Source organism: Deinococcus psychrotolerans (genome assembly GCF_003860465.1).
Classification (GTDB): Bacteria; Deinococcota; Deinococci; order Deinococcales; family Deinococcaceae; genus Deinococcus; species Deinococcus psychrotolerans.
This window is the reverse complement of sequence record NZ_CP034183.1, coordinates 219,197-334,539: the sequence shown is the minus strand read 5'-3', so window position 1 is coordinate 334,539 and position 115,343 is coordinate 219,197. Positions and strand designations below refer to the sequence as shown.

At 61.1% G+C, this 115,343-nt stretch carries 101 protein-coding genes, 1 tRNA gene and 1 riboswitch (1 of these 103 cut by a window edge); of the genes, 32 read left to right on the top strand and 70 right to left on the bottom strand.

All coding sequences use genetic code 11. From position 1 onward, the window contains the following. Positions 1-768, bottom strand: the 5' portion of a protein-coding gene (locus EHF33_RS01665) for a heterodisulfide reductase-related iron-sulfur binding cluster (RefSeq protein ID WP_124867336.1). It extends 2,340 nt beyond the left edge of the window; the window shows 768 of its 3,108 coding nt (coding positions 1-768); the start codon lies at positions 766-768; its stop codon lies off the left edge, out of view. 308 nt (positions 769-1,076) lie between these two features. On the opposite strand from EHF33_RS01665, the gene EHF33_RS01660 reads away from it, so the two are divergent. Both EHF33_RS01660 and EHF33_RS01655 read left to right on the top strand, forming a co-directional pair. After that, a complete protein-coding gene (locus tag EHF33_RS01660; RefSeq protein ID WP_124867335.1) occupies positions 1,077-2,084 on the top strand; it encodes an ATP-binding protein in 1,008 nt (335 codons plus the stop codon). Positions 2,085-2,135: 51 nt separating this feature from the next. Next, the gene (locus EHF33_RS01655) at positions 2,136-3,269 is read left to right on the top strand and encodes a vWA domain-containing protein (RefSeq protein ID WP_124867334.1); all 1,134 of its coding nucleotides are present in this window, start codon (positions 2,136-2,138) and stop codon (positions 3,267-3,269) included. A gap of 50 nt (positions 3,270-3,319) precedes the next feature. Here the strand turns inward: EHF33_RS01655 and EHF33_RS01650 are convergent, their stop codons facing one another. From EHF33_RS01650 to EHF33_RS01570, 17 genes are all read right to left on the bottom strand, one after another. Next, positions 3,320-3,664 carry a class I SAM-dependent methyltransferase gene (locus EHF33_RS01650; RefSeq protein WP_241191204.1) on the bottom strand — a complete coding sequence of 115 codons (345 nt, stop codon included), beginning with the start codon at positions 3,662-3,664 and terminating at the stop codon, positions 3,320-3,322. Between the two features lie 104 nt (positions 3,665-3,768). Further along, positions 3,769-5,106: an acetyl-CoA carboxylase biotin carboxylase subunit gene (gene accC / locus EHF33_RS01645; RefSeq protein WP_124867333.1), complete on the bottom strand. Its 1,338-nt coding sequence runs from the start codon at positions 5,104-5,106 to the stop codon at positions 3,769-3,771. Between the two features lie 91 nt (positions 5,107-5,197). Further along, positions 5,198-5,719, bottom strand: a complete 522-nt coding sequence (gene accB, locus EHF33_RS01640; RefSeq protein ID WP_124867332.1) for an acetyl-CoA carboxylase biotin carboxyl carrier protein — start codon at positions 5,717-5,719, stop codon at positions 5,198-5,200. Between the two features lie 221 nt (positions 5,720-5,940). Beyond that, on the bottom strand, positions 5,941-6,498 hold the full coding sequence (efp, locus tag EHF33_RS01635; protein WP_124867331.1) for an elongation factor P: 558 nt from the start codon (positions 6,496-6,498) through the stop codon (positions 5,941-5,943). Positions 6,499-6,665: 167 nt separating this feature from the next. Beyond that, positions 6,666-6,872: a hypothetical protein gene (locus EHF33_RS01630; protein WP_124867330.1), complete on the bottom strand. Its 207-nt coding sequence runs from the start codon at positions 6,870-6,872 to the stop codon at positions 6,666-6,668. A 42-nt stretch (positions 6,873-6,914) separates the two neighbouring features. After that, the gene (locus EHF33_RS01625) at positions 6,915-10,058 is read right to left on the bottom strand and encodes an ATP-binding protein (RefSeq protein WP_124867329.1); all 3,144 of its coding nucleotides are present in this window, start codon (positions 10,056-10,058) and stop codon (positions 6,915-6,917) included. Between the two features lie 80 nt (positions 10,059-10,138). Beyond that, positions 10,139-12,034: a hypothetical protein gene (locus tag EHF33_RS01620; protein ID WP_124867328.1), complete on the bottom strand. Its 1,896-nt coding sequence runs from the start codon at positions 12,032-12,034 to the stop codon at positions 10,139-10,141. Positions 12,035-12,147: 113 nt separating this feature from the next. Then, entirely contained in the window at positions 12,148-12,429 is a 282-nt protein-coding gene (locus tag EHF33_RS01615; RefSeq protein ID WP_124867327.1) for an Lrp/AsnC family transcriptional regulator, read from the bottom strand. Between the two features lie 23 nt (positions 12,430-12,452). Further along, entirely contained in the window at positions 12,453-12,947 is a 495-nt protein-coding gene (locus EHF33_RS01610; RefSeq protein ID WP_124867326.1) for a hypothetical protein, read from the bottom strand. After that, a complete protein-coding gene (gene pta / locus EHF33_RS01605) occupies positions 12,944-15,085 on the bottom strand; it encodes a phosphate acetyltransferase (protein WP_124867325.1) in 2,142 nt (713 codons plus the stop codon). The genes EHF33_RS01610 and pta overlap by 4 nt, the downstream gene beginning before the upstream one ends. A gap of 143 nt (positions 15,086-15,228) precedes the next feature. Next, positions 15,229-16,152: a quinate 5-dehydrogenase gene (locus EHF33_RS01600; RefSeq protein WP_124872692.1), complete on the bottom strand. Its 924-nt coding sequence runs from the start codon at positions 16,150-16,152 to the stop codon at positions 15,229-15,231. 94 nt (positions 16,153-16,246) lie between these two features. Beyond that, on the bottom strand, positions 16,247-17,011 hold the full coding sequence (locus EHF33_RS01595; RefSeq protein ID WP_124867324.1) for a hypothetical protein: 765 nt from the start codon (positions 17,009-17,011) through the stop codon (positions 16,247-16,249). Between the two features lie 30 nt (positions 17,012-17,041). Further along, positions 17,042-17,461 (bottom strand): PIN domain-containing protein, encoded by a 420-nt coding sequence (locus tag EHF33_RS01590; protein WP_124867323.1) that lies wholly within the window; start codon positions 17,459-17,461, stop codon positions 17,042-17,044. Continuing rightward, positions 17,458-17,712, bottom strand: coding sequence for an AbrB/MazE/SpoVT family DNA-binding domain-containing protein (locus tag EHF33_RS01585; protein ID WP_124867322.1), 255 nt, complete (start codon positions 17,710-17,712; stop codon positions 17,458-17,460). Before EHF33_RS01585 ends, EHF33_RS01590 begins: the two co-directional genes overlap by 4 nt. Before the next feature lie 79 nt (positions 17,713-17,791). Then, positions 17,792-19,102, bottom strand: coding sequence for a Glu/Leu/Phe/Val family dehydrogenase (locus EHF33_RS01580; protein WP_124867321.1), 1,311 nt, complete (start codon positions 19,100-19,102; stop codon positions 17,792-17,794). A 108-nt stretch (positions 19,103-19,210) separates the two neighbouring features. Beyond that, positions 19,211-20,458: a Glu/Leu/Phe/Val family dehydrogenase gene (locus EHF33_RS01575; protein ID WP_124867320.1), complete on the bottom strand. Its 1,248-nt coding sequence runs from the start codon at positions 20,456-20,458 to the stop codon at positions 19,211-19,213. A gap of 173 nt (positions 20,459-20,631) precedes the next feature. Continuing rightward, the gene (locus EHF33_RS01570; protein ID WP_124867319.1) at positions 20,632-21,585 is read right to left on the bottom strand and encodes a polyprenyl synthetase family protein; all 954 of its coding nucleotides are present in this window, start codon (positions 21,583-21,585) and stop codon (positions 20,632-20,634) included. Positions 21,586-21,799: 214 nt separating this feature from the next. Between EHF33_RS01570 and EHF33_RS01565 the strand changes: the two genes are divergently transcribed. Both EHF33_RS01565 and EHF33_RS01560 read left to right on the top strand, forming a co-directional pair. Next, positions 21,800-23,404, top strand: a complete 1,605-nt coding sequence (locus tag EHF33_RS01565; RefSeq protein ID WP_124867318.1) for an ABC transporter substrate-binding protein — start codon at positions 21,800-21,802, stop codon at positions 23,402-23,404. A 110-nt stretch (positions 23,405-23,514) separates the two neighbouring features. Continuing rightward, the gene (locus tag EHF33_RS01560) at positions 23,515-24,699 is read left to right on the top strand and encodes a M20 family metallopeptidase (protein ID WP_124867317.1); all 1,185 of its coding nucleotides are present in this window, start codon (positions 23,515-23,517) and stop codon (positions 24,697-24,699) included. An 84-nt stretch (positions 24,700-24,783) separates the two neighbouring features. Here the strand turns inward: EHF33_RS01560 and EHF33_RS01555 are convergent, their stop codons facing one another. Then, positions 24,784-25,002: a hypothetical protein gene (locus tag EHF33_RS01555; RefSeq protein WP_124867316.1), complete on the bottom strand. Its 219-nt coding sequence runs from the start codon at positions 25,000-25,002 to the stop codon at positions 24,784-24,786. Positions 25,003-25,184: 182 nt separating this feature from the next. On the opposite strand from EHF33_RS01555, the gene EHF33_RS01550 reads away from it, so the two are divergent. Next, the gene (locus EHF33_RS01550; RefSeq protein ID WP_124867315.1) at positions 25,185-26,162 is read left to right on the top strand and encodes an alpha/beta hydrolase family protein; all 978 of its coding nucleotides are present in this window, start codon (positions 25,185-25,187) and stop codon (positions 26,160-26,162) included. A 22-nt stretch (positions 26,163-26,184) separates the two neighbouring features. Then, the gene (locus EHF33_RS01545; RefSeq protein ID WP_124867314.1) at positions 26,185-27,282 is read left to right on the top strand and encodes an alpha/beta hydrolase family protein; all 1,098 of its coding nucleotides are present in this window, start codon (positions 26,185-26,187) and stop codon (positions 27,280-27,282) included. A gap of 3 nt (positions 27,283-27,285) precedes the next feature. Here EHF33_RS01545 and EHF33_RS01540 read toward each other — a convergent pair whose 3' ends face one another. The 4 genes from EHF33_RS01540 to prfA form a co-directional block, all read right to left on the bottom strand. After that, a complete protein-coding gene (locus EHF33_RS01540; protein ID WP_124867313.1) occupies positions 27,286-27,993 on the bottom strand; it encodes a PIG-L family deacetylase in 708 nt (235 codons plus the stop codon). Positions 27,994-28,020: 27 nt separating this feature from the next. Beyond that, the gene (locus EHF33_RS01535; RefSeq protein WP_124867312.1) at positions 28,021-28,557 is read right to left on the bottom strand and encodes a DoxX family membrane protein; all 537 of its coding nucleotides are present in this window, start codon (positions 28,555-28,557) and stop codon (positions 28,021-28,023) included. 69 nt (positions 28,558-28,626) lie between these two features. Then, positions 28,627-29,112, bottom strand: a complete 486-nt coding sequence (locus EHF33_RS01530) for an NUDIX hydrolase (RefSeq protein WP_124867311.1) — start codon at positions 29,110-29,112, stop codon at positions 28,627-28,629. 68 nt (positions 29,113-29,180) lie between these two features. Next, positions 29,181-30,281, bottom strand: a complete 1,101-nt coding sequence (gene prfA / locus EHF33_RS01525; protein WP_241191203.1) for a peptide chain release factor 1 — start codon at positions 30,279-30,281, stop codon at positions 29,181-29,183. Positions 30,282-30,479: 198 nt separating this feature from the next. On the opposite strand from prfA, the gene EHF33_RS01520 reads away from it, so the two are divergent. Together EHF33_RS01520 and EHF33_RS01515 are read left to right on the top strand one after the other, a co-directional pair. Next, on the top strand, positions 30,480-31,442 hold the full coding sequence (locus EHF33_RS01520; protein WP_124872688.1) for a homoserine dehydrogenase: 963 nt from the start codon (positions 30,480-30,482) through the stop codon (positions 31,440-31,442). 134 nt (positions 31,443-31,576) lie between these two features. Then, positions 31,577-32,449 carry a ferritin-like domain-containing protein gene (locus EHF33_RS01515; RefSeq protein WP_124867310.1) on the top strand — a complete coding sequence of 291 codons (873 nt, stop codon included), beginning with the start codon at positions 31,577-31,579 and terminating at the stop codon, positions 32,447-32,449. Between the two features lie 164 nt (positions 32,450-32,613). Here EHF33_RS01515 and EHF33_RS01510 read toward each other — a convergent pair whose 3' ends face one another. The 4 genes from EHF33_RS01510 to EHF33_RS01495 form a co-directional block, all read right to left on the bottom strand. Then, entirely contained in the window at positions 32,614-33,333 is a 720-nt protein-coding gene (locus tag EHF33_RS01510) for a histidine phosphatase family protein (protein ID WP_124867309.1), read from the bottom strand. Then, positions 33,330-34,430, bottom strand: coding sequence for a phosphoribosylformylglycinamidine cyclo-ligase (purM, locus tag EHF33_RS01505; protein ID WP_124867308.1), 1,101 nt, complete (start codon positions 34,428-34,430; stop codon positions 33,330-33,332). The genes EHF33_RS01510 and purM overlap by 4 nt, the downstream gene beginning before the upstream one ends. Positions 34,431-34,557: 127 nt before the next feature. Beyond that, positions 34,558-35,319, bottom strand: a complete 762-nt coding sequence (locus EHF33_RS01500; RefSeq protein ID WP_241191202.1) for a TVP38/TMEM64 family protein — start codon at positions 35,317-35,319, stop codon at positions 34,558-34,560. A gap of 104 nt (positions 35,320-35,423) precedes the next feature. Further along, positions 35,424-36,122 carry an ABC transporter ATP-binding protein gene (locus EHF33_RS01495; RefSeq protein ID WP_241191201.1) on the bottom strand — a complete coding sequence of 233 codons (699 nt, stop codon included), beginning with the start codon at positions 36,120-36,122 and terminating at the stop codon, positions 35,424-35,426. Between the two features lie 277 nt (positions 36,123-36,399). Between EHF33_RS01495 and EHF33_RS01490 the strand changes: the two genes are divergently transcribed. After that, positions 36,400-38,148 carry a VanW family protein gene (locus EHF33_RS01490; protein WP_124867306.1) on the top strand — a complete coding sequence of 583 codons (1,749 nt, stop codon included), beginning with the start codon at positions 36,400-36,402 and terminating at the stop codon, positions 38,146-38,148. Between the two features lie 71 nt (positions 38,149-38,219). Here EHF33_RS01490 and EHF33_RS01485 read toward each other — a convergent pair whose 3' ends face one another. Continuing rightward, entirely contained in the window at positions 38,220-38,738 is a 519-nt protein-coding gene (locus tag EHF33_RS01485; protein ID WP_124867305.1) for a GNAT family N-acetyltransferase, read from the bottom strand. Continuing rightward, the gene (locus tag EHF33_RS01480) at positions 38,735-39,754 is read right to left on the bottom strand and encodes a LacI family DNA-binding transcriptional regulator (protein WP_124867304.1); all 1,020 of its coding nucleotides are present in this window, start codon (positions 39,752-39,754) and stop codon (positions 38,735-38,737) included. The genes EHF33_RS01485 and EHF33_RS01480 overlap by 4 nt, the downstream gene beginning before the upstream one ends. Positions 39,755-39,891: 137 nt before the next feature. Here EHF33_RS01480 and EHF33_RS01475 point away from each other — a divergent pair, with 137 nt between their 5' ends. From EHF33_RS01475 to EHF33_RS01460, 4 genes are all read left to right on the top strand, one after another. After that, positions 39,892-40,569 (top strand): SCO family protein, encoded by a 678-nt coding sequence (locus EHF33_RS01475; RefSeq protein ID WP_124867303.1) that lies wholly within the window; start codon positions 39,892-39,894, stop codon positions 40,567-40,569. Next, the gene (locus EHF33_RS01470) at positions 40,566-41,411 is read left to right on the top strand and encodes a cytochrome c oxidase assembly protein (RefSeq protein ID WP_124867302.1); all 846 of its coding nucleotides are present in this window, start codon (positions 40,566-40,568) and stop codon (positions 41,409-41,411) included. The genes EHF33_RS01475 and EHF33_RS01470 overlap by 4 nt, the downstream gene beginning before the upstream one ends. Before the next feature lie 9 nt (positions 41,412-41,420). After that, positions 41,421-42,020 carry an HD domain-containing protein gene (locus tag EHF33_RS01465; protein WP_124867301.1) on the top strand — a complete coding sequence of 200 codons (600 nt, stop codon included), beginning with the start codon at positions 41,421-41,423 and terminating at the stop codon, positions 42,018-42,020. Positions 42,021-42,158: 138 nt separating this feature from the next. After that, on the top strand, positions 42,159-42,392 hold the full coding sequence (locus tag EHF33_RS01460) for a hypothetical protein (RefSeq protein WP_124867300.1): 234 nt from the start codon (positions 42,159-42,161) through the stop codon (positions 42,390-42,392). 76 nt (positions 42,393-42,468) lie between these two features. On the opposite strand, the gene EHF33_RS01455 is transcribed toward EHF33_RS01460, so the two are convergent. Continuing rightward, complete coding sequence (locus EHF33_RS01455; RefSeq protein ID WP_124867299.1) at positions 42,469-45,246, bottom strand: valine--tRNA ligase; 2,778 nt, start codon at positions 45,244-45,246, stop codon at positions 42,469-42,471. Beyond that, on the bottom strand, positions 45,243-45,620 hold the full coding sequence (locus EHF33_RS01450; protein WP_124867298.1) for an NUDIX domain-containing protein: 378 nt from the start codon (positions 45,618-45,620) through the stop codon (positions 45,243-45,245). The genes EHF33_RS01455 and EHF33_RS01450 overlap by 4 nt, the downstream gene beginning before the upstream one ends. A gap of 498 nt (positions 45,621-46,118) precedes the next feature. On the opposite strand from EHF33_RS01450, the gene EHF33_RS01445 reads away from it, so the two are divergent. Then, on the top strand, positions 46,119-48,905 hold the full coding sequence (locus EHF33_RS01445; RefSeq protein ID WP_124867297.1) for a M16 family metallopeptidase: 2,787 nt from the start codon (positions 46,119-46,121) through the stop codon (positions 48,903-48,905). Positions 48,906-49,050: 145 nt separating this feature from the next. On the opposite strand, the gene EHF33_RS01440 is transcribed toward EHF33_RS01445, so the two are convergent. The 3 genes from EHF33_RS01440 to murI form a co-directional block, all read right to left on the bottom strand. Next, positions 49,051-50,286 (bottom strand): cytochrome P450, encoded by a 1,236-nt coding sequence (locus tag EHF33_RS01440; protein WP_124867296.1) that lies wholly within the window; start codon positions 50,284-50,286, stop codon positions 49,051-49,053. Between the two features lie 72 nt (positions 50,287-50,358). Further along, a complete protein-coding gene (gene rph, locus EHF33_RS01435) occupies positions 50,359-51,060 on the bottom strand; it encodes a ribonuclease PH (RefSeq protein WP_124867295.1) in 702 nt (233 codons plus the stop codon). 10 nt (positions 51,061-51,070) lie between these two features. Continuing rightward, positions 51,071-51,910: a glutamate racemase gene (murI, locus tag EHF33_RS01430; protein WP_124867294.1), complete on the bottom strand. Its 840-nt coding sequence runs from the start codon at positions 51,908-51,910 to the stop codon at positions 51,071-51,073. A 68-nt stretch (positions 51,911-51,978) separates the two neighbouring features. On the opposite strand from murI, the gene EHF33_RS01425 reads away from it, so the two are divergent. Beyond that, positions 51,979-52,683 (top strand): outer membrane beta-barrel protein, encoded by a 705-nt coding sequence (locus EHF33_RS01425; protein WP_124867293.1) that lies wholly within the window; start codon positions 51,979-51,981, stop codon positions 52,681-52,683. Positions 52,684-53,241: 558 nt separating this feature from the next. Here EHF33_RS01425 and EHF33_RS01420 read toward each other — a convergent pair. Continuing rightward, positions 53,242-53,742, bottom strand: a complete 501-nt coding sequence (locus tag EHF33_RS01420; protein WP_124867292.1) for a hypothetical protein — start codon at positions 53,740-53,742, stop codon at positions 53,242-53,244. A gap of 29 nt (positions 53,743-53,771) precedes the next feature. On the opposite strand from EHF33_RS01420, the gene EHF33_RS01415 reads away from it, so the two are divergent. From EHF33_RS01415 to speA, 8 genes are all read left to right on the top strand, one after another. Continuing rightward, positions 53,772-54,104, top strand: a complete 333-nt coding sequence (locus tag EHF33_RS01415; protein WP_124867291.1) for an Asp23/Gls24 family envelope stress response protein — start codon at positions 53,772-53,774, stop codon at positions 54,102-54,104. Positions 54,105-54,180: 76 nt separating this feature from the next. Then, the gene (locus EHF33_RS01410; protein ID WP_124872684.1) at positions 54,181-55,740 is read left to right on the top strand and encodes a DAK2 domain-containing protein; all 1,560 of its coding nucleotides are present in this window, start codon (positions 54,181-54,183) and stop codon (positions 55,738-55,740) included. Between the two features lie 153 nt (positions 55,741-55,893). After that, positions 55,894-57,558, top strand: coding sequence for a chloride channel protein (locus EHF33_RS01405; protein WP_241191200.1), 1,665 nt, complete (start codon positions 55,894-55,896; stop codon positions 57,556-57,558). A 186-nt stretch (positions 57,559-57,744) separates the two neighbouring features. Next, positions 57,745-58,647, top strand: a complete 903-nt coding sequence (locus tag EHF33_RS01400; RefSeq protein ID WP_124867290.1) for a metallophosphoesterase — start codon at positions 57,745-57,747, stop codon at positions 58,645-58,647. A 57-nt stretch (positions 58,648-58,704) separates the two neighbouring features. Continuing rightward, positions 58,705-59,709, top strand: coding sequence for a GNAT family N-acetyltransferase (locus tag EHF33_RS01395; protein WP_124867289.1), 1,005 nt, complete (start codon positions 58,705-58,707; stop codon positions 59,707-59,709). 51 nt (positions 59,710-59,760) lie between these two features. Beyond that, positions 59,761-61,251, top strand: a complete 1,491-nt coding sequence (locus tag EHF33_RS01390; protein WP_124867288.1) for an amidohydrolase — start codon at positions 59,761-59,763, stop codon at positions 61,249-61,251. Between the two features lie 130 nt (positions 61,252-61,381). After that, positions 61,382-61,457, top strand: a tRNA-Asp gene (locus tag EHF33_RS01385). A gap of 260 nt (positions 61,458-61,717) precedes the next feature. Then, positions 61,718-63,628 (top strand): biosynthetic arginine decarboxylase, encoded by a 1,911-nt coding sequence (gene speA, locus EHF33_RS01380; RefSeq protein WP_124867287.1) that lies wholly within the window; start codon positions 61,718-61,720, stop codon positions 63,626-63,628. A gap of 101 nt (positions 63,629-63,729) precedes the next feature. Here speA and EHF33_RS01375 read toward each other — a convergent pair whose 3' ends face one another. The 9 genes from EHF33_RS01375 to ftsH form a co-directional block, all read right to left on the bottom strand. Then, complete coding sequence (locus EHF33_RS01375; protein WP_206431594.1) at positions 63,730-64,602, bottom strand: ABC transporter permease; 873 nt, start codon at positions 64,600-64,602, stop codon at positions 63,730-63,732. A gap of 8 nt (positions 64,603-64,610) precedes the next feature. Next, on the bottom strand, positions 64,611-65,570 hold the full coding sequence (locus EHF33_RS01370) for an ABC transporter ATP-binding protein (protein WP_124867286.1): 960 nt from the start codon (positions 65,568-65,570) through the stop codon (positions 64,611-64,613). A gap of 110 nt (positions 65,571-65,680) precedes the next feature. After that, a complete protein-coding gene (locus tag EHF33_RS01365) occupies positions 65,681-66,202 on the bottom strand; it encodes a TetR/AcrR family transcriptional regulator (RefSeq protein WP_124867285.1) in 522 nt (173 codons plus the stop codon). A 10-nt stretch (positions 66,203-66,212) separates the two neighbouring features. After that, complete coding sequence (locus tag EHF33_RS01360) at positions 66,213-66,656, bottom strand: DUF3995 domain-containing protein (RefSeq protein WP_124867284.1); 444 nt, start codon at positions 66,654-66,656, stop codon at positions 66,213-66,215. A gap of 63 nt (positions 66,657-66,719) precedes the next feature. Then, a complete protein-coding gene (locus EHF33_RS01355; protein WP_124867283.1) occupies positions 66,720-67,667 on the bottom strand; it encodes an aldo/keto reductase family protein in 948 nt (315 codons plus the stop codon). Between the two features lie 61 nt (positions 67,668-67,728). Next, entirely contained in the window at positions 67,729-68,490 is a 762-nt protein-coding gene (locus EHF33_RS01350; RefSeq protein ID WP_124867282.1) for a DUF429 domain-containing protein, read from the bottom strand. A 169-nt stretch (positions 68,491-68,659) separates the two neighbouring features. Further along, a complete protein-coding gene (gene minE / locus EHF33_RS01345) occupies positions 68,660-68,911 on the bottom strand; it encodes a cell division topological specificity factor MinE (RefSeq protein WP_225429913.1) in 252 nt (83 codons plus the stop codon). Between the two features lies 1 nt (position 68,912). After that, a complete protein-coding gene (gene minD, locus EHF33_RS01340; protein ID WP_124867281.1) occupies positions 68,913-69,713 on the bottom strand; it encodes a septum site-determining protein MinD in 801 nt (266 codons plus the stop codon). A 134-nt stretch (positions 69,714-69,847) separates the two neighbouring features. Then, a complete protein-coding gene (gene ftsH / locus EHF33_RS01335; RefSeq protein ID WP_124867280.1) occupies positions 69,848-71,716 on the bottom strand; it encodes an ATP-dependent zinc metalloprotease FtsH in 1,869 nt (622 codons plus the stop codon). Between the two features lie 280 nt (positions 71,717-71,996). Here ftsH and EHF33_RS01330 point away from each other — a divergent pair, with 280 nt between their 5' ends. Both EHF33_RS01330 and EHF33_RS01325 read left to right on the top strand, forming a co-directional pair. Beyond that, the gene (locus EHF33_RS01330) at positions 71,997-73,400 is read left to right on the top strand and encodes a tetratricopeptide repeat protein (RefSeq protein WP_124872676.1); all 1,404 of its coding nucleotides are present in this window, start codon (positions 71,997-71,999) and stop codon (positions 73,398-73,400) included. A gap of 111 nt (positions 73,401-73,511) precedes the next feature. After that, positions 73,512-73,730 (top strand): hypothetical protein, encoded by a 219-nt coding sequence (locus EHF33_RS01325; protein ID WP_124867279.1) that lies wholly within the window; start codon positions 73,512-73,514, stop codon positions 73,728-73,730. Here the strand turns inward: EHF33_RS01325 and EHF33_RS01320 are convergent. The 5 genes from EHF33_RS01320 to groES form a co-directional block, all read right to left on the bottom strand. Next, positions 73,706-74,239, bottom strand: coding sequence for a DinB family protein (locus EHF33_RS01320; RefSeq protein WP_124867278.1), 534 nt, complete (start codon positions 74,237-74,239; stop codon positions 73,706-73,708). The genes EHF33_RS01325 and EHF33_RS01320 overlap by 25 nt on opposite strands. 4 nt (positions 74,240-74,243) lie before the next feature. Then, positions 74,244-75,230 carry a carbon-nitrogen hydrolase family protein gene (locus tag EHF33_RS01315; protein WP_206431592.1) on the bottom strand — a complete coding sequence of 329 codons (987 nt, stop codon included), beginning with the start codon at positions 75,228-75,230 and terminating at the stop codon, positions 74,244-74,246. Positions 75,231-75,572: 342 nt separating this feature from the next. Continuing rightward, positions 75,573-76,583, bottom strand: a complete 1,011-nt coding sequence (locus EHF33_RS01310) for a potassium channel beta subunit family protein (RefSeq protein ID WP_124867276.1) — start codon at positions 76,581-76,583, stop codon at positions 75,573-75,575. Positions 76,584-76,812: 229 nt separating this feature from the next. Further along, entirely contained in the window at positions 76,813-78,462 is a 1,650-nt protein-coding gene (gene groL / locus EHF33_RS01305) for a chaperonin GroEL (RefSeq protein ID WP_124867275.1), read from the bottom strand. A gap of 78 nt (positions 78,463-78,540) precedes the next feature. Next, entirely contained in the window at positions 78,541-78,828 is a 288-nt protein-coding gene (gene groES / locus EHF33_RS01300; RefSeq protein ID WP_124867274.1) for a co-chaperone GroES, read from the bottom strand. A 329-nt stretch (positions 78,829-79,157) separates the two neighbouring features. On the opposite strand from groES, the gene EHF33_RS01295 reads away from it, so the two are divergent. From EHF33_RS01295 to EHF33_RS01280, 4 genes are read left to right on the top strand one after another with little or no spacing between them, the layout of a single operon-like run. Beyond that, on the top strand, positions 79,158-79,763 hold the full coding sequence (locus EHF33_RS01295; RefSeq protein WP_124867273.1) for a GGDEF domain-containing protein: 606 nt from the start codon (positions 79,158-79,160) through the stop codon (positions 79,761-79,763). Further along, a complete protein-coding gene (locus tag EHF33_RS01290) occupies positions 79,760-80,380 on the top strand; it encodes a nucleoside deaminase (protein WP_124867272.1) in 621 nt (206 codons plus the stop codon). Before EHF33_RS01295 ends, EHF33_RS01290 begins: the two co-directional genes overlap by 4 nt. Beyond that, positions 80,377-81,006: a deaminase gene (locus EHF33_RS01285; RefSeq protein ID WP_164473377.1), complete on the top strand. Its 630-nt coding sequence runs from the start codon at positions 80,377-80,379 to the stop codon at positions 81,004-81,006. The genes EHF33_RS01290 and EHF33_RS01285 overlap by 4 nt, the downstream gene beginning before the upstream one ends. Beyond that, the gene (locus tag EHF33_RS01280; protein ID WP_124867270.1) at positions 81,003-81,614 is read left to right on the top strand and encodes a histidine phosphatase family protein; all 612 of its coding nucleotides are present in this window, start codon (positions 81,003-81,005) and stop codon (positions 81,612-81,614) included. Before EHF33_RS01285 ends, EHF33_RS01280 begins: the two co-directional genes overlap by 4 nt. On the opposite strand, the gene EHF33_RS01275 is transcribed toward EHF33_RS01280, so the two are convergent. Both EHF33_RS01275 and EHF33_RS01270 read right to left on the bottom strand, forming a co-directional pair. Then, positions 81,611-82,078 carry a nuclear transport factor 2 family protein gene (locus EHF33_RS01275; RefSeq protein WP_124867269.1) on the bottom strand — a complete coding sequence of 156 codons (468 nt, stop codon included), beginning with the start codon at positions 82,076-82,078 and terminating at the stop codon, positions 81,611-81,613. The genes EHF33_RS01280 and EHF33_RS01275 overlap by 4 nt on opposite strands. A gap of 53 nt (positions 82,079-82,131) precedes the next feature. Further along, positions 82,132-82,566 carry a hypothetical protein gene (locus EHF33_RS01270; protein WP_124867268.1) on the bottom strand — a complete coding sequence of 145 codons (435 nt, stop codon included), beginning with the start codon at positions 82,564-82,566 and terminating at the stop codon, positions 82,132-82,134. Positions 82,567-82,644: 78 nt separating this feature from the next. Here EHF33_RS01270 and EHF33_RS01265 point away from each other — a divergent pair, with 78 nt between their 5' ends. Continuing rightward, a complete protein-coding gene (locus EHF33_RS01265) occupies positions 82,645-83,979 on the top strand; it encodes a deoxyribodipyrimidine photo-lyase (RefSeq protein ID WP_124867267.1) in 1,335 nt (444 codons plus the stop codon). A 145-nt stretch (positions 83,980-84,124) separates the two neighbouring features. Here the strand turns inward: EHF33_RS01265 and EHF33_RS01260 are convergent, their stop codons facing one another. The 4 genes from EHF33_RS01260 to EHF33_RS01245 form a co-directional block, all read right to left on the bottom strand. Next, positions 84,125-86,554: a cbb3-type cytochrome c oxidase subunit I gene (locus EHF33_RS01260; protein ID WP_124867266.1), complete on the bottom strand. Its 2,430-nt coding sequence runs from the start codon at positions 86,552-86,554 to the stop codon at positions 84,125-84,127. 2 nt (positions 86,555-86,556) lie between these two features. Then, positions 86,557-87,804 (bottom strand): cytochrome c oxidase subunit II, encoded by a 1,248-nt coding sequence (gene coxB, locus EHF33_RS01255; protein ID WP_124867265.1) that lies wholly within the window; start codon positions 87,802-87,804, stop codon positions 86,557-86,559. A 186-nt stretch (positions 87,805-87,990) separates the two neighbouring features. Further along, the gene (locus tag EHF33_RS01250; RefSeq protein ID WP_124867264.1) at positions 87,991-88,896 is read right to left on the bottom strand and encodes a heme o synthase; all 906 of its coding nucleotides are present in this window, start codon (positions 88,894-88,896) and stop codon (positions 87,991-87,993) included. Next, positions 88,893-89,876 (bottom strand): COX15/CtaA family protein, encoded by a 984-nt coding sequence (locus EHF33_RS01245; RefSeq protein ID WP_124867263.1) that lies wholly within the window; start codon positions 89,874-89,876, stop codon positions 88,893-88,895. The genes EHF33_RS01250 and EHF33_RS01245 overlap by 4 nt, the downstream gene beginning before the upstream one ends. A gap of 319 nt (positions 89,877-90,195) precedes the next feature. Here EHF33_RS01245 and EHF33_RS01240 point away from each other — a divergent pair, with 319 nt between their 5' ends. Then, positions 90,196-90,678: a DUF420 domain-containing protein gene (locus EHF33_RS01240; protein ID WP_124867262.1), complete on the top strand. Its 483-nt coding sequence runs from the start codon at positions 90,196-90,198 to the stop codon at positions 90,676-90,678. Between the two features lie 44 nt (positions 90,679-90,722). Continuing rightward, positions 90,723-91,538: a 3-methyl-2-oxobutanoate hydroxymethyltransferase gene (gene panB / locus EHF33_RS01235; protein WP_124867261.1), complete on the top strand. Its 816-nt coding sequence runs from the start codon at positions 90,723-90,725 to the stop codon at positions 91,536-91,538. A 79-nt stretch (positions 91,539-91,617) separates the two neighbouring features. Here panB and EHF33_RS01230 read toward each other — a convergent pair whose 3' ends face one another. The 15 genes from EHF33_RS01230 to EHF33_RS01160 all read right to left on the bottom strand — a co-directional run bounded on the left by EHF33_RS01230 (position 91,618) and on the right by EHF33_RS01160 (position 115,170). Next, positions 91,618-95,181: a DUF11 domain-containing protein gene (locus EHF33_RS01230; protein ID WP_124867260.1), complete on the bottom strand. Its 3,564-nt coding sequence runs from the start codon at positions 95,179-95,181 to the stop codon at positions 91,618-91,620. Continuing rightward, positions 95,178-100,085: a DUF11 domain-containing protein gene (locus EHF33_RS01225; RefSeq protein ID WP_124867259.1), complete on the bottom strand. Its 4,908-nt coding sequence runs from the start codon at positions 100,083-100,085 to the stop codon at positions 95,178-95,180. The genes EHF33_RS01230 and EHF33_RS01225 overlap by 4 nt, the downstream gene beginning before the upstream one ends. Then, on the bottom strand, positions 100,086-102,863 hold the full coding sequence (locus tag EHF33_RS01220; RefSeq protein ID WP_164473376.1) for an isopeptide-forming domain-containing fimbrial protein: 2,778 nt from the start codon (positions 102,861-102,863) through the stop codon (positions 100,086-100,088). 262 nt (positions 102,864-103,125) lie between these two features. Further along, positions 103,126-105,066 carry a DUF11 domain-containing protein gene (locus EHF33_RS01215; RefSeq protein ID WP_124867257.1) on the bottom strand — a complete coding sequence of 647 codons (1,941 nt, stop codon included), beginning with the start codon at positions 105,064-105,066 and terminating at the stop codon, positions 103,126-103,128. Between the two features lie 125 nt (positions 105,067-105,191). Then, positions 105,192-105,695, bottom strand: a complete 504-nt coding sequence (locus tag EHF33_RS01210) for a hypothetical protein (RefSeq protein WP_124867256.1) — start codon at positions 105,693-105,695, stop codon at positions 105,192-105,194. 50 nt (positions 105,696-105,745) lie between these two features. After that, positions 105,746-105,830: riboswitch (cyclic di-GMP riboswitch) on the bottom strand. Positions 105,831-106,270: 440 nt separating this feature from the next. Continuing rightward, a complete protein-coding gene (carA, locus tag EHF33_RS01205) occupies positions 106,271-107,455 on the bottom strand; it encodes a glutamine-hydrolyzing carbamoyl-phosphate synthase small subunit (protein WP_124867255.1) in 1,185 nt (394 codons plus the stop codon). Positions 107,456-107,726: 271 nt separating this feature from the next. Then, the gene (locus tag EHF33_RS01200; RefSeq protein ID WP_124867254.1) at positions 107,727-109,397 is read right to left on the bottom strand and encodes a hypothetical protein; all 1,671 of its coding nucleotides are present in this window, start codon (positions 109,395-109,397) and stop codon (positions 107,727-107,729) included. Between the two features lie 84 nt (positions 109,398-109,481). Further along, positions 109,482-110,009 carry an N-acetyltransferase gene (locus EHF33_RS01195; RefSeq protein ID WP_124867253.1) on the bottom strand — a complete coding sequence of 176 codons (528 nt, stop codon included), beginning with the start codon at positions 110,007-110,009 and terminating at the stop codon, positions 109,482-109,484. A gap of 34 nt (positions 110,010-110,043) precedes the next feature. Next, a complete protein-coding gene (locus EHF33_RS01190; protein WP_124867252.1) occupies positions 110,044-110,520 on the bottom strand; it encodes a GNAT family N-acetyltransferase in 477 nt (158 codons plus the stop codon). Positions 110,521-110,676: 156 nt separating this feature from the next. Then, positions 110,677-111,171: a GNAT family N-acetyltransferase gene (locus EHF33_RS01185; RefSeq protein WP_124867251.1), complete on the bottom strand. Its 495-nt coding sequence runs from the start codon at positions 111,169-111,171 to the stop codon at positions 110,677-110,679. A gap of 38 nt (positions 111,172-111,209) precedes the next feature. Next, on the bottom strand, positions 111,210-111,680 hold the full coding sequence (locus tag EHF33_RS01180) for an HIT family protein (RefSeq protein ID WP_164473375.1): 471 nt from the start codon (positions 111,678-111,680) through the stop codon (positions 111,210-111,212). Then, a complete protein-coding gene (argH, locus tag EHF33_RS01175) occupies positions 111,677-113,080 on the bottom strand; it encodes an argininosuccinate lyase (RefSeq protein WP_124867250.1) in 1,404 nt (467 codons plus the stop codon). The genes EHF33_RS01180 and argH overlap by 4 nt, the downstream gene beginning before the upstream one ends. 2 nt (positions 113,081-113,082) lie before the next feature. Beyond that, on the bottom strand, positions 113,083-113,352 hold the full coding sequence (locus EHF33_RS01170; protein ID WP_124867249.1) for a hypothetical protein: 270 nt from the start codon (positions 113,350-113,352) through the stop codon (positions 113,083-113,085). A gap of 75 nt (positions 113,353-113,427) precedes the next feature. After that, positions 113,428-113,904, bottom strand: coding sequence for a GNAT family N-acetyltransferase (locus tag EHF33_RS01165; RefSeq protein WP_241191199.1), 477 nt, complete (start codon positions 113,902-113,904; stop codon positions 113,428-113,430). Continuing rightward, a complete protein-coding gene (locus tag EHF33_RS01160; RefSeq protein WP_124867248.1) occupies positions 113,905-115,170 on the bottom strand; it encodes an argininosuccinate synthase in 1,266 nt (421 codons plus the stop codon). It abuts the gene before it with no gap. Positions 115,171-115,343: the final 173 nt, after the last annotated feature.

The window sequence follows — 115,343 nt, the reverse complement described above, 5'->3', positions numbered from 1 at the left end:
GGCGGTGCGTTTGAAAGCGTAATTGAGCGGAGCCATGAAAATGTGAATATGCTTGGTATATGGAAAGTAAGCCAAGAAGGCCAACACTGAGCCGAGCGCTCCCCAGTAGCCGAAGACCCGCCAGTTGTAAAGCGCCGACTCAGAAGCGCCGCCGAACAGTGTGCTGCCCACCCAGCTTGAAAAGGGCTGCCAAACGTCACCGCCTTCCAGTTCTAACTTAGCGCCCTGCCCAAGAATACGGCTGCCGACATGAAAGCAAATAAAAGCGCTGACAATTAAAGAATCGCGCAGAATGTAATTGTTTTTGACCAGTGGGTGCAGCAGGCTTTTGCCGTTAAACCGGAAGTCACGTTTGGAAGGCAAGAAAAGGCGGCGCACCACCAAGCCGACGACACCCAACAGCACCAAGAAGCTCAAGATATCCGCCAGCGAGTTATAGATTTTGCCCCAGATATGGTTGGACGTGATCACAAAATGGAAATAGCCTTCCAGACCGTCCACCAAATTGACCAACAGGTAATAAGCGAAGCCGTAGAAAATAAAAGCGTGAAAGATACTGATGGTGCTGCGGCGGCGAAAGGTGCGCTCCTGGGTCAGTGCCACCACCAGCGCCGAGACGATTCGCCCGCCCAGCACATCAAAGCGCGTTTCGGAAGCGGGAGCACCGCGCCGAATCCGCAGATAAAGTCGGTAAAAGCCCCAAGCGCCGAGACCCCCAAAGACGAGCGCGAACACAAAAAACAAAATCTTAGAACTGAGCGGCAGCACGGGTAAACCTCCGAGGCAAACGGGAACGGGAAGGAGAGCGAAGTCAATTTGAACTGAGTCAAAGTATAGCGGCTAGAGGGTTGGGGCTTTTGAGTGTTGGCACGGTGTTTGGGCGTTGCCGCCGTGAACGAAATGAAGCGGCCCGTCATGGAGCAGGCGGCGGCGCAGGGACGCCCAACTTTAAAGCACTTTTCTGACCCCGTCTTATGACTTGCGGCCTCACTGCCCTTTTGCCGCAACCCGCAGGCGCTAAGCTCGTACCTGACTTTGTGGCCCGCGACAGTGAGCCGCGCACCGGAGGAACTTCTTTGTCCCTGACCCCTGTTGAACTGCAACGCTACTTATCGGCCATCGTCGAGCAAAATCTGCCGCTGTCTACCATGATCTGGGGGCCGCCCGGCGTGGGCAAATCCAGCATCGTGGCGCAAATCGCCGCCGCCAACGACCTTGAATTCGTGGACGTGCGCTTATCGCAACTCGCGCCCACCGATCTGCGCGGCCTGCCGGTGGCTGAGCACGGCATCTCGCGCTGGTATCCCCCCGAATTTTTGCCGACCGGCGGGCGCGGCATTCTCTTTTTGGACGAAGTCAACATGGCCCCGCCCACCATGCAGGGCATGGCTCAGCAACTCATTTTGGACCGCAAAGTGGGCAGCTACGAACTGCCGCCGCACTGGTTTGTCTGGGCGGCGGGCAACCGCAAAGAAGACCGCGCCAGCGTGTTCGACATGCCCGCGCCGCTCGCCAACCGCTTCCTGCATCTGACGGTTCGCAGCGACTTTGATTCGTGGCGCAGTTACGCGCTGGGCAAGAGCCTGCACGAACAGATCATCGCCTTTTTGACCTTCAGGCCCGAACTGCTCCACCGCCTTGACCCCACCCAACCGGCTTGGCCCAGTCCCCGCGCCTGGGAAATGGCCTCGGCTTTGTGGCGCGGGAAGCTGGACGTCGCGCCGGCAGTGGGTGAAGCGGCGGGCGCAGAGTTCGTGGCCTTCGTGCGCCTCTACGAGCAGCTTCCCGACTTGGGTGACGTGCTCGACGGCGGCGGGCTGGGCCTGAGACTGCCGCCGGAACCCAGCGTGCGCTACGCGGCGGTGGTGGGATTGGCTGCACGCGCCAGAGACGCCGCGCAGGCCTACAACGCTTTTCGCTGGCTGGCAGCGGGCGCGGGGCCGGAGTGGTTGCAGCTTTACGTGGCGACCCTCGTGAGCAAATTTCAGGCGCAGGGCCACCTCGCCGACCTGGTGGAACTGATGCAGCGCGACCCCGAACTCGCCGATTTGGTGGGAAACGCAGCGGAACTGGCGGAAGCGTGAGTGGAGTCGCCTTCAGAGCAACTTCCCCACTCCCTCACGTGCCCCCTGCCCATGTCTGATCCCCAGTTCGAGCGCCTCGTCTCCGGCTCACGGCTGCGGCTGCGCGGCAAAAGCGCTTTTTTTGCCACCTTGCTGCTGCACGCCGACATCGTGCCGAGCCGCGAGGTGCTGCTGGCCGGAACCGACGGCGAGCGGGTCTATGTCAATCCCGAAAACGCCGCCACCCTCACGCCCGACAGCTTTGACGGTTTGCTGCTGCACGAAGTCCTTCACGCGGCCCTGTCTCACGTGCCGAGGCGCGGCCCCCGCGAAAAAAAGAAATGGAACCGCGCCGCCAACCTGATCGTCAACGGCATGGTGGCGCAGGCGGGCTTGCCCATCCCGCCGGACGCGCCGCGCGACGACCACATGGAGCAGCTCAGCGTGGAGGAGGTTTATACCGCGCTGGGTGAAGGTGAGGGCGAAGACGGCGAGGGCAACGGCGGCAGCGACGGGGACGACGATTTGATGGACGGCCCGCCCAGCGACGCCCCGCCCAAAGGCCAGCGTTCTGGCGACGATGCCAAGCGGCAATGGGGACAGGCGCTGGCTCAGGCCCGCAGCGTGGAAGCCATGCTCGGAAAGGGCGACGACCCGCTGGGCCTGCACCGTGAGCTGCGCCGCCTAGAACCCGCCAGACTCGACTGGAAATCGCAACTCTGGCGCTTTCTGGCCCGCACCCCCGTGGACTTCGGCGGCTTTGATCGGCGCTTTATCGGGCGCGGGATGTACCTGGAAGCGCTGGACGACGAAAGTTTGCGTGCCTTGATCGCAGTAGACACGTCCGGCAGCGTGGACGACGAGGCGGTGCGGGCGCTGATTGGCGAGGTGCAGGGTGTTCTGGGCGCGTATCCGCACGTTCAGGCCACGCTGTACTACGCCGACACCGAAGCCTACGGCCCTTATGAGCTGCGGGCGGGTGACGAGGTTCCAGCGCCCCAGGGCGGCGGCGGCACCGACTTCAGGCCGGTCTTCAAGGCCGCCGAAACAGCCGAGCCGGACGTGATTATCTACCTGACCGACGGCTACGGCGACTTCCCGACAGCCGCTCCCCGCGTGCCGACCCTGTGGGTGGTGCCAGCGGGCGGGCTGGAGGATAACGGCTTTCCGTTCGGGGACGTGCTGAGGTTAGAAGACGGGCAGTAAGGTGGGGCAAGGAGTATTTGTCTGCTGCTTCTGGTTCAATACCTAAAAGCTCAGCCAGCGTCCAGAACGCGCCAAGCCTCTGCGAGTGCCCGCGCCGGAGCAGGGACATGCAGCAACACGCGAATCAGCAGCGCCGCGTCGAACTGGGCGCTGGGGAAGGGCAAGTTTTCAGCGTGGCCGGCTACTTGCCCCGGCCTCTGCACAGGGTCGAGACTGATCAGCAGACCGCTGTGCCCACGCTGGCGCAAACGCTCAAGGAGTTGGCCTTCCCCCGCGCCGATATCCAGCATGGCGGCGGTGTTCGGCAGCGCAAAAGCGTCCAGTAAGGGGTCAAGCGGCCAAGCCAAAACGGCAACCTGCGAGAGCCGGGCGTCACGGCGGCTAAGCTCACTCACCGCTTCAGTTTAAGACGAGCAGCAAAAAAGAGCGCCGAAGCGCCCTCTGCTTTTACCTCATCGACCTCACACAGATTCAAATGTTGATCAACAAGCCCAAAACCTTACATGTCCATACGGGTTTTGAGGAAATTGGTCATCACTGCGCCGCGCTTGTAAAAGGGATTGTCCATAATGCGGATGTACAGCGGAATAGTGGTTTTGGGGCCGCCAATGACCGCTTCTTGCAGGGCGCGTCTCATACGGGCAATGGCCTGATCGCGGCTCTCGTGCCAGACGATCAGCTTGCCGATCAGCGAATCGTAATGCGGCGGAATGCTGTAGCCCTCATACACGTGGCTGTCGACGCGCACGCCGGGGCCGCCGGGAAAATAGACTTCCTGAATTTTGCCCGCCGCTGGCCGGAAATCCTTGTCGGGGTCTTCGGCGTTGAGGCGGCATTCGATCGAGTGGCCGCGCAACACGATGTCCTCTTGCTGAAGGGGTAAGCCTTCCCCCGCCGCGATCTGAAGCTGCATTTTTACGAAATCGAGCCCCGAAATCATTTCCGAAACGCAGTGTTCGACTTGAATACGGGTGTTCATTTCCATGAAATAAAAGCCGCCGTCACGGTCGACGATAAATTCCAGCGTCCCGGCTCCAGCGTAGTTGACGTGCTTGGCCAGCCGCACGCCCGCGTCCAGAATTTCCTGGCGCAGCGAAGCGGGCAAGTTGCTGGGCGCTTCTTCGATCAGTTTTTGGTTGCGGCGCTGAATCGAGCAGTCGCGCTCGCCGATGTGGATGACGTGCCCCTGCCCGTCGCCCATCACCTGCACCTCGATGTGCCGGAACTCCTCCAGGAACTTTTCCATGATGAGGTCAGGGTCACTGAAGTACAGACGCGCTTCTTCCTGCGCCTGAGCGAAACCCTTTTTGAGTTCGTCTTGCGTGCGGATGATCTTCTGGCCGCGCCCACCGCCGCCCGCGCTGGCCTTGAGCAGCACCGGATAGCCGATCTGCTTGGCGGCCAGAACAGCGGCGTCCAAGTCCGCCAGAATGCCGGTGCCGGGAACGACAGGCACATTGCTGAGCGCAGCGATTTCGCGCCCGCCCGCTTTTGAGCCCAGCGCCCGCATGCTCTCCGGCGTCGGGCCAATAAAAACGATGCCGTGTTCGCGGCACATCTCGGCAAAGTCGGGGTTCTCGGCCATAAAACCGTAACCGGGATGAATGGCTTCCGCGCCGGTCATCAGCGCCGCCGAGAGGATGTTGGGAATGTTGAGGTACGAAGCGGAGCTGGCCGCCGGGCCAACGCACACCGATTCGTCGGCCAGCAGTACCGGCAAGCTGGACTCGTCGGCCTGCGAATAAACGACCACCGTCTGAATGCCCATTTCCCGCGCCGTTCGCATGATTCTCAGGGCAATTTCGCCACGGTTGGCGATGAGTATTTTTTTGAACATGCAGTGTCCTTCAAAACATAAAGAAGCGCTGAGCAACAAGCGCTTTAAACTGATCGCCGAAGCCGAAACTCAGCTGGTTTCAACCGCTAGCTCACTCGATCAAAAACAGCGTTTGTCCGTATTCCACCGGCTCGGCGTTCTTCACGAGGATTTCGCGCACCACGCCGCCGGTCTCGGCTTCGATTTCGTTCATCAGCTTCATGGCTTCGATGATGCACAGGATTTGTCCGGCGGCCACCGTGTCGCCCACCTTGACGTAAGCGGCAGCGTCGGGGCTGGAGCTGGCATAGAAGGTGCCGACAATCGGAGCCTTGAGCGGCGTGCCGACAGCAGCGGCTTTGGCAGGCACCGGAGCAGCTTCGGGAGCGGCGGCCGGAGCGCTGGCGCTGGCCGTACTGACCGCAGGCGACTCGGCAGCCACTGGGGCGGCGGAGGGAGCCGGAGCGGCGGATTGGGGCGCAGCCGAGGCTGCTGGCAAATTGGTCGACGCACCGCTCATGGCCTGCGGGCCGCGCCGGAGGCTCAGATCAAACTCTCCGGTCTTGAGGGCAAATTCACGGACATCGGCTTGACTCAGGGCGTCTAAAATCTTTTTCAGGTCGTCAGGGTTCATAAGCTCTTTTCCCTCCAAGGACTGCGCCGCATCCGGCATGAATTCCAGCGGCGCGGTGAGCGGGCGTGAGCAGTCTGTGTTGCGAGTTCAATTGTAAGGGCTACCGGCACTCAGAAGCGTACGGCCGTAGGCGCACTGGTTCGGTATACCCGTCGAAGGGAGCACTCAGCACAAGGCGAGCGGGGCGGCCAGCACGACCACCCCGCTCGCAGTGAAGAGACTTACGCCCGGCTGAGGTATTCGCCGGTACGGGTATCCACTTTCACCGAAGTGCCGTTTTCGACGAACAGAGGCACCTGCACGGTCGCGCCGCTTTCGAGTTTGGCGGGCTTGGTGCCGCCCGAAACAGTATCGCCGCGAATGCCAGGATCGGTTTCGACAATTTGCAAGATGACTTGGTTGGGCAAGGTGATTTTGAGCGGCTTTTCACCGTACATGGTCACTTCCATTTCCATGTTCTCTTTCATGAACTTGGCAGCGTCACCGGCCAGTACAGGCGACAAATGGATTTGCTCGAAGGTTTCCATGTCCATGAACATGTAATCTTGGCCGTCTTTGTAGAGGTACTGCATCGGCTTGCCTTCCACATAGATGTCCTGCAGCTTTTCAGTGCTGTTGAAGGTGCGGTCAACAATACTGCCCGTTTCCATATTGCGGAACTTGGTCACGACTTTCGCGCCGCCGCGCCCCATCTTGAGGTGCGAGTAATCGAGGCACTCCCACAAGCCGCCGTCCATTTCCACTTTAGTGCCGTTTCTGAGATCCGTTACGCTAATCATTTGTCTTGCTCTCCTTCAGCCGGGAACGCTTGAGCCCACTCAGGGCTGACAGCGCTCCCCGGCAGCAGCCGGTATTCTAACTTGCTCGGGCAAGGCGAGGCAAGGATACAGGCTACGCAGAGACCAAGCGGCGCAGAACTTGGACTAAGCACAAACAGGGCCACGCTTCAACGCAGTCCACCTTCACGGGGTAAATCGTCACGCGGCAACTCGTCAAGCCGCAGGTGTTCGAGGTAACGCAGCAAAGCGGCCAAGTCCTCGAAGAGCAGTTTTTCTTCGGTGCGGACATTTTGCAAACTGATCTGCCACTGTCCGGCGACCCAAATCAGCCGCAGCACATAAGCGAGGCGTGTCGGTCGGGGCGGTGAAGGCATGGCCCAGCCTAAATGGGCCGCGTCTCAGGAGCGTCTCAGGCGTTAGGGTCGGTGCGTCAGGGCCGCCGCGATTTGATCCGACAAGCGCTGGGCATGCTCAAGCTCGTATTGAAACTCGGCGGCGCGGGCCAGCCCGACGTCTGCCCGGCTGTGCGGGCCTGCCAAATGTGCTCGGCCCGACACCAAATACAGCGCCGCATAAGCGCGGTGATAAAACATCCGGGCCATTAGAGGCGTGTCCGCGCTCAGCGAATAAGCGCTCAGCAGCGCCCGCGCCTGCGCTTCGCGGCCTTGGAAAGCCAGCAACGCAGCATAAACGCAGCCCACGTACATCTGCCGAAAAGGGTCGCCTACCGCCTGCATCAGTGCGTGGGCCTCATGTAAAAGAGCAAAGACCGCGCCCCAGTCGCCGCTCACAAAGTGGATTCCCGCTTGGCGGTGCAGCACGTCGGCCAGGTAAGTATTGGAATTGATCTGCCGGGCGAGGGCGGCGGCCTGCGCCAGGTGCTGCTGGGCCTCAGGCAAGCGGCCAGCGTAAAGTTCAAGTAAGCCCATATTGGAGTGGCCGAGCGTCAGGGCGTGCAGGTTGCTTGTGCGCTCGAGGCTGGCGGTCAGCGCTGCGCGGCCTGCGGCAAGGTCGCCCAAAAAGACGTGACACAGTCCCAAGTCCGCTTCCAAAGTCTGAACATGGGCCAGCTCAGGAAACCGCTTCAGCAAAGCCGCCAAAGTTTGAGCGGCGCGGCGGTAGCGCCCCGCATAGAAATCCAAATGCGCTTGATAGACCCTGAGCATGGGCCAGGGCGCTGCTTCAGCCGCCAAAAGACGCTGCACCTCGCTAAACGCGCCGCCCCGAAAGCCGGTTTCGATGCGCTGCTCGGTCAAAGACTGGGCGAGCGGCGGCGGCAAGCGCTGGCCTGCGGTTTCGAGTCTCTCCACTTGCTCGGTAGCGGCGGCCAGCCACTGCCGCGCTTGGGGAACGTCTCCCCAATAAAGTGCCAGCTCCGATAAGCCGATCTGGGCCTCAAGCTTGAGGAGGGCGGCTTGATGCTCGCCTGCTTCTTCGGCTCCGTCTCCGTCTTGGGAAAGCAAATCTAAGGCGGTCAGCAGTTGCTGGCTGCCCTCATCCAAATTTTCCCACAGCAGCAACCGGCCCAGCAGCACACGGGTTTGACACTCGAGCGGGTGAGCGGCGGGAAACGCAGCCAGCAGGCCGCGCCAGAGTTCAGAGGCCGCCGCGTACTGCCCCCGACTTTGCAATTCTTCGGCCCAGCGCACCTTAGCGGGCCAACTGTTTTCCGGCTGCCCAGCTTGCTCCCAGTGGCGGGCGATCACTGCGCTCAGATTCTCCATCTGCCACTGCGCCGGTCGCTGCTCCAACCACGCCGCCGCGCCTGCGTGCAAATACCGCCGACGTGCCGGCGAAAGCGCGGCGGAGATCGCTTGGCGCAGCAGATCGTGGGCAAACGACAAGCCCAAGTCTTCGCCCGCCGCTCCTTGGTCTTGGCGCAGCAGCGCCGCCGCTTGAGCAGCTTCAACACCGTCGAGCACCTCCAATTCGCTCAGGTGCAGCAGTGTGCCGAGCAGGGGCCGCTGCGCCGCCGCGCCCACATCGCCCAGCACACTGAGCGCTTCTAAAAGCCGCTGAACCGGCAACGGTAAACGCTCCAAGCGGGCCTGCACCAGTTGACGCAACTTGGGCGGCGGCGGCAACTCGGCGTAATCCTTGGTGCGCTGATCGAGGTCAGTGTGCCAGTCATGTTGACCAAAGCGCAGCACGCCCGCTTCAAATAAAGACCGCAGCGTTTCTAAGGCGTACAGCGGATGGCCGCCGCTGTGCCGGTGCAGCCAAGCGGCGAAGTGGTGCGGCACATCTGGCCGGTCGATCAAGCTTCTGAGCCACTCGCCGAGGTCGTCTTGACTCAGCGGTTCGAGCGGGAGTTCGAGCGCTCCCGAGCGCCAGGGCCCCAGCCAGCGGCTGAGTGTGTGCTGCTCTTCTCGCCGGTAAGCGATCACCACCGAGAGGGCGGGGCGCTCACGCACATAACTCAGCCACTCCAAGGTGGCGTCGTCGGCCCACTGGGCGTCATCGAGGACTATAGGTCTGCTGTCAGCGGTCAGGGCGCGGGCCAGCGCTTCGAGAAGACGCAAGCGTGCCGTGTGCGGATCGAGCAGCGGGGGCAAGTGTGACGACAGTTCTGGCAACACCCGTGCCAAATCTTGGGTATAAGCGCCCACGTCCGGCAGCGGCTCGCGGCGCAGATGCGCGATCAGCGGATGGTACGGCACCCCAGATAGGCCCTCCACACCACTTAAGAAGCGGGCCTGCGGCAAAGCGTCGCGCAGCAAATGGCTTTTGCCCACCCCCGCCTCACCGCTGAGCAGCACCCACCCCGGCAAAGCGGAGCGCAAGCGGGCGCGTTCGGCGGCGCGGCCCACCAGATGCGCTGAGCTTTGCAGCGAAGCGGGCAGCGGCGCAGCGCGGGGCAAGGCCTTTGATCCGCGCCGCAGCGCTTCCACCAGCGCCCAGGTAGGCGGCAGCGGCTCAAGCTGGGTTTCTGTGAGCAGTTCCTGTGCAAAGCGGGCATAGAGCCGCACGCCACGTTCGCGGTCTTCGAGGCTCAGACACAGCGACAGAGCGGCCTGAAGAGTCCGTTCCGAAAGGGGTTCGCGCACAAGGCGCTGCTCCAAGCAGTCCAGCGCCTCACGGCTGCGTCCGGCACTGCGGAGCTGATCGGCGCGACCACTCAGCGCCTCCAAAAACACCTGCTCGATGCGGGCGCGTTCTTCTTCGGCCCAGGCCGCGAGCGCGGGAAGGTGAATCAGCGGAAAGCCGGAGAGCAGCGGCGAGTGATAAAGCGAGATCACCTGCTCGAACTCGCGCTCCTCAGCGGCCCGCTCGACCTCGGCCACGTCGGTGCGTGCGGCAAAACGCAGCCGGGAGGATTCGACCTCTACGCCCCGCGCCCAGGGCAATTTGAGCGCTCTGGAGAGATTGAGCCGCAAGTTGTGACGGGCCTGCTGCTCGCCCGCTTCAGGAAGCAGCAGCTCGGCCAGCGCGTCGCGGCTGACCCAGCTTCCCTGAATCACCAAGTAAAACAGCAGCGCGGCGGGTTTGCTGGGCCGCACTTCAAAGGTCTGAGCACCGATCAGCACCTTTGGACTGCCCAGCAAGTGAAATTCAAGCACGCTTTAGATTTTAGTGCTAAAGAAGCCGCGCGTGGAGAAGAGAGCAAAGTCTCCTCCACGCGCGGCGCTGGGGGCGGGGGTTATTGGCCCGTCACCTTCACCGTCCCCACCGGAAGCTGATCCAACACGTTGGGAATCAAGGTGATGTACAGGCGTTCCAGGTCGGCGCTGGCGGGAATATTCAGCGTCACCGAAGCCGCGCCGGAGATGGGCGTCACGTCTGCCAGCGTGGTCAGGGTGCCGCCTGCCGACTTCTCGATCAAGCGCACTTTTTTAACGTTGTAGCCGAGGCTGAATGGAGCCACCAGGGTGTAGAAATTCAGGCGGCTGGCGTCCATATTGACTATCACCTGCGTTTTAGCAGCGTTGAGATTCAGGCTCTTGATCAGCGGTGACTGCAAAGTTTGTTCTTCCAAATTGATATCGGGCAGGCCGCCGACATTGACCCCAATCGCAAACTTGACCAGATCTTTGATGAGCGAAAACGGATCAACTTTGGCATACAGTCCCATCTTGTAGTCGCTGGGATTGCCGCTGCTGATTTGGGTCGCCAGCGGCGCGAAATCGGTGTTGATCCGGTAGCCTTCGGTAAAGCGGATCAAATCGAAGGTCTTGATGGGAGTCTGAACTTCCACGCCCGCGTCCATGAAGACACCCGCCTTGAAATCGCGCAGGGTTCCGGCGAGGTCGCCCGTTCCGCCAAACGAGACTGCTCCTCGTACCGTGCCCAGGCTGCCCTGCGACAAAGTGGTGCAGCCACTCGGAGCGCGGCAATCAAAGCCCACCCGGATATTGCTGCTGACGCTGCCCACTGCCGACAAAGTGCGGGTGCCCGCCCCGAAACTGCCGCCCAGAGTGACGCCGGGTTTCATGCGGGCCGCGAAGCCCAGACCGAAGGCAGAAAACCCCACCCGCACGTCGTCTCTGTAGCGGCACGTCACCGATTGGTTGTTGAAATTGCCAGTGATGCTGTGGTTGCCGCTGCGGACGGTCAGCGTAGGTGTGGCGGTGAAGAGCACCTTCAGCCTGCCTGCCCGCCCATCGGTGATAAAGGGAATGGCGGGCAGCGGCGTTTGCCAGACGAAATTCCACTGCGGACTGCCGGGGTTCAAGGTGAAACTGGGCGTGCCGAGATTAAAAGCCGCGTCGGGCAGCGAACCGTCGCAGCTAAACGGGCCCACGTTAAAGCTCAGCGGCGCGAGGTTGCCGGACAGCGCGTTGGTGTCTTTGGGCGTGAACACGAAGGTGTCGTCGGCCTGACGGGTGATGGTGTAAGCGGCCTTGGTGGCGGCACCGAACTCCACTTCCTCGGCCTTGACTGCTATGTCCTCACTGATGCTCATGTCTTTGAACACGTCGCTGATCGGCACGATTTCCAGCGTGACCTCGGTGCCGCTGGCCACTGGGCGGCTGGACAGCACCTTGCCCTGCACCGTCATCCCGTTGGGCGCTTTGCTGAACCACAGTTTGCCAGCGGTGGGCGACACCTCTTTCAGCACCACCGTGTAGGTGCTGCCCACGCTAAACGGCGTCACCCCCTCGGCAAACTGCGGCGCACCGACCACTTTGCTGTCAGGAATCCTGACCACGTTGTCCGCCAAAATGGCGCTGGCCGCGATGGCCGGACTGGAGCGCACCCCGCCCGCCACCGCCACGATCTGGCTGCTGCCCACGCTTTTGGCCGCCGCCTGTCCACTGGCGTCTACCGCGATCACGTCAGGCTTACTCGACTGATAGCTGATCGGGGTATTCACGACATTGCCCTTTGCGTCGAAAGCTTGAGCAATGATCTGCTGACCCGCTTTGCCGTTTTCAAACACCAACGACGCCGAATTGATCTCGACCCGCGCCACCGAATTGATTGGGCCGGGATTAGGCCCAGGGCCAGGGCCAGGTTGAGGCTTGGGCGCAGCGGGGCCGCCGCAGGCCAGCAGCAGGGTGGGCAGCACAAACAAAAGTGACGCGAGACGTTTCATTTTCGGTTTCCCTTCCTTTCTCAAGCGCGGCGCAGTTCGGAGCCCTGTGCTCCGCTAGCGACTCAAGTGCACTCAGTCTGGCGGGGAAGCGTCTCAGCAGCGTCTCACCTTTTTTAGCCGTCTAAACCGATCCCGAAACCCTCATCCAGCGCCGTTTCGCTGTAAGCGCGGAAGGCCAGCATGGTCTGGGTCTTGACGATGCCGGGGAGTTTGCGCAGGTGGGCGGTGACCACGTCGTCGAGATCGTCGTAACTCGGCAACTTGAGCATCGCCACGATGTCCCAGTCGCCGGTGACGCTGTAGACCTCGCGGACGTGCTTGACTTGAGCGAGCAGCGCGGCAGTTTCGGGGATAAGGGAGCGCTCGGCTTGCACCAGAACAATAGCAGTGACCATACCTGAGTGTAGGCTGCGCCGGCTCAGGCCTGCAACGCGGCGCTGAGCTGCCGCTCGAAAAGCGAAGTGGCTTGAGCAGTTAACTGTTCCAGCACGCCGCCGTCGAGATCGGCCCGCTGGGGTGGCTGATCAAGCACCGACCAAGGCATCGCCAGCGCCGTCAGTTGGTCGTGGAGCCGGTCAAGGGCGACGCTGCGGCTCAGCACCGGGTGGTTGGGCTTCAAAAGACCCTCGGCCAGATCCATACTCAAGTTCCAGATGCCCAGCAGCGCAGAGGCGTCGGCTTGAAGCTGCTCGCCGCGCAGATGCCGAAGAACCGCCGTGAAATCGCAGGTGTTTCCTATCGTCAAAGTCCAGTTTTTTGCCGCCGCCCAAATCTGCGCCTCGTCAGCGTCAGTAAAGGCGGCGAGACGTCCAGCTTGGCAGACCAGCACATCGGCGCTCAAATCACCCGGTTTCCAGATGACCCAGCGTTCACCCTGCTCCAGAATCAGCCGCAGGAGAACCGGGCCGTTCACCCACCTCCGGGAAGTTCAGTCGCCGTCTCCCCTGCTTTGCTGACCTGCGCCGCTTGAATGGCCGTCAGCGCGATGGTGTAAACGATATCGTCCACCAGTGCGCCGCGCGAGAGGTCGTTGACCGGCTTGCGCAGGCCCTGAAGCATGGGCCCCACCGCCACCACGCCTGCGCTTCGCTGCACCGCTTTGTAAGTGGTGTTGCCAGTGTTGAGATCGGGGAAAATAAAGACGGTGGCGCGGCCTGCCACGCTGGAACCGGGAGCCTTTTGCTGGCCGACGCTCAGCACGCTGGCCGCGTCGTATTGCAGCGGGCCGTCCACGTTGAGGTCGGGGCGACGCTCTTTGACCAAGCGGGTCGCCTCGGCCACCTTTTCGACGTCCTCGCCCGAGCCGGACGTGCCAGTGGAGTAGCTGAGCATGGCGATTCTCGGCTCGATCCCGAAGGCGGCTGCCGAGTCCGCCGATTGAATGGCGATGTCAGCCAGTTCCTGCGCATTGGGGTTGGGATTGATGGCCGCGTCGCCGTAGACCAGCACCTGTTCGGGCATCAGCATAAAAAAGATGGAGCTGACCAGAGCCGCTCCCGGCGCAGTTTTGATGAGTTGCAGCGCGGGCCGCACGGTGTTGGCGGTGGTGTGGACTGCGCCCGACACCAAGCCGTCCACTTCACCCAGCGACAGCATCATGGTGCCCAGCACCACGTTGTCTTCGAGTTGCGCCTCAGCCATCGGCTCGGTCAGACCCTTGCTGCGGCGCTGCTCCACCATCGGCGCGACGTAGCGCCCACGCACCGTTTCGGGGTCTAAAATTTCCAGCTCGGGCGGCAGCGTCACGCCCTGCGCCTCGGCCACCGCCCGCACCCGCTCGGGAGGAGCCAGCAGCACGCAGCGGGCGATGCCTTTTTCGTGGCAGATCACGGCGGCCTTGATGGTGCGCGGCTCGTCACCTTCCGGCAACACCACCCGCTTGGCGGCGGCTCGGGACTGCTCGACCAGGTAGTGCCGAAAAGCAGGCGGGGTCATGCGGCGTTCGCGCAGCGGAGCAGTGCCGCTCAGCAGCCCCTTGAGCGGCTGAATGTCGAGGCGGTCGGCCATAAATTCCAGGGTGCGCTCCAAGCGTTCCAAGTCGTCCAACGGGATCTTGCGCTCCATCTGGGTCAGGCGTCCGGCGGTGGTGTAGGTGTTGGCCGCCACTTGCAGCACCGGCATCGACCCGCTGAGCGCCGAGCGGCACAGCCGGGCAATCGAGTCGTCGGGAGCGCTGTCCGCCGTGAGCAGCAGGCCCGCCAGCGGCACGCCGGAGAGGTGCGCCAGGCTGGCGGCCATTACGATGTCTTCGCGGTCGCCGGGAGCCACCACCAGTGCGCCGGGCCGCAGCAAGTCGGCCACGTAGGGTGCGCTGCGAGCCGAAACCACCGTGCTGATCACGCGGCGGGTATTGAGTTCACCTTCGTTGAGAATAACGGCCCCCAGCGTGCGGGCCACGTCGCCGGTGCGCGGCGCGTACAACTCGGTCTGCTCACCCACCACGCCCAGCAGCGGCAACTTGCCGCCCGCCAGACTCGGCGCGTGGCGGCGCAACTCGGCCAGCGCCGCGCCGAAGTCGGTGCCCAGCGGCACGTGGTTGAGAATCAGACCCGCCAGCCCGCCACCGTCCGAGCGGTCGTAGTCGCGGGCGGTGATCTCTAAGCTGTCGCCCAGCGCTCCCGCTCCCATGCCGGTGTCCAGGCCGCGCATAGAGGCCACCAAGACCGCCTCGGCCCCCAGCGTGCGCGAGATCAGAGCGTTGAGGCCGCCCGCATAGCTGTTGCCGCCGCTGAGGTTGAGCCCCTCCACCACCACGATGTCCGCGCCGCTGCGGGCTTGTTCGGCCAGCGCCACTATTTCTTCTAACAGGTCATCGCTGTCTTCTCTGCCCAGCAGCATTTCGGCGTGGGCACGGGGCAAGGGGTCGGGAACCGTTTGCAAAAAGGTGCGGGCGAACACGGTGCTGCGGTCGGCGGCGCTGTGGTCTTGGGCAATCGGCTTGAGAAAGGCGACGCTGGCTCCACTGCGCGACAACGCGCGGGCGAGGCCGAGGGCCAAACTGGTCAGGCCGACATCTTGGCCGACCGGGCCGACAAAAAAGGTGGTGGTCATTGCGGGTGCCTCATGCAGAAAGTTTAACTGAGCCGGGCCTGCCAACTCTTCCTCAGCATCCCGAGTTGTGTAGCGCAGGCGAGAGCGCCTACAAGGAGGCCGGGCGCCGGGCGGTCACAGCAAAAATCCATTCAACGCAGCGCTCAAAACTCCGTCACTTGCGGCCTGAAATCCAGTTCCAAAAGCAGGTCGCGGTACTGCGCTTCACTCAGCGCCGCGCCGGCATCTTGGGAGGCCACCAGCATGGCTTCCATCACGTTGGTGGCGAAGTTACGGCTTCCAATGCGCGGCGTGGTGGTGATCAGCCGCTTCACGCCGTGCTGCCGCGCCCACTCGCGGTCTGCTTCAGTAATGGTCTGGGTCAAAATGGTTTTGCCCTCCAGCTTGTCGGGAGCGTAGCGCTTGACATAGTGGGTGTCACCGGCAATCACCTCGGCCCACTCGTAATACTGGGTGCCCACGCCCTGCACGCTCTGTTCCTGCTTTTCGCCGGTGGGGTAAAACCACTTGAACGGCAAAAAGGTCAAGGCCGGCAAAATCACTTTGGCCACCTTGCGGATGCTGTTCATGCTGCGCAGCGGCACATTCAGATTCAGCCCGAAAACAATGTCGCCGTAAAGCACGTTCGCGCCCGCCTCAGACAAGGCTTCGGCCATACCGAAACGGTCAACGCTGGAGACCAGCAAAGTGCGGCAGCCTTTCCAGTGAATCAGCGGTTCGAGTTGCTTAATCGCCTCGCGCTCCAGGGTGTGCTTGAGGCCGGAGCCGTCCACGATCGGGGTTTTAAGGCCCGCCACCAGCGGCGCAATTTCGCGGAAGGTGTAGCGCTTGTCACCCGCCACGATATAGATATCGGTGCCGCCCAGCCCAAAGGCGCTGACTTTGCCGTCTAAGGCCAGCAGCAAGTCGCGCAGCTTTTTCATGTCGCCGTCGGTGCCGATGCGCTCCAACACGAACTTCTGGCCGAGCAGCTCGGTTTCTTCGCGAGCGTCGCGCTTGCTGGAGCCCAGCGAGACGCTGACCACGTGTTTGTAGCCTGCGGGAGCGGGTTTCCAATGCGAAAGCATTTGGGCGGCGGTCTGGTCTTTGGGCTGGACTTGAGGCAAGGGAGCGCTCCTTTGTGGGTGGGCAAAACTTAAATAGCTGCTCAGTATTCTAAGCTCACAACTTCTGCTGACCCACTTCACGGCCGTAGAGGCGGGCGGCCCGCAGCAACTCGCGCCTCAGTCCCGCTTCTTCCCGCGCCAAGCGTGCCCGCACCTGTGAAAGTTCGTTGACGCTAAGGTGGGCCGTCACCGAGTAACGCCCCTCGGAATCGGGGCCATGCGAGCTGGCCGGAATCCCGCTCAGAGCCGCGCAAAGTGAAGCCAAAAACGCTGCTTGATATTCGCCCGAGGCTTTGAGACTGCGCTCAGGCCGCACCAACTGAGCCGCCCGCAAAAAGCCCAAGTCCCGCGCCGAGTCGGCCAGCGTGGCACCGGGGCTGCGGGCCACTTCGCTTTCGGTCAGGTGCTGGCCCGCCCGCGTCAGGGCTTCGGCAGTAATTTCGGCGTCTGCCTGCGTTTGCACCCAGCCATCAGCGCGGGAAGCCACCAAACGGCCCAAGTCCAAGAAGCGCAAGACACGCTCGCGCTCGGCCACGCTGAGGCCCGGCAAGTCGGCAAGTCGGGTCAGAGCGGCGTCTCGTTCGGCGGGTGAACCGTCAAGAGCAAGCAGCAGGGTGTCGGCCTCGCGCACCGACAGACTGTCCTCGGGGTCAAGGGTGGTCGGCAGGCCCGCTTCTAGGTCGCGCAGGGTGAGGTTTGAATTTTCCAGCACCCGCATCAGCGCTCCCCGCGCCTTACTTTTCTCGCCGCCCACCGCGCCGCGCCACAGCGCGAGGAGTTTGCGGGCACGCTCAATGCTGCGGAAATCGGGCTGGGTCACGCTCGCCATTCTAAGGGGCTGAGACAGCAATCAGATGGAGACAAGCGTCACCGAAAGCTTGCTGAAATCTTGGTCAAAACTGGCCACACTCAGTCCTTCGGCGCGGGCCAGTTCAGCCAAATAAGCGTCGGTGAAATCAACATTGTGCTGGGCCATGCTGATTAAGGCGGCGCTGATGACAGGGCGCTGCTGGGTGGTTACGCCGCCGAGTTCAAAGACCTGTTGCAGCGCCTCACTGATCCGGGCAAGCGGCAATTTGTAAAATGATTTCAGCACCCAGACGCACTCTGCCAGCACCAAAGGTGTCAAGATCAATCTCAGTTCGCCGCGTTCGGCCCGCTCTAACAGCGCTAGGCTCCGCCCAGCCATCTCCGGCGGCTCGTTGGTCAGGTAACGGAGCACGACATTGGCGTCCAGCAAAACGCCTTCAAGAGGTTGCGAACTGCTCATTTTTGCTTTGAAAACTTTTCAGCGAGCGCCTCCGCCACTGCCTGACGCTCGGCTTCCTGACTTTGATACGGCACCTCGCTTTTCAGAATACCTTGCAGAGAAGCCGCTGTCGGACGCCGAACCAAACGGGCCTCGAAGCCGTTGGCAACGACTTCAATCTGCAATTGATCCCCCTGCACCAGCTTGAGAGCGGCGCGAATCTCGTGCGGTACAGTGATTTGTCCCTTACTGGTTATAGTCGTCCTTGACATTTAATTGCCTCCTTACTCATCAGTATAGTAAGGAGGCAATTAAAAGAGAGGAAGAATCCCCATTTAAGGATGCAGCCGCTTAAGGGTACAGCCCTCTCAGTGCCCGCGCTTCCAGCACCCGCGTGCAGGCCACGATGTAGGCGGCGGTTCTCAGCGTGACGCCGTGCCGCTCGGCCACCGCCCACAGGCTGTTGAACGCTTCCGCCATGATCCGGTCTAAGCGGGCATTGATCTCGTCTTCCGTCCAGAAAAAGCTCGAAAAATCCTGCACCCATTCAAAATAACTGACCGTCACGCCGCCTGCGTTGGCCAGCACGTCCGGCACCAGCGTCACGCCGCGCCCGCGCAAAATATCGTCGGCGGCGGGGGTGGTCGGGCCGTTCGCGCCTTCCACGATCACGCGGGCCTGAATCTGATCGGCGTTGTCGACGGTGATCTGCTTTTCCAGCGCGGCGGGAATGAGCACGTCGCACGGCACTTGCCAGAACTCGGCTTTGGTCAGCGCGTCGCTGCCTTCAAAGTTCAGCACGCTGCCGGTGGCCTGAAGGTGAGCCTGCACCGCGTAGGGGTCTAAGCCGCCGGCGCTGAAAATGGTGCCGGAGACGTCTTGAATCGCCACGATTTTTGCGCCGTGATCTTGAAAGATACGGGCGGCGGCGTAGCCCACGTTGCCGAAGCCCTGCACCGCAATTTTTGCACCTTCTAACGGCATGCCCAGCTTGATGAGCGCCTGAGCGCCCGTCACGAACACCCCGCGTCCGGTGGCGTCGGCGCGGCCCAGTGAGCCGCCGAGCTGCACCGGCTTGCCCGTCACGACGCCGGTGGCGGTGCGCCCCACGTTCATCGAGTAGGTGTCCATCATCCACGCCATGGTCTGCGGATTGGTGTTGACGTCGGGAGCGGGGATGTCTTTGTCTGGCCCGATCACGAGGCCGATTTCGGTGGTGTAGCGCCGGGTCAGTCTCTCGAGTTCGCCCTGAGAGTAGTTGCGCGGGTCGATGCGGATGCCGCCCTTGCCGCCGCCGTAGGGCAAATTCACCGCCGCGTTCTTGACGGTCATCCACGCACTCAGCGCCATCACTTCGCTCAGGGTCACGTCTTGGTGAAAGCGGACGCCGCCTTTGGCCGGGCCGCGCGAGGTGTTGTGCTGCACCCGGTAGCCCTCAAAGTGCGCCACCGTGCCGTCGTCCAGGTGAATCGGCACGTCCACGATCAGGATGCGCTTGGGCCGCTTGAGGGTTTCGGCCCAGTAAGCCAGCTTGCCGAGGTACGGCGTGACGCGGTCGACTTGTTCCAAATAAATTTCCCAGGGGCCGAGGTTGTTTTTGTCGAGGTACGAGGGAACGCCGTGAAGGGCGCGGGGGGCCGGGTCGGTGGGCATGGTGGTCATAAGCTCCTTTTCAGTCGCGTTGGTGGTGGGTCAAGTGGAAAAGTAAAGTGGAGAAGCGAGGCGGTTCTGTTGGTTACAGCTTGCAGAGCGGCATTGGCTCGCCCCGTCTCACGGATACACCCCGCGCAGCACCGCCGCGCCGTGCAATTTGTTGAGGGCCACGGCGTAAGCGGCAGTTCGCAGATCAGGCGTGCCGTGCAATTTGGCAAAAGCCATCACGTCCGTCACGGCGGCGGTGATGCGCTTGTCCAAGGCGGCGTAGATTTCGTCTTCTTGCCAGAAAAAGTTGCTGGCGTCTTGTACCCACTCCAAGTAATTGGTGATCACGCCGCCGATGCTGGCGATCAAATCGGGAATCACCACGGTGCCCTGCGACTTCAGGTAGCGCTCGGCTTCCGGCAATACGGCGCGGTTGCTGGCTTCGATGACCAGGGGCGCACGAATGCTGGCGGCGTTGCCGGCGTAAATCGTGCCGTGGTCGTAACACAGCAGCAGCACATCGGCGTTGAGCGCCAAGGCTTCTTCGGTATCGAGGGCGGTGGCAAAGCCCATGACACTACCGGTCTCTTCTCTGTGAGCGTCCAGCGCGGCCAAGTCAAGGCCCATCGACGCGTAGGTCGCCCCGCCGGAATCGGCTACCCCGATGATGCGTGCGCCCTGAAGGGCCAAGTAAGCGGCGGCCGAGCGGCCCGCGTCGCCGTAGCCGTGAATGACCACGCTTTTATTCTGTAAGTTCTCGCCGCTCTCTTCCAAAATCATGGCGGTGACCAGCGCCGCGCCGCGCCCGCGTGCGCCTTTGGTGCCCAGCGAGCCGCCGAGCGGGATCGGCTTACCGACGACCATACCGTTGGCGGTGTTGCCCAGGTTCTCGTTGTAGGTATCGAGCATCCAGGCCATGATCTGTTCGTTGGTGCCCACGTCGGGAGCCAGCACGTCACTTTGGTGGCCGATCACATCGACGAGTTCCGAGGTGTAGCGGCGGGTCAACCGCTCAGTTTCGCCCGCGCTGAGCGTTTCAGGATCGACGTTGACGCCGCCCTTGGCTCCGCCCAGTGGCAAATCCGCCACCGCGTTCTTGAGAGTCATGATGGCGGCCAGCACTTCGCATTCGTGAACGCTCAGGCCCTCGCGGTAGCGCACGCCGCCCATCGCCGGGCCGCGCGTGATGCTGTGCACCGTGCGGTAGCCCCGAAAGACTTTGACGCGCCCATCGTCCATTTTGACCGGCAAACTCAGACTGATGGTGCGCTTGGGGAATTTGAAGTACGCCAAACTCTGTTCGTCGGCGGTGGTAAACGGCAAGGCTTGTTCGAGCTGTTCTAGCAAGCCTTGCCAATTGAGTCCTGATGTCGGCACGTCTGGCCCTCCTGAGCGCAGCGTTCGGGGCATGACACGATCAGCCCCACACTGTCTCTGTTAAAAAATCGGGTGATTCCAAGCTGTCTAGTTGTCTTGCCGCTTGATTCTAGACATCCGCAGCACCGAATGGAACCCCCTGAGCGCGGCAACCCGCACCGCCTGAGGCGAAATTACCGCACCCGCTGGACTTCGTAGGCGGCGTAGGCTTCCAAGCGGTCACGGTCAGGGCTGGGCGGTAAGCGGTGCAGCGCGGCAATGGCCAGCTCGGCGCGGCGCACGATCTCGTCACGCGCACGCTGATAAATACCCTGCGCGGCCACCAGTTCGCGCACCCGCTCCACGTCTCCGGTCTGCGCGGCGCGGCGCTCCAAAATACGCCGCACTTCGTCCCCACTCTCCCCTTCCAGCAAATACAGCACCGGCAAGGTGGCTTTGCCCTCACGTAGGTCGCCGCCCACCGGCTTGCCGATAGTGGCTTCGTCGCCCATCAAATCGAGCAAGTCATCTTGCATCTGAAAAGCCAAGCCGTACTCGCGCCCGTAGGTTTCCAGCGCTTCGGTCAGGTGGCCCTGCGCCGAGCGCAGCAGCGCCGGAGCGCGGGCAGCCAGCTCAAAGACCGCCGCCGTTTTGCCGTAAATGACTTGCAAGTAATTGTCCAGTGAGTAATCGGCGTAGGCCGCCACCTGAAATTGCAGCACCTCGCCTTCGCACACCGCGCTGGCCGCCAAGCCAAAAGCGCGGGTCAGGCTCGGCGGCATCTCGGCGAGCAGCACCAGCAAGCGGCTGAGCATAAAGTCGCCGCTCATGACGCTGACCACGTTGCCAAATTTGCGAAAAGCAGTTTCTTGGCCGCGCCGGGTATCCGAATCGTCAATCAAATCATCGTGAAGCAGTGAGGCCGAGTGCAGCAGCTCTACGCAGACGGCCAGATCAGTGTCAAAGAGGTGCTGCTCGCCGCCGCTGAGGGCTTTGGAGGCCAGATACGTGATCGCGGGGCGCACCCGTTTACCGCCTGCCGCCACCAAATCCTCACCGATCACCTCGATGAACTCAACTTTGGAGCGCAGCACTTCACGCAGTCGGGCTTCAAATTCGGCAAGGGGCACGGCGCTTACGGCGGTCATGGCCCCAGTATAAAGTCAAAGCGCGGGACTAAAGTTCGCGGAATCGACAGGTCGCAAGGTTGGGCGGCGACGCACCGAGGATTCAGCTTTGCTGTTAGACTGCTTTTGTTACCTTTTCATCAGATCCACTTTTAAAGCAGCCAACCCGCCAATCGGCCCGCCTGCTTTTGGCAGCGGCTTACCGCTTAGCAGCTTTACCCACTGGAGGACACCCATGCTCCGATCCACCTTGCACCGGCCCGCTTTGACCCTCGCCCTGCTCAGCGGCGCTGCTTTATTCGGCTCGGCCAGCGCGGCCACCCTCGTCTACGGCATGGGCGGCGATCCCGTGTCGCTCGACACCGGCACCATCACCGACGGCAATTCCTCGCTGGCCCAGTCACTGGTCTACGACATGTTGGTGCGCTTCAAAAAAGGCACCTCCACCATCGCGCCGGGGCTGGCAACCCGCTGGTCGTCCAACAAAGACGCCACCGAATGGACGTTTTACCTGCGTAAGAATGTGACGTTTAGCGACGGCACCCCCTTCAACGCCGACGCGGTGGTCTACAACGTCAACCGTTGGTGGGACTTGGCCGCGCCGGAAGGAGCCACCGCTCAGAGCAAGACCTTTACTTCGTGGCAGTTTATTTTCGGCGGCTTCAAAAGCGACAAAAACAGCTTCCTGAAAAGTGTCAAGGCTGACGGGCCTGACAAAGTGGTCTTCACGCTCAACAACTCGTTTGCGCCGTTTCCTGAAGCGATGGCCACCACCTTTTTCGGAATCGCCTCGCCGACCGCCGTGAAAAAAGCCGGAGCGAAGTACGGCACGCCCGCCGCCTTGCCGGTCGGCACCGGCCCATTTGTGATGCAGTCGTGGCAAACCGGCGACCGGATTACCCTGACGACCAACAAAAAGCACTGGGGCAAAAAAGCCAGCTACGACAACTTGGTGCTGCGCTTTATCAAAGACCCCAGCGCCCGCCTCAACGAACTCAAAGCCGGAACCATCGATTTCACCTCCGATCTCAATCCCGACCAGCTCGGCGCAGTGAAAGCCGATTCGTCGCTCAATGAAATTATCGTGCCTTCGTTTAATGTCGGCACGCTCAGCCTAAATATCCGCAACCAGTACCTCAAGAATGACAAGGTGCGGCAGGCCGTCAGCATGGCCATCAACAAAAAAGCCATCGTGGACGCTTTCTGGAACGGGCTGGGCGTCTCGGATGCCAGTTTCTTGCCCCCGGCGCTGAACTGGGCCGCCTCCAAAAATGTGCCGGACGACTACAAGTACGACCCCGCAGCGGCCAAGAAGTTGCTGGCCGACGCGGGCTACCCCAACGGCTTCAGCATTGATCTTTGGTACATGCCGGTGAGCCGCCCATATTTCCCGACACCCAAACCGATTGCCGAGGCAATGGCCGCCGATCTGAGTGCCATCGGCATCAAGGTCAACCTCAAAACCGAGGACTGGGCCAAATACCTCACCGACCGCAACACCGCTCCGGGCTTCGACATGTACATGATCGGCTGGACGGGGCCGTATGCCAGCCCGTACAACTTCTACAACACCTATTACGGCGAAGCCTCGCCCGCCGACACCGGCTACTCCAACCCCAAGATATTCGAACTGCTCGGCAAAGCGGTGGCCAGCAGCAATAAAGCGGTCAGTGCCAAAGCCTACGCCCAGATTGCCCAGATCACTTATGAGGCCAATATCCGCTTGCCCATCGTGCATTCCCGCCCGCTGGGAGCCGAACGCAGCTACGTCAAAGGCTGGCAGCCCGGCCCATCGGCGCTGACGCCGTTTGAAGATATTACGATCGACGGCAAGAAGTAAGAAAGAAGCGGTGAGCGGTGAGAAGGCCGTAAAAGCAGCGTCGGCTCAAGTCAACGCGCACCTTCTCACCCACCATCCCTGAAGGAACACGCCTTCCCCTTGAGGTTGCCATGACCCAGACTCAGACCCCGCCCAACACTGTGCCCGCCGAACTCAAGCAGCAAGTCACGGCTTGGCGGCGCTACCTTCACCAGCACCCCGAACTGTCGTTTCAGGAACACCAGACCGCCGACTACGTGGAAGGCGAGTTGAAAAAGCTGCCTCACCTGACGCTGAGTCGCCCCACCCCGACCAGCATTCTGGCGGTGCTGAAGGGCACGGCGGGAGCGGGGCGAACCGTGCTGCTGCGGGCCGACATGGACGCCTTGCCGATTCAGGAAGACACTGGCCTCGAATTTGCTTCCCAGAATCCCGGCGTGATGCACGCCTGCGGGCACGACGGCCACACCGCCATGCTGCTGGGCGCGGCCACGCTTCTCTCGGCCAGTCCTGAAACGCTGCGCGGCGAAGTGCGCTTTATTTTCCAGCACGCCGAAGAGCTGTTTCCCGGCGGCGCTCAGCAAGTGGTCGACGCCGGAATCATGGACGGCGTGGACGCAGTGGTGGGCACCCATTTGATGACGCCGATTCCAACGGGCGTGATCGTACTGCGCGACGGCCCGCTGCTGGCCGCTTCCGATGTTTTTAACATCCGCATCGAAGGCAAAGGTGGACACGCCGCCAGCCCTCACGAAACCATCGATCCAGTGGTGATTGCTGCTCAGATCGTGCTGGCCCTGCAAAGTGTAGTTTCTCGTCAGCGCGACCCCCTCGACCCCGCCGTGCTGAGCGTGACCCAGATCAACGGCGGCAGCGCCCACAACATCATTCCCGGCAGCGTGACCATGACCGGCACCGTCAGGACGTTCGACGCCGAGCTGCGCGAAAAAATGCCGGAGCGCATGGAAAAACTCATCAAGGGAATCACCGAGGGGTACGGAGCGAACTACACCTTCGATTATGAAAAAGGCTACCGGGCCGTCATCAATGACCCGGAGATTACCGAAATGCTGCGCGAGGTGACCCGCCAAACGCTCGGCGCTGAGGCGACACTCTCGGAAGGCAGGCCGATCATGGGCGGCGAGGACTTCAGCGCTTACCTGACCAAAGCGCCCGGCACCTTCATTGCCATCGGTGCGGGTGGCCCCGATTACGCGCCTCACCACCACTCCAAGTTCACGGTGGACGAACGCGCTCTGGAACACGGCGTGTTGCTGTACGTCGGAGCGGCGCGGCGGCTGACGCAAGCTGGTTAGAGTTCATCTTGTGAGTGAACTAAAAAGCGCCGCCCTCAATTGAAGGCGGCGCTTTTAGTTGAAATGGGAGCCAGAAAAGCCTTTCTAACGCCGATTGCGCTCGATACCGCTGTTCGCGCCGGTCACGCTGTCAGGCAATTTGTCCACCTGATCAGCTTTTTCCTGCATACCCATTTTCTGAACTTGCTTGATGCCGCTCAGATCGTTGGTGTCTTTGTCGCCGCCGCCCTGCGGGGAAGCCGGGTTGGTATCGGCCGCCTGTGGCTCGTGATGCTGGGGTTCACGGTTGGGTTGATCGCTCATGGGTGAAACCTCCCTTGATTGTGGAATACGCTCAGTTTAGCGGGTGAGGCCCTGAGCGGAGCGCTGCATCAACGTCCGGTCAAGCTTCGGTGAGTGACGGCTGGTAAAAGGACCAAGATCACGGCGTACTAAAACGTTGGCCCTGACGCTTTCTGGGGCCGGGTTCGCCTTTAGCTTGAGGAATGAAACCCGCTTTCTTGATAGGCCTGATGAGCCTCGCCTTGCTGACGGCTCCCGCTGGAGCGCAGTCTGCCGCCGCGATCGCCAAAGTGGACGCCGCCGACATGAGTATCGAAAAGGCCCGCAGCCGCAGTTATCCGGGCAGCGCTCTGACGGTGCTGCAAAACCTCGGCGCGGGGAGCAATTACTCGCGTCAGGTGGTGAGCTACCAATCGGACGGCCTGACCATCCGCGCCCTGCTGACGGTGCCAAACGGCACGCCGCCCAAAGGAGGCTGGCCCGCTGTCGTGTTCAATCACGGCTACATTCCGCCCAACGTTTACCGCACCACCGAGCGCTACGTGGCGTATCAGGACGCCTTTGCCCGCGCCGGATTCGTCACCCTCAAAAGCGATTACCGGGGACACGGCAGCTCGCAGGGCGAAGCGCTCGGCGGCTACTACGCGCCGGGCTACACCGACGACGTGATGAACGCGCTCGGCAGCCTCAAGCGGGACAAGCGCATCAACGCGGCGCGGATTGGAATGTGGGGACACAGCATGGGCGGCTTTTTGACCTTGCGGGCCATGACGATCGATCCCAGCATCAAAGCGGGCGTGATCTGGGGCGGCGTGGTTGCCAACTACAACGACCTGATGACCAAGTGGAATCACAAAGCGCCCGCCAGCATTCCGCAGCGGGTACTTAATATCCGCAAAACGGCGACGGCCAAGTACGGCACGCCCGCCGAGAACCCCAAGTTCTGGAACGCGCTGAGCGCCAACACTTACCTCAAAGACCTCGGCGGCCCGCTCGAACTTCACATCGGCTCGGCAGACGAGGAAGTGCCGCCCGCCTTTCACGCTGCGCTGGTGCAGCAGCTCAAAGCGGTAGGCCAGCCGGTGACGAGCTACGTCTACCCGGGCGACAACCACAACCTCAGCGGCAACCTCCGCACCGCGCTGAACCGGAGTGTGGCGTTTTTTAAGAAGAATCTGTGAGCAAAGGCCAGACGGGTCAAGCATGAGACGGATCATTCAACTCGGCCTCGTGCTGCTGCTGGGCGGCGCGGGCTACATCGCCCTGACCCAACCGGAGCGCCTAGCGCCTGGCCTGACCGAGTGGGCCAGCGCACCGGAGCCGCCGCAGATCTTAGAAAGACAATCACCGGAAAAACAGACTCCGAAAACCCAAACACCCAGCGTCATCCAAGTCTCACCGCTGGGCCAAATCACCGACGCAGCGATTCGGCATGCAGTGGCCCAGCAGCCGATCAGCATTCCGGCTTTGCGGGCCAGAAGTTATCCGGGCAGCGCGTTCAAGGTGCTACAAAATTTGAAGTCGGGCCGCAATTATTCGCGTCAGGTGGTGAGTTATCAGTCCGACGGCCTGAGCATTCACGCCCTGCTGACCGTGCCGCGCGGCATGCCTCCCAAAGGAGGCTGGCCCGCCATCGTGTTTAATCACGGCTACATTCCGCCGGAGAAGTACCGCACCACCGAGCGCTATGTGGCCTACCAAGACGCTTTTGCCAGTGCCGGATTCGTGACCCTCAAGAGCGATTACCGGGGGCACGGCGACAGTGGGGGCGAGGCGCTGGGCGGCTACAACGACGCCGGCTACACGGTGGACGTGCTTAACGCGGCGGCCAGCCTCAAAAAAGACGCGCGGGTCAATGCGGCGCGGCTAGGTATCTGGGGACACAGCATGGGCGGTCAACTCAGCTTGCGGGCCATCTTGGTCGATCCCGACATCAAGGCCGCCTCGCTGTGGGCGGGAGTGGTAGCCAGCTACGATATTTTGATGACACAGTGGCGTCCACCCAGCGGCCAGCCGAACGTGGAAGAAGTCCCCAAGCTGGATAGCCTCAACCAGCGGTTTTTGAGGGCTCTGAGTCCCAATGCCTTCCTGCAAGACCTCAAAGGGCGACCCATCGAACTCCAGCAGGGCACCGCCGACGAGGAAGTGCCGTACAGCTTCCAGCAGGATTTCGCCGCCGATTTGCGGGCCGCCCAGCAGCCTTTCACGGCCTACAAGTACGAGGGCGACAACCACAACCTCAGCCGCAATCTGGGGACAGCGCTGAAGCGAAGCGTGGCGTTTTTCAAGGCGAATTTATAAGGTTTACAACTCCGCCGGATCGAGCACCAGCGGGTCTTCACTCTCGAAGGCCTCGCAGTACCGCGCCCTGCCGAGGGTGCCCCAGTACATCAGTCTGGCCCTGCGCCGCTCCACGATTTCCGGCGTGACCGTTTCGCTGATGGCTGCGCCGGTAAATTGGCTGACGTGCGCCCGAATCGCCGCTTCCCAGATGGGCAGCTCGGCTTCAATATCGACCAAGATGTTGGCGGTAATGTCGGCGTTGCCCTGATACATCAGCAGGCGTGAGATGCGGTGCGGCTTTCCCGGCACATCAGCGCGGGCCAGTGACGCCAGATGCACCGCCCGCTTGGCGAGGTGATACGCGCCAAAATGGTCAGGGTGGCGGTCACGCTGATGCGGCACGGCCAGCACACGCGGGCGCACGAAGCGCAGGGCAATCGCCAGAGCGCGGGCCTGCTCCGGGGTTTCCATCAGGCCGCCGTCGGGCAGGCCGAGTTGACCGCGCCAGCTCAAACCCAGAATGCGGGCGGCCTCCACACACTCGGCCTCGCGGGTGTCGGGATCGCCCTGGGTGCCACCCTCACCGCGCGTGAGTTCCAGAATCCCGACTGCGTGCCCGCCGCGCGAGAGCCTCGCCAGCGTTCCGCCCGCGCCGATCTCGGCATCGTCGGGGTGGGGAGCCAGTACCAACCAATCCAGCGCCGTGGGTTTGCCGTAAGTGGTGTACATGGACTTCAGGGTAACGCGGCGGTGAGGTCAGTGTGTTCTGATGGAAGGTTGCGGCGCACCGGCCAGCCTGCGGCGCTGTAACCAACCGTCCACGCCCCACCAACCGGCCACCGCAGCCGCCGCAACGATTAGGAGGCTAACCGTCAACATCAGCGGGTTGAGACCCAGCGACCCCGACAGCAAAAAGTTGAGATTGAGCAGTGCTCCGATCAGAGCGGCTAGGCCGGTCAAGAGGCCGAGCAGCAGCAGCGCTCCAATCGTCACCTCGGCAACCGGAATCAGGTAGGTCAGCACGCCCGCGCTGGGCTGGGCCACCGCTTTGAGTACGGCGGCGTACCAGCCGGTGACGGTGGCGTCCGGCCCCTGCGAACTGGCAATCGCCTTGGCAAAAAAGGTGCGGATGGCTTTGCCCGATTCCGCACCCACCCAAGTCGGGTCGCCAAACTTTTCAATGCCGGAAGTCAGCCAGTTGTAGCCGAGCCAGAGGCGCAGCAGCAGCCACAGCGCCGCCGTACGGGAATCAGTAAATAGTGGACTGGCCCGCAGCAAATGAGGAGGATTCATCGGCCAAGCCTGTCAGAGCATGAGCGCCCAAGTCGGGTGAAATCCCGCCATGTGAAGATCAGATTTGGCTTACTTCAATGCGGGAATCCTCAGCCCACCGCGCCCGTCCCAGCCCTGAAAAGCGTAGAAGCGCCCCGGCTGAGCGGTGTTGAGGTAATCGGTCAGCGGCTCACGCATGGGAGGGCTGTCGAGCTTGGCCAGCGCTTCCTCGGGCGCGTAGAAGCGGGCTTCCACGATCAGGCCGTCGGGGTCGTCGGGATTGAGCAGACCCTCCCAGGTGGCGTCAAAGACGATGGCAATCGCCCGCTCACTGCGCCGCGCGTCCTCGATATGCACCGTGTAGGCCATGTGCCGGATGCTGGTCAGCTTGAGGCCGGTTTCCTCGTAGATCTCGCGGTAGACCGCTTCGGGGGCGGTTTCGCCGGGTTCCACCATCCCGCCGGGCAAGGTGTAGCGCACCCGCCCCTGGCCCTGCCAGTCGTTGCCCACCAGCAGCACCCGCCCGTGGGCGTCGCGCAAGATGGCCGCCGTCACCAACAGATCACGCCGGGGCATGGTTCACCTGCGGCTGGAGTGGTGAAAGAAGGCAACCGGCGGCTGGGCACTTCTTCAACACTGGCTGCTTAAGCCGCGCCATCGGTCATGCTGGCCAGCAGCGCCTCGCGTTCAAGCCTTGTCAGGGCGTCCACCACTCCGCCGAGCGAGCCGCCCATCACCGTGTCGAGGGCAAAGTTCTTGTCGTCGCCGCTGAGGCGGTGGTCGGTCACTCGGTTTTGCGGGTAGTTGTAGGTGCGAACCTTCTCGCTGCGGTCGCCGCTGCCGACCTGCGCGGCGCGGTTGGCGCTCTGGCCCGCTTCAAAGGCCTCGCGCTCCCGCTCGGCGAGGCGGGTGCGCAGCACTTCCAGCGCTTTCTCGCGGTTCTTGATCTGCGAACGGGTTTCCTGGCAGACCACCATGATCTCTTCGGGGGTGCCGCCTTTATAAACGGCCCGCACCGCCGAGTCGGTGGTGTTGACGCTCTGCCCGCCCGCGCCCTGCGAACGGTACACGTCAATCCGCACATCGGCCAGATCGAGGTGAACGTCGCTCGGCTCGGCCACCGGCAGCACCGCCACCGTCACGGTGCTGGTATGGATGCGGCCCTGTGTTTCCGTGGCCGGAACCCGCTGCACCCGGTGAACACCGCGCTCGAATTTGAGGGTGCGGTAAGCGTAAGTACCGCGCACCTCGGCCATCACTTTAGAAAATCCGCCGAGGCTGCTGCTGCTTTCGTCCAAAATGCTGATTTTGTAACCGCGCTCGCCGAGGTAGCGCTCGTAGAGGCGCAGCAAGTCGGCAGCAAACAAGCCCGCCTCGTCGCCGCCCGCTCCAGCTCGAATTTCTAAGATTACGTCTTTGGCGTCGTCAGGGTCAGTCGGCAGCAGCAACACTTCGAGTTCGGCGGCAATCTCGTTTCTCCGTGTCCGGCTGCCTTCCAGCTCGGCTTCGGCCAGCTCACGCATTTCAGGATCGGCCAGCAGCTCTTTGGCCTGCACTTCGGTCTGGGCCAAGCGCTGGTCTTCTTGATACAGCGAGGTGATCGGCTCGAGTTCGCGCTGGCGGCGGGTCAGCTTGACAAGGTGCGAGCTGTCGGCCAGCACCTCGGGGTCGGCGAGTTGGCGCAGCGTCAGGGCGTATTCGTGCGAAAGCTCCGACAAACGGGCGCTGAGGCTGGGCGTCAGCACGGCGGGCCTGCCGGTGGGCCACAGAGAAAAGAGCGGCTTAAGGTGAACACAAGATTCATGCACTCAGTCTAGCGCGGCGCGTCTTTCGCAAATCCCTCTTTCCGTATACTCGCCTTTATGACCGCGCCGAACGCTCTTACGCCCGTATCCGCCGTTTATTTCCCCGCTCCGTCTTCCCCGCCCCGCCCCGCTGCCAGTCTGCGAACCGTCACGGTCGGGCTGCTCGGCTGCGGCTCGGTGGGTCAAAACGTGCTGAACTTGCTGGAGCGGCGCAGGGCCATCTTCGCGGACTTGGGCGTGCAACTTGTCGTCTGCGGCGTGTTGGTGCGCGACATCGGTGCTCAGCGCGACGTGCCCGCCGGAACACCGCTGACCACCGATCCCAGCTTCCTCAACGAGTGCGGCATGGTCGTAGAGGTCATGGGCGGCATCGACAAACCGCTCTCGCTGCTCTCCCCGATTTTGCGCTCAGACCGGCCCGTGATTACAGCCAATAAAGCGCTGCTGGCCGAGCGCTGGGACGTGCTGCGCGAACACGCCTTGGGCGGGCGGCTGTACTACGAATCCGCCGTGATGGCCGGAACGCCGATTATCGGGCCGATGAGCACAGTGCTGCGGGCCAGCCGCTTTATTCGGCTTCAAGCGGTGCTCAACGGCACCTGCGCTTACATCCTGAGCCAGATGGAAGAAGGCAAGCCGTATCAGCAGGCCCTCAGCGAGGCACAGGCCCTCGGGTATGCCGAAGACCCGCCCACTTTGGATGTCGGCGGCTTCGACACCGCGCACAAGTTGGCAGTGCTGGCCCGCTTCTGCGCCGATGGCGATTTCAAATTTGCCGATGTCAAGGTCAGGGGCATTGAGGACGTGACGCTGGACGACATTGAGGCGGCCAGAGCATCGGGCGAGAAGATCAAATTGGTGGCGACGTTGGAGCGGGATGGCAGCGGCTGGAAAGCCGAAGTCGCGCCGACCCGCCTCAGCAATGACCACCCGATTTGCACGTCGGGCGCGGGGCGCAATGCGATGGTCTACGAAGGGGAGGAATGTGGCCCGCTGGTTTTCGCGGGCGGCGGCGCAGGCGGCATGGTCACGGCCAGCGCTGTCGTGGGCGACATCATGGACTGTGTGCTGGGCTTTCCGGGCCACGTACCCTTGCACTAGCCTGAGCTTTTCGGAGAGGAATTTAGCCAGGCCTAAACTGTGAACGTCTCATAAACATCTAAGGCGCTGCGTTTCCGCTTACAACCCTTTAAGAACCTCGCCCCGACCAACGGAGCGAGTTCAGTGGAGGAATCATGAGCGATATCAACCGTAGGGAAGCACTCGGCACTTTAGGCAAACTCGGCTTGGGCGCGGCGGCGCTGGGCCTCGGCGGCAGCGCTCTGGCCGTGCCCGCCAAGAACATCGACGGCGACGTGCTGAATTTCGCCCTCAACCTCGAGTACCTGGAAGCGGCCTTTTACGCCGCCGCCGTAGGCCGCCTCGCTGAAGTCCGCGCCATCGGCGGCTCGGCTCCGATTGCCCTGCCGGCCAACTTGCCCGCGAGCGGCATGCAGTTCAAAGACAGCAACATTCAGGCTTACGTCAACTCGATTGCCGACGACGAAATCGCCCACGTCAAGTTCTTGTACGGCGCTTTGGGTAAAGGCGCAGTGGCCCGTCCGCTGCTCGACCTCTCCTCGGCCTTCGACGCCGCCGGTCAGGCCGCTTCGGGCGGAGCCATCAAGGGCTTTAACCCCTACGCCAACGAGCTGTTCTTCCTGCACGGCGCGTTTATTTTTGAAGATGTGGGCGTCACCGCTTACAACGGCGCGGCCACTTTGCTGACCAACCCCGCTTACCTGCAAGCCGCCGCCGGTATTTTGGCCGCCGAGGCTTACCACGCCGGCAGCATCCGCACCTTCCTCCTTCAGAAAAAAGACGTGGTGGCAGCAGCTGGACTGACCGTCGAGCAGATCGTCAACGCCATCAGCGCTCTGCGGGCCAAAGTCGGCGGCGGCAAAGACAAGGGCCTGACCGAGAACGGCAAGCCCGTCTTGATGCCCGACGACGCCAACGGTGGAGCGTTTGCCCGCACCACCCGCGAAGTCCTCAATATCGTTTACCTTGCGCCCAACGCCAACAAAGGCGGCTTCTTCCCGCAGGGCCTCAACGGCGCGATCAAGTAAACGCGGGCCAAGCAAGTTGAGTTTGTCCACTCGCCGTCAGGTCAGGAGGACAAAGCCAACAAGCTGAATCCGTTTCAACAAAAATAAACAATCGCGTTTGGTTGAACAAGGCGTCCGGTAGAAAAATCCGGACGCCTTGTTCGTGTTTGGTGTTCAAGACGGCTCTACGGCGTCGCGCCGAATCCCAGGTCGTCAACCTCGCCCGCCGCTGCCAAGTCTTCTAAATGAGCAGAATCGTTGAAGCCCAGCAGCGTGCCGCCCTGATCCGAAAGCAGAACCCGCGTGACGCTGGTGTTAGCCACCGATAATCTGGCCCAGGCGTTTTGTGGCACGCCGCCGAGCGCCAGCCCCACCGCCACCCGCACCACCCCGCCGTGGGTAAACACCATCACCCGCTGGCCCTGATGCTGGTCGGCGATGCTCAGCAGCGCTGCCGAAGCGCGGGCGTAGAGATCGGCCATGCTCTCTCCGCCAGGCCTGCGGCTGGCCCACGGATCGGCCCTCAGGGCGCTGAGATACTCCGGGTAGCGGCTGCGGATTTCCGGTAAGGTCAAGCCGCTGAGCTGGCCCACGTCAATTTCGCGCAGGCCCGGTACCAGCTGCACTGGCGGATCCGCCGCGAGGCGCTCGGTGACGATTTCGGCGGTGCGCCGCGCCCGCAAGAGGTCACTGGAATACACGGCGGCAAAAACCTGACCGGTCAGCCGCTCAGCGAGGCTAGAAGCTTGCAACACGCCTTCCAGACTCAGCGGCACGTCGGCTTGGCCTTGATAGCGCCCGTCAGCGTTCCAAGTGCTCTCACCATGCCGAACCACCCACAGCTCCGTCGAGACGTGCTGCTCCGGTAAGCTCAGGCCGGTGGGCGGCTTGGGAAAAGTCTTCACAAATCGGCTCCAGAAGGCCGGCTCAACTCCACGCCCTCCCCCACCACCACTTCACCGATGACCCACGGCGCTTCGCCCTCAGCCCGCAGCACCTCCAGTGCCGACGCTGCTTGGTCGGGCGGCAACATGAACAAAAAGCCCACGCCCATATTCAGCGCCCTGTACGCTTCCCGGATATCCATCTGGGAGCGCGAGACAATCCGTGCAAAAAGTGGCGGCACAGTGTAGCTGCCGAGATCGAAGCGCAGGCCCAACCCTGTCGGCAACACACGCGGCGGATTGTCGATCAGGCCGCCGCCAGTGATATGGCTCATGGCCCTCACGTCTAGGCCGGCCTGCTCAAGGGCGCGGTGAGCCGCCAGATAACTGCGGTGCGGAATCAGCAGGGCGTCTTGCAAGCTCATCCCGAGTTCGGCGTCAGGACTGTCCCAATCGAGACCGTCCAGCGCGGCGCGGGCGAGGCTAAAGCCGTTGGTGTGCAGGCCCGCACTGGGCAGGGCAATCACCACGTCACCGGCTCTGAGGCGCTCGCCGGTAATCAGGTTGGCTCGGTCGACCACGCCGACGATGGTGCCGACGATGTCCAGTTCGCCCTCGACGTAGACGCCGGGCATTTCCGCCGTTTCGCCGCCGAGCAGCGCCACACCCAGCGCTTCACACGCCGCCGCCGCGCCGGTCACGAACTCGGCCACCCGTTCGGGAATCAATTTGCCCATCGCCACGTAATCGAGGAAAAACAACGGACGAGCGCCCTGCACCAAGATGTCGTTGACGCAGTGGTTCACGATGTCTGCGCCGAGGCCGCCGAACTGTCCAGCGCGGCTGGCGACTTTGGTTTTGGTGCCCACGCCATCGGTAGAGGCCACCAGCACCGGATCGCTCAGGTGCTCAAAGCCGGCCCGAAACAGCCCGCCGAAGCCGCCAATGCCGCCCAGTACCTGCGGGCCGTGCGTGCGGGCCACCGCGCCCTTCATTAGGGCCACGGCACGTTGACCGGCGTCGATGTCCACGCCAGCGCGGGCATAAGCGGAAGGCTGGGAAGCCGAGCGGCGCTGCGCCTCGGTGTTCAACTCAGTCTCAGGGGGGTTTTGGGACATCAATCAACTCTCCTCTAGTTCGGGCCAGCTTCCAGCGGCACTGCGCTGCGAATCCAGCTCACTTCAATGTGCTGGCCGCAGTCTACCCGACGCAAACTCCCGGCTCAAACCCACTGAGCGCCTGAAGTTATTCTGACGGCCCGGTCACTGCTTTTGTGCGCCTTTTCTGTACCACCACTTTTCTGTGCCACCACCAGCGGCCTGCCGCGCCCAAACCCACCGCCACCGACAAGCCCAGCACGCCCCAAAACAAGCGCTGGGGACTGGCCGCCAGCCACACCACCAGCGCCGTCGCCGGCAAAGCGCCCAGCGCCGAGGCTGCCATAAACGGCCAAAAACTCATCCCCACTGCGCCCGCCACCAAGTTCATCACCTCAGCTTTGAGGGCGGGCATCAGCCGCACCAGCAGCACCGCCTGCACGCCGCGCTCCTCGGCAAACTGCTCTAAGCGCCGGGTCATGGTTTCGCCCGCCAGCCGCCGCACCGCCCAGCCGCCGTAGCGCCGCCCCACCGCGTAGCCCAGCGCCGCGCCCAGCAGCGTGCCGGTGTAGACGATGGCAAAGCCCCACCAAAAGCCGTAGAGCAGCGAAGCCAGCACCACGTCAGCGGCGGCGGGCAGCAGCGGCACCACCGCTTGCAGCAGCATGCCGGCCAGCAGCGCCAGCGGCCCCCAGATGCCCAACCGCTCCACCAAAGCGCGGCGCTGGGTGTCGTCGGAGCCAAAGAGAGCGCTGGCGGTTTGCCACAGCCAAGGACGTACCCCGGGAATCAGCAGCAGGCCGCCCAGCAGCACGGCGGCCAGCAGCCAGCCCAGCGGAGCAAAAGTCCTTTTGCCTCTAAGGCGGCGGCTTGAGCGTTCTATGGATTGAGGAGCAGAATCGGGGGGCAAGCGTCTCCAACGGTCACAACGTCTCTAGCAGGCACCCGCTGGGTGGGCACTGGACGCCGCAGTCCGGCCCCAGAATAGCGCCCAGATTGCGGACAGGGTCAGCCTTAAGCGGACGGCGCGAGCAGCAGCGCTGCCCCCGCTGCTTCAGCGCCCGTCACCACTCTGCCGTCCAGCAAATGGATTTGGCGGTCGGCCAGCGCGGCCAGGTGTTCGTCGTGGGTGACGAGCAGCACGCCCGAAGCATTTTCGCGGGCCAGATCGATCATCAGTTGGGCGACCTTTGCCGCGTTGGCGCGGTCTAAGCTGCCGGTGGGTTCGTCGGCCAGCAACACGGCAGGGCGGGCCATCAGGGCGCGGGCCACCGCCAGGCGCTGCCGCTCGCCGCCGCTCAACACTTCTGGATACACCTGACCACGCCCGCCGAGGCCGACTTGCCTCAGCAGTTCTTCGGCCCGCCCGGTCAAATCCTCGCCCAAAATCATGCCTGGCACCCTCAGATTGTCCAGTAAGCTCAAATCCGGCAGCAGGTAATGGTGCTGAAACACCAGGCCCAGCGCCCGCACCCGCCGCTTGGCTCTGGCCTCGACGCTGAGGCTGTCTACCCGCACACCTTCCCAGTACACCTCTCCGCTTTGCGGTTGGCCGAGGCCGCCCAAAAGGTGCAGCAAGGTGCTTTTACCGCTGCCCGACGGCCCCATCACCGCCACCACCTCGCCGCGTGCCACCTCCAGACTGACTTCGTGGAGCACCTGGGTTTCTCCAAATCGCTGGCTGATCTTGACGGCGTGGAGAGCGGGAGTCACGCCGCCCAGCTTAGCAGAGCGTAGGGATTGTGGAGGCGCAGGCTTCAGCTTTGGAGTATCATGTGTAAGATGCTCACTTCAGGCCTCCCAAACCGGGCATCGTGCTGACAAGTTGACAGTTGTCGGCAGTGATATGTCATGATAAGTGGACTGAGCGAGCGGACGCGCCTCCAAACGTGAAATTTTTACACTCGCTCACCCCTTTACCTTAGATTCTGAAGTCCGGCGGCGCAGTACACCAAAAACGCCGCACCTTCCCGCCGAACTGGAGAAGAAGTTGAGTAACGTAAAAGCATGGATCATCGGTTGTTCAGCCGTCGCCGTTTTGGGCGGCGCACTGGCGCTTGGCGTGGCAGTGAACGAAGGCCGCTTGCCGACAGGAACCAGCGTGAACGGCGTGGATGTCAGCGGCCTGAACCAAACTGAGGCGCTGGCCAAAGTCAAGGCGACCATCAAGGTGCCGCAGGTCAGCGTCAAGGCTCCCAGCAACAGTGCAGCCAGTAGCAGCGCGGCCAGTCAGGTAAGCGCTCCCCAAAGCTGGACGCTGAGCGCCGAAAAGCTCGGCTATCAGGTGGACGCAAACAGCAGTGTGGCCGCCGCCTTTTCGGACGCCGAGAACCGCAACCTGGTACAGAAAGTTCAAGACCTCGCCGGACAGATTGCGGGCCAGAGCAGCGCCCAGGACTACCCGCTCAAGATCAGCGTGGACGCCAGCGTGGCTAAAAAGACCCTGGCGGAGTTGACGGCTCCTCTCAACACTGCGCCCAAAAGCGGCAAGATTTTCTTCGACAAGACCCGCTACGCCATGACGCCCGATACCCCCGGCCAGAAAATGGAAGTGGACACGGCGGCCACCGCTTTTGCCAGTGACCCCAGCTTGCGCGAACTGACCATCAGTACCGTGCCCTGGATTTCGTCTGACAGCAGCGCCAAATTGCAGGCGCTGGTGGACAAGGGCAACGCCCTGCTGCGCCCCATGACCGTGCAGCTCGGAGACAGCCAGCACACTGGCGTTCTCAGCGCCCTGCAAGTCGCCAATTTGTTCTGGGTGCGGCCCAGCGGCTTGGAACTCGACAAAGCCGCCATGAAGCAGAGCCTCAAGACGCTCAGCAGCTACCTCGACGAACCGGCTCAGAATGCCCGCTACGCCAATCAGGGCGGCAAATTGGTGCGGGTCGAAGAGCAGGCGGGCTTCGTGACCGATCAAGCGGCGGCGCTCGCGGCCCTCAGCAAAGCGGTGCTCGATCCCAGCGTCAAGACCCTCAGCTTGCCGAGCAAAACCCAGCAGCCCAGCATCACCGTGGCGGCGCTGCCTGACCCCACCAAACTGACCCTGATCACCACCGGCGTCAGCACCTATTACCATTCCAGCCCTGAGCGGCGCACCAATGTCGCCAACGCAGCGGCCAAAATTGACGGCGCGGTGGTGGAAGCGGGCGGCGTCTTCAGCTTCCTCAACACGCTCGGCAGCATCAGCGAAGGCAACGGCTTTGTCGGCGGCCTGATCATCAGCGGCGGGCGCACGGTGGACGGCCTCGGCGGCGGCGTATGCCAAGTCTCGACCACCACCTTCAGGGCGCTGTATCAAGCTGGAATGCCCATCGTGGAGCGCAACCAGCACTCTTACCGGGTGGGCTACTACGAGCCGCGTGTGGGCTTTGAAGCCGCCGTTTATGATCCCGGCGTCGACCTCAAGATGAAAAACGACACCGGCGGCTTGATGCTGATCCGCACCGTCAACAACAATGCCCTCAGCCGCCTCGAAGTACAGGTCTGGGGCGTGCCGCAAAGCCGCACCGTCAGCGTGTCGGGAGCCACCATTCTCAGTAGCACGCCGCACCCCGCGCCCAAGTACATCGTCAATTCGAGTCTGCCGCGCGGCGCGAGCAAGCAAGTCGACTGGGCGGCCAACGGTTACAACCTCTACATCACCCGCACCATCAAAGACGCTTCGGGCGTGCGGACAGACCGTATGGACACCCTTTACAAGCCCTGGCAAGCCGTGTACGAAATGGGGCCGAGCTAAACGAAATTTGAGTGCAAAGAAAGCAAAGGGGCCAACCGGTAGAGGTGGCCCCGCTTGTTTTGGCTGGCCGCTTAGCCCGCCTGCTCCGGCTCAAAGTCCTGACTGGCCAGCACCACCGACGTTTCTACTTGTCGGTCTGGAATGTTCCAGAAGGTTCGCAGCAAGGCATTCTTTCGGCTCTCCGAAACCAAGGCGAAGCCGTGCCGCTGATAAAACCGGATGGCCCACGTCGCCGCTTGCCAAGTCCCGATCAAGATGGGCTTGGACGTTTGGGATGTCAAATCTGCGAGAAGCTGGCCGCCGATGCCCTGACCCCGCTGGGCGCTGCGGACGTAGGCGTGGCGAATCAGATTGACCTCCCCTTTGTCTTGAATACCCATCACGCCGGTCACCCGCCCCGCGTCAACTCCCTCATCCTCGACCCAGCAGCGGAAGCGCACGCCGTCCGCGATTTGCTCGGTTAATTCTGCTTCGCTCATGTAAGGTTCAACCCAGCGGTCTGCCGGAATGATGCCCTTGTAAGCGCTGGCAGCGTCGTTGATGACCACGTAGATTTCGGGCAGGTCACTGGCTGAGGCGTCCCGAATCATTTTGCCTCTCCAGTGCTGGAAGGCCCCGTGCTGGAGCGCAACACCAGTTTCGGCTCAAAGGTGCGGACGCGCGGTGGCCCCCGGTGCCCACTCAAACGCGAGAGCAGCAAGGTGGCCGCTTCGTAGGCCATGGCTTCCACCGGCTGGTGCAGGGTGCTCAGGCCACGCGCCGCCGCCCACGGCTGATCGTCAAAGCCCAGCACCTTGAGCTGCGTGCCCACTTTGAGGCCGCGTGCCTGCGCTTCGTCAAGCACCGCTCCGGCCAGCAAGTCGGCAGACGCGAAAACAGTGGCGGGAAACTCGGCTCCGTCGAGGAAACGGGCGGCCACCGTGCGGGCAGCGTGCGGATCGAACGAGCTGGTGAGTTCGGCGGTGGTGCAGCGCCCAGCCGCCGTCAGAGACTTGTGAAATCCGGCGCTGCGCTCCTCGAACACCCGCGAGGTAAACACCTGATCCAGCTCGGTTTCGACCCAAATGGCGTAGAGGTGGCCCGCTTGTTGAGCGACAAATTCTCCGGCCAGCACGCCGCCGAGGTGGTTGTCCATGCGGGCGCAGTCCACGCCTTCAGCGTAAGCGTCCACCAACACCACCGGCTGCTGATCGCGCAAGCGGTTGTCGGTAAACATCTGGGTCAGGTTGTAGGTGGCCATCACCAGCCCGTCGGCCTGATACGCCAAAGTGTGGCTGCCCAAATAGCGCTCCAAGCGGGCGCGGTCGAGCAGCGGAAAGATCGCCACGTCGTAGCGGGCTTCTTGAAAAGCGGCTTCGAGGCCGTCGAGCAGCCGGACATAAAACTCGGTGGTCACGACCGGCAGCAAAATGCTGATGGTGTACGACTTGCCGCCCGCGATCCGGCGGGCGTGGGGATTGGGAACGTAATCGAGTTGGTGAATGGCGCTGAGCACCGTTTGGCGGGTGGAATCGCGCACGGCGGCGTGGTTGTTCAGAACCCGCGACACCGTGCCGACGCCGACGCCCGCCAGACGCGCCACGTCTTGAATGGTTGGTTTGTGCATTGGCGGCATTCTAACCCCAGAACGCGGCGGCGTGGAAGCAGCTTCCAAAGGGACTTAAAGCGGAAGGGGACAAAGGCCAGCCGCTTAGGGCGCAAAATGCGGACAAAGCCGGTGAAGCCGAAACGAAGGAAGTGAAGATGACCGAAGTTGAGCACACGCCCACCCAACCCAGCCGCGACGGCCACGCCAGCCAGGGCAGTAGCCACAGCCGTCCTTGGTACATCTCGCTGCTGTTTGCGCTGGCAGCCGTCGTCCTGCTGCTCGGCGGCGCGTGGGTGTACGCCCGCTTGCAAAGCCCTTTTCCCTTTTTCGGCACCGCTTACACGCCGCCGCTGAGCGCTCCGATTTTGTCCGGCACCGATCAAAACGGCAACGCCTACACCTTTGCGCCGAACGGCAAAACCACCGCGCTGTTTTTCGGCTTCACCCATTGCCCCAACATCTGCCCGCTGAGCCTGACCTATTTGAATCAGCTGCGTGAGAGATTACCCGCCGCCGAGCGCCAGAACTTTCAAATCGTGTTCGTCAGCGTCGATCCGCAGCGCGACACGCCGCCGCTCATCAAAAGCTATCTCAGCTTTTTCGGCAATGCGGTGGGCGTGCATATTCCCGAACCCCAACTGGCGAAGGTGGCGCTGAGCTACGGCGCGGCCTACACCAAAGCCGACATCAAAGGGCCAGACGATTACCAGGTCAACCACACCACCGCCACTTATCTGATCGACAAGCAGGGCAAAATCCGATTGCTGTGGGACTACACCCAGTTGCCGCAGCTCAAGCGCTTAGAGGCCGACGTCCATGAGGTGATGCAGTGAGCTTGGCTGCTGCTCCCAGCGGCCTTGACGCCAATAATCTCAGTCCCAGCCTCAGTGAGTTGTTGGCCCTGCGCTTCGACGCCTGGGTCTGGCTGCCACTGATTTTGGTGGGCGGATGGTATTTCGTGGCCTTTGCCCGCAGCCGCAAGACAAGTCCCAACGCTTGGCCGATCTGGCGGGCAGTGCTGTTCGGGCTGGCGCTGATCTGCACCGTGATCGTGACTCAGAGTCAGGCGATCACGCTGACCCTCAACAGCATGGCGCTCTACATGGGCCGCCTGATGGTGCTGGCCGAACTGGTGCCGCCACTGGCCGTGCTGGGGATGCCGCGCCATCTCAAGATTTCGCGTGAGTCCGCGCTGGGCCGCGTCCTCAGCGTCATCCTTGATCCGTGGGTGGTGTTGGCGCTGTGGGTGGCTATCCTTATTTTCTGGAATATTCCGGCTGGATTTAACGCCAGCATCGTCACCAACACGGCGGGCGCACTCCTGCCGGGCTTGTATCTGCTGGGCGGCCTGCTGGTCTGGTCGGTGATTTTGCGGCCTCTGCCGAGCATTCAGGGTCGCAGTTTAGGCAACCGGGGCTGGTTCGGGCTGCTCAGCGGGCTGCCGATGATGGCGGTGGCGGCAGTGTGGCTGTATAGCCCCAAAGTGCTGTATACGCCTTACGTGAGTGCGCTGTGCTTGTGGAACTTGACTCCGCTGCAAAACCAGAGCATCAGCGGCTGGATCATGATGCTGGCGGGCCTGCCGGGCATGGCGGTGGCCTTGGTGCAACTGATGGGCTGGCTGATCGAACTCGCCGACAGCGGCACGCAAACGCCGCCTCCGCCCACCGCCTAAACTGCAGACATGTTTCCCACCCCAGCCCAAGCCGAGCAGCTTCTTCGAGAAGCCGAAGCGCTTAATCCTGGCAGTTGGGCGGCACACTCGCGCTTTGTGGCACAGGCCGCCCGCGCCATAGCCGAGCATCATCCTGACCTCGATCCTGTGCGGGCTTACGTGCTGGGGCTCCTGCACGACATCGGGCGGCAGACTGGCCCCAACAAAGACCGCCACATTCTGGATGGGCATGACTTTTTGCTCTCACTCGGCTTCCCCGATGCCGCCCGCATTGCTCTGACCCACAGCTTTCCGGTGGCCGATCTGGCGACCTTGCAGGGCGAGTGGGACGGCACCGCTCAGGAGTGGGTGTGGCTGGGCGAGCTGCTGGCAACTGTCCAGATCACCGAAGAAGACCGCTTGCTGCAACTTTGTGACGCGCTGGCGCTGGCGGATGGCTTTTGCACGGTGCAGGAGCGTTTGGTGGACGTGGCCCTGCGCTACGGCTTCAACGCGGTGACGCCGCATAAATGGCGGTCTACGCTGAAACTCAAAGCCGACTTTGACGCCAAATGTGGAAGAAATGTGTACAGCTTGCTGCCAGGACTGGTCGAACGCCTGACCCAATGACCGGACTGAAACAATTAAAAAAGAGCCAAAAAGTGGGTCTGATGCACGCGGCGTGATGAATTTGACATTTTGAAAGTGATCTGCAAGAGTTCTGTAGGTCACTTTCAGGCAAACTGGGCATTAAGGAGAACTAAAATCATGCACCAGAAGTTCATCAGCCCAGCATCCTTCTCGCGGGCGCTGTGTCATCTTGTGGCTTTGGGAACTTTATCGGCCAGCGAAGCCGTCAAATACCGCAGCGGTGTGGTGCCGCACGATTTTCAGTTGCTGCTGCCGCACGGCGCGGTGATGCGCCACAGTCCGGGCGGCTACGTTATTCAGGGCGGCAACCCCGGCGCGTTTCAGGCCGACCTGGCCTGGGCGCTGGCTTGAAACAGAACATGAGAACAGGGAGAAGGGCCGCTCGAATGCTCAGCGGCCCTTCTCCTCTATCCAGCTTCTAGAAGCTCTAGAACTGCGCCAGCACTTCTTCCAGCCGCACCTTTTGGGCGCTGAAATCAATGACGCGGCGGCGTTCTTCCTCGGTCACTTCGGCGGGGGCGCGGGCCACGAAGGCTTCGCTACTGAGCTTGCCCTGCGCCTGCTTAATTTGCTTGTCCAGCTCGGCGAGACGCTTTTTTTGCTTGCCCAGCCACTCGGCGGTGTCTACCGTGCCGTCTAAGGGGGCGCGGATAATTACGCCAGCGTCCACGGCGCTGATTGTGCGGCCTGACAACGCCGGCACCAACGTCACGCGGGCAATGCCTTCCACCACGCGGGCATTTTCGCTCACGAGGCTGGCCGCTTCACCTTCCACCGCCACTTCCAAGCGGTCTTGCGGAGAGAGGCCCAGCTCATTTTTGAGAACGCGGGCAGCGCTCACGGCGGCGCGGAGCCGGGTAAAGGCCTGAGCCGCTTCGTCATCTTGCAGGGCGGGGTTGACTTCCGGCCAGGCGTGAACCGCGACTTGGCGGCGGTGGCCCAGCGCCTGATACAGCTCGGAAGTAATGAACGGCATGAACGGGTGCAACAGCTTGAGGATATGTTCCAGCACCAATTTCAGCGTCGCCAGCGTGCCGATGTTCGCCGCGCTCATGCTGGGCTTGGCCGCTTCCAAATACCAATCGCAGTATTCGTCCCAGGTAAAAGCGTAAATGGTGCGAATCGCCGCGCCGAGATCAAACGCGTCCAAGTGGGCCGTGACTTCCGCCGTCACCGCGTTGAGGCGGCTGATGATCCAGCGGTCGGCCAGGGTCAGCAGCTCCTTGTGTTCGGCCAAGTGCGCCAGCAGGTCGCCGCTGCGGGGGTTGACCCCTTCCGGCATCTGCGAGGCGGCGCGGACATACGGGGCCAGCAGACCGTCGTCAGGCAAATCGGCGGCCACTTCCGAGAGGCGCAGGCGCACGAAGCGGGCGGCGTTCCAGAGCTTGTTGGCAAAGTTGCGGCCCTGCTCGTAGCGGCGGGCGTCATGGCGGATGTCCTGACCGCCAGTGCTCAGGTAGGCGAAGGCGAAGCGCGAGGCATCCACCCCGTATTGGTCAAAGAGTTCGAGCGGATCAATGCCGTTGCCCTTGCTCTTGGACATCTTCTGACCCTTGCTGTCGAGGTACAGGCCGTGCAGCATGATGGTATTGAAGGGAGCCTTGCCGGTCAGGCCGTAAGCAGCCATCTGCATCCGGGCCACCCAGAAAAACAAAATGTCATAGCCGGTGACCAGCACCTGCGTCGGGTAGAACTTGAGGAAGTCTTCGTTGCCCGCGTCAGGCCAGCCGAGGGTGGAAAACGGCCACAGGTTAGAGCTGAACCAGGTGTCGAACACGTCAGGGTCACGCCTCAGGGTGAGGTGGGCGTACTGCGGGTCGGCGTCGCAGTCCAGATCCGGATTTTCCGGCGAAGGCACGTAGATGTTGCCCTGCTCGTCGTACCACGCCGGAATCTGATGGCCCCACCAGAGCTGACGCGAGATGTTCCAGTCGCGGATATTTTCCAGCCAATCGCGGTTGACTTTGGTGTAGCGCTCCGGCACAAACTGCATTTCGCCTTTGTCTAAGGCCGCCAGCACCTGCTGGGCCAGCGGCTTGACATTGACGAACCACTGCAAGCTGACGATGGGTTCCACCGGCACTTTGGTGCGCTCAGACAGACCAATGGCGGTGTCGTGGTCTTTTTCTTCGACCAAATCACCACTCTCAACGAGCGCTTTGACCACCGCTTTGCGGGCAGCGAAGCGTTCCAAGCCGCGAAACGGCTCCGGCACCAGCTCAGAGGTCAGGTTGCCGTTGAGGTCGATCACGCTGGGGCGGGCCAGGTTGTGCCGCTCGCCGATTTCAAAGTCGGTGGGGTCATGCGCGGGGGTGATTTTGAGTGCGCCCACGCCGAAGTCGCGTTCTACGGCGCTGTCGGCAATGATCGGAATGAGTCGGTCGGTCAGCGGAATCCGCGCCTTCATTCCTACCAGATGAGTGAAGCGCTCATCTTCGGGGTGGACGGCGATGGCCTGATCGGCAAAAATCGTTTCGGGGCGCACGGTGGCGATCAGGATTTCTCCGGCCTCGCCGTTGCTGGCCGCCGCCTGCGAATCTTCCAATTTGTAGCTGAGGGTAGACATCTTGCCCTTGCGGACTTCGCGGTCAATTTCCAGCTCGCTGAGGGTGGTCTGGGCGGCGGGGTCCCAGTTGACAATACGCTCGCCCCGGTAGGCCAGACCCTCGTGGTACAGCTTGACGAACTGATGCCGCACGGCGCGGGACAGCCCCTCATCCATGGTGAAGCGCTCGCGGGTCCAGTCGGCGCTGACGCCAAGGCGGCGAAGTTGATCCAAAATGGTGCCGCCCGATTCGTTTTTCCAGCTCCAGACTTTTTCCAAGAAAGCTTCGCGCCCCAAATCGTGCCGGGTCACGCCGCCGTCGCGGAGCTGCTTTTCCACAAGTACCTGGGTGCTAATTCCGGCGTGATCCATGCCAGGCAAGTACAGCGCCTCAAACCCCGCCATGCGCTTGTAGCGGGTCAGGGTGTCGATCAGGGTGTTGTCTAAGGCGTGCCCGAGGTGCAGGCTGCCGGTCACGTTGGGCGGCGGAATGACGATGGTAAAAGGAGGCTTGGCGCTGGTAGCGTCGGCGCGGAAGGGTTCTTCAAACCATTTTTTGGCCCAAGCCGGTTCGGTGGCGGCAGGATCGAAGGCCTTGGGCAGTTCGTTGAGGGCGTCGGGGTTAATGGTATTGGGGTTGATGGTATTGGGTTCAGTCATTGGATTACTCCTGTGGGAAGGAAAGCGTCAAAATTCCAATCTAATTTGGGGTTACTCAGCGGCACCCAGCGAAACCGGAACAAATGCTCGTCGGCGCAGTGATCCCAGGTTTCGGGCAAGCCAGCAGGCGCGGCGAGCCGAAAGAAGTGCCGCATCTCGCGTTTTTGGTGCTCGGCGTTGATCCAGACAGCGCTGCCCAGATACAGCGGAGCCCCGAAGCCAGTGCGTCCGGTTTCTTCTCGGCATTCGCGGCTGGCCGCCTCGGCAGGTGTTTCGCCCAGTTCCACGCCGCCCGCCGGAACTTGCACGCCGGAGTCGTCGGGGACATGGTCAAAGGCGAGCAATTCAGCTTCAGCAGCAAGGCGTGTGACCATGCAGACGGCCTTTTCGCGCAGTCGCCTCAGCTGAGCCACCTGCCGAGCTTCCCCCAATTCATTAAAGAGGATTTGGATAAACTTCTGGTCAACTTCGCTTACCATCACCGCCAACCTCGCAAGAAGGAAAAGACAAGGCGAGGCAACAAAAAACGCCCCATCCGCTGACTGCTGCGGACGAGACGCCGTTAAGGTCATTCCCGTGGTACCACCGCTCTTCCCGCCTCGGCAAAGAGGCAAGCCCTTGAACGCGCTGTAGCGGGCGCACCCGGAGAAGTCTACTGAGCCTTGCCTATCCATCCGGCAGAGCTGTTCTTTCCTCGTGCTCGCGGGCGACGTTCTCCGGCGGCGTTTCCCAGCTTCTTCTCAGTCTAGCCAGGGGCCAGAGAAGCTTTCTCTGTGGGCGCTCACAACGGGTACTCTTCCCGGTCACTGCACGGCCGAGTATAGCGCAAAACAGCGGACGTCTCTCACAAAAACCTATGAAATACTCCACAAATGCGCCTTCTTAACCTCCGCACCCTGACCCTCTCTCTCCTTTTACTGGCCCCCGTAGCCCAAGCTCAAAGCGCCGCTCCAACCGCGCCCACGACCCAAACTGCGCCGCTTAAACTTCCTGCGGGTGTGCAGTTCGTGACTTCTGTTGAGGGCATCAGCGAGTACAAGCTCACCAACGGCCTCAAGGTGCTGCTGGCCCCTACCGCTTCCAACGCGCTGATGACCATGCACGTCACCTACTTGGTCGGAAGCGTCAACGAGGGCTTAGGCGAAGGCGGCATGGCGCACCTGCTGGAGCACATGCTGTTTAAGGGCACGCCCACCAACAAAGACATTCCGGCCCTACTGCGTGAGCGCGGAGCCAACGCCAATGCCGATACCCACGCCGAATACACCGATTACCACGCCACGTTGAATGCCACCAAAGCCAATTTAGACTTTCTGACGGGCTTGGAAGCTGACCGGATGGTCAACAGCTTGATTCGGCCCGAAGACCTCGCCAGCGAACTCAAGGTGGTCATCAACGAGTTCGACAACGGCGAAAACAATCCGGGCAACTTGCTGTTCAAGGCCACTCAGCAGGCCGCCTTTGAATTTCACCCGATTGGCCGCAGCGTCATCGGCAACCGCTCAGAAGTCATCAGTGTTCCGGCCAGCAGCCTCAAGACCTTTTACCAGAAGTACTACCAGCCGGACAACGCGGTGGTGACGCTGACGGGCAACTTTGATCCGCAGTACGCCTTGGAGCGGCTTGGAGCCACCTTCGGCAAAATCGCCAAGCCGGTTCGCAGCGGCGGCACCACGCTGACCAAGGATTACACCGTGGAGCCGCCGCAAAGCGGTGAGCGCACCGTCAGCATCCGGCGGGTGGGCGCTTCACCGCTGCTGATCAACAGCTACCACACGCCCGCCGAAACCCACCCCGACAACGCCGCGCTGAGCATGTTGGCGGCGGTGCTGAGCGAGCAGCCCGACGGCAGGCTGTATCAGAAGTTGGTCGCCAGCAAATTGGCCGTAGGCGCGGGCATGAGCGTGGATTCGTACAACGTGCCGGGCCTGACGAGCTTCGTGGTCAGCCTCGCGCCGGACGGTGATATCGCCAAAGCCAGAGTCGCCCTGCAAGGCGTGCTGGAAGGAATGGCCAAAGACCCCATCACCGACGCCGATGTGACCCGCATCAAAACGCAGGTCATCGCCGCCTTTGACCGCCTCGCCGCCGACCCCGCCAGCACCGCCGAAGCGCTGATCTCGGGGCTGCCCACCGGCGATTGGCGCACCTTTTTTGCCCAGCGCGACGCCTTCTTGGCGGTGACACCGGCGGACGTCAACCGCGTGGCCCAGACCTATCTCAAGGCCAGCAACCTCACGGCGGGCACCTTTTACCCCACCCCCAAACCCGATCTGGTGACGGTGCCAATTGCGCCGAGCGTGGCCGAGACCTTAAAGAATTTTAAGCCGCGTGCCGCGCAGGCGCAGGGCGAGAATTTGAACACCGCGCCTGCGGCGTTGGAAGCCCGCGTAGAGCGACTCACCTTGCCGAGCGGCGTCAAAGCGGCCTACCTGAAAAAGGCTGTTCAGGGCAACCGGGTGCTGCTCAGCCTCAACCTCGACTTTGGCAACGAAGCCAGCGAGAGCGGCGTCCGCACCCGCGACGCGGCGGGTTACATCGACAGCCTGCTGCTGCGCGGCTCCAAGAATCTAAGCATTCAGCAACTGCGCGACCAGCTCGCCAAGCTCAACGCCACCCTCAGCATCAGCGGCGGCTCGACGGGCCTGAACCTCAGCGTAACCTCGCCGCCGGAGAACTTGGCTGCCGCCATGACGCTGGCCCGCACGGTGCTGCGCGAACCACTGTGGCCCGAGAGCGACTTTGAAGACCTCAAGAGAGGCACGCTCAGCAACTTGGAAAGCGCCAAGACCGAACCCAACGCGCTGGCAAGCGTCGCGCTGGGCCGCGCTTTTATGCCGGAAGGCACCAAACGTGGCAGCCGTTTTTATGGCCGCACCTTTGACGAGCGCATCGAAGATCAAAAAGCGCTGACTCTGGCCGATGTCAAAGCGGCTTACACCAAGTTGTGGGGCCTGTCCTCGTCGGCGCAGCTCGCGGTGGTGGGGCCGCTCGACAAAACGGTGGTGGAGAGCAGCGTCAGTCAGCTGCTGGCGGGCTGGACTTCCAGCGTGCCGTATCAGCGTCTGAGCAGCCCACTGGTGATCGCCAAGCCGCAGACCCTGAGCATTCAGGTGGCCGACAAAACCGGCGCAGTGCTGCGGGCCTCGCAAAACTTCGCGCTCAAAAATACCGATCCCGATTACGCGCCGCTGCTGATTGCCGTGCAGATTCTGGGCGGTGACGGCCTGTCCTCGCGCCTCGCCGACCGCATTCGCCAAAAGGAAGGACTGAGCTATTCGTCTGGCGCGAGCATCAGCGTAGACACCGACGAAGCATTGGGCAGCTTTGACGTGTCGGCTACCGCTTCGCCCAAAGATCTGGGCAAGGTGGAAACCGCCATCCGCGAGGAAGTCGCCCGCGCCCTCAAAGACGGTTTCACGGCCAGCGAGGTCAGCAAAGTGCAGGCCGCCATTGCTCAGGCCACCGCCGCCAACCGCAGCGACGACGGCAATTTGCTGGGCAGTTTGGCTTCGCAACTGTACTACGGCCAAACCTTTGCCGACAGCGCCCAATTAGACGCCCGCATTCAGGCCGTGACTCCGGCCAGTGCTCTGGCGGCGTTCAAGAAGTACGTCGATCCCAGCAAGTTGGTGGTGGTCAAGGCGGGAAGTTTTTAGAGCGGTAGATTCGAGACCAATTGATCAGCAATAAAAATGGAAGGCCGCTTGAGTTGCAGCGGCCTTTGTTGTGGAGCAGATTCGTTTCCTCGTCGCGCTCTCACCCTTCCTCTCTCACAAGGGCGAAGGGTCAATCAACACTTCGCTAAATACACACGTCCAACCGGCTCAGGCCCCGAATCACAAAGCCGCCCACGTATTCCGGCGCGGCGGTGGCATCAGTGAGCCGCAGCTTGGGCGCGTGGCGAACCAGTGCCCGCAAGCTGAGGGCCAACTCCAAGCGGGCCAGCGGCGCACCAAGACAGTAATGCTTGCCCAGCCCAAAGGTCAGGTGAGGATTGGGGTCGCGGGTCAGGCGAAGCTCGTCAGGCTTCTCAAAGCGGCGCGGGTCGCGGTTGCCGCTGGCGTAAATCAAAGCCACCTGATCGCCCATCTTGAGCGGCGTGCCGTTCCATTCCAAGTCCTCCAGCACGTAGCGCTCGAACATCGGCAGCGGGGTGTCGAAGCGCAGCAACTCTTCTACGGCGGTGCGGAAGATAGGCAAGCTGTTTTCAGATTGAGCGGCCTCCACCAGCTCGGCCCATTTCTCCGGCTGCCTCAGCAGCGCCAACACGCCCGCCGACAGGCCGTTGACGCTGGCTTCATGTCCGGCGTTGAGCAGCAAAATGCAGGTGTCGGTCAGCTCGGATTCGCTCAGCTTCTGGCCGCCGTCTTCGACCTGCACCAGCGCGGTGATCAGGTCGTCTTTGGGCTCGGCCCGACGCTGGACAGCGAGGCGGCGAATCAGGGCGCTGAATTCCACCACCGCATGCTCAGCCTCGGCTTGCTGGTCGGCGCTGTAGCTCGGCTCATACAGCTTGACAATGGCCGCCGACCAGGGGCGCAGCAAACCGCGCTCGGCTTCCGGCACGCCCAGCAGCTCGGCAATCACCCGCACCGGCAGCGGCTCGGCGTAATCGGCCACTACGTCAAAGCGCGGCCCCAACTGAGCCAAGTATTCCTCCAGCATCGCCTCGATGCGCGGCTGCAAGGTTTCTACCCGGCGCGGCGTGAAGGCCTTGCCGACCAGCGAGCGCAAGCGGGTATGCTTTGCGCCCTCAGAATCCAGCATGTGATTGCCGTTGAAGGCGTCAAAGTGCGCCTGGGCCGGGTCAGGCGGCGGCCAGCCGAGTTCGTCGCGGGAGTACAGGTGGGTGAGGGTGCGCCCAAAACGCTTGTCTCGCAGGATGCCGGAGATGTCGTCGTATCGCAGGAAAACCGTCTGCTTGATGGCCGCGTCGTAAAAGATTGGCGTGGTGTCGCGCAACTTCTCCAGCAGTGAATACGGGTTCTGGACGAAGGCCGGATCAGTCAGCGGCAAAGTGGGAAGCGCGGGAGGCATTCCCTGAGCATAGAGCGGGCGCTGAGTGGAGGGGTTAGAAAGCCAGAAATTCCGCTGTTTCCGCATCCCCCTTTACAGCTGCGCGTGAAGTGCCCGCGACAGTTCGCCCGCCGCCTTGATGCCAGCATTCAGCAGTTCCATATACTTTTCCGGCGCAATCGGTTGGCCTTCTGCGCCGCCCTGCGCTTCCAGAATCAGGCCCTTGGAGGTAGCGACCACATTGAGATCAGCGCTGGCCTGCATGTCCTCGCTGTATTCGAGGTCGACCAGCAGCTCATTGCCCACATAGCCCACGCTCACCGCGCCCAACTCGTGCAGCAGCGGCCACTCGCTGAGCGTACCCCTCCGAATGAGGCGGTCGGAAAGGTCGAACAGGGCGGCGTATCCGGCCAGCAGACTGGTCACGCGGGTGCCGCCGTCGGCTTGTAGCACGTCGCAGTCGATAATCAAGGTCTGATTTTTGAAGGAGCGCAGGTCGGTGACCGAGCGAAACGAGCGGCCCAGGAGGCGCTGAATCTCGTGCCGCCGCCCATTTTGCATGTTGCGCTCGCGGTTCTGGCGGTCATGGGTGGCACGCGGCAGCATCAGGTACTCTGCCATCAGCCAGCCTTCTTTCTTGCCGCGCATGTGGGGCGGCACTTTCTGATCAACGGATACGGTGGCCAGCACTTTGGTCTGACCGAGTTCCACTAGGGCGCTGCCCTCAGCGTAAGCGTTGACGTTGCGGCTGACTTTGAGCGGGCGGGCCTGATCGGCAGAGCGGTTTTGTCTCATAGGGTCTGTCTCATCTGGCAACACTCTCTTGGATAAGTTGGTTTAACTCGGCGTGTTCGACCTTCACGGTGTGGCCCAGCAAAGCCGCCATCACGGACGCGACCTCGGCAGGGTTTCCGGTGGCGAAGTAACGCACCTCTCCAGAAACGTCTGAGACTACACTTCCCAGCACCTGCACCGTGCGCCGGGCCACTGCCGCGCCGGAGTCGAGCAGCGCGAAGGTGTTCCCAAACTCGGCTCGGATACTGCTCGCCAGAAAGGGAAAATGCGTGCAACCCAGCACCAGTTGGTCGGCTTCAGCAGCGGCGGCGGGCGCTAACGCCTCACGCAAAGCGGCACGCATGCGCGGCGAGTCGGCTTCTCCCACTTCGACCAATGGCACCAAGTCGGGGTGACTCAGGCGCAGCACCCGCACCCCAGCGGGCACCGCGAACTGCTGAATCACCTCCTCCAAGAGCGCCCCGCGCAGCGTGACCGGCGTGGCCAGCACCGCCACCGTGCCGCTCTGGGTTGCTGCCACCGCTGGCTTGAGCGCTGGAACGAGGCCCACGATGGGGAAGGTGTGGCCGTACCGCGCCCGCAAAAAGTCGAGGCTAAAGGCGCTGGCCGTGTTGCAGGCGATCACCGCGCCCGCGCAGCCCTGCTGACGCAACCAATCGGTGCAGGCGGTGGTCAAGGTTCGGACTTCGGCCTCCGTGCGGCTGCCGTAAGGCACGTGGGCCGTGTCGGCCAGATACACGAAATCCTGATGCGGGAGCGCCCGCCGGAGTTCGCCCAGCACGCTCAGGCCGCCCATGCCCGAATCGAACACCCCGATGGGCCGCTGAGGTGCAGGAGAAAAAGAGGTCATAGCTCTCCAGAGTCTAACGGTTTGCTGAGCTGACCTTCGGCTGTCTGTTCTCAAGGTATCGTGGAGTCATGTACGGGCTGAACCCACCGCTGAAGACCTTGTTCGCTCTTCTTTGCTTCACTCTTCCGGCAGCCAGCGCCCAAACCGCACCGGCAGCATTGCCCTTTTCCTACACCAACTTTCAATTTGGTCTGCTCGGCGGCTACGCGGATGGCCGCAGCGTGCGGGTGTTTGCCAATTACAACAACCTCGCCGGCCCGCTGGGGTTGCGCCTGAGTGTGGGCCGCAGCAGCAAGGAGGGCGGCTTTGATGAAGACGCCGACTTGGGCTTACTCGGCAGCATTGGTCAGCAAAAAAAGAGCGGGCTGATCAGCAGCGAGCGGGCCAACGCCCTCTTTTTTGGTCTGGGGGCAACCTATGACCTCGGACAGCAAATTCCAGGGTTGGAAACCAGCTTCTACGGCGGGCTGCGCTATGGCCGGTTCAACTCGCGCCTGACCTACAAAGGCGGCCAGTACACCGATTATTCCAGCAGTGCTTTCGGGATAGGACTCGGCTCGCAGGCCGCCTACTTGCTGACCAATTCGCTCAGCGTAGTGGGCGACGTGGGAGTGGATCAGTATTTTGGGGGCGGCCCTATTGTCAGCCGCGACGACAGAAATAACACCGACACCTTTAAGCCCGGTGAGGGCGGCTATGAGGCGATTAATAAAGCCGTCAAGCGCCCCGGCACGGTGCTGAAGGTGATGCTGGGCGTGAGGTACAGCTTTTAGAGGAACAGGAGTCGGAAAGCGGAACGCCAAGAAGCACCCCGCCTCAGCGTTGGCTTGGTGCGGGGTGTGAGTAAAAGAGCTTATATGGTATAGGTGGAGAATTTTGAATCTTTACAGTGGCAAATAATCTATGAGGGTTGGGTGTTTTTCTTTAAAATGCAATAGCCTCTCACGCGATTTCCGACCAACTCAATTCTCATCAAACTTGTAGATCTAAACGTGTACATTTAAACCTTACGTTGCCAACTTTCGGAAAGTCATCCTCAATACATATTCGGAAACCTCCAACGAACACTACTCCACCTTCTTCTGCGACACTGCCTACTACCTCGTAGGCAAAGTAACCCTTAGATAACTTAACTATGCTCGGCTGAAGGCCATCCTCTACAACTTCTACGTCGTATGGCATAAAAGCCATCACGCAATCTACTATATCTCCAGAACGAGGTTCCACTTTATAGAAGGATGAGAAGACGAGGGCGCTATAGAAGCCATCCGTTACATAAACCTCTGCCTCCTGGGCACTCTGATCTAGGCTAAATACCTCGGATACTCTCACTACTTCTTCCATCCAAGACTTGGGGCTTTTCTGGAAACCTCACTGATCGTCTTAACATGAAGTGTCGTAATTTCACCTATAGTCCTGTCTAGACCGGCAAGAAGTACCTTGGCACTGCCTTTACCTCCAATGATCTGTACATATGCATTCATCTCAGGAACCCACGTACCATTCTTGATGACCAAGTTGGTGTCCTCCATATACTTTGCGAGATCATAAGATTTTAAGCCAAGCGCTTGAACTATTTCACCACCGTGCTTGTCAAAGTGAGCTTGTGCTTGACCAAGCTTCCAACTGAATTCACAGTTATGAACCAGCCAGCCCGTTTCCCCAACATAAAAGGTGTGGGCGGCATCAACAGTGAGATTGTACATCTGCTTGCTCTCACTCACCGTTTGTAGAAGCACGACTTGGCCGCTGCCTCCGCTGGCGGTTTTGAGGGTGTCGCCGAGTTTCAGGTGGCCTGCGCCGGGCTCATGCTTTGTTGGTAAGCCCGCCAAAACCCCTTCTCCCGTATACTGCCTGCATCGTGAACGGAACCATTCAAATCAGCGAGGCGGCGCTCGCCTCTTTAATCGGCCTGACGGCCCACGAAATTCCCGGCGTGGTGGGCATGGCCCCCGCCAATCTCAAAGAAGGGTTGCAGCGCGTGCTGGGCAGAGCTCAAGCCCGTGACGGCGTGGTAATCGTTAAAGACGGCGGCAAAACCAGTGCCGACCTCTACGTGGTAATGGCTTACGGCGTCAACATTCCAGCGGTGGCCCAGAACATTGCCGAGCGCGTCGAACACACCGTCAAAACGCAAGCGGGCCTGGAACTCAGCTCCACTCGCGTTCACGCCGTGGGAGTGCGCCATGTCTGAAGCCAATCCATCCAATGCAACTGAACCGAGCACCCCTCCAGCCAAACTCGCCCTGCAACCCAAAGACCTCGCCGCCATGTTGCGCTACGCCACCGATTGGCTGGGCGTTTACCGCGAGCAGGTCAACGCGCTCAACGTCTATCCGGTGCCCGACGGCGACACCGGCACCAACATGCACCTGACCATGCAGTCGGTGCGGCGCGAACTCGACACCTGCGACGAGCGCGTCATGAGCAGCGTCGCCCGCGCCATCAGTTACGGCGCATTGCTGGGCGCACGCGGCAACAGCGGCGTGATCCTGAGTCAGCTCCTCAAGGGCTTTGCTGAGACCATCAAGGACGCCCCCCAAGTCGATGCCAAACTCCTCATCAGTGCCCTGAATGCCGCCCAGAAAAGCGGCTACGGCGCGGTGATGAAGCCGGTAGAAGGCACCATCTTGTCGGTGGCACGCGGCGTTGCTGAGGGCGCGAAGGGCGAGACGCCCGACGCGGTGCTGGAGCAGGCTCTCTTTTCCGGACAGGCCATGCTCGACAAGACCCCCGACATGCTTCCGGCGCTCAAGCAAGCGGGTGTGGTCGACAGCGGCGGGCAAGGCTACCTGTATTTGCTGGAAGGCATGCTCGGCCAGTTGCGCGGCGATCAGTTGCCGCCCGAGCCGGAAGTCACCCACTACGCCCAGCAGCAGTTTGAAAACGAGGAGTTCGGCTTTTGCACCGAGTTCCTGATGAGTGAGGCCACCCAACCGATTGAAGCCATTCGCGAACTGGTCACGCCGTTTGGCGACAGCTTGCTGGTGGTGGGCGCGGAAGGCTACGTCAAGGGCCACATCCACACCAACCGCCCCGACGAGTTGCTGGCAGCGGTGGGCCGGCACGGCAAGATGCTCAAAACCAAAGTCGAAGACATGTCCGAGCAGCACACCGAGATTCTGGGCATGGCGGGCGCGGCGGCGCGGGCCGAGGAAGAAGTGCCGCTGAGCGGCTTGGTGGCGGTGGCCAACGGCTACGGCGTGGTCAAGGTGTTCAGGTCACTGGGCGCACGAATCGTCTCGGGCGGGCAGACCGCCAATCCCAGCGTGCAGGACATCGTGGACGCGGTGCGGAGCGTGAGCGCCGAGAAAGTCTTGGTGCTGCCAAATAACAAGAATGTATTGATGGCCGCCCAGAAAGCCGCCGAACTGCTGGATGGCCGCGCCGTGGTCATTCCCACCCGCACGCTGGGGCAAGGCATGGGCGCGGCGCTGAGCTTTCAGGCCAGCGAGAACGCCGCCGACCTCGCCGCGCAGATGGAAGAAGCCGCCAAGAGTGTCACCACCCTAGAAGTTACGCGGGCCAGCAGGGCCACGGTGATTACCACGGCAGCGGGTAAGGAGCTGCACATTGCCGACGGCGACGTGATCGGCCTGCAAGACGATGAGCTGGTGCAGGCGGGCGGCTCGCCCGAAGACGCGGTGCTGGAAATGCTGAGAGCGGCCCATCAGGGTCAGGAAGTCGTGGCCGTGTTTGGCGGGCCGCAAAAGTCGCAGGCCGACCTCGACGCCTTGGCTGAGCGCATCAGCGGCGAATTTGCCGAAGTGGAAGTCGAAACCCACGCGGGCGGGCCAGATTTGTACGACTACTTGGTGACGCTGGAGTAACAAGAGCTGCCAAAGAGCAAAGTGGTATAGGGAGCTGCGAAGAAGACTGAGGTCATTCTCGCAGCTCCATTCTTCAGGGGAAACGTTAGAGCTTCTTTTTGACAAATGCTTTAGGCCTCAGCTCGCGCGCTCACCTGCGCTAAAGTGCGGGGCGTGCCTTCTCGTTCTCCGCTGCGTTTGCCGCGCCAACCCCTCAAAGTTCCGCTGGATGCGGCCCGCCGCAGCTCAGCGCGAATCGGTTCGGCCCTCAGGCCGCCGCTGGCCGCTCCACTCCGGCGCACCGTTCGCAGCCGCATTGAAACCGGGCGCTTGGTGCTCTACAGCGTGGTGGCGGGCGCATTGGTGGGGGTGCTGGGCATAGGACTGCGGCTGCTGCTCTCCCTTGTGCTCGACTGGGGAGCGGCCATCACCGGCTACAGCCCACCCGGCACACCCGGCGAGGGGGGCCTGCTGATGGCCTTTGGCGAGGCGCTGCCTTATGGCATGCTGGCTTTGCCCGTGGTGGCGGTGCTGGCAGCGTGGTTGACGCAGGGCAGTCCTTCCGACCCGCTTTCCGAGACGGTCAGCGCTTACCACCGGCGCGGCGGCACCCGGCTGAGCACCCAGCTGCGCCTCTTGGGAGCCAATTTGCTGGGCTACGGCGTGGGCCTGCCGATTGGCCGCGACTCCACTTTTACGGCGCTGGGCGGCTTCTCGGCGCGGCTTCTCTCGCGCTTTGGCCGCATCAGCGTGGCCGAGGACCGCCAACTGACTTTGGCGAGCGTGTCCGCCGCGCTGGGGCTGGTGCTGCACGCGCCGCTGGTCGCCGCCGTACTGCTGGCCGAGGTGCTCTACCGCCGATTCGAATTTGAATTTGAAGTGCTGATGCCCTGCGTGCTGGCGTCGGTCAGCGCTTACGCGGTCTACGGCTTGGCGTTCGGCGCAAGCCCACTATTTGACGTGCCGACGTTGCAAGCCCCCAGCGCCCTGCAACTGCCGCTCTACGCGCTGATTGCGCTGGCCACCACCGCAGTCGCCTGGGTGGGTGTCTGGCTCTCGCGCCTGTGGCCGCAGAATTGGCTGAGCGGCTGGCCGCGTCTGGTCTGGGCGGGGCTGTTCGGGCTGGCGACGGCGGCAGCGGCGTTTTATTTCACCCCAGCAGTGTTGGGCGGCGGTGCAGGCTGGGCGCAGCTCTCACTCTCAGGCTTTTTGGGCGGCGAGGCGCTGGCGGGCGGCGGCTGGAAATGGGTGCTGCTGGCGCTCGGGGTGCGGCTGGGCTTCGGGGGCGGGGTGCTGCCCTCGGTGGCCACCGGCGCTTTGATCGGCGTGGGCCTCAACGCCACTTTGCCCACTCCGCTCGATCCCACCGTCTGCGCTTTGGTGGCAGCGGGAGCCTACCTCACCGTGACACTCAATATCCCGCTGGCGGCCGCCCTGCTGGCCGCGACGTGGGGCGGCGACGCCCTGCTGCCCGCCGCACTGATCTCATCGGGAATCGCTCACCTGCTCAGCGGCCAACTCGGTTACGTGGAAGGGCAGTTGCGCGACCGCCGCGCCGCCGAGTTGCAGGTCATCACCCCGACCACCACTATTCTCAGCGCCGCGCCGCCGCAGAGCAGCGAAGACGCCTTTTACCGCGTGGCTGTGCCGCCCGCTTGGCTGGGCGCACGCATCAGCTTGCTGAGTTTGCCGAGCGGAGCGCAGGTGGTGGGTTTGGAACGTGGCGAAACGATTCTCAGCGCCACCCCCGATCTCAAATTGGAGAACGGCGACGTGCTGGACATCGTGGCCAGCGACGCCGCTTTCGGTGAGCTGCGCGAACTGCTGAATCTGGGCTGAGTGTGGGCTGGGCATCAGAACCTAACATCTTCAGCGCTCAACTTTCCCTTGAGCCAGTATCCCGCAAGCCCACTGAACCCGTTCCGGCAGACTGCCCCACCCCTTCCAACCGAGTTCAGTGGAGAAGCGATTAGGCCCGCGTAACCTCAAGGCAACTTGAGCCCTCAGACGTTACCCTGAGTGCTTATGCGCCTCGCCCGCTCTCTGCTCTCCGTATTCGGCACAACTCTGGGTTTTTCGTATGTCAACGCTTACCGCTACCGCACCTCACAGCAGCGCTTTGAACTCGGCGGCCTGACGCGGCCCCTCAAGGTGGTGCTGCTCTCAGATTTGCACTACGGCAACTGGATCGGGCGCGGCTCGGTGCGGCGCTGGGTGCGCTCGGCTATGGAGCAGAGGGCCGATTTGATCGTGATTACCGGCGACTTCCTCGACAGCAGCGTGTCGTACCGGCCCATCAAAACACTCATCAAAGAACTCTCGGCGCTCCAGGCTCCGCTGGGCGTGTACGGCGTTTTCGGCAACCACGATTGGACGAGCTTAAATACCCAGCCGGTTCGCGCCCGCTTCGCCCGGCAGCTCGCCGAGGCGGGCATCACCATCATCAACAACGCGGGCGTGCAGCTCAGAGACGACTTTTATTTGTGCGGCATCGATGACTGGTGGTTCGGCAACCAAGACCTCCAGTCCACCCTGCAAGCCAAAACTGGCGGGGGCACCTTGATGCTCTCGCACAACCCCGATTTTTTGCCGCACGTGCCGGAAGGCGTGGGCCTGACGCTCTGCGGACACACCCACGGCGGGCAAATCAAATTGCCGTTTCTGGGGCCAGTCAAGCAGGCCAGCTTGTACGGCACCCGCTTTCTGGAAGGCTGGGTGCAGACGCAGCCCGAACAGCCCAGCGCTGCCGAGCCGACCATCGAAGCCGCCAAGCCGCGCACCATTCGCGGCTTCGTAACGCACGGCCTCGGCGTGACCGGCCTGCCGCTGCGCCTCAACTGCCCCGCCGAGTTGGTGGTGTTCGATTTGCAGCCGCCCGCTGAGAACCACACGCCTGTCGACCCGAACCAAGCGCCGCCCGCGCCTTAGCCGCTGCTAAGCCAGCGTGCCGATGCGCCGCTGACGCCCCGGCCTCAGACTGAAAGGATGACCACACTCCTTTCAAATCCCAGCATATTTGACCCGCCTACGGCCACTCCCGCCGAGCGCCTCGCCATCGCGCGACTGATGGCCGATTGCTTTGTGTTCGCCTATCCGGAAGACCCGCCACTGGTGCTGGAGCAGGAAGCGGCGGGGCTGAGCTTTGTGACGCCCGGCGAAAAAACCGAGCACGTTGTCGTCTGGGAGGGCGGCCAAGTGCTGGCATGGGGAATGCTGGAGTACAGCCTGGAGCAAAACTTACATCTGGCCCGCGCCCGTTTGCTGGTTCATCCAGAAGTGCGCCGCCGGGGACTTGGGCGCAGGGTGGCCGAGCACCTGATCTCGCAGGCGCGGCAAGCCGGACGCACCACACTGACGTTTGTCACCACCGACCGCGCTCCAGCGGGGCAACCGTTTGCCGAAGAATTGGGAGCCGCGCCGGCCATTACAGATCGCCGCAGCCAATTGAACCTGGCGGCGGTATCTACTGAGTTGCTCGACGCTTGGCTGAGCCGTCCGGCGGGCGAGGCCTACCAGCTTCACCTCTGGCAAACCTACCCCGAAGCGTACTTAGAACGGATGGCCCAGATGGTGATGGTGATGAACACCGCCCCACGCGGCGAACTGGACTACGACGACTGGAAAATCACGCCGGAAACGCTAAGAACGTGGGAACAGCAAATCCATGAGGTGGGCGAAGTGCGCTGGACAGCGGTGATTGAAGACACCCAAAGCGGCGAACTCGTCGGTTACAGCGAAATCTACTGGACGCCGCAGCGGGCCAGCGCCGTAGACCAAGGTGCGACGGCGGTGCGGCCCAGCGAACGGGGACGGGGGCTGGGCAAGTGGCTCAAAGCGGCCCTGACCCGCCAAATTTTGCAACAGTGCAGCGGAGCGCAGTTTATCCGCACCAGCAACGCCAATGAAAATGCCGCCATGCTGGGCATCAACGTGGCGATGGGCTTCGAGCCTTTTTCCGAGCAAACCGAGTGGCAACTTCACCTGATCTAAGTTCATCTGGTCTAATCCTTCAGCCCGCACCCAAGCGCTAGCCTGATCCCCATGTCCCCCCACACGCTGATTCTGGCCCGCACCCTGACCCAAGACGACGCCCGACCTGAAGCGCAGGCCGTGTTGGTGGGCGCGGGGCGGGTGGTGGCTGTGGGCAGCCGAGAAGAGATGCAAGCCCTCTCCCCCGCCGCCGAGGTGCAAGATCACCGCGACCTGCTGCTGACGCCGGGGCTGTGCGACGCCCATATCCATCTGGTGAGCTACGGTTTTTCGCTTTCGCAACTGCTGCTGCACGGCGCGGGCAGCGTGGCGGAAGTGGCAGCTAAAGTCGCTCAGCGCAGCGCCAACACACCCGCCGGAACTTGGATTCGCGGCGGCGGCTTTTTGATGTCCGAGCTGGGCCTGAGCGATTACCCCACCGCCGAGATGCTCGACATGGTCAGCCCGCACCATCCGGTGCTGCTGTATTCGCGGGACTTGCACTTGGCTTGGGCCAACAGCTTGGCGCTGCGGCTGGCCGGCATAGACGCTCACACCCCCGATCCGGCAGGCGGCAAAATCGTGCGCCCGCTGGGCAGTTTGCTGGAAAACGCCACCGCGTTGGTGGCCCACGTGATTCCGGCTCCCAGCTCGGCGCAGTGGCTCGCCGCCGCCGACGCCGGAGCGCGAGACCTCGCCCAGCGCGGCTACGTCAGCGCCCACACCATGGCCTACGAGGACGGCGAAGCGCCCCGCGCCCTGCAAATGCTGGCGGCACGGAGCGAACTGCCCCTGAGAATTTGGGCCTGTTTGCCGCATCAGCGCTTGGCCGAGGCGGCAGAGCTGAAAAAAACCAACAGCCCACTCTTTGAGTTCGGCGGCCTCAAGTTCTTCGCTGACGGCGCACTGGGCAGCCGCACTGCTTGGCTGCACCCGCCAGGATTTGCCGACGGCTCCGGCACTGGCATCGCTTTAGACAGCCCCGAGCTGATCCGCGAGCTGGGGCGGGAGGCACTGGAACTCGGTCTGGTGCCAGTCACGCACGCCATTGGAGACAGGGCCAACACCGAAGTCTTGAATGCCTACGACGACTTGCGGGAACTGGCCCAGCAAAAGGGTCTGCGCCTGAGAATCGAACACGCCCAGCACCTGCGGCCCGCTGATCTGCCGCGCTTTGCAGGCCTGATCGCCAGCGTTCAGCCGATTCACCTGCAAGGCGACGCCGCCATGATCGGCGACTTGCTGCCGCAGCACCTCCAGACCAGTTACGCCTTCAAATCCCTCAAGGCGGCGGGCACAATCTTGGCATTTGGCTCAGACGCGCCGGTGGCTCCGCCAGATGTGCGGGCCAGCTTTGCCGCCGCCGTGACCCGCGTGGGCGACGACGGCACCCGCTTGGCCCCAGCCGAGGCGCTAAGCCCAGAAGAAACCCTGTGGGCCTTCACCCGCGGCCCCGCGCTGGCGGCAAATTGGGCCGACGAGGGCGTCATCCGGCCCGGTGGGAGGGCGGCCTTTACCCTGTGGGACAAGCTCGGCGGGAACGCGCAGGCACTGGTGCTGTGAGTACCCTAACTGCAGCGAGGTTGACAAGCCCAGATGCGGCGGCTATCCTTTAACCCGCCCGTGCCCGTGAAAACGCAGCGCGGCGAAACTCAACAGTGTTGGATTAAAACAGTGTTGGGCCAAATAGGTTGGTCTGGTAGTGTAGCGGTTAGCATATCTGCCTGTCACGCAGAAGGTCGCGGGTTCAAATCCCGTCCGGACCGCCAACCAAGAAGCAAGGCAATCGCGCCTTGCTTTTTTTCTTGTTTTGAGTGGCCCTCGCTTTCCTTGCTCCGCCGTGAAATGTCACCCCGCTTGACCTGTTGGCCCGATTTGCCCGCTATCATGCGCTCTGGTTTCGCACGGCGTGGTTGCCGGCAGAAGAAAAGCGTGGGCAGTTTGCCGCCTTCTGCCTTCCGGCCACTACCCCGCGCACGGCGAGCCTCAATTCTGTTTGGCCCACTGTGCCTAGGAGGACGCCCCTACTTTGAAAACCACCTCTAAATATTCGATTGCCGACGCCGCCGAAACCTACCTCGTACCCAACTGGAGCAACGGGTGGTTCAGGGTCAACGACGACGGCCAGATGGAAGTCACCCCCTCGCCGGGCCTGCACGTGGTCATTCAGGACGTGGTCGAAAGCGTGCTGGAGCGCGGCGAAAGCCTGCCGGTGATTATCCGCTTTCCGCAGGTACTCAGCGGACGGGTCAAGCAGCTCAACGAGGCTTTTCACAAAGCCATTGACGAGTACAAGTACAAGGGCGCGTATCAGGGCGTGTTTCCGATCAAGGTCAATCAGCGCCGCCTTGTGGTCGAAACCATCGCGCAGGCGGGTTACAGCTACGCGCACGGCCTGGAAGCCGGCAGCAAAGCGGAGCTGGCGCTGTGCCTCGCCCAAAAGCTGAACCCCGACGCCCTGCTGTGCTGCAACGGCTTTAAAGACGACGGCTTCATCAAGCTGGCCCTCTGGGGCCGCACGCTCGGCAAAAACGTGGTCATTACGCTGGAAAAGTACAGCGAACTGGAGCGAATTCTCAAGCAGGCGAGAGCGCTGGGCGTCAAACCGGCCATTGGGGTGCGCTTTAAGTTGCACGCACGCGGCAGCGGCCAGTGGGAAGAATCCGGAGGCGACCAAGCCAAGTTCGGGCTCAACGCTTACGAACTTTTGCGGGTCGTCGAAAAGCTGCGCGAAGAAAACATGCTCGACTCGCTGGTGATGCTGCACACCCACATCGGCTCGCAGATCACCGACATCCGGCGCATCAAAGTGGCGGTGCGTGAAGCCACCCAGACCTACGCGGGCCTGATCGCGGCGGGCGCACAGCTCAAGTACCTCAACGTGGGCGGCGGACTCGGCGTGGACTACGACGGCTCCAAAACCACCTTTTATGCCAGCATGAACTACACGCTGGCCGAATATGCCGCCGACATCGTCTACACCGTGCAGGAAGTTTGTAAAGCGCGGAGCGTGCCGGAACCCACCATCGTCTCGGAATCGGGCCGGGCGCTGACCGCACACCATTCGGTGCTGGTGATGCCGGTGGTGGACGTGACTGGGCCGACCCGCGACCTCCAAGACATTCCCGAAGCGGGCGAGAACACCCACCAGATCGTCAAGGATATGGAAGAGGTGCTCGACAACATCACTGCCCGCAATTACCGCGAGATGTACAACGACGCAGTGGGCGACAAGCAGACGCTGCACAATCTGTTCGACCTCGGCTACGTGACCCTGAGTGACCGGGCCAGGGGCGAGGCGCTGTTCAACGCCATCTTGCGCAAGATCAGCAAGCTGATTGCCGGTGAAAAGTACGTGCCCGACGAGCTAGAAGACTTGCAAAAGGTGCTGGCCGACAAGTACATCTGCAACTTTTCTTTGTTCCAGAGCTTGCCGGACAACTGGGCCATTCAAGCACTGTTTCCGATTGTGCCGCTCTCACGCCTCGATGAAAAACCCACCCGGCAAGGCACCTTGGTGGACATCACCTGCGACAGCGACGGCAAGATCGAGAAGTTCATCGATTTGCGCGACGTGAAAGCCACCCTGCCGCTGCACGAACCCAACGGCAAACCGTATTACCTCGGGGTGTTTTTGGCCGGGGCTTATCAGGACGTGCTGGGCAGCTCACACAACCTGTTCGGCAAAGTCAGCGAGGCCCACGTCACTGCCCGTCCGGGAGGGCGCTATCACATCGATTTGTTCGTGCGCGGTCAAAAAGCCCGCCGGATGATCGAGTCGATGGGCTACGAGGAAGGCATGCTCAGAGACAGCATCGAAGATCAGGCCGACGAAGCGATCAAAGAAGGCCTGCTGACCGATGAGCAGGAAACAGAGCTGCTCGAAGACTACGGCGAGGAGCTGCTGGGCTACACCTATTTGGAGTATGAGGAAGCCTGAAGAGCGCGTCCATCCAGACCAATGCTCTGGAGTAAGCAAATAAACAAGCAGCCGCAGGCGTGAAGCTCCATTTGCCTGCGGCTGCTTGTTTTGTGTAGTTTTTACAAATCCCGCCGCGAAAACCGCCACATCGCCAGAGCGACAGCCAGCGCGGTATAAACGGCGGCCCAGATCAGTATGCTCGGCTCAATCGGCGTGGTGGAGGCCAGCGGATTGGCTCCCCGCGCCACTTGGGCGAGTTGCAAGGCCCCCTCTGTTTGCAGGTGGTAACTGGCCCCCAGCCACAGCGCATTGGTGGGCATCACGATGTTGGCGGCGTTGCCAAGCGTTTCCATGGTGGGCGAGTTGGCCAGCGCTCCAATCGACTTGAGGATGCCGCCCGCCGAGCCGAGGCCGTAAAGCACGAACACCGCAATGCCGTTGGCGAGGGTGGCAAACAGCGTACTGCCCAGCACCGTCAAGCTGGTGATCAGCACGATCCCGAGCAGAATTTGGGCGACGGCCGCCACTGGTGCGGGCGGCAGGTAGCCGGTGATGAGGTATAGGCCAGTCAGCAGCGCTGCCGACACCAGTGTCACGTAGACCACATTGACAGTAGTGAAGCCCAGCCAGCGTCCCAGTACCACCTGAGCGCGGGTGACAGGGCGGGCCACCACCGACTGCATCACCCCGTTTTCGATGTCGCCGCTGATCGAGGCCACCGTGGAGAGCACGGCCATCAGCGAGCCGAGGAAGTACACCAGATACATCCCGAACAAGCCTGAATACACCACCGGCAATGCGCCGAGGCCCCGGCGCGGCCCAGCCGACAAACCCGCATCGGCAGCCCGCTCAGCCAAGTTTTGTTGCAAACGCAACACGCCGTAGAGGTAAAAGCCGATAAAGGCGGCGGTCAGAATCAGCAAAACCACGATCAGTTTTTTGCGGAGCGCTTCGCTGAGCGACAACCGGGCCATCAAGAGGACATTACTCACAGCGCTGCTCACGCGACTTTCTCCGTTTTAAGGTGGCCGAGTTGGGCTTTCTGGCCAGTGTCACCGTTTTGGCCGACCAACTCCAGAAAAAGGTCTTCGAGATCGTGGCGCTGCGGCGTCAGGGCGTAGAGCTGCGCTCCCGACGCGAAGACCGCCTGAGCAATCGCTGGAATAGCTTCCTCCCCACTGACCACCACGCTGACTTGCTGCTCGGTCTGGTGTTCGAGCTGGCCCAGCCTGCCCAACGCAGCAGCGAGTTCAGGCGACAAACGATCCACCTTGACCAGCACCGGCAGCGCTCCGCCCAAGAGTTCGGCCATCGTTCCGGCCCTCACCACCACGCCCGCTTTCACAAAGGCCACCCGGTCTGAGACTTGCTCCACTTCACTCAGCAGGTGCGAGTTGAGAAACACTGCCACGCCTTCGCCGCGCAACTCCTGAATGATCTCGCGGACTTCCACCCGGCCCACCGGATCGAGCGCCGAGGTGGGCTCATCGAGAAAGACCAAGCGGGGCCGCGCCAGAATCGCTCCGGCCAGACCTGCCCGCTGAAGCATGCCTTTGCTGTAGCCGCCGAGCGCCTCCGTGCCGCGCCCCCCGAGGCCCACCCGTTTCAGCACGGCAGGAATGCGGGTTCTGAGTTCTTCGGCTTTGAGCCCCGCGAGCTGGCCGTGAAACTTCAGAAACTCCTCGGCGGTCATCCAGGTTTGGAATCGGAACTGCTCCGGCAAAAAGCCGAGGCGGGCCCGCACGGCCGGGTCGTCCGGCGAGCCGCCCAGCACTTTGATGCTGCCGGAAGTGGGCCGCACCAAGCCGAGCAGCATCTTGACGGTGGTGGATTTGCCCGCGCCGTTGGGGCCGAGGAAGCCGAAGACTTCGCCCTCTCCGACTTCGAGGTCGAGGCTCTGGACGACGGCGCGGCCCTTGTATTCTTTTCGGAGATGCTCAGTTTGAATGGCTAAAGTCATGCGTGCTTCCTTTGTTTGATGCTTGATCCAACCTTGCGCTTGCCCCTCATGAGAGCGCTCACCAAAAGCTAGCGTCTTAAGGTGAGTGGGGCTGTCTGTTGGCTTGCGGTTCAGTCGCCGGTGTGAAACTGAGGGTCTGCAAGTCCAGCATCTGCGGGCCAAGTCTCCAACCACCCCAAACACTGCCGTCCGACAAATTCGGCGTAGTCTTGCCGCGCCCACTGCTCCGGCTCAGCTCGGCCCATCTGGCGGTGAAGCTCGGTCAGGTATGCCAGCCTCGTTTGGTCTACTTCTTCAAAGGCGGCTTTAACTTCCGCGTTTCTGAGCGACCACGCCCGCACCGACAAATCCAGCGCGTGATCCAGCGGGCGGATAACGGCGGCCAACTGGCTCAGCCGCCCCGCTCCCTCGGCAGCTTGCTGGGCCTGCTCAATCGGCGCGGTGGTGTGACGCTCCCGCCAAGCGCCGAGCAGAGCCGTTCGGAAGCCTTCCGCATTTTGAAAATGGTGGTAAAACGCCCCCTTGGTCAGCTGCATGGCGGCGCAGAGCCGCTCGATGGTCAGGGTCTGCTCGCCTTCTTCCCGCAGCAAGGCAAACCCCGCTGCCAGCCAATCTTGTTTGGCCGTCCTCATTTGATTAGCCTCATACGTTCTGGCTCCTCATTAGTGTCCACGCCAGCAAGCCCAAGACAATACACAGCGGCGAGTAGATCCGTTTGTTGAGCCGGACGAACGGACTTCCCACCGGACTGGGCCGCAGACGTTCCATAAAGTACCCCCCCACTCCGCGCAGCAAAAAGACAACCGCCAGCGCCACCATTCCCCAGCGCAGCCACCCCGTCGGCAGCGGCAAGGTCAGCACATCCACAAACGCCAGCACCATACCCGCCGCCAAAGCCAGTGCCAGCGCCACGCCGAAGCAGGCCCAAGCCGGTGGCGGCGACATTCCGGCAGGGCCACCCACCACCGTGCGGGCCAAGCTCTGCGGGTCTTTGCCGGGCCAAACACCGCCCAAACCCCAGTAAACGTGAACGGAGGCGATTGAGAGCAGCACCAGTGTCAGCAGACCCACCGAGATTATTTCCATACCCTCTAGTATGGTACGGAAGATACGCCAGAAAAAGGGGCGAATAGCCCCCCTTCACTTGCTTCAGCGCGGTGACAAAATATCTTCAATCTTGCTGACCACTTCTTCGCTGAGGTTGACGCCCGCCGCCTTGACCGTGTCTTCAATCTGGCTGACTTTGGTGGCTCCGGTGATGACGCTGCTGACGCCCTTCTGGCGCAAAATCCAAGCCAGCGCGAGTTGAGCGCGGGTCAGGCCCAGCTCATCAGCGATAGGCTTCAAATCACGAACTTTTTGCACGTTTTCGTCGGTCAGGATCGACTTGCCCCAGTTCTCTTTCTCGGTGAGGCGTGCGCCGGCCGGTTTGCCGTCGTCGTATTTGCCGGTCAGCAGGCCCATCGCCAAAGGACTCCAGACGACCAAGCCCACGCCCGCCGACTCGGTGTAGGGCAAGATCTCGCCTTCTACCCGCTCGCGGCGGATCATGCTGTACTCGGGCTGCTCCACCACTGGCGCGTGCAGGCCGTTGGCTTTGGCAAACTCGACGGCCTGCGCGATGCGGGCGGCAGGCCACATGCTGGTGCCCCAGTACAGGGCCTGACCGTTGCGAATTACCTGGTCAAAGGACATCACGATTTCTTCCATCGGCACTTCGGGGTCGTAGCGGTGGGCGAAGTAGATGTCGAGGTAGTCGGTGCCGAGGCGCTTCAAGGTGCCGCGAATGCTCTCCATGACGTGCTTACGCGACAGACCCCTGTCGTTGACATTATCGCTCATCGGCCAAAAAACCTTGGAAGCGATCACCAAGTTTTGACGCGGCAACTCGTTGAGCACCTTGCCCATCATTTCTTCAGACTTGCCACGGGCATAGATGTCGGCTTCGTCAAAGTAATTGACACCCTCTTCGTAGGCCTTCATGACGATGTCGCGCACCATCTGGTTTTCATTGACATTGACACCGTAGGTCTCCCAACCGCCCAACGCCACTTCGGAGACTTTCAGGCCACTTTTCCCTAAATTGCGATATTCCATATCTTCTACTTTAACTCTTAAAGCACTGGGCGAGTTTGAGGGCATAAGACAAGATTAAGGCTCAGGTCAGTTTCCAGCGCTCTGGCAGCGTCGGCGTCAGGATGTACCCCTCAGCGACGCTACCAAAGACCTCGCACCGTGCCGGGAAGCGGTGAGCGTAGAGGGCAATGTAAGCGCACATCACCGCGTCGCCTTCGTCCTCGTGGTTTTTGAGCGCCGCACCTTTAAGGCCGCCTGGACTGACGGCCAGCAGCGCGTCCAGCCCCGTCAGCGGCGGCTTGGCCCCAGTCAGGGCACTCAGGTGGCGGTGATACTCGTCCCAGGCGTCCAGCATCACTTCCCGGCCCTGTTTCTTGCGCTTGTACTTGAGGGTACGCTCCAGCCCGAACAGCGCCACCATTGCCGCGTGCGGATAAACTTCTAAACAGACCCGAGCCTGTGTGTCGGCCACATCTGCTGGCTCATCCCAAATGCCCCGCTCGGCCAGGGCGTCCCGCAGCCACTCTCCGCGCAACACCCCGCCGTTGTAGCGGCCCAGCAAAGTGCGGTTGGCCGGGTGTGCGCCTGCTTGATACTTGCCAAACACAGCGGCCAGTTGCGCCTCAGCAGGGCGCTGACCCGTCAGGTTGGGCACGCTCAGCGGCGCGTCGACGGCAACCAGGCAGGGGCCGGAGGTGTGGGCATCTAGAAAAGCCAGAACCTCGGCGTCGTCGCCCAGCACACCGGAAGAAGTCAACACCGCGCCGTCTCCGCTTTCTTCCAGCACCGCCGCGCCGCTGGGATTGCGGGCCGACCACGCCAAATCCAAACCGATGAACTTCACGCCCTGATTCTCCACCAACTGGCTGCTGAACGCTGAAGCTGCTCGTACTGTCTCCCTAGTGCGTCTGCCTGCCCTCTACGCTTTCATCGGCAGCCACGCCCCGCCCACCGAAAGCAAAAAGCCGCCCCCGAAGAAGCGGCCTCATGATGGTGAGGAAGGTCAGCCGATTTTAGCGAGGCTCTTTTTCCAGCGGGATGCTGGCCACCAGCATGATGCTGTCGCCGCGCTGCTCGACTTCGATGTTGCTGCCCTCAGTCGGAAAGTATTTTTTGACGACGGCCAGCAAATCTTCGCGTAGGGCGTCTACCTTGCCCGGCGCAATTTTGGCGCGATCATAGGCCAGCACCAACTCCAAGCGGTTCTTGAGTGTTTCTTTGGATTTTTTACGGCCAAAGCCCATACGTTCAAAAAAGGACTCCATATCACTTCACTCCAAATAAGCGGCGCAGTACGGCCATGAATCCCCGGTCTTCCTCCAGTTTGGGGAAAGGCAGGTCTTCGCCGCGCAGCCGCCGGGCGGTGGCCATAAAAGCCAGGCCCGCCTGAGTCGTTCCCAAGACCGCCGGTTCTCCAATGTTGGTGGACACCAAAATGCCTTCGTCTTCGGGAATGATGCCAATCGGCTTGACGCCCAAAATTTCCAACACGTCGGCTTCGCTGAGCATGTTGCCGCTGGCGACCATTTTGGGGCGCAGGCGGTTGATGACCAGGTTGATCTCGGTGATCTGCTGGGCTTCGAGGAGCCCGATGATGCGGTCAGCGTCGCGCACGCTGGAGACTTCAGGATTGACGACCACCAAAGCGCCCTGCGCCGGAGCTGCCGCCGTTTTGAAGCCGGATTCGATGCCAGCGGGCGAGTCGATGATTACCCGGTCAAACTGCTCTTCTTCAATCAGTTGCTTGACGGCTGCCTTAAAGATTTCAGGGTCGAGCGAGTCTTTGTCGCGGGTTTGCGAAGCAGGGAGCAAATACAAATTCTCCACCCGCTTGTCTCGGATCAGGGCCTGCTGAAGGCGGCACTTGCCCTCGATCACATCGATCAAGTCAAAGACCACCCGGCTCTCTAGGCCCATAACCACGTCGAGGTTTCTCAGGCCCACGTCCACGTCAATGACAACCACTTTTTCGCCGAGCTTGGCCAGCCCGACACCGACATTTGCAGTGGTGGTCGTTTTTCCGACTCCACCTTTTCCACTTGTGACTACGATGACCTTAGCATTCATTGCCGCACAGTCTAACGCCTGAGGGCGCTCGGCGTAACCAATCAAACAAAAATGACGGCCCAGTTCCCTTTGGAAAGCAAAAAGGCTGGCTCCTCACGTGGAGAAGCCAGCCTTTTTGCTTTAGAGGGTTGGGCTTAGTTTTTGCCGAGCGAGACGGGCGAGCGCAGATCGGGGTTGACGCGGGCCACCGCTTCGCGCACCACGTCGCCAGTGATCAGTTCTTTGCTGAGCAGTTCGCTGGCCACGTCATGCATCGCCTGAGCGTACTCGCTGACCAGCTGGCGGCTGCGCTCGTAGGCGGCCTGCAAGATGCGCTTGATGTCCTCGTCAACCAGTTGCGAGGTGTGCTCGGAAAACGCCTTGGGCTTGGCCATATCCTCGCCCAGAAAGACTGGGCCAGAATCGGTGGTGAGCGCCATGTTCTTGAAGTTCTCGCCCATGCCCCATTCCAGCACCATCCGGCGGGCGATATTGGTGCTCTTGCGGAAATCGTCGGCGGCTCCCGAAGTCACGCTGCCCATAAAGACTTCCTCGGCGGCGCGGCCACCCAGCGCCACGACCAGTTGGTTTTCGAGTCGCTCCTTGCTCATCAGCACCTGCTCTTCCGGCAGATAAAACGCTGCGCCGAGTGCGCGTCCACGCGGAATAATGCTGACTTTCTGGAGCTTGTCGCTGCCGGGAATTACGGCGGCGGTCACGGCGTGGCCCGCTTCGTGATAAGCGATGGCCTTTTTCTCGGCGTCGCTGATGGTGAGGGAGGAGTTTTCCAGGCCCAGCGTGATCTTGTCGAGCGCCCGGTAAAAATCGCTCATGTCGATCTGGGTTTTGGCGATGCGGGCGGCCTCCAAGGCAGCTTCGTTGACCACGTTCTTGAGGTCTGCGCCCGAGAAGTACGGAGTGCTCTTGGCAATTTCTTGCACGTCCACGCCACTGGTAAGGGGCTTGTTGCGCATGTGAACTTTAAGGATAGCCTCGCGCTCTTTGAGGTTGGGCAGATCAATGGTGACTTGACGGTCAAAGCGGCCCGGACGCAGCAAGGCCGAGTCGAGGACATCTGGGCGGTTGGTGGCGGCCAGCACGATCACCGAGGCATTCTTCTCGAAGCCGTCCATCTCAGAAAGAATCTGGTTGAGGGTCTGCTCGCGCTCATCGTGGCCGCCGCCGATGCCTGCACCGCGCTTGCGGCCAATCGAGTCGATTTCGTCGATGAAGATGATGGCGGGCGCACTCTTGCGGGCGTCTTCGAACAGCGTCCGCACGCGGCTCGCGCCGACGCCGACAAACATTTCCATAAACTCGGAGGCGCTCACCGAGAAAAACGGCACATCGGCTTCGCCGGACACGGCGCGGGCCATCAGGGTTTTGCCGGTTCCGGGAGGGCCGACCAACAGCACGCCCTTGGGGATTTCCGCGCCGATCTGGTGATACTTGGCAGGGTTCTTGAGAAAGTCGACCACTTCGATCAGCTCGCGCTTGGCTTCTTCGTGCCCAGCCACGTCAGTAAACTTGGTGCTGACCTTGTTTTCTTTGCCGTAGCGCTTGGCCTTGGACTGCCCAAACTGCATCACGCCGTTCTGACCGCCCTGAGCACGCATGAAAAAGAAATACATCATGCCGAACAACAGCAAGATCGGCAGGAACGTCGCCAGCAAGCTCAACCACTGGCTCGGCGCGGCGTAGCTGTAGCTCACGCCCTGCTGCTGGAGCTGGGCCGTCAGGTTGCTGTCGGGGGTTGCCGAGCTGTTGGGCAAGCGAACCTGGAACTCTTTGAGGGGCTTGTTCTGGGTAGTGTTGCCGGCATTGACCGCCACCGGCATTTCGGTTTTGAGGGTCACGTTGGCCACGTCGCCTGTCGAAACGACTTGAGCGACTTGGCCCTGACTCAACAGGGTCTTAAAGGTGCTGTAATCAACGGTGGAACGCCCACCGATCGGGGCGTTGGTGAACATCAGATACAGGGCCACAACAAACAATAAAATCAGCCACGGATTCAAACGCTTCAAGGGACTTCCTCCAAAAAAGGCAAAACAGGAAAGGGGTGTGTGGGACGACGAAATTTGGGTGAAATGTTCGCAGCATCTACGAGAGGGACACCCAGTGAATCTGAGTGTATCAGACTCAAGGTAAGGGTGTGTACGACATGTCCCGCTTGACGCTCAGCCCTTCTTTAGCTGCGCCGAAAAAACCTCACATGCTTTGGATTTGCAGCTGGAACGAGCCTCGCCGCAGCACTGGACATTCGTTTCTGCACGCCTGACCCGCCAAGCCTCTATGCTGAGGGCAATGATTGATCCCGCCTTCACTTGGCAGCAAGCCTGCGAAGCCCTGTCACAAGACGACTACGACGCGGCCTACCAGATTCTCGAAGCGGCCTACGCCGAGGCGGCCCGCCCCGAACGTGCGCGGGTGGCGCTGTATTTGGTGAGCTTGAGCAGCTTATACGGCGACTCCGGCAGCGAGGACATGCGGCGCGGCCTCTTGGAAGCCCGCACCCTCGCGCCCGCCCTGCGCGAAGACCCGCTGTATCTGGCCCTCAGTGCCGAACTCGACGCCCGCACGCGCGGCCCCGACGCCCAGCCGCCCAAGGTGGAGGCCCGGCACGCGCTCGACGCCCTGCCCCGTTTTCACGCGGCTTGCGCCCTGAGTTTGATGGAGCGGCCTGAAGAAGCGCTCGAAGTCTCGCCACCCGCGCCTGAATTGCCCATTCACCTGCGCTGGCGGCTCAGAAGCTGGCAAGCCGACGCCGAGGAGCAACTCGGCCACACCGACGACGCCACCGCGCTTTACGGCGAGGCGGCGCATTTGGCCCTCGGCATCAATAAAGCGGTGATGTGGCAAGAGCAGGCCGCGCTGCTGCTCCAGCAGGGTCTCAACGCCGAAGCGGGCGCGGCGCTCTCGCAGGCCCGGCCGCTTTACCGCACGCCGCTGCCGGAAGAAGAAAACTTGCACCTTGCCAGTTGGCATTATTTGCAGGCCCAAGTCGAAATGCAGGCCGGCGACCTTGACGACGCGCTGGGCAGCATCCAGAAAGCCGCCGAACTCGAAGCCCAGCAGAGCACACCCAGTTACGGCGTGGCGCTGGTGTGGGGGCAAATTCTGACCAGTCATGGTCAGCCCGAAGAAGCCCTGCCACTGTTTGAGCAGGCCTTCACACTGGCCGAGGACGACGAAAAGCCGTATGCCCTGCACGAACTCGGTGTGGCCCTGCTGGATTTAGACCGCCCGGTGGACGCCCGCGAAAAGTTGGAACAGGTGCTGAGCGTGCCGGACTACCCCTTTTTGGCCGAGGTGCTGGCCGACGTGGCCGAGTGCGATTACCGCTTGGGCCGCCTCAGCGAAGCCCAGCAGGAAGCCGAGCAGGCCTTGGCGCAGGGCGCGACCATTCCGGCGAGCTTGGTACTGGGCAGCGTGGCGCTGGATTATTACCACCTCGACGACGCCTTGGAGCACTACCAGCGCGTGACCCGTGAGGCCGCTCCGGCCAGCCGCGACTGGATTTTGGGGCACCAGATGGCCGCCGACGTGATGGCCCAGCAAGGCTTTCCCGATCCGGCGGCGGCTTACGCCCACGCTCAGCAGGCCTTGGAGCACACCGAGGTCAGCGACGATTGGCACGGCACCTTACAAGACCACTTGGCTAAGGCGGAGGCGCTGATGAGTGCGGGGAAGGGGCGGACACTGAATTAGGGAAGGGGTTGGTGGTGAGTGGGAAGTGGAGTAGAGACAAGCTCAGAGTGCTCGACTTGCGCCCAGCACTATTCCAGTGCCCCACAACCTTACTGTTTCTCAGTGATGAGCGTGAGCCAGCAGCTCAGAAAACTGCAAGGCCAGCAGGAACGTACCGCCGATGAGAAATACCCAGTTTCTGAAATGTTGAAGCCCTGCATTTCGCTGCTGATTGGCCGCGAAGGGCGGCTCGGCTGCGAAGCGGGGCAGTGCGCGCAGACCCACCCCGATGAGCAGCAGGGGCGCTATCCAATCCAAAATACCCATCAACTCAGTGCCAGCCTCGCCTGAGCCAAGTGGTGCCGCAGATGCCAGTCGTGTTTGTTCACGAGTTGCCATAAGTCCTGCGGCCCTTCTTGCGGATGCACGATTTGGCGGGTAAATTCGGTGCTCGACACGCCGCGCAAAAGGGCAACCCAGCGCAGATTGATCGCTTCGAGCAGTTCCAGCGCCGCGCTGACTGGCAAATCGGCGTCCGGCAGCGTCAGCGCGGCGTTCTGGTCAAAGGGGACGATCACGTAATTTTCTTGGGTCAGGCCCGACTTCAAGCGGCTCAGGCCATGCAGGTGCGCTTCGGCCACATGGTGGGCAAGCTGGCGGACATTCCAGCTGTCTTCACGGTAAGTGCGGGCAAGGTCGGTGGCGTTGCGTGCGCCGACGAGGCCGCGCCACTCGGCCACACTGCTCTCCAGCGAGGCGGCGAAGCGCTCCAAGCTGGCGGGCACGCGCTCCGAATCAGGAAGCTGCGGCAAAGGGCCAACCGGATAACGGGAAGCGTCAGGCTGAGGAGGCGTGGTCATACCTTTAGTGTATGGGGTCTTCGTCAAACTGGATGATGGCCTGACGGGCGCGGTTGACCCGCAAGTGGGTGATATCGGGGCGGCCATAGTGTCCGGCCACATCAAAGTTCTGGCGCTCCTCACGCACGTGGGTATGGTCTAGCGTCACCACGAACAAGCCTTCTTGCTCAGCCACCGGCTCCAGCAGCCAAGTGCCGTCCGGCGCAGCGACGGCGCTGCCTCCATTGCCAAAAAAGGAGCGGCCCGTTGCCAGCAGTTCTTCCCGAAACGGCGTGCCCGCTGGAATATCTTCAGGGCGCAGCAGACCGCTGACCGACACCACATACGAGCGGTTTTCCAAAGCGATAAAGCGGGTGATGTCGGGCGTGTTGTGCATTCCGCCGGGCCAGACCGCCACGTGCAGATCAGACCCCTGAGCGTAGAGAGCGGTTCGCAGCAGCGGTACCCAATTTTCGTAGCAGTTGAGACCGCCCACTTGAAACGCCCCCAGCGGATGCACCCGCAGGCCGTGACCGTCGCCTGCTGCCCACACGAGGCGCTCTTCATACGTCGGCTGGGTTTTGCGGTGAACCGAAGAGACTTCGCCGCGCTCATTGATGTAGACGAGCGAGCAATACAAGCTGTGGCCTCCCCTGTCGGGCGCACGCTCCATGACGCCCAGATACACGGCGATTCGGTGCTGATCGGCCAACTGGCACACCCCCGCCAGATCGCCGCGTTCGATGACCACACCTTGACTCAGATAATGGGCATACATCCGCTTCTGAGCCGGATCGTTGAACTTCGCGCCGCCTGTCAGTTCGACCCAGAACGGATAACCCGGCACCAGCGCTTCTCCGAACACCACCAGCTGACAGCCGCTCAAAGCCGCCTCAGCAATGAAGCCTTCCACCTTTCGCAACGTGGCTTCGCGGTCAAGCCAGACGGGAGCCATTTGCACCAGGCCGACGGTGAGTTGATCGGGCGATTGGAGAAGGTTTGGGGAAGTCATTGGCTCCATTTTAGCGGACGGCTGCTTAGCATGAGAAATGAAACGAAGCCTTGACTCGCCCGCCCAGCAGATCGCTTTTCTCGAGCGCTAACGATAAGCACACCCATTGAAAAACCTCAGCCAAGCGCTTGGGCACTTGCTGAGGCCTAAATAAATCGTATCTGATAAGCGGAGTGTCCTGGATCAACAGCGCAGCAGCATCAGCACGTCAACGGGATCTTGACCCCGCAGACGAGCGATTTCCACAGTCGACTTGATGCTCGTGTACACGGCGGCTCTCCCCTTCAACGCGAAGCCAGCAGCCTCTTACTCTCGACACAACGGCGCTCATCGGATACGGTTTTACTCGCTTGAGCCATACAAACGGGTTTCCTTGTTGCCCAGCGACGCATCGATGGCCGCCATCACCTCGTCGGTAAGCTGGGGGAGCAACTCGAGCGCGGAAAAATTCTCTACCACTTGCGTGACTTTGGAAGCGCCGGTAATCACTGAGCTTACATTCGGATTCTTGAGGCACCAGGCCAGAGCGAGCTTCGGCAAGGTCGTGCCCAGGTCGTCGGCAATCTTGGCCAGACCCCGGACTTTGACCAGCTTGGCTTGGCCTTCTTCACTCTCGATACTGGCTTTCAACCATTCGTAACCGGGCAGGTTAACGCGGGTGTCATTCGGAACCACATCATTGTACTTGCCGGTCAGAAGACCGCTCGCCAGCGGCGACCAGACCGTGGTGCCCAACCCGAGCGTGTCTGGGCGGTACAAGCGGTTGTATTCGACCTCGACCCGGTAGCGGGTGAGCATGTTGTATTGCGGCTGCTCCATGGTCGGGGGAATCAGGTTGTACTGGCGGGCGACGGCGTAAGCTTCCATCAATTCCTGCGCCGACCACTCACTCGTTCCCCAGTACAACACGTCACCGCGCTGGATCAATTCGGTCATGGCCCGCACCGTTTCTTCAATGGGGGTGGCGCGGTCTGGACGGTGACAATAGTACAAATCCAAGTACTCGCACTGCAAGCGTTCGATGGCCTGGTAGCACGCCTCGTAAATGTGCTTGCGTGAAAGTCCCCGCTGAGTCGGAGCTGGGTTCTCAACCGCGCCGCCGAACACTTTGCTTGAAACGATGTAGCTGTCGCGCCGCCAGCCTGCCTTGGCCAGGGCCTGACCCATGATGGTTTCAGCTTTGCCCCGAGCGTACACCTCGGCGTTGTCAAAGAAGTTACACCCGCGCTCATAGGCGGCGGACATCAGTTCCAAAGCGCCGTCCGCATCCAACTGCGTGCCGAACGTTACCCAAGCACCAAAGGAAAGTTCACTGACCTGCAAACCAGACTGGCCCAATCGACGATATTCCATAGTTGCACCTCGTTTTACACCCTAAGCCAAAACAGCACAGCTGTTCTTAAGCTCAGGTTTAATTCCTCGTGCTTCAGGCCCGCTCACAGCGCTCCGCTACGCTCTTAAGCCACCGAACCGCTCGCCGGTCTATCCTCCCGCGCGGAGACGCTCATCACATCCTTTCACACAAGCAGTACATGAAAAAGCCGGAGCATCACGCCCCGGCTTTCTCTTGAATCTATTGGGTTTAGAAGTCCATGCCGCCCATTCCGCCCATGTCGCCGCCGCCGCCGCCCTGACCCTGAGCTTGAGGCTTCTCGGGTTTGTCGGAAACGATGGCTTCGGTGGTCAGAATCAGTGCGCCGATCGAAGCAGCGTTCTGAAGCGCGGTGCGGGTGACTTTGGCCGGGTCGACGATGCCGGCGGCCACCATGTCGTCCACGTACTCGCCCGTCGCGGCGTTGAAGCCGAAGCGGGGCTTGTCGCTGTTGATGACGGCGTTGACGATAACGCTGCCTTCTTCGCCGGCGTTGATGGCGATCTGGCGGGCGGGTTCTTCCAGGGCGCGGATCAAGATGCGTGCGCCGGTGGCTTCGTCGCCGATCAAGCTCTCAGCGGCCTTGCGAACCGCAGGAATGACGCGCAGCAAGGTGGTGCCGCCGCCAGCCACGATACCTTCTTCCACAGCCGAGCGGGCCGTGGAGAGGGCGTCTTCGTAGCGGTGCTTCTTTTCCTTGAGTTCGGTTTCGGTGGCTGCACCGACGCGGATAACGGCCACGCCGCCGGCCAGCTTAGCGAGGCGCTCTTGCAGCTTCTCACGGGCATAGTCGCTGTCGGTGTTGTCGAGCTCACCCTTGATGGCGTTGACGCGGGCTTCGATCTCGCTCTGGTCGCCTGCACCGTCAATGATGGTGGTTTCGTCTTTGGTGATGCGGACGCGCTTGGCGCTGCCCAGCATTTCCAAAGTGGTGTTTTCCAACTTGTAGCCGAGGTCTTCGGTCACGAGCTGACCACCGGTCACGGCGGCAATGTCGCGCAGCATTTCCTTGCGGCGGTCACCAAAGCCTGGGGCCTTGACGGCGGCGATGTTCAGGGTGCCGCGCAGTTTGTTGACCACCAAAGTGGCCAGCGCTTCGCCTTCCACGTCTTCAGCAATGATGAGGAGTGGGCGGCCACTTTGCACCACTTTTTCCAAGATGGGCAGCAGGTCTTTGAGGTTGCTGATCTTCTTTTCGTTGATCAGGATGTAGGGGTCTTCCAAGACCGCTTCCATCTTCTCGGCGTTGGTGACGAAGTAGGGGTTGATGAAGCCCTTATCGAACTGCATGCCTTCCACGACGTCCACTTCGGTGTCAAAGCCCTTGGACTCTTCGATAGTGATGACGCCTTCCTTGCCGACTTTGTCCATCGCGTTGGCGATTTCTTGGCCGACGGTTTCGTCGTTGGCGCTGATGCCCGCGACTTTCTTGATGGCGTCGGAATCTTCGACTGGCACGGCCAGCTTCTTGATTTCTTCGATGGCGACCGCGACGGCTTTGTCGATGCCGCGCTTGAGGGCCAGCGGGTTCGCGCCGGCGGCCACGTTACGCAGGCCTTCTTTGACAATGGCCTGACCCAGCACGGTGGCGGTGGTGGTGCCGTCGCCGGTGATGTCGTTGGTCTTGCTGGCCACTTCTTTCAGAAGCTGAGCGCCGATGTTTTCCAGCTTGTCTTCCAGCTCGATTTCCTTGGCAACGGTCACGCCGTCTTTGGTAATGGTCGGGCTACCGAATTTCTTTTCGATGACGACGTTACGGCCACGGGGCCCGAGGGTGACTTTGACGGCGTTGGCGACAGCGTTGACGCCACGTTCAAGGGCGCGGCGGGCAGATTCATCAAATACGAGTTGTTTAGCCATGAGAGTGCTCCTTCAAAAAGCGGTGGAGAGGTTTACGGAGTTGAGATTGGTCAATGGTAATTGGGAAGGCGGAGCTACTCAGCCTTCGATGGCGAGCAAATCGCGCTCGCTGAAGAGGCTGTACTCTTTGCCGTCCAGCGTCACTTCGGTGCCGCCGTACTTGGCAAAGTGAACGGTGTCGCCCACGGAGACTTCCACGGCAACTTTAGTGCCGTTGTCGAGCGTTTTGCCGCTGCCGACCGCGATGACTTTGCCGCGCTGGCTCTTTTGCTTGGCGGTATCCGGCACGAACAGCCCACCGGCGGTCTTTTGCTCAGTTTCTTCAATAACTTCCACGAGAACACGGTCACCTAAAGGTTTCAACATAGAGTTCCTCCAAAAATTGATGTGATGTGCAGCGCTGAAACTTGGGCGCAAAGTTGCTCTCCGCTCAAAAGCTGACCAAGCGGCTTTTATAAAGCACTCTTCATCAAAATTTTAAGTGGGATGCACGACTTTTGCCGTCCCAGCGCTCATCCGACGTAAGTGACGTTACCACCAGACTCAGCCAAGTGTCAACCTCAGCAGTGCGGGAATCTGAGTGGGAAACGCTCAAGTTGCGGCTGGCGGGCCTCGAAAGCTCTGTATGTAGGTAATTGACAATAATATCAAACATATATATGTTATAGAGACATATGTAAGACGGAGGTACTTTTATGGCCCGCCCACCGATCCTCAGCCGCAGCGAATTTGAAAAGACTATGCAGCAGCTCTCCGGCGTACCGCTGACGCTCGGCCTACTCGACATCGACCACTTCAAGCAGCTCAACGATTCGCTCGGTCACGCTGAGGGAGACAGGGTGCTGCGGCAAGTGGAGCGCTTGCTGTCGGGCAGCATTCCGGCGGGCAGTTCGGTAGCGCGGCTGGGCGGCGACGAGTACGCCATCATCTTGCCGGAAAGCGCCAGCGAGACGGCCCTGATCTTATTTGACGAGATTATCAAGCACTTTCAGATCAACCGCGAAAGCGAGTGGCCGCGCAGCCTCAGCTTGTCCGTCGGCATCGCTTCGCGCCCGGCGCACGCCGAAAGCAGCTCCGACTTGCAGCGGGCCGCCGACGAAGCGCTGCTGCGGGCCAAGCGCGAGGGGCGCGGGCGGGCCTGCATTTACGTGGACTCCAAGATGGTTCTCAAAAGCAACTACTACCCCAAAAGCCAACTGGAGCGCCTCGCCAAGCTGGCATCCGCCCACAGCCGCACCGAGGCGAGCTTGCTGCGCGAGGCGCTCGATGATTTGATCGAGAAGAACCGGGGAGCGCTGTGACGCTGCGGGCGCAACACTGGCAAACCGTCATGCAGGAAGCCTGGGAGGCTTATCTGCACGGCTCATACCCGATTGGCGCGTGTGTGGTGGACGAGAACGGCATTGTGCTGACAAGCGGGCGCAACCGCTTGGGCGAAGAACGGCGGGTGGATCAGCTGATTTCTGGGCATCGCCTTGCCCACGCCGAGATCAACGCGCTGCTCAGTCTGCCGGAGATGAGCAGCCAAGCCTCGCGCCGCCTGATGCTCATTTCCAGCGTAGAGCCTTGCCCGATGTGCTTGGGGGCCATGCGAATGCAGCGTATCAACACACTGGCTTACGCCGCTGCCGACGCCTACGCCGGACACACCGACGCGCTGAGCAGCACTTTTTATTTCAGCCAAAAGGCCACCGAAGTTCACCGCGCTCCACCTGAAGTCGAACAGTTTTGCGCCGTGCTGCTGCTGACTTTTTTTCTGGACGGCGAGATGCTCCGAGAGCACGGTTTCTTCAAGATCAACCAGGAAAAACAACCGCAACACTTTGAGCGGGCGCTGAAGCTGCATCAGGACGGCACGTTAAAGCGGTTATGGAAACAGCAATCCGACTTGGCAACAGCTCTGGAGGCGCTGGCGTGAGCGCTTACAGCGATTTGTCCCCCGGCTGGCAAGCGGCCTGGGCACAGGGCTGGGAAGCCTACCAAACCGGCAACAAGGCCATCGGCGCGGCCATTGTAAATGAGACGGGCGAGGTGCTGGCGGTGGGCCGCAACCGCACGCGGGAAGCGCGGCAGGTCAATGGGGTGATTTCAGGCTTTGATCTGGCCCACGCCGAGGTCAACGCCCTGCTCAGTCTGCCCAAAGTCAGCTGCGAGGAAGGCCTCACCCTGACGCTGCTCACCACCATAGAGCCTTGCCCGCAGTGCGCCGGAACACTGGTAATGAGCCAAGTCCGGCGGCTGAGCTACGCGGCGGCTGATCCTTGGGCGGGCTGCGCTTCGCTGTTGAGCGAGAATGCCTATATGGCCAGCAAGCGCGTCGCCGTGTCGCGTGGGCCGAGCGACCTCACGCGGGCAGCACAGGTTCTCAATGTGCTGGAAGAACTGGCTGCCGGAACCTTCAGTGGCCCTTTTCGAGAGCGTTTTGAATTGGCAGTGCCGGACGCGGTGCGGGTGGCCGAGCGACTTCATGCGGCGGGAACCGTTTCCAAACTGTGGAGTCCCGAAACGGCTTACCTTCAACTTTTACAGGAGCTTCAACCGTGACCAGCCACCTTCAGTTGACCCTCCTCCGACATGGCCGCAGCCGCGCAGACGACGAAAATGTGCATGAAGGCCGCTACGACTCACCGCTGACCGAAGCGGGGCGGACGCAGGCGCAGAAGCTGGCCGCCTACTGGCAAGCCAACCTGCCGCAGTTTGAAGCAGCGATCTGCTCCAGCCTCAGCCGCGCCCACGAAACGGCTCAGATCGTGTGCAGGCCGCTGGGCCTGACGCCGCAAGTCAGTCACCTCTGGCGCGAATGGGACAACGGGCCACTGGCCGGAATGAAGCATGAGGAAGCCGAGCAACGCTATCCCATGCCCGCTTTTCGTCACGACCTCTCCCCTTTTACCGCTGACGGCGGTGAGTCGCAGGCCCAAATCCGGGCAAGGGCGCTGACGGCGCTCCATGAGCTGTGGGCCATGCCATTGTCAAACATATTGATCGTCTCGCATGGCGGCTTTCTCAACTCGGTGCTGCGCGAGCTGATTGGCTCAAATCACGCTTGGTTCGAGTTTGGCGACACCGGATTTGCCCGCCTGCGCCTCTCGCGGGAAAGCCACACGGTGAGAGTGCTCAGCGTCAACGAACAGCCGCACATCGCACATTAGCGGCGGTTGAGCTGACTCTTTGCCCGTTGCCGCTGCAAGGCGTTGACCAGACGGGTGATGACCAGCACTGCGCCCGCTATGCCGTGTGGCCCGTACGGTTCATAAGCCTGCAGGCGGGTGATTTTACCGGCGTGCATCTCCACCGCGAACATCTGCGGAAAGCGCAGGTGCATCCCCACCTTCAAAATGTGGTGGGTGGCGACCTCCACGGCAGCACTGTGGCCGTCTTGGGCAAAGTAGATCTGCTCAATAGGAAAGCCAAATTGCCGCATACTCCCAAACCCCCAGCGCAGCCCCGCTTCGATTTCAGCTTTGCCGCGCATGGTCGGGTTGGGATAGTGCGGATCGGCCATCACAGCGTCATCTGCAAACATTGCCAGGGTCGCTTGCAAGTCTTTACGCTCCACTGCACCAAACATCTGCCGAATTGAGCGCTCTAGCTCAGGAGAGCTGGAAAGAGTCATTCTTAATTCTACAGCTGAAAATGTTACGGCCCATACCTGCCACTAAGAGCTGTTCAGCTCAAGCGGCAAGTCATCAGCACTTCGTAGTTGTTCACGCCCGCTTTTTGCCGCCCCACGAACTGTTGACCGCTCAACACACCCGACAAAGTACTTTGCGAGTTGGAGAAGTAGCCCAACCGCGCTTTCTTGAAAATCAAATCCACGCCCGCATAACTCTCGGTGTGGTCGCTGACATTCAGAATCAGGTTGAAGTTGGAGCCGTCTGCGACCCGCCGCCCGTAAACCCAAAACGATTTATCACCCGCTTCCGTCAGCACGCCCGCAATTTCGCTCGTTTGCGGATCAATATTGGCCGAGAGTTTGAACGTCACCTGAGTCAGTGTGCCGGAGCGCGTGCCAGTGCAGTTGAGGGCCGGTGGGCCGCTGCTCAGGCGAGGAGCGCAGGACACGAGGGTGAAGATCAGAGTCACCGAGAGCAACCGTTTCATTGCGCTGATTCTAAATCAGAACCTGAGGTCAGAGCGCTGGCCTACGTTTGCTGCCCGAGTGGCCCGCTAGAAAGAAGCATGATTCAGCAGCAGCGCCTTCAAACCCTCAAAACAGGTACGCCCGGCGGCGGCCAGTATGTTCTGTACTGGATGCAGGCCTCGGTGCGGACAACGTTTAATCACGCGCTGGAGTACGCCATTGAGCAGGCCAACGAGCTGGAGCAGCCGCTGATCGTGGCTTTCGGTCTGACGCCCAGTTATCCGGAAGCCAACCAGCGAAGCTATTTATTCCTGCTGGAGGGTCTGCGCGACGTGCAGCACAACTTGGAGCAGCGCAAGATCGGCTTCGTCATGAAGTTCGGCCACCCGCCCGAAGAAATGCTCAAGCTGGCTCAGCAGGCCAGTTTGGTCATCACCGACCGGGCGTACCTGCGCCCCTCCCGCGACTGGCGCACCTGGCTGGCTGATCAATTGAAAGTACCGCTGATTCAGGTGGAGAGCGACGCGGTGGTGCCGATTGAAACCACTTCCGGCAAGCAGGAATGGGCTGCCCGCACCATCCGCCCCAAGCTTCATAAATTGATGGACGGGTTCTTGGTAGCGCTGGAACCGCGCACCATCAAAGTGCCGTCGCTGGCCCTGCTGGACGGTGTGGACGTGAGCGACCCGCAACAGGTTTTGGCTGGACTTGATATTGACCGCAGTGTGCTGCCCGGCGAGGAAAGCGGCGGTGAGGACGCGGCCCAAGCGCGGCTAACACAGTTCATTACAGGTGGCCTACAACACTACGACGAGCGGCGCAACAACCCCTTGTTAGACGGCGCGTCCAGACTCTCGGCTTATTTGCACTTCGGCCACCTCTCCCCCATCGACGCGGTGCTGCGGGCACGCGAGCAGGGCGGCGCGGGCTTGGACGCCTTCGTGGAGGAGTTGGTGGTGAGGCGCGAACTGAGTTTCAATCTGTGCTTTTACAACCCGCAATACGACCAGTACGCCGGGTTGCCCGATTGGTGCCGCAAGACGCTGGCCGAGCAGGAAAGTGACGAGCGCGAGTACCTTTACACCCGCGACGAGTTGGAGGCTGCCCAGACCCACGACCCGTACTGGAACGCCGCGCAAAATCAGATGGTTCGCACAGGCCGAATGCACAACTATCTGCGAATGTACTGGGGCAAGAAGGTGTTGGAATGGTCAGAGACGCCGCAGCAAGCCTACGAAGTGCTGGTCTACCTCAACAACAAATACGAAGCCGATGGCCGCAACGCCAACAGCTACGCGGGCATCAACTGGGTGTTCGGTACCCATGACCGCCCCTGGGCACGTCGCCCCATTTTCGGCACAGTGCGCTATATGGTCGCTGGCGGACTCAAGCGCAAATTCGACGCCGACGCTTACGCGAAGAAGTGGGCGTGAATGGCAGCAAATTTAAATTTTAAATAGCCTATGCATTTTTGGCTTGTTCCCAAGCGTCTGTCGTGGTGAAATGAGCAAATCTATTTCAGCCTATCCAACAAAAAAGCGGCCCACTCAGGAGCCGCTTCTTTTTATTTTGTTTCCGCTACCAAGCGTAGAAGATCGCCATGATGAACAGCCAGACCACATCCACCAAGTGCCAGTACATGCTGGCGGGCACGAGGGAGCCGTGATTGGTTTTATCAATCTTGCCGGTCATGTACTGGTAGTACGGCAGGGCCACGCCCACGCCGCCGATGATGATGTGAAGGCCGTGCAACCCGACGATGATAAAGAAGCAGGTCTGCCAGAGGTTCTGCATCCAGTTGCTCTCGGAGCCGAACAACGAGAACTCGTAGACCTGGAAGATCATAAAGAACGCGCCCAGAATCAGGGTAATCAGCAAACCCAGGCGGCCCCGGCTGAGGCGGTGGTGGTGCAGGTCTTGCTCGGCTTTGTGAATCACGAACGAGCTGCTCACCAGAATTAAGGTGTTGAGCGCCGCCAGCCAGATGCTCGGACGGGTGATGGGCGGTATGGCATTGCCCACGACGCGCAAGTACACATAGCCAGCGATCAGCACGCCGAACAAGCCGACTTCAGAGATGATGAACCAAGCCATGCCCATAAAGCCGTTGCTGTACTTGGTCAGGGTATGGTGCTCCACCGGCACGTCGTATTCGGGCGTTCCGGCCCACTTGAACAGCGAGTACAGGAAGAAAGGAATGCTCAGGTACAAGATGATGCTGGCGAGTTGGTTGGGCGTTTGCGCCGCTGAAGGACTCCAACTGGTGAACCACCCGAATGAGAGGCCGTAACCCATCAGCGCGAAGGCGAGCGCAGTCATAAACGGCCAAACGGTGCTCTGCGGCAAGTGAATGCTGCTCGGATCAACCGGAATCAGCTTGTCGCCGTTCTTTTCCCAGTCGTAGAGGGGGCGCTCGGTGGGGAAAGTGGTGGGGAAGTCGTGGGCGAAATCGTAGTCTTTAGGCGGGCTGTCTGCCGTCCATTCCAGCGTGAAACCGCCCCAGGGGTTGGCCGAGGCCGTCGCCGGACGACGCCAGCTCTGATACATGTTCCAGACCCACACGACGCCGCCGATCAGCAACACCAGTGCGCCGAGCGTGGAGATGAAGTTGAGTTCATTCCAAGCAAAGTTGCCTGCCGGGTAGGTGTAATACCGGCGGGGCATGCCGAGCAGTCCCAAGATGTACTGCGGCATAAAGGTCATCCACGAGCCGACCATAAAGAGCCAGAAGTGCCACATCCCCAACTTCTCGTCAAGGAAGCGCCCGGTCATTTTGGGCCACCAGTAATACAGGCCGCCCATCGCCAGGAACGCCGTGCCGAACATCATCACGTTGTGGAAGTGGGCCACCACGTAATAACTCATGGTGACTTGATAATCGAACGGAATCAGACCCAGCGAAACGCCCGTGATGCCGCCGATCAGGAAGTTAAAGATGAAGCCGATCAACCAGTAGGTAGGCGTCTTCATAATGATTCGCCCGCCCCAGAGGGTGCCGATCAAGTTAAAGAGCTTGACGCCAGTAGGCACAGCGACCACCATCGTCGCCACCATAAAGGCAATCTGCCACGTTTCGGGAACACCGATGGCGAACATGTGGTGCAGCCACACCAGCAGTGACACCATGGTGATGCCCAGCAGCGAGTAGACCATCACACGGTACCCGAACATCGGCTTGCGGGCCATTGTGGAGGCGATCTCTGCACCAATCCCGAGGTAAGGCAGCAGCATCACGTACACGGCGGGGTGAGAGTAGAACCAGAAAAACTGCTGCATCAGCACCGGCACACCGTTGATGCCGGGGTTGAACATGCTTAGACCGACCTTGAGGTCAAGGTAAGTCACCAGTGCGGCAGCCGTCAGGCCGCCCAGAGAGACGAGCTGCAAAATTGAAGTGGAAAAGATAGACCACACGAAAATCGGCATCTTCCACAGGCTCATGCCGGGAGCACGCATGTTGACGATGGTGGCCGCAAAGTTGGCCGATCCGAGTAGTGAGGCGATACCGTTCAGGATCAGGGCAACCATCAGCACGGTCACACCGGTTTGGTTGGCGTCCACCGACAGCGGGTAATAAAATGTCCAGCCGACGCCGGGAACGCCCCCGTGAAACAGGCCGGTCAAAATCAGGATCATGCTGAACATGAACAGCCACACCGCGAAGTTGTTGAGCCTCGGCAGCGCCACGTCGCGCACGCCGAGTTGCAGCGGCACGAACCAGTTGCCGAATCCGAACAGCCCAATCGGAATCAGGAAGAAAAAGATCATGATGGCCGCGTGGGTGGTCAGCACTTGGTTGTAGACGTTGCCGACCAGCAGGGTGTTGTTGGGCACCGCCAGTTGCAAGCGGATGAGCACCGCCAAGATGCCTGCAACTGCGAAACCGATGATGGACGTGCCGATATACAGCGTGCCGATTTTCTTGTGGTCGGTGGTGGTCATGTAATCCCAGATGACCGCGCCGATGCCGGGTTTCTCTGACGAATGAGCGGGCGCTTGAACTGCCATGCTTATTTGCCTCCATTCATGGCCGTGCTGGCCGAAGTGATCGCGTTCACGCTGGACGGAGTGGGATTTTGCGCGGCGGGAACTGGTGCGTCCGGCACCAGCGCCGAAATTTTCATCCAGTAATTGCCTTCATCCGGAAGCTGCAAGGTCTTGAGATACGCTTCCAAGTCGGTCAACTCCTGATCGGTGAGGGTGGGGTAGCCCTGGGTCGAGCCGTCGTAGTGCGGCATGACGCTGCCGGGTTTGATGCTGCTCGACGCCTTGATCCACTGGTGAAGGTGGGTATCCACGTCCGCACCTTCCCAAACGCCCGCGCCGAGGGTGCGCCGCGAACCGAAAAAGCTCAAGTCGGGGCCGGACTGCCCGGCGGCGGCGGTGCCCTGAACACGGTGGCAGGCCGCGCACGCGCCAGCACCTCCTTTGCCCTGCATAAAGATGGTATAGCCGGCTGCCGCCGCCGTGCCTGCCGCCGCCACTGGGGCCTTGTACGCCTGAGCGGCACTGACAAACTGCTGATACTCCGCTTCCGGCAAAGCAATCACTTTAAAGCGCATGTTGGCGTGTGAAGCGCCGCACAACACGGTGCAGTTGCCCTGATAAACACCAGCTTTGTCGTTGTCGATTTGCCAAGTTTTCTTGACGCTGGGAATGGCGTCGCGCTGACCGCCGAGGTTGGGAACCCAGAAACCGTGAATCACGTCGCGTGAAGTGGCGGTCACAGCAATTTTGGTTTTGGACGGCACGATCATTTCGTTGCCGTTGGTGACCAAGCCCGTACCCGCCGCCGCGTCGACTTTGACGTTGGGGTACTCGAAATTCCAATAAAACTGCGCCGCCACTGCCGTGACCGGGTAAGCGCCGGCGGGCGTGGGGTTGAGCCGCGCCATCGCCCGCACCGTAAGCAGCGCCAGCACAATTACGATCACCACAGGAACAGCCACCAACGTCACTTCGAGGCGGTTGTTGCCGTGAAACTGCGCGGGGGCCGCGTCGTTTTTGTCTTCGCGGAACTTCTGGACAGTGTAAAACAGTGCCCACGACACGCCGACGAAAATAATAATCGAAATGACGATGGCCCAAAGAGCCAACCAGAACATCTCGCGGTTATAGCCCGAGGACAAATCGCCAATCGAGAGCGATTGGTTAACCTGCTGCCCCAAAGCCGAGCTGGAAAGCAGGGCCAAACCAAGAGCGGTCTTGGCGGCGCGGCTGGGCCGCCAAGCGGCACGGCAAAATAAGCTATTCAACATCACTCCTTGTCATAGATGCAGTTTAGGGGGTTTTGAACGTGAGCGGTAAGCCTTGGCCCGTGAACCGGGGACGAAGTGGAGGAAAGTCTACCGAACCTAGACTGCCGAACTCAAAGCTGTTTCCGGCCTCCAGCATAAAACTTTTTGGGGCAGTGCCCACGGGAACGTTGTGCAAAAGGCGTTGCCTCACACAAAGATCACCCGGTCTAGAGCGGCGGCCAAAAACAGCAACGCCAAATACAGCATCGAGAACAAGTAGAGCGGCAAGGTGTTTTTGCGCTCGATCTTGTTGCCCTTGACCACATGAATGCGCAGCTTCCATGCCAGCCAGAGTTGCCAACTGCCCAGCAGCAGCGCCGAAATCCCGTAGATCCACGACACTTCCCGCAGCAAGATCGGCATTAGTGACAACACCAAGGTGTAAATGGCGTACAAAAAAGTCTGTTCGACGGTCAGTCGGTCGCCGTGAACCACCGGCAACATCGGAATGCCCACCGCTCGGTATTCGTCTTTGATCATCAGCGCCAGCGCCCAGAAGTGAACTGGCGTCCAGAAGAAGATGATGGCAAACAAAAACCACGCGAACAAATTGAGATCGCCCGTGACGGAGGCCCAGCCGACCAGCGGCGGAAACGCGCCCGCCGCGCCGCCCAGCACGATGTTGTGCCAGGTGGTGCGCTTGAGCCACAAGGTGTAGACAAACACGTAAGTCGAGAATCCCGCCAGACTCATCAGCGCCGCTACCGGGCTGGCCAGCGTCCACAGCGCCACGAAGGACAAGGCTTGCAGCGCCGCGCCGAAGACAAAGGCTTGGCGACTGGAGATCAGGCCGCTGCTGGTGGGGCGCTTGGCGGTGCGGGCCATTTTGATGTCGATGTCGCGGTCGATGATCATGTTGAAGACGCCCGCCGACCCCGCCGACATAAAGCCGCAGACGCCGACCAGCAGCAGCGGCCACAGCCCCGGCCAGCCCCGCGCCGCCATAAACATGGCCGCCAATGTTGTCCACAACAGCAAGCTGATGACTTTGGGTTTGGTCAGCGCCAAATAATCGCGCCAGGTTGCCCGACGCGCCGCACCTAAGGTGGTCACGCGCTCGCCGCCTTCAAAGTGACGCGCCGCATCGGTTGGGTCACGAGGGCCGAGTACACCACCATCACGGTGATCAGCCACATCAAGCAGGCGAACAGCAGGTGAATGATCTGCATGGTGCCGGGCGCTTTGAGAGCGACATTCAGCACGCCGATCAACATTTGCGCTCCGATCACGCCGTAAAGCGCGTAGCTCCAGCGCTGGGTCATGGGATTCAGGCGCTCGCGCAGCACCCGCCCCGCGAACCAAACCAAGTAAGCGCAGACCACCAGCGCCAGCGCCGGATGAATCACCCGCAGGTTTTCGATGATGGAAGCGGTGGCCCCGAAATCGCGCTTGACCGTGTCGATCGGGGTGCCGGGTGCCGGAACGAACAACTTGTCGCCCAGCGCCGTGACCGCGCCCGCCATGCCCAGCAGCAGCATCAGTACGGTGGCCAGCGGACTGCCCCAGCTCAGCCATCCTTGACTCCGCAGGGTAAAGCGCGGCGCACCGCCCGCCCACAGCGCGGTAAGCAGCAGCGCCCCCAGCAGCAAAAAGGTATTGGCGAGGTGCAGACCCTGCACAAAGCCGCGTGCCGGATCAGTGCTTCCCGCCGTCAGGCCCAGCAAGACTTGCACGCCGCCGATGACGCCTTCAAACAAAATCAGGCCCAGCGACCAGACCGCGCCGAGCCGGGCCGGATGGCCGCGCTTGGTGGCAAAAAATGCCAACGCCACCACCGCGATGGCCAGCAGGCCGCTCAGCGAACTGCTGCCCCTGTGGCTAAATTCCACGACGCGCTCCAAGGTAAACGAACGCGGAATCACCTGACCGTCGCACAGCGGCCAGTGGGCTCCGCAGCCCGCCCCGGAACCGCTGATCCTCACATAAGCGCCCCATAAAATCACCAATACATTGTAGGCCAGCGCGGCCCAACTCAGGCCGACCAGCACCTTAACGGCCTGCGCCTTTCCCGCTCCAGCTTTGCCCTGCTCCACAACCCTTCTCAAGCCCTCTCACCTTTCTTCCTTTGCCGCTCAGGCTTCCGCGCTTGCCTCTTGAGTTGACCTTGCGAACTCAGTCGTTGCCTGCTCAATGTGGGCGAGAACGGAAAATGGATTCTCAAACGCTCGTTGACCGTAGTTTAGGAGAAGTGACGGCAGGGCAGTGGGTACAATTGTCCTCAGCAAGATCTCAGAAAAACCGCTCTGGGACGTCAAATTTTGAGTTTGGGATGTTTGCCCGACTGATGGACTGAACGCCTGAGTCAGCAAATGACCCTGTGCGGCTCAGACGCGCCTCCCTAGAATGCCCCTCATGGCTTCTATTATTAATCAGTGGGCAGTGATCTGCATTGTCCTCAGCGGCGTCGCGCTGGTGGTGGGCGTCACCTTTATTCGGCGCGGCAACCGCGAACTGCACATGCGCTTTATGTTGCTGGCCAGCGGACTGGCCACCCTCTTCCTAATTCTTTACCTGACCCGCTTGGGCCTCGGCTACGAAAAGAAATACACCGGCCCGGAAGCTTGGCGCTCAGCTTACTTCGTTCTACTGGTTACCCACATCTTCATGGCCGCGCTCAACGTTCCTTTGGCACTTGGAGCGCTCTACTGGGCTTACAGGGGCATCAAGTCGGCGGGCAGCCTCAGTCAAGTGGACAGCGTCCCCGCCGCCCGCGCCGCCTTCGACACCCACCGCCGTTGGACACGCTGGACGGTACCGGTGTGGCTTTATGTGGCGGTGACCGGCTGGATCATCTATCTGGTGCTCGACCGCTTCGGGCAGCTCAGCTTGAGGTAGGCGCAGCCCGCTTCAGGCCGCTACAGACCTGTTAGCCTTCAAGCATGAAACTTACCTTGCCCGAACTGATTCGCGACACGCCGTTGGTGATGGTCACGGCTTATGACTACCCCGGCGCACAGCAGGCCGAGCGGGCCGGAATGGACCTGATCTTGGTCGGCGACAGCCTCGGTAACGTCGTGCTTGGCTATGACAGCACCGCGCCGGTCACACTCAGCGACATCATCCACCATGCCCGCGCCGTGCGTAGGGGTGCGCCGGAGACCTTTTTGGTGGCCGATTTGCCGTTCGGCACTTACCACACCAGTTTGCAAGACACCATGCGGGCGGCCATCAAGGTGATTCAGGAAACTGGAGCCGACGCCATCAAAGTCGAGGGCGCGTCACCAGAGGTGCTGGAGGCCATCACGGTGCTGAGCCGCAACGGCATTCCAGTGATGGGCCATGTGGGCCTCACGCCGCAAACCGAAGTTTCGTTGGGCGGGCGCAAAGTGCAGGGCCGAGACGAAATCGGCGCTCAGAAAATCGTGCAGGCCGCTCTCGCCGTAGAAGCGGCAGGAGCTTTCGCAGTGGTGCTGGAAGTCATTCCGGCGCGGCTGGCCCGACTCATTACCGAAAAGCTCGGCATTCCCACCATCGGCATTGGCGCGGGGCCGTACTGCAAAGGTCAGGTACTGGTGTATCACGACGTTCTGGGCGTTTACGATAACGAAAAGAAAATTGCCAAACGTTACGCTGAACTCGGTCAACTGGCCACCGAAGCCCTCAAGCAATACGCCGCCGATGTCCGAGAAAAGAACTTTCCAACTAAAGAAAACAGTTTCATCATAAAAGACGAAGTATTAGATCATTTGTACTGATGCTCCGAGAAAAGAAAAGCACCTGCCCAATAACTGGTAGGTGCTTTTCTTTATTTTGTAGCTTTGGTGAACTGCTCCCTTAGTTGATGGTTGCGCGGAAGCAGACGATAAAGCTTTTGCTGGGCGCAAGCGTCAGGGTGGTGTCGTTGACAAAGAGACGTGGGGTAATACCGTTGGTGTCCTTGCCCAACTGCGCTGCGTCACCGTCAGCTGCGAAGGTCAGGAACTTGGTGGTGCCGTCCGGCAAGGTGTACTTGACGTCTTTACCGGGCCCGTAGCCGCCGACTTGGGCGGTGGTGCTGGCGGGAATGTTGTCGCCGAGACCCAGCTTGGTGACGCTGGTGTTGCCGATGTTTGAAGCGGTGAGACAATACTCCAACACGTCACCGGGTTTGCCGAGACTGTCTCTCGTCACTGGGCCATTGGCGGTGATGTTCTGGACTGTTTTATCCAGTAACGCTTTGGGCGGAGCAGGCTGGGTGCAAGCCAGAGCGTTGGCTACGGTAAATCCGTAATCATCGCTGACGCCGCCGCCAGACGCGTTCGAGATGAATTTGACCTGTACGCTGCTGATGCTCTTGACGCTGCTGGGCAACGTCACCCAGATTTTGGAGGAGGTGTAGCGGTTGAGTGTCAGGCTGGCCGCGCCGCCTTCCAAGCTCGCACCGTTGGCAGGAACCACACTGGCCCGGCCACTGTAAGCGTCTTCGGTGAGGAAGCTGGCGTAGACCGTGCCGTTGACAACGAGCTGCAAGGTGCTGGCTTTGCTGATCGGGCCGTAGCCGTTGTTGAAAAAGTAGGTGCCGTCAATCACGAAGCTGCCGGAAGGGCCGGTGCCGGTGCTGTACGCCGCAGCGTCGGTGATCAACTTGCCGTCGCTCTGAAGGGTAGCACTGTCGTTATCTTGGTAGCCAGTGATGGGCGAGGCCAGCAAGTTGGTCGGGGTTCCGGTGCTGCAAGTTGCAGGTGGGACGGGCAGCGGGGTGACGGGAGCCGTGTCTTGGGCACACTGAGCGCCAACAGTACACGTTGCCGGATCGGGGAGGGGATCGGTGTCGCCGCCGCCGCCCACGCTGGCTTTGTTCACGACGTTGCTGCCGGCTTTGGGCGTCACGTTCACGGGGATCGACAAGTTGACCGAACTGCCGCTGGCCAGCACAGTGGTGGTGGTGCAGGTCAGGAGTTGCGCTTCGTTGGGGTTGGGCGCGTACCCGACGCCCTGTTCCGCTTCACCGCTGTAAGTACAAGTCCAGCCTGCCGCAGGCGAGAAGCCACTGGGCAGCGCCGCGCCGATGCCGACGGGCAACTGATCCTTGACCGTAATGACACCGCTGGTGGCAGCAGAACTCACCGCGTTGGAAACGTTGATGGTGTACAACCCGGCCTGCAAAACCTGGAAGGTAGCCGGGGTGTGGGTTTTGGTGATGCTCAGCGCCGCCGCCGGAAGCGGGCAAGTCAGCTTGATGTCGTCGAGCTTGAGGACATTGAGATCGGCGGTGGTGCCATCTTTAAGGGTGTAGAGGCGAACAATCACTTTGTTGCTGGGCGAAACGAAGCTGGGCACGCTTTGTTTGGTGTAGTCGGTGGTGGCCAGCGCTCCGTTGTAGCTTTGGAGCAAACTGCCGCTGACACCGTCATAAAAGCGGTACTGGAGTTGGGTCGCGGTGTTGGAGTGGCTGCGAACATAGTTTTCGTAGCTGATGGTCGAACCGGCCGGCACCGTGATCTGGCTTTCGTAGAGCAGGCCGGGAGTAGTCAGGTTGCCGCCGTTCTTGTTTTCAAAATTGGCGATGTTGTAATACAGGGCGCTGCCACCGTTGCCGGTATGGTCAATTTGGTTCCATACAGTGTAGCTACCATCGGTGTTGGTCACGGTGTTCGCATCGGTCAAGTAGCGGTGATTGCGAACTTCCGCCAGCGGGCCGCCGCTGTTGAAGGTCTGGAGATACGGCGCTGCGGTTGTGCAGGTTCCGGAATTAGGCACCGGCACCGTCGGGTTGGTGATTTTCACCGTGGCTTGATCGGTGTTGTTGGTAAGATCGGTTTCAGGTGTGGGCGTGGCGACTTTGGCCACGTTGGTCAAGCTCTGTCCGGCGCTGACCACATCAGCCGAAACCGAAACGCTGTAGACCTGCTTGGCGTTGGGAGCCAGACTCGCCACAGTGGGCCAAGTCACGGTACGGCTCGGAGCGTTGTAGGTGCCGCCGTTATCGGCTGAAACGAAATTCAGACCGGCAGGCAGCGTGTCGGTCGTGACCACGTTGAGCGCCGTACCTTGGCTGACGTTGCTGCTGGTCACGGTAAAGCTAAAGACCTCGCCCACGTTGGCCGTCGCGGGGCCGGTTTTCACCACTTTGATGTCCACTGGCGTGACCGTCAGGGTGGCGCTGGTCGGTTGAGGATTTTTGCCGGTGGTGGTGTCGAGTTCGCCTGCCGCGACGGTGTTGAGATAACTGCCCGCCTTGGGAACGGTGACGTTGACCGAAATGGTGCAGCTCCCTGAGGCAAAGCCCGCTCCGTCTACAACCGTCAGACGAGTCGCGCCCGCCGTGGCCACCACTTTGCTGGACGCTACGCAATTGGCGGGGGTGATGGTCAAGTTGGGCGTCGAAGCAATCGACATCTGGGCGGGTGAGGTGGGGAAAACATCGTCGAAACTGCTGTTGAGGTAAAGCGGCGCGGCGTTGGGGTTGTTGATGGTCAGACTCAAGGTACTGACACGCTCTTTGTTCGCCGCAGGCGCGTTGGCCGCCGGCGGATTAAAGACCTTCGTCACGCTGGGCGGAAAAGGCCGAGGCCGTGAGCAGCTCGACAAATCGTTGATCCCCGAGATCTTGTTTTTGAGGGTAATCGCGCCGCTGCTGACGTCCAACTGGTACAAACCGCCGGTGATGGTGCCGCCACTGGTGCTGATATAAAAAGTGCCAGAAGCTGGTTCGTAGGCCAAGCCGTTGATCCCGCCGTTCGAATCAGAAGTCACGGGCGAGCCGTTTAAGGTCATTGGCTTGGGATTGGAGAGTGCGCCCGTCGACGAATTAAAGTCGAAGACGTTAGAGCGCCTTGAAGAACCGGTTTCGTAGATGAGATAACCCTGCGTGCCGTTAAACGCTATGTCGCCGTTGGTGGTTGACGACAGCGCCGGATTACCATTGTAACTGAGCTTCTTGTAAGGCGCGGCCTGACCAGTTGATTTATTGAGAGTGGTATACGAACCCTCACCATAATAAATATAGTAGTTGCCGTTTTCATCAAAGCCGCCAGCAATCAAATTGGTGGGCGAGACGCCCGGAGGCGGACTAAAGTTGCCCACCTTGACATGCTGCTGGCTGATCGGGTCGTAATACCAAACAGCCGAAACCCCACGGTCGACGTAATAAATTCTGCCGTTGCTGCGGTCGACGCCGGTGGCGTTCATATCGCTGGCAGAAGGATTGGTCGTCAAGGTCGAGAAGGTGCTGTTGGTGGTGTTGAAAAAGGTGATGGCGTTGCCACCGACACCGTAGATTGCGGTGCAGTAGCTTCCGCTGGACGTTGCGTCCGCGAGGGCAGCGCCACCAATGACCGGTAGGCAGAAGGCGAGCCGCAGCGCCAGCTTGGCGAGCAAACGGGGCCTAGTCGAGGAAGAGGGCCAGTCCAATCTCATTTCTTATCTCCCTGGGAAAGGCTCAAACTGTTGTCGCGTTGGCCGTCGTCGAGCATCAGGTCGAGGCGCACATAAAGTCCCCTACGGGTGTACAGGTTGCTGGCTACGCCGTCAAAGCCCACCGGGTTATAGCCAAGCGTCGCCCAAGTGCCGGGCAATACCCTCGCACTGGCTTCGAGGCCAAGGCTGTACGCGCTGTAGTTGGTGCCGGGTTGGAAAAGGCCGCGTGCCGCCGCGCCAATACCGAAGGTGTCATTCAAGTAATAGGTGCCGCTGACCGAAGGCTGAAGCGTCAAGCTGCCGCTGTCGCCCGCCAGCATCCGTCCGGCCAGTCCCGCCCGCACCGAGTAATCGGCGCGGTGGTATTCAGCGTTGACTTCACCGATGAACTGCGGATTTTTGCCGCCAAGTGCGCCGTCCGAGTAGCGCAGGTAGCTCAGGCCCTGCCAAGCGCCGTTTCTGAGCGCTGCCGAGACTGCGAACTGATTGCCCTCTTCGCTTTTCACACCGGAGAAGACTTTGGTGCCGTCGAGGCTGAGGCTGAACTGATCAGTGACGCTGTAACTTACGCCGCCCTTGACCACCGTTCTGAGGTGATCAGTCTGGGCGAGGTCAACGCCAGTGGTGGCCACCAGATTGTCGGAGGTGTATTTGAGGCTCGGCCCCACGTTCCACTCGCTTTTTCCGGTACCGACGCTGTAGGCGTAACTGCCCGACACGCCTAAGCCCAGGTGCTCGCCGAGCGGCAAGCTGGTGTCTACCCCGAAGCGGGCGCGGTTGCCGCTGCCGCCGCTGCCGGGCAGATCATACGAGACGCTCAGGTTGGTGCCGCCCAAGGTGGTCTGGAGACCCACGGTGGCCGCATTGTCGCCGCCCCACTCGTAGTCGTCGCTGACATTGAGGGTGACATTTTTGGCTATGCCGACTTTGCCGCGCAAAGTGGTATGCGGCTTGAGACCGCCACTGATCGGCTGGCTGTGCTGAAGGTCGACGCTGTTTTCGCCCTGAACGTACCCGACGCTGGCCACGCCCGCCAAGCCGGAAGTGTCGCCGAAGCCGTACTCCACACCCAAACCGACTTTCACCGGATTGAGGAGGTAGGTGCCCAGCAAACTGACATGCCCTTGGGTGTTGGTTTTGCTGGCCGTGCCCGCCGCGTTGGAGACCGAAGAACTGTAATCGCCACCAATCCGCACGCCGAACTTGTCGGTAAGGGCCACGTCCGCTTGACCGACAGCAGCGGTGCCGACCGGGGTGCTGTTGAGGCCCACATACTTGCCGTCTTGGTAGCGGAACGACGCGCCGTACTGTACCGAACCCGTTTTGCCCGAGACGCCGCCGTCGGCGTGAATGCCGCCCGAATAGGCCGCCAGCAAACTGCCGCTGGCATTGCCGCTGCTAAAGCTCACTCTCGCGCCGGTGGTGGTAACACCGTTCATGTTGACCACTGCCGCCGCCAGATTGACTGGGCCGAGGTCTTGCTGAATCTGTGCGCCCCACGCCACTGAGCGGTTTTGGTTGCCGTTGACGAGGGTGTAATTGACCCGCACGATTTGGCGCGAGCCAGTTTCGTCTACCAAATTGACGGGGCTGCTGAAGTACAAGACGCCGGCCACCGAGTCAAGGGTGTAATCCACGTAACGCTTGAGCGTTTTGATGGTCTCGATTTGGGTCAGCGGGCTGACCGAAACGAGCTGCACGGTTTCGCTGTCGTGGGTGACATCGGTACGCGAGAGATTGAGGACGCGGGTGCCGTTGGCGATCAGGTCTTCGTTGACTTGATCGTTGGAAAGGTACGCCGCGAAACCCGAGACGCCGGGGTTGGTGCGGGTAAAGCCCGAGAGCGCCGTGGGCGTAGCGTTGATCGAAAAGACGCTGATCGGCAAGCTGGACTGCCGGTACTGGATATTGAAGTTGGGATGCTCGTAACGGAAGGCCACCGGATCGATGCCTTGCAACGCCAAATCTTCGGTACTGCTGTCGCCGTAAGTCGAGTAGCGCTCCAGTGGATTGGTGGTTTTGGCCAGACCCTGTTTGGCGTCCAAGCTAAAGCCGTTGCCTTGCCCACCTTCTCCGGCTGCCGCGCCCGCGACGTAGAGCTTGCCGCCAGCCAGAGGCGTTTCGTAGTAGGCCGCGCCGCGCACGCCGTAGTAGGGCGATTTGTCGGCTCCGGTGATGTCGAGTCCGGCAGTGGCGCTCAGGAAGCCGATGCCGACCCGGTTTTGGCTGGGTTGAGCATCGAATTTTTGCTCGAAGACCTTGTCGCCGACTTGCACCTTGACATTAAAACGGGTGGGCGCGGACAGCGGCTGCAATTCCAGCACGCCTTCACCGTCTTTGAGGGTGATTTGGTAACTGGCCACCGCCGGCTGCGCGTCTTTGACGGTGGGTTCGAGGCTGCTTTCCACCGTGATGACCGGTGTGAAAGTACTCACACCCTGCGCGTCGAGCAATTTGACATTGACCCGAATGGGGTTGATGCCGTCGGCGATGAGTTGACGGGCCGTGATCTCGGCTTTCACTGGCACACCGGCAAGGGAGACTTTGATGCTCTGGCCCCCGAAGGCAATGGTGTTTTCGCCGGCCCGCAACATCACGCCGTAAAACTCACGGCGCTGCACGCCATTGGCCGCGTCAATGACTTTTTTACCGATCGAGGCTTCAGACACCGCGACGCCGTTGACGGTGGGCAAACTGTTGTCGCTGTCTGAACCCGACACCGCCAGGGTGATGCGGTCACGCTCGCGGAAAATGGCTCCGTCGAGCGGCAACTTGATGGCCCCGGCGTTTTCGGTTTGGGCCTGCATATCAAGGCTCTGGGCCGCGCTGAGATCGCTCAAGTCCACGTCGCCGATGAGCACTTCCTGACGGTCGTGGGCGTAGCGGCCCACCAGCGCGGGCGAGTTGAGCGCGGGCAAGCTGCCTTCGTGCGTCACCTTGTAGGTCAGCACACCCTGCGGCGCACCGGGAGTCGTCCAGTAAAAGCGCCCACTCTTGCCGACTTCAGGATCAGCGATGGGTTTGCTGTTGAGAGCGCTGCTGCCCATAACATAGGTGCTGCCCTGCGGAGCGCTGTGGGCAATGATGATCTGGTTGGCGCTGCGCGGCGCGTCGAAGGGAATCTGCACCACCGATTCGCGCATGATGCTGGGCGCGGCGGCCACCGGCGTGGGAACTGCTACCGGTGCTGGCTCAACCTGCGCTTCGGGCGTGGGCGGCGTGACCACCACAGGCGGCGGTGGGGGCAGCTTGACCACCAAAACGCCGCCAAGTTGCTGCGTGCTTTCGCAACTGCTCTTGAGAACTGCTTCCAGCGGGGCTTGGGCGTCGCCCTCGGCTTTGACGCGGGCGCGGTAGCTCAGGGTCTTTTCTTCGCCGGGAGCGAGGGTGCCGCTGAAGGTTGGCGGGTCGAGCGGTTCGAGCAGTTCACTGCTGCTGTCGGTCAGGGTATACGGAGCCGGAGCAGCGCTGGTGTTCTTGAGGCTGAGCGTGATGGTGGCAATCTCGCCGGGCTGCACCGGAGCCACGTCCGAGCGGCGAAGCTCGATTTGGGTGGCGGTGGGCAGCACCCGCACGCTGGCGCTCTGGGTTTTGTTCCAGGGCGTCAGCGAAGCGGTGATGGTACTGGCTTCCGGCGTCGCGGCGGTGGCAGTGGCTTCAAAGGTAAGGACACCAGGATTCTTGGCGTCTACTTTGCCTGAAAAGCTGGGTTCGCCATTGGCCGTAAAGCCTGCGGGCAAGCTGACCTGCACAGCCGCGTTCAGCGCTTGGCGCTCAAAAGCGGTGGTGGCCTGCGCGGTGAAGGTCACGACGTCGCCGACGCAGACTTCCGGCTTGTTGGCCGAGAAGCTCAGCGCCACGTCCGGCTTGACCTGCACGGCAACCTTACCGACGCCCTGCTTGGGAACCGTGACGCTGGATTTGTCGATGCTGACTTCCGCGCCAGTAATCGGGGCCACGCTGACCGGATAATCGCCGGACGGCACCCGCAAGCTGAATTCGCCGTTGACCGCAAGTGTTTTGTCGCCCGCTTCCACGGTGGCCTGGGTCGGCTCGTTGCCGTAAGGCAAAATCAATTCGGCAGTGACTTGCAGTTGGCCGGTGGTATCGGCCTGCACCACGGTGATCGGGCCAGCCGGTTCGTTGGCGCGGCGCAGATCAAAGCCGACGGTGTTAGAAAACTGCTTTTCTTGGCCGGGCTGCTTGAGGTAGAGGGTGTAATTGCCCGCCGCTTCAGGAATGGCGATGTCTTCCCATTCGAGCTGATCCGACACTTTGACTGGGTAGGCATTGCCTGCAGAGTCGCGCAGTTCGGCCTGCAGTTCGCTGGGGCCGTCGCCGTCGTACATCCGAATATCGAGCGGGCCGCCTTTGTTGTAGACGTTGAGCGCCGGAACCCACTCATGCGAGTGAATGTTGACGTTGAGGCGGTCAGACTGAATCGCCGCACTAATCGACTTGAGCCGCAGCGCGAAGGTATTTTTGCCGTTGCCTTCGGTCTGTACCCGCAAGGTGTACTCACCGGCAGGCAAATCCTGATTGATAAAAGTCTGCCAGTCTTGCTGACCGCGTCCGAAGTCTTTGGTCAGCAGCACGTCTTCTTGGTCGGCTTGCCCCGCCACTTTGGTGAGCTTGATCAGCGAGAAGGTGCTATGAACGCTGGGATCGGCGTAGGACTCGTCGCCGTAGTAGGTGGCCGAGCGGTAGTCTTTGGGATCGAACTGAGCGCTGTAGAGGTCAAGTTGCACCCGGCTGGCCACACCCACAACCAACTTGAGGTCTTGGTCGCCGACAGTCCAGAGCAGCTTGTTGCCGACACTGGTCAGCGGTAAAGAGGTGGCGATGTCCTGAGCGGCGGCGCTGGCGATCAGCGCGGCGGTCAGGGTGGTAATGGCGCGTTTCACTCAGTACCTCCACTCGGCTGTCGGATCGGTGACAGCGGCTTTCTGGTCGCCGCCGAAACGGAAACGGTAGGTTACGGCGCGGCTTCCGGCGGGCAGCGGATCAAACGTCAGTGCGTTTTGGCCGTCGAGCAGGGTTGCGCCTGTTGGCAGCGGATCTTGCAGGGTGAAGCCGCCGAGCGCCGCAGGGGTGCTGAGGGTCAGCTGCACCAGATAAGTGTTGGCTTCAGGGGTGGTAAAGACCTGCTTATGGACGGTGAAGCTGCCCATCTTGAGGGTGGTGTCGCGGATCACGCCGATGTCACCGGCCACCGGGGCCAGCGGGAAGTCCACGCTGGTGAGCTGACGGCACATCACGCCCCGGCTGCCCGGCAGTCCGCCGTCTTGCGGCAAGCTGATGTTCTGGGCGTAGACGCTGCTGGGGTCAAGGCGCAGTGCCCAGAACCCTTCTTTGAGGGTGGCGAAGTGATAGCGGCCTTGCGTGTCGGTCAGCGAGGTGCGCCCATTGGCCAGAATGACGCGGGCACTCACCATCGGGATGTCGAGGCCCTTGTCATAGGTGCCGTTGCGGTTGACGTCGATGAAGACCGAGCCGACGAGGTCGCACAGCGGCTCGAAGATCAGCGCCCGAATGCGGTTGGTGGTTTGCGAGCCGACATTTTGCGAGGCGTTTTCGCTGCTGATGGCGTTGGCGATGGCGGTGTTGGTGACGCTGGTGCCGACTTTCGGCGAAACCAGAGCCTCAAACGTGACGGCGGCGGTTTGGCCGGGGCCGAGGTTGCTGACAATCCATGTGTACTTCTGACCGTCGACCGCCGGATCACCAATCGGGGTACCGTCGAGGCGGCTGGAACCCGGCACGTACTCGATGCCGATGGGCATGGTGTCCACGATTTCGACGCGCTTGAAGGTGGCATTTTTGGAGGGATTGGTGACGGTAAAGGTGTAGGTGATGGTATCGCCAATCGAGGCTTCGGCAGGCGAAGACGTCTTGTTGAAGATCAGGGCGCTGCCGAACACGGTGGTGGACACTTCGTTGGAGGTCAGCGGCTCGCTAAATTCGCTGCTCACCAACGTAAAGCTGTTCTTGATGATGGTGTCGTCGGGCGTGGTGGCCTTAACTTGCGTCACCAGCGTCAGGTTGACGGTCGCTTTGGGAGCAATGCTGCTGATCTTCCAAATCACTGCGCCGTTAACGAGCGTGCCGCCACTGTCCGCCGAGACGAAATCGAGGTTGGGATCGAGCTGATCGGTGACGACCACGTTGGTCAGGGCCACACTCAAAGGGTTGACGATTTTGAGGGTGTAGGTAAGCTGCGCTCCTTGCTTGACCACGCCGCCGGGCGAAACGCTCTTGACGAGCTGAGGCACTTCATTGGTGACGCTCGTGACCACGTCAACGGTTTGGTTTTTGGCTGCGCCCTGAGCGCTGTTGGCCGTCAGGAGCACCCGCAGGGCCTCACTTCCGTCGGTGGGAGCGGCGCTGCTGGTCGGGGTGTAGCAAGCTGCGAACGACTTGCTCGCGCCGGGTGTCAGCGCCACGGACTGCTGGAAGGCTGAACCGTCGAGCTCGGCCAAGCGGATAGTGGCGCTGCCCTTGACGACCTGACCACTGATACTGATGTTGTCGTTAACATCACCGAGGTTCTTGACGGTGTGTTGGAAGCAGATCTCGCGGTTCAGGAAAGCGAGCGGCTTGGTTTGAAGATCGTCACTGCTCAGCTCGCCGCCGGGCAGAGCTTCGGGGTTGTTGACCGGCCCCAGCGCGATTCTGGGGCTGTAGCGCACTTCAGTCGTAGCAGGAGCTTGGAGGTTAAAACCGCTACTCAGGAGCGTGGCAATGTTGGTGCGGCTGCCGGAAACCTGACTCGGCGCGGTGAGGCGAAAATTCAGGCCCAGCGTCTTACCGGGCAGCAGCGAACCGATCCGCACCCGCAAACCGCGCACGCTGCCGGGTTCGGCAGTGGCCCAAGTGCTACCGTCGGCGGTGTACTCGAGGGTTCCGGCGTTGACGGAGGCCGAACCACTGATAAAACGGAAGTCAATCATGTCGGGCGTATCGAGCCGGTCAGTGATCACCACTTCGCGCGAAGCACCCTGACCGTTGTTGGCGGCGTTGATCGACACGCTGACTTCTCCACCGGGCCGCACCACCTGTTGACTGAAGTTTTTGGTCAGCGTCAGTGCTGCCGGCTCACCAGCTTGCACCTGACCCACATTGTTGTTGTCAACTGCGCCGCCCTCACTGGCTGGGCAAGCTGCCACCAAGTTCAGGTAAGCCGCGCCGCGTGCTGCCGCAGCAGACTTGAAGCTGACCAGCATCGGCACCACTTGATCGGCCTTGAGCTGCAGGCTGGTGAGTGGCCCTTCGCCACTATCAACTTGGCCGCTGCCATTGTAATCGGCGTAAATATTGACATCGCTCAGCGGGAAAGCCGAAGTAGGATCTTGCGGGGCGCTCAGCGCAAAGACACTGTCAGTGTTGCCTGAGTTGGCCAGGGTATAGCGCAGCAAACCACTTTCGCCCGGTAAGATACTGACGATCTGACCGGGGTTGCTCACCGTACCGTCCGGCAAAACGCTGGGCCGGCACTGTGCGGTAATTACCGTTTTGACGGGCGGCGTGGTTACTGTTCCTGGCGGAAGGGTTTGATCTTCAGGTTGGTAGTCGAGCGTCGCCCGGTTTTCAATAACCGTGCCCGCAGGCGTTTGGCTCGGCCCGCCGACGGCCAAACCTGCACTGCTCAGCGCGAGGAGCAGCGCCGCGAGTGGTTTACGCATCAAGGTATTTCGCACAGTGCCTCCAGAAAAGAGTGGTGGGGCCAAAACAAAGTCTTGGTGTGTCTGCCGGGTGTTCTTCAGCACGTTAAACGCGTAGGGATTGATGGCTGCCGAACAATAAAACGAAGTTTCTAGTGTTGGGGATGACAAAAAGGGAAAATCACACAGCAAAAGCAGGCCAAAAATCACCAAAGACGCGGGCACCGGTTTGAGAAGGGGGCGCACTCCACCCCGAAAAGTAGAGTGCGCCGCCTCAGAACAATTACTTGACTTGCACCTTGAAGATGGCGCTGATGCTTTCGCCGGGCTTGAGGATGTCGGCAGTGGTGATATTGCCGTCATTGTTGGTGTCTACGCCGGTGTAGATGGTGCTGCCATCAGGCTGAGGCGCAGCCGGAGCAGCAGCGCTCCACGTGGTGCCGTTGGTGCTGTAGAGCACCTTGCCGGTGGAGGTGGAGGTGGCCACAAAGCTGACGTAGGTGGTGTTGACCGGAACGGTGTCCTTCAAGATCGCCTTGACGATGTTGGCGTTGGTCTTGTTGGTTCCGGAGATGGTGTAGGTCAGCACGTCGCCGGGCTGGGCCTTGTCCTTGTCTACAGTCTTGGTGACAACGGGCGGGGTGCCGTTGCCGCCAACCTTGACGGTGTCGTTCTTGTCTTCAATGGTGCCTGAAGTGGGCGAGACAACTTTCTGGTTAATGGTGTAGGTACCCTGAGCCGAGGCGCACGGCACGGGGATGACCGCCACCAGCTTGAGGGTCGCGCCGGGAGCGATAAGGCCGGTGTCTTGGCCGCCAGCCACGGGGGGCAGGACAACTTCGCCCGCGTCCAGCACGCCGTTGGCATTGGTATCGGTGTAGTAGGTCACGTTGACCAACTCGTCCTTGCCGTTGGTCAGTCTGATTGAGGTGCTGCCGGAGATCACGAAGCGGTCAGGTGCGCCGCCCGTGTTCTTGACGCCCATCGGCAAGAAGGCGTTGGTGGTGGTAGTGCAGACCTTGGGATCCACGTTGACTGCCGTGGGATCCTTGGGATCGGGGCTGGCTGGGGTGGCCGGAACGGCGGGGACGGGGGTAGGATCGGTGCCGGGGGTCTTGGGATCCACGTCGCCGAACTTGGCTCCCGGCAGGTTGACGATGTCCTTGGTGGTGTCGGTCTTGGTGGGATCGTTGCCGCTGATGACCGTCAGGGTCACAGTGGGCTGTTTGGTCGCGTCTGCAGAAGTCGAGCCAGCAGGCAGCGTCACTTTCACGAGGATATCGGTGGTGCCGCCGGGGTTCACGCTGGGCGTCTGCGTAAACGGCGTGCCGTCAGGGTTGAGCAGCACGATGGTAGAGCCAGCCGGGAAATTGGCGGGGTTGGGCGCTACCGTGAAGATGTCAGGGCGGTTACCGTTGTTCTTGATGGTGTTGGTGAAGGTAATGGTGGTGGTGGTGACGGTGGCGTTGGCCGTCTGGGTGTCTTTGCCGTTCTGGTCAGGGGTGATCAGCACACCTTCAGGTGAGGTGTAGACCGGGGTGCCGCCAACTGCCGTGGGATCGTTCTTCGGCCCGATGACGCCGCCGTCCTGACGGGCGATGGTGGTGGTGTTGGAGTTGTTGGCATCAATGGGCAAGTTGATGACGAGGCCCTGATCCTTGGCGGTGTTGGGGTTGCGGGTGCCGGTCGGATCCGCCCCGTACTTTTCGGTGTTCAGGGCCGTGGTGGGGACGGTATAGACCTGGTAGAACTTGACGGTCTGATCCTGATTGACGCCGCTGATGGTCGTGATCGCCGTGCCCGCCGCTGTAAGTTCGGCAGGGCTAACAAGGCCGTCGTTGTTGGTGTCGGGGTTGGTGAGGTAATACAGCACATTGGTGCCGGGCTTGACCACACCGGTGGGATCAGGCAGGTTGCCCAAGGTGTACGACTCGCCCGGTACGTTGCCGGTGTTGGTGATCTGGTAAGGAAACACGACCACGTCGCCGGGCTTGCCGTTGTTGTTGGTCTGACCGGGCTTGGTGTAGTCCGGCTTGGTCACGTCTGCACTGCCATCGTTGGGGGTCAGCACGAAGCTCGGCACCGGAGTAACTGTCGTCTTAACGGGCGGTGAGTCCACCGGGGGCTGATCGGTTCCGTTGAAATCCGAAAAGTTCAGGGTGGCGACGTTGGTGATGACAGTTCCGGCAGGAGTGGCTGTCGCGCCCGCCGCGCTTACTGCCATGGCTGCCATCAAAGAAACAATTGACCAGTACTTTTTCATATCTTCTCCTCCGCACTCAAAATGCGGGTACTACTAAAAATCTGCCGGGTTGGCAATACTTGTGGGCACAGCATCAAAGAACCCGCTCAATTGACTTTCACGCGAAAGCTGAGCTTTAACGTTTCGTCCGGCTTTAAGGTGTCGAGCAGCCAGCGTACATTGGTGTATTCGCTGGATTTGATCTCACGCGTGACCGATTTACCTTCGACGGTTTCGGTGCACTTCAGAGGAGCTTCGGCGTAGGCCAGCGCTTTTCCGGCACAAGCAGCCGTGAACTGGGTCGTCCAGCGGTCATTGCTCGGGGTGACCGAGCCGAGAAATTGAGTGCCTTGCGGAATGGGAACGCCGACTCTGATCTTGTTGAGCACTTTGCCCGAAACATTTTGGGCCGTAACTTCTTCGATCAGCACTGCGCCGGGCAACACTGAAGACGGCGCAGAAACGCGCTCCTCAGCGGCTTTGCCATCTTTTTGCACGGTGCGGATCAGGTCTTGGTCGAGGGTCAGTTTGACAGGCGACGCACTTTGTGCAGCGGCCGTCCCCCAGAGTCCAGCGCTCAAACCGGCGAGAAGGAAAAGTTGACATTTCATCAAGTGCCTCCAAAACCAAAAAAAATCGACAGCCGAGTAAGCTTTCGCTCTACTCATTCTGTCGGTCGCGCCACTCGCTCCGCATCTGGTAAGGCGCCCGAATAGGCCAGATGTTTCATCGCTCCTGAACAAGCTGATAGTAGCTCAATCTCAGCGTCCTCATGCAACCCCCTCCTATGAGAAGTTTTTCATAGTCAGGGGGGGTTGACACCGGAAATTGTAACAGGTTCTCTTGAGTAGGAGTGAAGTTTTCCGCAAGAATCCATCTAGGGCGAGGTTTTTTTCATGGCACTCTCTCGCCCAAGCACCTAATACATTGAGCTCAAATAGGTTGGACAACCCCCATTTACCCCCAGCGGCCAGCCCTTAATGAGAGCGTGAGAAGGCCATTTTCCCTTCATTTACGGCTATATCCCCCCATCTTTTCTAGGTTAAAGGCAGCTGCATCTGCTTATCGGGGGGGGGGTTTGGGGAAATTCACTGGCCGCCTGAAGCAGAATCAGCCGTCAATTCGGGTGACACCGCACCTACTGAGCTGCCCACTTCAGCTCAAGACAAGCGGAGCGGTACTGTCCTCAAACGCCGTAGCGACCCGACAGGGCCTTCTCGACTGGCGTGCCTGTCGCGCCGTCAAAGGCGTTGATCTCTTCGATGAAGCGGTCAAACAGATAACGGCTGTCGTGCGGCCCTGGCGAGGCTTCGGGGTGGTACTGAACGCTGAACACCGGGTAGCGGCTGTGGGCCATGCCCTCTAGGGTCTGGTCGTTGAGATTGAGATGGGTCGCCACGAATTCGCCGTTGGGAATGCTGGCCAAGTCCACTGCGTAGCCGTGATTTTGGGCGGTAATCTCGACGTTGCCGGTCAGCAGATTCTTGACCGGTTGGTTGCCGCCCCGGTGTCCGAATTTCATTTTGAAGGTCTGACCGCCCGCCGCCAAGCCCAAAATCTGGTGGCCGAGGCAAATCCCGAAGGTGGGCAGCAGGCCCATCAGTTCCCAAGCGGTGCGGTGGGCGTAAGTCGGCGCGGACGGGTCGCCTGGGCCATTGGACAAAAACAGACCGTGTGGCTGGAGCGCCATCACCTGCGCGGCGGTGGTCTGGGCCGGAACCACAATCGGCTCGATACCGACTTCCGCGAGGCGCTCAATGATGGTGTGCTTGATGCCGAAATCCATCAAGACCACCCGCTTGCCGTGCTTGAGCGTCGGGAAAGCGTAGGGCAAGGCGGTGGTGACTTCCTGGGTCATGTCACGCCCGTCGATGTCTTCATGCTGAAGCGCCCGCTGCACCAGCGCCATTTCTTCTTCCACGCTGAATTCACCGTAGGAATCTTCGGGATGGGTAAAACTGCGGTGCGCCACTACACCTTTGACCACGCCGCCTTCACGCAAGCGCCTCACCAGAGCGCGGGTGTCGATGCCCTGAATGCTGACGACGCCGTGACTCTGCATAAACGATTCCAACGACTCTTGGGCGCGGTAATTGGAAAAGCCGTCGCTGAACTCGCGCCCGATGAACCCGCGCACGAACGGCTTGTTGCTCTCCATGTCGTAGATCGCCACGCCGTAGTTGCCGATATGCGGATACGTCATGGCGACGATTTGGCCGTTGTAGCTGGGGTCAGTCATGATCTCTTGGTAGCCAGTCATGGAGGTGTTGAAGACCACCTCGCCTACTGTTTCGCCCCGGTGCCCGAAAGCGTAGCCCCGGTACACGGTGCCGTCTTCCAGCGCCAGCACTGCACGTTCTTTACGAATCATTTTCCTCTCCTCCATTTGCGCCTCTCGGGACGCCTTTGATGGTGCCGTCAGCATAGTAGCGGGCCGTCGCCAGCGCTACCGTCTGCGGCACACATCTTTTCTGTATGCAAGCGGTATGCAGCCGCGAAAAAGCTGCCCGACTGATTCTACAGCGGCGAGCAGCTTTTTCGCGGGAATTCGGACAGCACTCACCTAATTGGAATGTGGCCGAATTGTATTTTCTTGCAGATTCACTGAATAAAGATTAAAAAAGAGGTCAGCTGTCCAGCTTTTATTTACCCCAGCGGTAAGCCACTTTGGACTGCGTGACGATGAGATTGTTGCTGACGCTGCTCTGCGAGGACATGCCACCGTAGCGGTTGATCAGATCGGTGGTGACTGCCGCGACTGGTTTAAGCACGCCTTCCATATCCTTCATATCGGCTTGGCCGGCGCTGGCCGTAAACAATTTCATCAGCTGGGCGTTGGTGACTTTTTGCGGAGCCCGGGCGTACTGCCACCCGGCGGAGCCGCTGGTCGTCAGGTTCGCCGCCATGAACTTGGGATCGCTCGCCAATTTGGGCGCGTTCTCGGCCAGCGCCGCCATCAAGGCTTTTTGGCTGAAAGCGGTGACGAGGTAACCGTCTTTGAAGGCGTAGACCATCTTGAGGCTCCCCAGCATGGCATTGACCTGCTTGATGCTGCTGGCCGCGCCCGCCAGCGCTCCCAGTTCCATTTCGGAGCTGGCCATCCCCTGAAGGCCGCTGAGGTTGGCTTTGTTCATCATCTTGTCCAGCGTCTTGGCAACGCCCGCGACGGCCATGTTGACCGAGGCGGCGTATTTGGGCATGGCCGCCTGAGCCGCCGCCATATCGCTGACCTTCTGGTAAGTGACCGTGTAATCAAGCGACTGCGCGGTATTGGCAGCATTGAAGCTGGCCGCTGTGCCGCCTGCCAAAGTAACCTGAGCGCACTGATCGCCCAAGTAGCGTGAGGACTCTTCCAAGTAGCTGGACAGCTGGCTGTCGGTCAGGAAACCGACTGGGTCGAACAAATCAATGCGGTTGAGCCAGCGGGCCGCGTAGGCGTTGCTTTCAGGAGCGCAGGCGCTGGTCACCACCGTTTCGGCGCTGGCGGGAATCAGATTTTGCACGTCGAAGTCGGTGGAATGGGTCAGGACGCGGTAGAGCGGCTGATCTTTGCCGTAAGCGTTGGCGGCGTGGGCCGACTGAGCGCTGAGGCCCTGCGCGTTGGTGGAAAAGCCTGCCGAGTAGGTGCCCAGGGTGTCCACAGCGTCCACCACCGGGGAGAGCAGTCGCGGTAAGAAAATCTTAGCAAGCTGGTTACGGGCGACTTTGGCAATGCCGGAAAAGTTGAGAAACAGCGACAGTTCCTGCTGGCCCACCGCTTTGGTCGGCACGCTGTAGCTCACCGAATCGCCGAGGCGTGGGGCCACTTTGCCGCTCAGGCGGGCCAAGTAACTCATCAGCAAGCTTTTGTCGCTGGAGAGGTAGACCAGTCCTTTGGCCTGACCCACAAACATCCCGCCTTGGCGAACGAAGGGATAAACGCCGACTTTGGCTCCGGGCTTTTGTTCGATCATGCTGCGGAAAAACTCGCTGGAAAACTCGTCCACCCGCGTGACGGCAAGGAGTTGCGGCTCAAACGCCTGAGCGCCGCCGCCGACGCTGAACACGCCCGCCACCGCTTCTTTGCCTATAGAGCTTTTGAGCACTTGCTCAAAGCCCGAAATGCTGCCCATCATGCTCCGGCTCTGTTGATCGCCCATGACATTTTTCATCACGCCGCCGACGAGGCCCGTGAACCGGTCAAGGGCCGCGCCCGCGTTATGGGTTTCGAAGGTGAGCAGCGCTCCGGCAGGAAGTTGGTCGGTCAAGGAAGCGGCCTGTGCAGTTGCGGCGATGGAAGAGACGAGGAGAGTCAGGGTGAGAAGTTTCTTCATAGAAGCAGTCTAAGGGAAGAGAGCAAAGTCAGTCGGCTGCTTTGCCCTCTCCCCCCTTGCCTCAACTGAGTTCAAAATTGAGCGTTACATCAGCGCCCGGAACATGGCAATTTCATTGCAGTTCTCAAAAAAGGCGCAGCGCTGGCACTCGCTCCAGACTTTGGGGTGCAGATTGGTTTTGTCGATGCGCTCAAAACCGCACTTCTCGAAAAAGCCTTGTTGATACGTCCACGCAAACAGCGCAGGCAAAGCGATGTCGCGGGCCTCATCTTCGCAGGCCGCCACCAGCTTTTTGCCGAGGCCACGCCCCTGCATGGCCGGGTGAATGGCCAGTCCGCGCACTTCGGCGAGGTCGGGAGCCAGCATGTGCAGGCCGCACACCCCCACCAAGCCTTCTGCTTTGCCCTGATGCGCCGCTGCAAAATACAAATGGAAGTCGCGGATATTTTCGGCCAGCAGGACGCGGCTTCTGACCAGCATTTGGCCCTGCGCCGCCCAGTAGCCGATCAAGGCGTGAATGGCCTCGATGTCGCTGAGGCGGGCTTTGCGGGTGCTGAGAGGAGCTTCAGGGTGAACGTCGGGCAGGATGATCGAATCGAGCATTAAAGTCATGCCAGCACCGCCAGAATCAGCAAATGGGGAGCGCTTAGCTCAAATCCCGCATCCAAGTGGTGCCGCCGGGACGGGTACCCGCCGCGCGGTAGTGGGCCACTTGCGGCGCGTCGGGCAGGTCCCCCATTACGACGGCCAGCGGCACCTGCACGAAGTGGAAGCTCTCCCAGTCGCCGCCGGTGGAAAACATGTACAGCACTTTGTCGCCGTGTTGACGGGCATGTTCCACCGCGCTCTGCACCAACTGACGCCCCAGGCCCTGCCCACGCGCCGAAGGGACAACCGCTGCGCCGCGCAGAAGTGAAGCGCCCTCGCCGTGTTCCAGGCCGATTGCGCCCACCGGCTGACCATTTTGCTCGAGGAGCCAGTACGTCGTACCGACCACCATCACGGCGTCGGGCGAGAGGCCAGCGTCCTGCATCACTTTGACGACGGCGGCGTAATCGTTGGGGGTGGCGAGGCGCAGTTGGCCTTGGGCCGTATCGGACGGAGTGGTAACGGGCTGGGTCATGGAAGTTCCTCCTCAGGAAGAGAGTGCTGACGTGTAGGGCGCACAATTGAAGGTGGCTGAACCACGGTTTTGAGTAAGCGTAGTTTGCACCCTTAATCGCCTGTTCGTCTAGCACTTGCGTTTTTAGACAAGATGTAGTTACTGGGCAAGGGACAATCACGCGCCCATCACCCGCTTCCAAGCTTGTTCGCGCTCAATCCAACCGCGAGACTGGCCGCTGAGCACTTGCGGGGCGCTCGGCAGGGCGGCTGAGACTTCGGCGCTACTGACCGGCACGAAGCCGAACGGCTCCCAGAACGGGCCAGCGCCGCTGCTGAACAGATACAGCCGCTTGTCGCCGCGCAGGGTGGCATATGTCAGAGCGCTCATCACCAGCGCCCGCCCCAGCCCCCGCCGCCTTGAGGCGGGTAAGACGCTGGCCGAACGCAGCAAACTGGCTCCCTGTCCAAGCTCTAAGCCGATACAACCCGCCGGAATGCCGTTGAGGTCGGCCATCCAGTACGTGCAGCCCTCCAAAGTGGCGGTGATGGCGCTGCGTTCGGTGCTCAGCCCTGCCGCCAAGATGAGGTCGTGGATGGTGTCTAAATCGCTCAGCTTGGCTTGACGAATAGTGATGTGGGGCGTGGTGGACGTATCAGGAGCTAGGATCATGGATTTACCTCTGGGGAAGCGGGAGACGTGAGCATGGCTTAACGCTGCTGTCGTCGCTCCTGTGCCGCTTTGAGGAAATAACGCAGGCCCGCGCCCGCCGCCGCGTCAGTGTTCCAGCGGGGAATAATGTGCAAATGAACGTGCGGGATGTGCGCTCCGCCCGCTGGATAGACATTCCAGCCCACCGTGTACCCATCCCGCTTAACGCTGGCGTCCAAGTGCGCCCGAACCTCGGCGAGCAGCGCGTGGGTGGCGGCGGCTTCCTCTGGAGTCAGGTCAAAGACGGTTTGGCAAGGCCGCTTGGTGACAATAAAACCGGAGTACGGCAAGCCGTCTGCGTAGCGCGAGTCTTGCGAGTAGACGCACCACTCATTTTCCAGCAGCACCTCACCGCCCGCGAACTCGGCCCGAGTGGAAAGAGGATTTTCATCGGGGTGGGCCAGATGGTGCCCCCACTCGGTCTGGCGCTTACTGAGCAGGGTGCCGTCTAGCTCCAGCGTGACGTTCACTGTTTCAGTGCCGCCTTGGCCGCTTCCACTGCTTCGCGCACCCGCACGGGAGCAGTTCCGCCGTAACTCAGACGGTTCTTGACGCTTTCTTCCACCGTCAGCGTCTGGGCGATTTCGGCACTCAGCAGCGGGTGGGCCGACTTCAATTCGTCGTCGGTGAGTTCCCAGAGCTGGCGGCCACTGCGGGAAGCAAAGCCCACCAAGCCGCCCACGACTTCATGTGCCTCACGGAACGGCACCCCCTGACGCGCCAAAAAGTCGGCGACATCGGTGGCGGTGGAGTAACCCCGCGCGGCAGCGGCTTTGGTAATTTCAGCGTGCCAGACAGTTTTGGGCAGCATCTCGGCGTACAAGCGCAGCACGATGCTCAGGGTGTCGTAGCTGTCGAACACGCCCTCTTTGTCTTCCTGCAAGTCTTTGTTGTAAGCCAGCGGCGTGCCTTTGACCACCGTCAGCAGGCCCATCAGATTGCCGAAGACTCGCCCCGCCTTGCCGCGTGCCAGCTCAGACACATCGGGGTTTTTCTTCTGGGGCATGATGCTGCTGCCGGTGGTGTGTGAATCGGGCAAAGTCAAAAAGCCAAATTCAAAGGTGCTGTATAAAATCAGTTCTTCGCTGAGGCGCGACAAATGGGCGCTGAGAATGGCGCAGGCGCTCAGAAACTCTAGGGCGAAGTCGCGGCTGCCCACGCCGTCCAAGCTGTTGGCGGTGGGGCGGGCAAAGCCGAGAGCGGCGGCGGCGGCGTGGCGGTCAATCGGCCAAGGCGTTCCGGCCAACGCCGAGGAGCCGAGCGGGGATTCATCCATGCGTGTCGCGGCGTCGCGCAAGCGGCCTTCGTCGCGCTCCAGCATCGCCACGTAAGCCATAAACCAGTGGCTGAGCAAGATGGGTTGGGCCACCTGCAAATGGGTGTAGCCAGGCAAAATCACTTCGGCTGACAGATGCTTCTCGGCTTCCGCGAGCATCACGGCCCGCAACGCCCGCGTTTTGGCGGCCAAGTCCAGCGCGGCTTCTTTGGTAAACAAGCGGAAATCTACGGCCACCTGATCGTTGCGGCTGCGGGCGGTGTGGAGCTTGCCCGCGACCGGCCCAATCCGGTCGCGCAGGGCAGCTTCCACGTTCATATGCACGTCTTCACGGTCTAGCCGCCATTCAAATGTTCCGGCGCGGATATCGGTGAGCACGTCGTCAAGGCCGCTTTGAATCTGCTCAACTTCCTCGGGGCTGAGAATCCCGACTTGGCCCAGCATGGCGACGTGCGCCAGTGAGCCGCGAATGTCTTGCTCGGCCAAGCGCTGATCGAAGCCCACCGAGGCGTTGAAGAGTTCTACAAGGCCGTCCGTAGCTTCAGCGAAGCGGCCTCCCCAGAGTTTCTTATCTTTGATGTTGTTATTGGTCACGTTTAGTCTCCCGCTTTAGATAACTTAAGGTGGTTGTTCAAAACAGCAGTCACCTCTTCATCTGATGCGCCTTTACAAGCCCACAATTCAGTTGCGCCTGAAATACCGATTTTGAAAAGTTTAATCATGACGTAGAGAAAGGAAACTGGAGAACGAAAGGAATCAGAATTAAAACTCCTGATGAGTTGTAGCGGTGGAGTCCCCAAATCCTGTAATTTCAGCAAACGCCGCAGCTCCAGTTCTTCCCTCGGCAGCTCAGTCTTGTTGGACATACCGCCGACCTCCAATTTCCCGAACTGGCAAACGCATACGCCTCGTCACTCTTCACGTACACCAGCCGCCCGACGTCAAAGGGTTTCCATAATCAAACGCATTTCATTGGTGGTGGTAAATCCTAACTTCTCGTAAGTGGATTTCCCGGCATCAGAAGCATGCAGGCTGATGAGGCTCACATTCCGAACCGCGCATTCGGCCAGGAGCGCCTGCATCAGGTGTCGGGCCAGCCCCTGCCCACGCTGTGGCGGGGCCACGTAGACATTCAGGATATAGGCCCGCGTCGTCACGAGACTACGCGGACTGGGCGGAAACTCCTGCCAGATCACACCAGCGCCGGCCACCACCCACCCACCAGTTTCAATCAGGACGCCGGAATAAGCTCCGCTTTCCAGCCCACAGCGCAGCCATTTCAGACTGTCCGCCGATGCCGCCTGCACCCGCTCCAGCGCACTGCCCATGTCGGTGTACATGGCATCGCGCTGAACCTGAATAATTTCGGCGTCCTGAGCCGTCGCCGTGCGGAGAACGTACTCCTCCGGCAAGTTCATTTACTCTGACTTGGCCTTGGCTTCAACCCGCGCCTGCACACGCATCCTGAGGGCATTGAGCTTGATGAATGCGCCCGCATCGTGCTGGTTGTAGTCGCCGCCCGCTTCAAAGCTCACCAAGTCTTTGTCATACAAGCTGCGCGGCGCTTTGCGGCCCACCACGTCGCAGTTGCCCTTGTACAGTCTCAGGCGGGCTGTTCCGGTGACGCTCTGGGCCACGTGGTCGATATAGACCTGCAGCGCTTCACGTTCGGGGGCAAACCAAAAGCCGTTGTAAACCAGTTCGGCGTATTTGACACCCAGCGCGTCGCGTTGGTGCAGCACTTCGCGGTCAAGCGTCAGGCTTTCCACTGCGCGGCGGGCGTGATACAGCAGCGTACCGCCGGGCGTTTCGTAGACGCCGCGCGATTTCATGCCCACAAAGCGGTTTTCCACCAGGTCAATTCGGCCCACGCCGTTGCGCCCACCAATCTGATTGGCTTTGGTCAGCAGTTCGGCAGCGCTCAGCTTCTCGCCGTTGATGCTGACCGGATCGCCGTTCACAAACTCCACTTCCACATATTCCGCTTCATTGGGCGCGTCTTCGGGGCTGACCGTCATCTTGAACATGTGGGCGGGGGCCTCCGTCCAAGGATCTTCCAAAATGCCGCCTTCGTAAGAAATGTGCAGCATGTTGGCGTCGGTCGACCAGGGGTCTTTTTTGGTGGTCGGCACTGGAATGTCGTTCTCGCGGGCAAACGCTTCCAAATCGGCGCGGCCCTGAAAAGCCCAGTCGCGCCACGGAGCCACCGTCACGATGTCGGGCTTGAGAGCGTAAGCAGTCATTTCAAAACGGACTTGATCGTTGCCCTTCCCTGTCGCTCCGTGTGAGACGGCCACCGCACCTTCTTGTTCGGCAATTTCCACCATCTTCTTGGCAATCAAGGGGCGGGCAATGCTGGTGCCGAGAAGGTAGTAGCCCTCGTACAGTGCGCTGCTGCGGAACATCGGGAACACATAATCGCGCACGAACTCTTCACGCAAATCGAGGGCGTACGCCGCCACCGCGCCGGTTTTGAGGGCCTTGAGGCGGGCTTCTTCCACCTCGTCGCCTTGACCGAGGTCGGCAGTAAAAGCCACCACGTCATAGTTGCGCTCCGTTTGCAGCCACTTGAGGATGATGGAGGTGTCCAAGCCGCCAGAATAGGCCAGCACGATTTTCTGCTTGGGCGCGGAGGTGTAGTCAGTGGCAGCGTTATCAGCAGGCTTTTGCTCAATGTGTGTCATGTAATTATTCTCCCAGAGTGTTGAGCGCCGCAGCAAATCGTCCCGCATAACGGAGACAGATCCCTTACCCGAACATCGGGCGAACCCATCTTTAGCGTCGAATGGCGGATGGTGACATCTTCTGTGTATGGTTATACACTTTCGACGCATAGCTATGCAAGTGTCGACTGGAT

Bases quoted from the DNA above. Each gene is read 5' to 3' on its own strand.
- EHF33_RS01655 (WP_124867334.1), top strand. From the start codon at position 2,136: ATGTCTGATCCCCAGTTCGAGCGCCTCGTCTCCGGCTCACGGCTGCGG.
- accC (WP_124867333.1), bottom strand. From the start codon at position 5,106: ATGTTCAAAAAAATACTCATCGCCAACCGTGGCGAAATTGCCCTGAGA.
- accB (WP_124867332.1), bottom strand. From the start codon at position 5,719: ATGAACCCTGACGACCTGAAAAAGATTTTAGACGCCCTGAGTCAAGCC.
- efp (WP_124867331.1), bottom strand. From the start codon at position 6,498: ATGATTAGCGTAACGGATCTCAGAAACGGCACTAAAGTGGAAATGGAC.
- EHF33_RS01630 (WP_124867330.1), bottom strand. From the start codon at position 6,872: ATGCCTTCACCGCCCCGACCGACACGCCTCGCTTATGTGCTGCGGCTG.
- EHF33_RS01620 (WP_124867328.1), bottom strand. From the start codon at position 12,034: ATGAAACGTCTCGCGTCACTTTTGTTTGTGCTGCCCACCCTGCTGCTG.
- EHF33_RS01615 (WP_124867327.1), bottom strand. From the start codon at position 12,429: ATGGTCACTGCTATTGTTCTGGTGCAAGCCGAGCGCTCCCTTATCCCC.
- pta (WP_124867325.1), bottom strand. From the start codon at position 15,085: ATGACCACCACCTTTTTTGTCGGCCCGGTCGGCCAAGATGTCGGCCTG.
- EHF33_RS01600 (WP_124872692.1), bottom strand. From the start codon at position 16,152: ATGCTTTCGCATTGGAAACCCGCTCCCGCAGGCTACAAACACGTGGTC.
- EHF33_RS01590 (WP_124867323.1), bottom strand. From the start codon at position 17,461: ATGAGCAGTTCGCAACCTCTTGAAGGCGTTTTGCTGGACGCCAATGTC.
- EHF33_RS01585 (WP_124867322.1), bottom strand. From the start codon at position 17,712: ATGTCAAGGACGACTATAACCAGTAAGGGACAAATCACTGTACCGCAC.
- EHF33_RS01580 (WP_124867321.1), bottom strand. From the start codon at position 19,102: ATGACCACCATGCCCACCGACCCGGCCCCCCGCGCCCTTCACGGCGTT.
- EHF33_RS01570 (WP_124867319.1), bottom strand. From the start codon at position 21,585: ATGACCGCCGTAAGCGCCGTGCCCCTTGCCGAATTTGAAGCCCGACTG.
- EHF33_RS01565 (WP_124867318.1), top strand. From the start codon at position 21,800: ATGCTCCGATCCACCTTGCACCGGCCCGCTTTGACCCTCGCCCTGCTC.
- EHF33_RS01560 (WP_124867317.1), top strand. From the start codon at position 23,515: ATGACCCAGACTCAGACCCCGCCCAACACTGTGCCCGCCGAACTCAAG.
- EHF33_RS01555 (WP_124867316.1), bottom strand. From the start codon at position 25,002: ATGAGCGATCAACCCAACCGTGAACCCCAGCATCACGAGCCACAGGCG.
- EHF33_RS01550 (WP_124867315.1), top strand. From the start codon at position 25,185: ATGAAACCCGCTTTCTTGATAGGCCTGATGAGCCTCGCCTTGCTGACG.
- EHF33_RS01545 (WP_124867314.1), top strand. From the start codon at position 26,185: ATGAGACGGATCATTCAACTCGGCCTCGTGCTGCTGCTGGGCGGCGCG.
- EHF33_RS01540 (WP_124867313.1), bottom strand. From the start codon at position 27,993: ATGTACACCACTTACGGCAAACCCACGGCGCTGGATTGGTTGGTACTG.
- EHF33_RS01535 (WP_124867312.1), bottom strand. From the start codon at position 28,557: ATGAATCCTCCTCATTTGCTGCGGGCCAGTCCACTATTTACTGATTCC.
- EHF33_RS01530 (WP_124867311.1), bottom strand. From the start codon at position 29,112: ATGCCCCGGCGTGATCTGTTGGTGACGGCGGCCATCTTGCGCGACGCC.
- EHF33_RS01515 (WP_124867310.1), top strand. From the start codon at position 31,577: ATGAGCGATATCAACCGTAGGGAAGCACTCGGCACTTTAGGCAAACTC.
- purM (WP_124867308.1), bottom strand. From the start codon at position 34,430: ATGTCCCAAAACCCCCCTGAGACTGAGTTGAACACCGAGGCGCAGCGC.
- EHF33_RS01485 (WP_124867305.1), bottom strand. From the start codon at position 38,738: ATGATTCGGGACGCCTCAGCCAGTGACCTGCCCGAAATCTACGTGGTC.
- EHF33_RS01480 (WP_124867304.1), bottom strand. From the start codon at position 39,754: ATGCACAAACCAACCATTCAAGACGTGGCGCGTCTGGCGGGCGTCGGC.
- EHF33_RS01475 (WP_124867303.1), top strand. From the start codon at position 39,892: ATGACCGAAGTTGAGCACACGCCCACCCAACCCAGCCGCGACGGCCAC.
- EHF33_RS01465 (WP_124867301.1), top strand. From the start codon at position 41,421: ATGTTTCCCACCCCAGCCCAAGCCGAGCAGCTTCTTCGAGAAGCCGAA.
- EHF33_RS01460 (WP_124867300.1), top strand. From the start codon at position 42,159: ATGCACCAGAAGTTCATCAGCCCAGCATCCTTCTCGCGGGCGCTGTGT.
- EHF33_RS01455 (WP_124867299.1), bottom strand. From the start codon at position 45,246: ATGACTGAACCCAATACCATCAACCCCAATACCATTAACCCCGACGCC.
- EHF33_RS01450 (WP_124867298.1), bottom strand. From the start codon at position 45,620: ATGGTCACACGCCTTGCTGCTGAAGCTGAATTGCTCGCCTTTGACCAT.
- EHF33_RS01445 (WP_124867297.1), top strand. From the start codon at position 46,119: ATGCGCCTTCTTAACCTCCGCACCCTGACCCTCTCTCTCCTTTTACTG.
- EHF33_RS01440 (WP_124867296.1), bottom strand. From the start codon at position 50,286: ATGCCTCCCGCGCTTCCCACTTTGCCGCTGACTGATCCGGCCTTCGTC.
- rph (WP_124867295.1), bottom strand. From the start codon at position 51,060: ATGAGACAAAACCGCTCTGCCGATCAGGCCCGCCCGCTCAAAGTCAGC.
- murI (WP_124867294.1), bottom strand. From the start codon at position 51,910: ATGACCTCTTTTTCTCCTGCACCTCAGCGGCCCATCGGGGTGTTCGAT.
- EHF33_RS01425 (WP_124867293.1), top strand. From the start codon at position 51,979: ATGTACGGGCTGAACCCACCGCTGAAGACCTTGTTCGCTCTTCTTTGC.
- EHF33_RS01410 (WP_124872684.1), top strand. From the start codon at position 54,181: ATGTTGCGCTACGCCACCGATTGGCTGGGCGTTTACCGCGAGCAGGTC.
- EHF33_RS01400 (WP_124867290.1), top strand. From the start codon at position 57,745: ATGCGCCTCGCCCGCTCTCTGCTCTCCGTATTCGGCACAACTCTGGGT.
- EHF33_RS01395 (WP_124867289.1), top strand. From the start codon at position 58,705: ATGACCACACTCCTTTCAAATCCCAGCATATTTGACCCGCCTACGGCC.
- EHF33_RS01390 (WP_124867288.1), top strand. From the start codon at position 59,761: ATGTCCCCCCACACGCTGATTCTGGCCCGCACCCTGACCCAAGACGAC.
- EHF33_RS01370 (WP_124867286.1), bottom strand. From the start codon at position 65,570: ATGACTTTAGCCATTCAAACTGAGCATCTCCGAAAAGAATACAAGGGC.
- EHF33_RS01365 (WP_124867285.1), bottom strand. From the start codon at position 66,202: ATGAGGACGGCCAAACAAGATTGGCTGGCAGCGGGGTTTGCCTTGCTG.
- EHF33_RS01360 (WP_124867284.1), bottom strand. From the start codon at position 66,656: ATGGAAATAATCTCGGTGGGTCTGCTGACACTGGTGCTGCTCTCAATC.
- EHF33_RS01355 (WP_124867283.1), bottom strand. From the start codon at position 67,667: ATGGAATATCGCAATTTAGGGAAAAGTGGCCTGAAAGTCTCCGAAGTG.
- minE (WP_225429913.1), bottom strand. From the start codon at position 68,911: ATGGAGTCCTTTTTTGAACGTATGGGCTTTGGCCGTAAAAAATCCAAA.
- minD (WP_124867281.1), bottom strand. From the start codon at position 69,713: ATGAATGCTAAGGTCATCGTAGTCACAAGTGGAAAAGGTGGAGTCGGA.
- EHF33_RS01330 (WP_124872676.1), top strand. From the start codon at position 71,997: ATGATTGATCCCGCCTTCACTTGGCAGCAAGCCTGCGAAGCCCTGTCA.
- EHF33_RS01320 (WP_124867278.1), bottom strand. From the start codon at position 74,239: ATGACCACGCCTCCTCAGCCTGACGCTTCCCGTTATCCGGTTGGCCCT.
- EHF33_RS01315 (WP_206431592.1), bottom strand. From the start codon at position 75,230: ATGACTTCCCCAAACCTTCTCCAATCGCCCGATCAACTCACCGTCGGC.
- EHF33_RS01310 (WP_124867276.1), bottom strand. From the start codon at position 76,583: ATGGAATATCGTCGATTGGGCCAGTCTGGTTTGCAGGTCAGTGAACTT.
- groL (WP_124867275.1), bottom strand. From the start codon at position 78,462: ATGGCTAAACAACTCGTATTTGATGAATCTGCCCGCCGCGCCCTTGAA.
- groES (WP_124867274.1), bottom strand. From the start codon at position 78,828: ATGTTGAAACCTTTAGGTGACCGTGTTCTCGTGGAAGTTATTGAAGAA.
- EHF33_RS01295 (WP_124867273.1), top strand. From the start codon at position 79,158: ATGGCCCGCCCACCGATCCTCAGCCGCAGCGAATTTGAAAAGACTATG.
- EHF33_RS01275 (WP_124867269.1), bottom strand. From the start codon at position 82,078: ATGACTCTTTCCAGCTCTCCTGAGCTAGAGCGCTCAATTCGGCAGATG.
- EHF33_RS01270 (WP_124867268.1), bottom strand. From the start codon at position 82,566: ATGAAACGGTTGCTCTCGGTGACTCTGATCTTCACCCTCGTGTCCTGC.
- EHF33_RS01265 (WP_124867267.1), top strand. From the start codon at position 82,645: ATGATTCAGCAGCAGCGCCTTCAAACCCTCAAAACAGGTACGCCCGGC.
- EHF33_RS01260 (WP_124867266.1), bottom strand. From the start codon at position 86,554: ATGGCAGTTCAAGCGCCCGCTCATTCGTCAGAGAAACCCGGCATCGGC.
- coxB (WP_124867265.1), bottom strand. From the start codon at position 87,804: ATGTTGAATAGCTTATTTTGCCGTGCCGCTTGGCGGCCCAGCCGCGCC.
- EHF33_RS01240 (WP_124867262.1), top strand. From the start codon at position 90,196: ATGGCTTCTATTATTAATCAGTGGGCAGTGATCTGCATTGTCCTCAGC.
- panB (WP_124867261.1), top strand. From the start codon at position 90,723: ATGAAACTTACCTTGCCCGAACTGATTCGCGACACGCCGTTGGTGATG.
- EHF33_RS01230 (WP_124867260.1), bottom strand. From the start codon at position 95,181: ATGAGATTGGACTGGCCCTCTTCCTCGACTAGGCCCCGTTTGCTCGCC.
- EHF33_RS01220 (WP_164473376.1), bottom strand. From the start codon at position 102,863: ATGCGTAAACCACTCGCGGCGCTGCTCCTCGCGCTGAGCAGTGCAGGT.
- EHF33_RS01215 (WP_124867257.1), bottom strand. From the start codon at position 105,066: ATGGCAGTAAGCGCGGCGGGCGCGACAGCCACTCCTGCCGGAACTGTC.
- EHF33_RS01210 (WP_124867256.1), bottom strand. From the start codon at position 105,695: ATGAAATGTCAACTTTTCCTTCTCGCCGGTTTGAGCGCTGGACTCTGG.
- carA (WP_124867255.1), bottom strand. From the start codon at position 107,455: ATGATTCGTAAAGAACGTGCAGTGCTGGCGCTGGAAGACGGCACCGTG.
- EHF33_RS01200 (WP_124867254.1), bottom strand. From the start codon at position 109,397: ATGAAGAAACTTCTCACCCTGACTCTCCTCGTCTCTTCCATCGCCGCA.
- EHF33_RS01195 (WP_124867253.1), bottom strand. From the start codon at position 110,009: ATGACTTTAATGCTCGATTCGATCATCCTGCCCGACGTTCACCCTGAA.
- EHF33_RS01190 (WP_124867252.1), bottom strand. From the start codon at position 110,520: ATGACCCAGCCCGTTACCACTCCGTCCGATACGGCCCAAGGCCAACTG.
- EHF33_RS01185 (WP_124867251.1), bottom strand. From the start codon at position 111,171: ATGATCCTAGCTCCTGATACGTCCACCACGCCCCACATCACTATTCGT.
- EHF33_RS01170 (WP_124867249.1), bottom strand. From the start codon at position 113,352: ATGTCCAACAAGACTGAGCTGCCGAGGGAAGAACTGGAGCTGCGGCGT.
- EHF33_RS01165 (WP_241191199.1), bottom strand. From the start codon at position 113,904: ATGAACTTGCCGGAGGAGTACGTTCTCCGCACGGCGACGGCTCAGGAC.
- EHF33_RS01160 (WP_124867248.1), bottom strand. From the start codon at position 115,170: ATGACACACATTGAGCAAAAGCCTGCTGATAACGCTGCCACTGACTAC.